General features: G+C 72.7%; 91 protein-coding genes, 1 tRNA gene, 1 pseudogene and 2 CRISPR repeat arrays (1 of these 95 running past the window's edge). Of the genes and pseudogenes, 38 read left to right on the top strand and 55 right to left on the bottom strand.

Features of this window, described 5'->3' with window-relative positions:
- Positions 1-44 precede the first annotated feature (44 nt).
- Positions 45-869, bottom strand: coding sequence for an SAM-dependent methyltransferase (locus ACFVWY_RS23655; protein WP_389875768.1), 825 nt, complete (start codon positions 867-869; stop codon positions 45-47).
- A gap of 356 nt (positions 870-1,225) precedes the next feature.
- On the opposite strand from ACFVWY_RS23655, the gene sph reads away from it, so the two are divergent.
- The 6 genes from sph (at position 1,226) to ACFVWY_RS23685 (ending at position 6,887) form a co-directional block, all read left to right on the top strand.
- A complete protein-coding gene (sph, locus tag ACFVWY_RS23660) occupies positions 1,226-2,206 on the top strand; it encodes a sphingomyelin phosphodiesterase (protein ID WP_389875770.1) in 981 nt (326 codons plus the stop codon).
- 48 nt (positions 2,207-2,254) lie between these two features.
- Positions 2,255-2,980 carry a response regulator transcription factor gene (locus tag ACFVWY_RS23665; RefSeq protein ID WP_389875772.1) on the top strand — a complete coding sequence of 242 codons (726 nt, stop codon included), beginning with the start codon at positions 2,255-2,257 and terminating at the stop codon, positions 2,978-2,980.
- Positions 2,970-4,928, top strand: a complete 1,959-nt coding sequence (locus tag ACFVWY_RS23670; protein WP_389875775.1) for an ATP-binding protein — start codon at positions 2,970-2,972, stop codon at positions 4,926-4,928. The genes ACFVWY_RS23665 and ACFVWY_RS23670 overlap by 11 nt, the downstream gene beginning before the upstream one ends.
- Before the next feature lie 122 nt (positions 4,929-5,050).
- Positions 5,051-5,476 carry a hypothetical protein gene (locus ACFVWY_RS23675; RefSeq protein ID WP_389875777.1) on the top strand — a complete coding sequence of 142 codons (426 nt, stop codon included), beginning with the start codon at positions 5,051-5,053 and terminating at the stop codon, positions 5,474-5,476.
- A gap of 78 nt (positions 5,477-5,554) precedes the next feature.
- On the top strand, positions 5,555-6,190 hold the full coding sequence (locus tag ACFVWY_RS23680) for a class F sortase (protein ID WP_389875779.1): 636 nt from the start codon (positions 5,555-5,557) through the stop codon (positions 6,188-6,190).
- A 205-nt stretch (positions 6,191-6,395) separates the two neighbouring features.
- A complete protein-coding gene (locus ACFVWY_RS23685) occupies positions 6,396-6,887 on the top strand; it encodes a hypothetical protein (RefSeq protein ID WP_389875781.1) in 492 nt (163 codons plus the stop codon).
- A gap of 85 nt (positions 6,888-6,972) precedes the next feature.
- Here ACFVWY_RS23685 and ACFVWY_RS23690 read toward each other — a convergent pair whose 3' ends face one another.
- The 4 genes from ACFVWY_RS23690 to ACFVWY_RS23705 all read right to left on the bottom strand — a co-directional run bounded on the left by ACFVWY_RS23690 (position 6,973) and on the right by ACFVWY_RS23705 (position 10,817).
- Positions 6,973-7,785 carry a RimK family alpha-L-glutamate ligase gene (locus tag ACFVWY_RS23690; protein WP_389875784.1) on the bottom strand — a complete coding sequence of 271 codons (813 nt, stop codon included), beginning with the start codon at positions 7,783-7,785 and terminating at the stop codon, positions 6,973-6,975.
- Positions 7,782-8,708, bottom strand: a complete 927-nt coding sequence (locus ACFVWY_RS23695) for a RimK family alpha-L-glutamate ligase (protein WP_389875787.1) — start codon at positions 8,706-8,708, stop codon at positions 7,782-7,784. Before ACFVWY_RS23695 ends, ACFVWY_RS23690 begins: the two co-directional genes overlap by 4 nt.
- Before the next feature lie 322 nt (positions 8,709-9,030).
- Positions 9,031-9,933: a serine hydrolase gene (locus ACFVWY_RS23700; RefSeq protein ID WP_389875790.1), complete on the bottom strand. Its 903-nt coding sequence runs from the start codon at positions 9,931-9,933 to the stop codon at positions 9,031-9,033.
- On the bottom strand, positions 9,930-10,817 hold the full coding sequence (locus tag ACFVWY_RS23705; RefSeq protein ID WP_389875793.1) for a LysR family transcriptional regulator: 888 nt from the start codon (positions 10,815-10,817) through the stop codon (positions 9,930-9,932). The genes ACFVWY_RS23700 and ACFVWY_RS23705 overlap by 4 nt, the downstream gene beginning before the upstream one ends.
- Positions 10,818-10,900: 83 nt before the next feature.
- Here ACFVWY_RS23705 and bla point away from each other — a divergent pair, with 83 nt between their 5' ends.
- From bla to ACFVWY_RS23725, 4 genes are all read left to right on the top strand, one after another.
- Positions 10,901-11,812, top strand: a complete 912-nt coding sequence (bla, locus tag ACFVWY_RS23710) for a class A beta-lactamase (RefSeq protein WP_389875796.1) — start codon at positions 10,901-10,903, stop codon at positions 11,810-11,812.
- Positions 11,813-11,835: 23 nt separating this feature from the next.
- A complete protein-coding gene (locus ACFVWY_RS23715) occupies positions 11,836-12,822 on the top strand; it encodes an MBL fold metallo-hydrolase (protein WP_389875799.1) in 987 nt (328 codons plus the stop codon).
- Between the two features lie 341 nt (positions 12,823-13,163).
- Positions 13,164-14,162: a hypothetical protein gene (locus tag ACFVWY_RS23720; protein WP_389875802.1), complete on the top strand. Its 999-nt coding sequence runs from the start codon at positions 13,164-13,166 to the stop codon at positions 14,160-14,162.
- A 794-nt stretch (positions 14,163-14,956) separates the two neighbouring features.
- Positions 14,957-15,808 (top strand): alpha/beta fold hydrolase, encoded by an 852-nt coding sequence (locus tag ACFVWY_RS23725; protein ID WP_389875805.1) that lies wholly within the window; start codon positions 14,957-14,959, stop codon positions 15,806-15,808.
- A gap of 295 nt (positions 15,809-16,103) precedes the next feature.
- Here ACFVWY_RS23725 and ACFVWY_RS23730 read toward each other — a convergent pair whose 3' ends face one another.
- Entirely contained in the window at positions 16,104-17,552 is a 1,449-nt protein-coding gene (locus ACFVWY_RS23730) for an MFS transporter (protein ID WP_389875808.1), read from the bottom strand.
- Positions 17,553-17,714: 162 nt separating this feature from the next.
- Between ACFVWY_RS23730 and ACFVWY_RS23735 the strand changes: the two genes are divergently transcribed.
- Positions 17,715-18,551 (top strand): AraC family transcriptional regulator, encoded by an 837-nt coding sequence (locus tag ACFVWY_RS23735; RefSeq protein ID WP_389875811.1) that lies wholly within the window; start codon positions 17,715-17,717, stop codon positions 18,549-18,551.
- Here ACFVWY_RS23735 and ACFVWY_RS23740 read toward each other — a convergent pair.
- The 12 genes from ACFVWY_RS23740 to ACFVWY_RS23795 form a co-directional block, all read right to left on the bottom strand.
- The gene (locus tag ACFVWY_RS23740) at positions 18,458-19,090 is read right to left on the bottom strand and encodes a class I SAM-dependent methyltransferase (RefSeq protein WP_389875814.1); all 633 of its coding nucleotides are present in this window, start codon (positions 19,088-19,090) and stop codon (positions 18,458-18,460) included. The two genes, ACFVWY_RS23735 and ACFVWY_RS23740, sit on opposite strands and share 94 nt — an antisense overlap.
- A gap of 79 nt (positions 19,091-19,169) precedes the next feature.
- On the bottom strand, positions 19,170-20,441 hold the full coding sequence (locus ACFVWY_RS23745) for a hypothetical protein (RefSeq protein ID WP_389875817.1): 1,272 nt from the start codon (positions 20,439-20,441) through the stop codon (positions 19,170-19,172).
- A 19-nt stretch (positions 20,442-20,460) separates the two neighbouring features.
- A complete protein-coding gene (locus ACFVWY_RS23750) occupies positions 20,461-20,769 on the bottom strand; it encodes a chaplin family protein (protein ID WP_389875820.1) in 309 nt (102 codons plus the stop codon).
- 511 nt (positions 20,770-21,280) lie between these two features.
- Positions 21,281-21,368 (bottom strand) — tRNA-Leu (locus tag ACFVWY_RS23755).
- Positions 21,369-21,560: 192 nt separating this feature from the next.
- A complete protein-coding gene (locus tag ACFVWY_RS23760) occupies positions 21,561-22,565 on the bottom strand; it encodes a sugar phosphate isomerase/epimerase family protein (RefSeq protein WP_389875823.1) in 1,005 nt (334 codons plus the stop codon).
- Positions 22,566-22,576: 11 nt separating this feature from the next.
- Positions 22,577-23,728, bottom strand: coding sequence for a Gfo/Idh/MocA family protein (locus ACFVWY_RS23765; RefSeq protein WP_389876095.1), 1,152 nt, complete (start codon positions 23,726-23,728; stop codon positions 22,577-22,579).
- 123 nt (positions 23,729-23,851) lie between these two features.
- Complete coding sequence (locus ACFVWY_RS23770) at positions 23,852-24,898, bottom strand: substrate-binding domain-containing protein (RefSeq protein ID WP_389875826.1); 1,047 nt, start codon at positions 24,896-24,898, stop codon at positions 23,852-23,854.
- Positions 24,899-24,951: 53 nt separating this feature from the next.
- Positions 24,952-25,908: an ABC transporter permease gene (locus tag ACFVWY_RS23775; protein WP_389875829.1), complete on the bottom strand. Its 957-nt coding sequence runs from the start codon at positions 25,906-25,908 to the stop codon at positions 24,952-24,954.
- The gene (locus ACFVWY_RS23780) at positions 25,905-27,431 is read right to left on the bottom strand and encodes a sugar ABC transporter ATP-binding protein (protein ID WP_389875832.1); all 1,527 of its coding nucleotides are present in this window, start codon (positions 27,429-27,431) and stop codon (positions 25,905-25,907) included. The genes ACFVWY_RS23775 and ACFVWY_RS23780 overlap by 4 nt, the downstream gene beginning before the upstream one ends.
- Before the next feature lie 188 nt (positions 27,432-27,619).
- A complete protein-coding gene (locus ACFVWY_RS23785; protein ID WP_389876098.1) occupies positions 27,620-28,801 on the bottom strand; it encodes an ROK family protein in 1,182 nt (393 codons plus the stop codon).
- 211 nt (positions 28,802-29,012) lie between these two features.
- On the bottom strand, positions 29,013-30,512 hold the full coding sequence (locus tag ACFVWY_RS23790) for a VWA domain-containing protein (RefSeq protein ID WP_389875834.1): 1,500 nt from the start codon (positions 30,510-30,512) through the stop codon (positions 29,013-29,015).
- Positions 30,513-30,959: 447 nt separating this feature from the next.
- Positions 30,960-31,910, bottom strand: coding sequence for a beta-ketoacyl-ACP synthase III (locus ACFVWY_RS23795; protein WP_389875836.1), 951 nt, complete (start codon positions 31,908-31,910; stop codon positions 30,960-30,962).
- Between the two features lie 246 nt (positions 31,911-32,156).
- Between ACFVWY_RS23795 and fdhD the strand changes: the two genes are divergently transcribed.
- Complete coding sequence (gene fdhD, locus ACFVWY_RS23800) at positions 32,157-33,116, top strand: formate dehydrogenase accessory sulfurtransferase FdhD (RefSeq protein WP_389875838.1); 960 nt, start codon at positions 32,157-32,159, stop codon at positions 33,114-33,116.
- 46 nt (positions 33,117-33,162) lie between these two features.
- On the opposite strand, the gene ACFVWY_RS23805 is transcribed toward fdhD, so the two are convergent.
- On the bottom strand, positions 33,163-34,197 hold the full coding sequence (locus tag ACFVWY_RS23805; RefSeq protein ID WP_389876100.1) for a bile acid:sodium symporter family protein: 1,035 nt from the start codon (positions 34,195-34,197) through the stop codon (positions 33,163-33,165).
- 148 nt (positions 34,198-34,345) lie between these two features.
- Here ACFVWY_RS23805 and ACFVWY_RS23810 point away from each other — a divergent pair, with 148 nt between their 5' ends.
- A complete protein-coding gene (locus tag ACFVWY_RS23810; RefSeq protein ID WP_389875840.1) occupies positions 34,346-35,248 on the top strand; it encodes a LysR substrate-binding domain-containing protein in 903 nt (300 codons plus the stop codon).
- A gap of 279 nt (positions 35,249-35,527) precedes the next feature.
- Positions 35,528-37,327: an AMP-dependent synthetase/ligase gene (locus tag ACFVWY_RS23815; protein ID WP_389876103.1), complete on the top strand. Its 1,800-nt coding sequence runs from the start codon at positions 35,528-35,530 to the stop codon at positions 37,325-37,327.
- Positions 37,328-37,412: 85 nt separating this feature from the next.
- Here the strand turns inward: ACFVWY_RS23815 and ACFVWY_RS23820 are convergent, their stop codons facing one another.
- Together ACFVWY_RS23820 and ACFVWY_RS23825 are read right to left on the bottom strand one after the other, a co-directional pair.
- Entirely contained in the window at positions 37,413-39,191 is a 1,779-nt protein-coding gene (locus ACFVWY_RS23820; protein ID WP_389875843.1) for a PQQ-dependent sugar dehydrogenase, read from the bottom strand.
- 11 nt (positions 39,192-39,202) lie between these two features.
- Positions 39,203-40,477, bottom strand: a complete 1,275-nt coding sequence (locus tag ACFVWY_RS23825; protein ID WP_389875846.1) for a glycosyl hydrolase family 8 — start codon at positions 40,475-40,477, stop codon at positions 39,203-39,205.
- Between the two features lie 257 nt (positions 40,478-40,734).
- Here ACFVWY_RS23825 and ACFVWY_RS23830 point away from each other — a divergent pair, with 257 nt between their 5' ends.
- Positions 40,735-41,571 (top strand): aldo/keto reductase, encoded by an 837-nt coding sequence (locus ACFVWY_RS23830; RefSeq protein ID WP_389875848.1) that lies wholly within the window; start codon positions 40,735-40,737, stop codon positions 41,569-41,571.
- 248 nt (positions 41,572-41,819) lie between these two features.
- On the opposite strand, the gene ACFVWY_RS23835 is transcribed toward ACFVWY_RS23830, so the two are convergent.
- Positions 41,820-42,770, bottom strand: coding sequence for a class I SAM-dependent methyltransferase (locus tag ACFVWY_RS23835; RefSeq protein WP_389875851.1), 951 nt, complete (start codon positions 42,768-42,770; stop codon positions 41,820-41,822).
- A 173-nt stretch (positions 42,771-42,943) separates the two neighbouring features.
- On the opposite strand from ACFVWY_RS23835, the gene ACFVWY_RS23840 reads away from it, so the two are divergent.
- Positions 42,944-43,906 carry a LysR family transcriptional regulator gene (locus ACFVWY_RS23840; protein ID WP_389875853.1) on the top strand — a complete coding sequence of 321 codons (963 nt, stop codon included), beginning with the start codon at positions 42,944-42,946 and terminating at the stop codon, positions 43,904-43,906.
- Between the two features lie 65 nt (positions 43,907-43,971).
- On the opposite strand, the gene ACFVWY_RS23845 is transcribed toward ACFVWY_RS23840, so the two are convergent.
- Positions 43,972-44,277, bottom strand: a complete 306-nt coding sequence (locus ACFVWY_RS23845; RefSeq protein WP_389875855.1) for a 4a-hydroxytetrahydrobiopterin dehydratase — start codon at positions 44,275-44,277, stop codon at positions 43,972-43,974.
- Between the two features lie 62 nt (positions 44,278-44,339).
- On the opposite strand from ACFVWY_RS23845, the gene ACFVWY_RS23850 reads away from it, so the two are divergent.
- Positions 44,340-45,134, top strand: coding sequence for a helix-turn-helix domain-containing protein (locus tag ACFVWY_RS23850; RefSeq protein WP_389875858.1), 795 nt, complete (start codon positions 44,340-44,342; stop codon positions 45,132-45,134).
- 82 nt (positions 45,135-45,216) lie between these two features.
- On the opposite strand, the gene secD is transcribed toward ACFVWY_RS23850, so the two are convergent.
- The 6 genes from secD to ACFVWY_RS23880 form a co-directional block, all read right to left on the bottom strand.
- The gene (gene secD, locus ACFVWY_RS23855; protein ID WP_389875861.1) at positions 45,217-47,652 is read right to left on the bottom strand and encodes a protein translocase subunit SecD; all 2,436 of its coding nucleotides are present in this window, start codon (positions 47,650-47,652) and stop codon (positions 45,217-45,219) included.
- A 30-nt stretch (positions 47,653-47,682) separates the two neighbouring features.
- Entirely contained in the window at positions 47,683-48,321 is a 639-nt protein-coding gene (locus ACFVWY_RS23860; protein WP_389875863.1) for a hypothetical protein, read from the bottom strand.
- Positions 48,318-49,148 carry a rod shape-determining protein gene (locus ACFVWY_RS23865; RefSeq protein ID WP_389875865.1) on the bottom strand — a complete coding sequence of 277 codons (831 nt, stop codon included), beginning with the start codon at positions 49,146-49,148 and terminating at the stop codon, positions 48,318-48,320. Before ACFVWY_RS23865 ends, ACFVWY_RS23860 begins: the two co-directional genes overlap by 4 nt.
- Before the next feature lie 218 nt (positions 49,149-49,366).
- Positions 49,367-51,466 carry an NAD-dependent DNA ligase LigA gene (gene ligA / locus ACFVWY_RS23870; protein WP_389876105.1) on the bottom strand — a complete coding sequence of 700 codons (2,100 nt, stop codon included), beginning with the start codon at positions 51,464-51,466 and terminating at the stop codon, positions 49,367-49,369.
- Positions 51,467-51,493: 27 nt separating this feature from the next.
- Entirely contained in the window at positions 51,494-53,542 is a 2,049-nt protein-coding gene (locus tag ACFVWY_RS23875; RefSeq protein WP_389876108.1) for a phage holin family protein, read from the bottom strand.
- 140 nt (positions 53,543-53,682) lie between these two features.
- A complete protein-coding gene (locus ACFVWY_RS23880; RefSeq protein WP_389876111.1) occupies positions 53,683-54,087 on the bottom strand; it encodes a hypothetical protein in 405 nt (134 codons plus the stop codon).
- A gap of 258 nt (positions 54,088-54,345) precedes the next feature.
- Here ACFVWY_RS23880 and ACFVWY_RS23885 point away from each other — a divergent pair, with 258 nt between their 5' ends.
- A complete protein-coding gene (locus tag ACFVWY_RS23885) occupies positions 54,346-55,128 on the top strand; it encodes an MBL fold metallo-hydrolase (protein WP_389875868.1) in 783 nt (260 codons plus the stop codon).
- Positions 55,125-55,745, top strand: a complete 621-nt coding sequence (locus tag ACFVWY_RS23890; RefSeq protein WP_389875871.1) for a DedA family protein — start codon at positions 55,125-55,127, stop codon at positions 55,743-55,745. The genes ACFVWY_RS23885 and ACFVWY_RS23890 overlap by 4 nt, the downstream gene beginning before the upstream one ends.
- Positions 55,746-55,754: 9 nt before the next feature.
- Here the strand turns inward: ACFVWY_RS23890 and ACFVWY_RS23895 are convergent.
- The 3 genes and pseudogenes from ACFVWY_RS23895 to ACFVWY_RS23905 all read right to left on the bottom strand — a co-directional run.
- A pseudogene (locus ACFVWY_RS23895) lies at positions 55,755-56,422 on the bottom strand (MBL fold metallo-hydrolase); the annotation flags it as partial.
- Entirely contained in the window at positions 56,421-57,665 is a 1,245-nt protein-coding gene (locus ACFVWY_RS23900; RefSeq protein ID WP_389875873.1) for an aminotransferase class I/II-fold pyridoxal phosphate-dependent enzyme, read from the bottom strand. The gene ACFVWY_RS23900 and the pseudogene ACFVWY_RS23895, both read right to left, overlap by 2 nt.
- 150 nt (positions 57,666-57,815) lie before the next feature.
- The gene (locus ACFVWY_RS23905) at positions 57,816-58,667 is read right to left on the bottom strand and encodes an SMP-30/gluconolactonase/LRE family protein (protein WP_389875876.1); all 852 of its coding nucleotides are present in this window, start codon (positions 58,665-58,667) and stop codon (positions 57,816-57,818) included.
- Positions 58,668-58,957: 290 nt separating this feature from the next.
- Between ACFVWY_RS23905 and ACFVWY_RS23910 the strand changes: the two genes are divergently transcribed.
- Both ACFVWY_RS23910 and ACFVWY_RS23915 read left to right on the top strand, forming a co-directional pair.
- Positions 58,958-59,767 (top strand): methyltransferase domain-containing protein, encoded by an 810-nt coding sequence (locus ACFVWY_RS23910; protein WP_389875879.1) that lies wholly within the window; start codon positions 58,958-58,960, stop codon positions 59,765-59,767.
- 63 nt (positions 59,768-59,830) lie between these two features.
- Complete coding sequence (locus ACFVWY_RS23915; protein ID WP_389875882.1) at positions 59,831-60,196, top strand: VOC family protein; 366 nt, start codon at positions 59,831-59,833, stop codon at positions 60,194-60,196.
- 43 nt (positions 60,197-60,239) lie between these two features.
- Here the strand turns inward: ACFVWY_RS23915 and ACFVWY_RS23920 are convergent, their stop codons facing one another.
- Entirely contained in the window at positions 60,240-62,207 is a 1,968-nt protein-coding gene (locus ACFVWY_RS23920; protein WP_389875884.1) for a DUF5107 domain-containing protein, read from the bottom strand.
- A 248-nt stretch (positions 62,208-62,455) separates the two neighbouring features.
- Between ACFVWY_RS23920 and ACFVWY_RS23925 the strand changes: the two genes are divergently transcribed.
- From ACFVWY_RS23925 to cas2e, 9 genes are all read left to right on the top strand, one after another.
- Positions 62,456-62,809 carry a DUF6204 family protein gene (locus ACFVWY_RS23925; protein ID WP_389875886.1) on the top strand — a complete coding sequence of 118 codons (354 nt, stop codon included), beginning with the start codon at positions 62,456-62,458 and terminating at the stop codon, positions 62,807-62,809.
- 317 nt (positions 62,810-63,126) lie between these two features.
- A CRISPR array of direct repeats spans positions 63,127-66,043; the repeat unit is 28 nt; unit sequence GGTTCACCTCCGCTCGCGCGGAGAGCAC.
- Positions 66,044-66,214: 171 nt separating this feature from the next.
- Entirely contained in the window at positions 66,215-69,085 is a 2,871-nt protein-coding gene (cas3, locus tag ACFVWY_RS23930) for a CRISPR-associated helicase Cas3' (protein WP_389875888.1), read from the top strand.
- Positions 69,086-69,284: 199 nt separating this feature from the next.
- Positions 69,285-70,859 carry a type I-E CRISPR-associated protein Cse1/CasA gene (gene casA, locus ACFVWY_RS23935; RefSeq protein WP_389875890.1) on the top strand — a complete coding sequence of 525 codons (1,575 nt, stop codon included), beginning with the start codon at positions 69,285-69,287 and terminating at the stop codon, positions 70,857-70,859.
- A gap of 40 nt (positions 70,860-70,899) precedes the next feature.
- Complete coding sequence (casB, locus tag ACFVWY_RS23940) at positions 70,900-71,694, top strand: type I-E CRISPR-associated protein Cse2/CasB (protein WP_389875893.1); 795 nt, start codon at positions 70,900-70,902, stop codon at positions 71,692-71,694.
- 89 nt (positions 71,695-71,783) lie between these two features.
- The gene (cas7e, locus tag ACFVWY_RS23945) at positions 71,784-72,968 is read left to right on the top strand and encodes a type I-E CRISPR-associated protein Cas7/Cse4/CasC (RefSeq protein WP_389875895.1); all 1,185 of its coding nucleotides are present in this window, start codon (positions 71,784-71,786) and stop codon (positions 72,966-72,968) included.
- A complete protein-coding gene (gene cas5e / locus ACFVWY_RS23950; RefSeq protein ID WP_389875898.1) occupies positions 72,965-73,828 on the top strand; it encodes a type I-E CRISPR-associated protein Cas5/CasD in 864 nt (287 codons plus the stop codon). The genes cas7e and cas5e overlap by 4 nt, the downstream gene beginning before the upstream one ends.
- Complete coding sequence (cas6e, locus tag ACFVWY_RS23955) at positions 73,825-74,487, top strand: type I-E CRISPR-associated protein Cas6/Cse3/CasE (RefSeq protein WP_389875901.1); 663 nt, start codon at positions 73,825-73,827, stop codon at positions 74,485-74,487. Before cas5e ends, cas6e begins: the two co-directional genes overlap by 4 nt.
- Positions 74,484-75,476, top strand: coding sequence for a type I-E CRISPR-associated endonuclease Cas1e (gene cas1e, locus ACFVWY_RS23960; protein ID WP_389875904.1), 993 nt, complete (start codon positions 74,484-74,486; stop codon positions 75,474-75,476). The genes cas6e and cas1e overlap by 4 nt, the downstream gene beginning before the upstream one ends.
- Positions 75,477-75,501: 25 nt before the next feature.
- The gene (gene cas2e, locus ACFVWY_RS23965; protein ID WP_389875907.1) at positions 75,502-75,813 is read left to right on the top strand and encodes a type I-E CRISPR-associated endoribonuclease Cas2e; all 312 of its coding nucleotides are present in this window, start codon (positions 75,502-75,504) and stop codon (positions 75,811-75,813) included.
- A gap of 18 nt (positions 75,814-75,831) precedes the next feature.
- Positions 75,832-77,080: direct repeats of the CRISPR family, unit length 29 nt; unit sequence GTGCTCTCCGCGCGAGCGGAGGTGAGTCG.
- A 118-nt stretch (positions 77,081-77,198) separates the two neighbouring features.
- Here cas2e and ACFVWY_RS23970 read toward each other — a convergent pair.
- The 6 genes from ACFVWY_RS23970 to ACFVWY_RS23995 form a co-directional block, all read right to left on the bottom strand.
- Positions 77,199-77,813: a helix-turn-helix domain-containing protein gene (locus ACFVWY_RS23970; RefSeq protein WP_389875910.1), complete on the bottom strand. Its 615-nt coding sequence runs from the start codon at positions 77,811-77,813 to the stop codon at positions 77,199-77,201.
- A gap of 98 nt (positions 77,814-77,911) precedes the next feature.
- Positions 77,912-79,846, bottom strand: coding sequence for an ABC transporter ATP-binding protein (locus ACFVWY_RS23975; protein WP_389875913.1), 1,935 nt, complete (start codon positions 79,844-79,846; stop codon positions 77,912-77,914).
- Positions 79,846-80,715, bottom strand: coding sequence for an ABC transporter permease (locus tag ACFVWY_RS23980; RefSeq protein ID WP_389875915.1), 870 nt, complete (start codon positions 80,713-80,715; stop codon positions 79,846-79,848). Before ACFVWY_RS23980 ends, ACFVWY_RS23975 begins: the two co-directional genes overlap by 1 nt.
- Complete coding sequence (locus tag ACFVWY_RS23985; RefSeq protein WP_389875918.1) at positions 80,712-81,773, bottom strand: ABC transporter permease; 1,062 nt, start codon at positions 81,771-81,773, stop codon at positions 80,712-80,714. Before ACFVWY_RS23985 ends, ACFVWY_RS23980 begins: the two co-directional genes overlap by 4 nt.
- The gene (locus tag ACFVWY_RS23990; RefSeq protein ID WP_389875921.1) at positions 81,770-83,764 is read right to left on the bottom strand and encodes an alpha/beta fold hydrolase; all 1,995 of its coding nucleotides are present in this window, start codon (positions 83,762-83,764) and stop codon (positions 81,770-81,772) included. Before ACFVWY_RS23990 ends, ACFVWY_RS23985 begins: the two co-directional genes overlap by 4 nt.
- A gap of 187 nt (positions 83,765-83,951) precedes the next feature.
- The gene (locus tag ACFVWY_RS23995) at positions 83,952-85,601 is read right to left on the bottom strand and encodes an ABC transporter substrate-binding protein (RefSeq protein WP_389875924.1); all 1,650 of its coding nucleotides are present in this window, start codon (positions 85,599-85,601) and stop codon (positions 83,952-83,954) included.
- 325 nt (positions 85,602-85,926) lie between these two features.
- Between ACFVWY_RS23995 and ACFVWY_RS24000 the strand changes: the two genes are divergently transcribed.
- Positions 85,927-87,015 (top strand): hypothetical protein, encoded by a 1,089-nt coding sequence (locus ACFVWY_RS24000; protein ID WP_389875927.1) that lies wholly within the window; start codon positions 85,927-85,929, stop codon positions 87,013-87,015.
- A gap of 468 nt (positions 87,016-87,483) precedes the next feature.
- Here the strand turns inward: ACFVWY_RS24000 and ACFVWY_RS24005 are convergent, their stop codons facing one another.
- Together ACFVWY_RS24005 and ACFVWY_RS24010 are read right to left on the bottom strand one after the other, a co-directional pair.
- Positions 87,484-88,230 carry a GNAT family N-acetyltransferase gene (locus ACFVWY_RS24005; protein ID WP_389875930.1) on the bottom strand — a complete coding sequence of 249 codons (747 nt, stop codon included), beginning with the start codon at positions 88,228-88,230 and terminating at the stop codon, positions 87,484-87,486.
- A 9-nt stretch (positions 88,231-88,239) separates the two neighbouring features.
- On the bottom strand, positions 88,240-89,100 hold the full coding sequence (locus ACFVWY_RS24010; RefSeq protein WP_389875932.1) for a class I SAM-dependent methyltransferase: 861 nt from the start codon (positions 89,098-89,100) through the stop codon (positions 88,240-88,242).
- 169 nt (positions 89,101-89,269) lie between these two features.
- Between ACFVWY_RS24010 and ACFVWY_RS24015 the strand changes: the two genes are divergently transcribed.
- Entirely contained in the window at positions 89,270-90,739 is a 1,470-nt protein-coding gene (locus ACFVWY_RS24015; protein WP_389875935.1) for a N,N-dimethylformamidase beta subunit family domain-containing protein, read from the top strand.
- Here the strand turns inward: ACFVWY_RS24015 and ACFVWY_RS24020 are convergent.
- A complete protein-coding gene (locus ACFVWY_RS24020; protein ID WP_389875938.1) occupies positions 90,687-91,424 on the bottom strand; it encodes an HAD family hydrolase in 738 nt (245 codons plus the stop codon). The two genes, ACFVWY_RS24015 and ACFVWY_RS24020, sit on opposite strands and share 53 nt — an antisense overlap.
- A gap of 17 nt (positions 91,425-91,441) precedes the next feature.
- A complete protein-coding gene (locus ACFVWY_RS24025) occupies positions 91,442-92,614 on the bottom strand; it encodes a serine/threonine protein kinase (protein ID WP_389875941.1) in 1,173 nt (390 codons plus the stop codon).
- Between the two features lie 314 nt (positions 92,615-92,928).
- On the opposite strand from ACFVWY_RS24025, the gene ACFVWY_RS24030 reads away from it, so the two are divergent.
- The 4 genes from ACFVWY_RS24030 to ACFVWY_RS24045 all read left to right on the top strand — a co-directional run bounded on the left by ACFVWY_RS24030 (position 92,929) and on the right by ACFVWY_RS24045 (position 97,146).
- Positions 92,929-94,221, top strand: a complete 1,293-nt coding sequence (locus tag ACFVWY_RS24030; RefSeq protein WP_389875943.1) for an extracellular solute-binding protein — start codon at positions 92,929-92,931, stop codon at positions 94,219-94,221.
- Positions 94,211-95,125 carry a carbohydrate ABC transporter permease gene (locus ACFVWY_RS24035; RefSeq protein ID WP_389875946.1) on the top strand — a complete coding sequence of 305 codons (915 nt, stop codon included), beginning with the start codon at positions 94,211-94,213 and terminating at the stop codon, positions 95,123-95,125. The genes ACFVWY_RS24030 and ACFVWY_RS24035 overlap by 11 nt, the downstream gene beginning before the upstream one ends.
- Positions 95,122-95,979: a carbohydrate ABC transporter permease gene (locus tag ACFVWY_RS24040; RefSeq protein ID WP_389875949.1), complete on the top strand. Its 858-nt coding sequence runs from the start codon at positions 95,122-95,124 to the stop codon at positions 95,977-95,979. The genes ACFVWY_RS24035 and ACFVWY_RS24040 overlap by 4 nt, the downstream gene beginning before the upstream one ends.
- Positions 95,980-96,045: 66 nt before the next feature.
- Positions 96,046-97,146, top strand: coding sequence for a radical SAM protein (locus ACFVWY_RS24045; RefSeq protein ID WP_389875952.1), 1,101 nt, complete (start codon positions 96,046-96,048; stop codon positions 97,144-97,146).
- On the opposite strand, the gene ACFVWY_RS24050 is transcribed toward ACFVWY_RS24045, so the two are convergent.
- The 3 genes from ACFVWY_RS24050 to ACFVWY_RS24060 form a co-directional block, all read right to left on the bottom strand.
- A complete protein-coding gene (locus ACFVWY_RS24050; RefSeq protein ID WP_389875955.1) occupies positions 97,128-98,117 on the bottom strand; it encodes a galactokinase in 990 nt (329 codons plus the stop codon). The two genes, ACFVWY_RS24045 and ACFVWY_RS24050, sit on opposite strands and share 19 nt — an antisense overlap.
- Positions 98,114-98,608, bottom strand: coding sequence for an NUDIX domain-containing protein (locus tag ACFVWY_RS24055; RefSeq protein WP_389875957.1), 495 nt, complete (start codon positions 98,606-98,608; stop codon positions 98,114-98,116). Before ACFVWY_RS24055 ends, ACFVWY_RS24050 begins: the two co-directional genes overlap by 4 nt.
- Before the next feature lie 61 nt (positions 98,609-98,669).
- Positions 98,670-99,755 (bottom strand): NAD-dependent epimerase/dehydratase family protein, encoded by a 1,086-nt coding sequence (locus tag ACFVWY_RS24060; protein ID WP_389875960.1) that lies wholly within the window; start codon positions 99,753-99,755, stop codon positions 98,670-98,672.
- 234 nt (positions 99,756-99,989) lie between these two features.
- Between ACFVWY_RS24060 and ACFVWY_RS24065 the strand changes: the two genes are divergently transcribed.
- On the top strand, positions 99,990-101,663 hold the full coding sequence (locus ACFVWY_RS24065; RefSeq protein ID WP_389875963.1) for a hypothetical protein: 1,674 nt from the start codon (positions 99,990-99,992) through the stop codon (positions 101,661-101,663).
- Positions 101,664-101,881: 218 nt separating this feature from the next.
- Here the strand turns inward: ACFVWY_RS24065 and ACFVWY_RS24070 are convergent, their stop codons facing one another.
- The 9 genes from ACFVWY_RS24070 to ACFVWY_RS24110 form a co-directional block, all read right to left on the bottom strand.
- On the bottom strand, positions 101,882-103,150 hold the full coding sequence (locus ACFVWY_RS24070) for a wax ester/triacylglycerol synthase domain-containing protein (protein WP_389875966.1): 1,269 nt from the start codon (positions 103,148-103,150) through the stop codon (positions 101,882-101,884).
- Between the two features lie 199 nt (positions 103,151-103,349).
- Positions 103,350-104,243 (bottom strand): hypothetical protein, encoded by an 894-nt coding sequence (locus tag ACFVWY_RS24075; protein ID WP_389875969.1) that lies wholly within the window; start codon positions 104,241-104,243, stop codon positions 103,350-103,352.
- A gap of 188 nt (positions 104,244-104,431) precedes the next feature.
- Complete coding sequence (gene asnB / locus ACFVWY_RS24080) at positions 104,432-106,306, bottom strand: asparagine synthase (glutamine-hydrolyzing) (protein ID WP_389875972.1); 1,875 nt, start codon at positions 106,304-106,306, stop codon at positions 104,432-104,434.
- A gap of 532 nt (positions 106,307-106,838) precedes the next feature.
- On the bottom strand, positions 106,839-107,399 hold the full coding sequence (locus ACFVWY_RS24085) for a GNAT family N-acetyltransferase (protein WP_389875975.1): 561 nt from the start codon (positions 107,397-107,399) through the stop codon (positions 106,839-106,841).
- A 36-nt stretch (positions 107,400-107,435) separates the two neighbouring features.
- The gene (locus ACFVWY_RS24090) at positions 107,436-109,265 is read right to left on the bottom strand and encodes a CocE/NonD family hydrolase (protein WP_389875979.1); all 1,830 of its coding nucleotides are present in this window, start codon (positions 109,263-109,265) and stop codon (positions 107,436-107,438) included.
- A 128-nt stretch (positions 109,266-109,393) separates the two neighbouring features.
- Positions 109,394-110,338 carry an LD-carboxypeptidase gene (locus ACFVWY_RS24095; RefSeq protein ID WP_389875982.1) on the bottom strand — a complete coding sequence of 315 codons (945 nt, stop codon included), beginning with the start codon at positions 110,336-110,338 and terminating at the stop codon, positions 109,394-109,396.
- Positions 110,335-112,314 carry a prolyl oligopeptidase family serine peptidase gene (locus tag ACFVWY_RS24100; protein WP_389875985.1) on the bottom strand — a complete coding sequence of 660 codons (1,980 nt, stop codon included), beginning with the start codon at positions 112,312-112,314 and terminating at the stop codon, positions 110,335-110,337. The genes ACFVWY_RS24095 and ACFVWY_RS24100 overlap by 4 nt, the downstream gene beginning before the upstream one ends.
- A 22-nt stretch (positions 112,315-112,336) precedes the next feature.
- Entirely contained in the window at positions 112,337-113,680 is a 1,344-nt protein-coding gene (locus ACFVWY_RS24105; protein WP_389875988.1) for a M20/M25/M40 family metallo-hydrolase, read from the bottom strand.
- Entirely contained in the window at positions 113,673-114,506 is an 834-nt protein-coding gene (locus ACFVWY_RS24110; RefSeq protein WP_389875990.1) for a M55 family metallopeptidase, read from the bottom strand. The genes ACFVWY_RS24105 and ACFVWY_RS24110 overlap by 8 nt, the downstream gene beginning before the upstream one ends.
- 241 nt (positions 114,507-114,747) lie before the next feature.
- On the opposite strand from ACFVWY_RS24110, the gene ACFVWY_RS24115 reads away from it, so the two are divergent.
- Positions 114,748-115,343, top strand: partial view of an ABC transporter ATP-binding protein gene (locus ACFVWY_RS24115; RefSeq protein ID WP_389875992.1) — the 5' portion only. The gene runs 349 nt beyond the window's last position; only the first 596 of its 945 coding nucleotides appear in the window; its start codon is at positions 114,748-114,750; the stop codon falls past the right edge of the window.

Genomic DNA, 115,343 nt, shown 5'->3' on the forward strand with positions numbered 1-115,343 from the left:
GGTCGCACGCGTGCGCGGCCGACGGCGGGAGCCGCCGGGATGTCTCACTCCTTGACGCCGATGCCTCCGAACGCGTCGACGTCCGCGGGCACTTGCGCGCTGTCGGCGTCGGGCTGCCACTCGCTGAGCCGGACGAAGCCCGGGTCGAGGATCCGCAGCCCGTCGAAGAGGGTGGCGATCTCCGCGGGCTCGCGGACGTAGTACGGCACCGCACCGCTCTCGATGTACGCCTTCTCCGCGGCGATCATGCCCTCGCTGGTGCGGGTTCCGTCGTACACCACCAGGTAACTGCCGGACGGCAGCCCGTCCATCAGCCGGCCGACCACCTCGCGGGCCTTGTCGAAGCTGTCCGCGTGGCCGAGGATGCCGAGCAGCATCAGAGCTACCGGACGGTCGAAGTCGAGGGTCGCGGCCGCCCCGGCGAGGATGGTGTCCGGGTCGTAGAAGTCGGCGTCGATGTAGTCGGTGACGCCCTCGGGGGAGCTGGTCAGCAGCGCCCGCGCGTGCGTCAGCACCAGCGGGTCGTTGTCCACGTACACGATGCGCGCCTCGGGCGCGAGGTCCTGGGCCACCTGGTGGGTGTTGTCCGCGGTGGGCAGACCCGTGCCGATGTCCAGGAACTGCCGTACGCCGTGGTCGCGCACCAGGTGGCGGACCGAGCGGCCCAGGAACTGACGCCCGGCCACCGCCACATCGACCAGGCCGGGGAAGAAGGCCTTGATCTGGTCACCGATCTCCCGGTCGACCTCGTAGTTGTCCTTGCCGCCGACGAAGTAGTTCCAGAAGCGGGCGGAATGAGGCCGGGTGGTGTCGATCCGGTCGGACACCCGCTGGGCGGACGGGGTGACGGGCGACTGCTGCTCGCTCATGAGGCCTCCGGGCACGAAAGTGATCAAAATCTGGCCCTAACCTACCTGGACGTCACGCGAGTTAACGGGCCGGATCCCATGAAGCGCGGCGGCACCACGGTCCCCGCCCGGCAGGAGATCGTCACCGCACGCGCCGAGGACGTACGGGCGGCGCACGAGGAACTGACGGAGGCGCACCGGCCCAAGGAGCGGCGGCGGGCCCACGGACCGTACGGCCCGGCGGGTCCGTTCACCGCGCGCCCTGCCGTTCCGGCTGCGGCCAGACCGTCGGCACCAGATGTCTACCCATGGGTAACTCCCTTTGCTTGGATGGGGACGCGCCACCATCCGCCCCCTCTTCCGCATCAGGAGACCCCGTGCCGAACCCCGCGATCCGCCGCCTCTCCGGCGCCGTTCTGGCCGGAGCGCTCGCCGCGGCGGGCCTGTCCGCCACCGCGCCGCAGGCCGCGGCGGCCGACACCCCGTCGCTGCGCGTCCTCACGTACAACACGTTCCTCATGAGCAAGAACCTGTACCCGAACTGGGGCCAGGACCACCGCGCGGCGCAGATCCCGAAGACGACGTTCTTCCAGGGCAACGACGTCGTCGTCCTCCAGGAGGCGTTCGACAACTCCGCCTCGGACGCGCTGCTGCGCGCCGCCTCGGACCGCTACCCCTACCAGACCCCGGTGGTGGGCCGGAGCAAGAGCGGCTGGGACGCGACCGGCGGGGCGTACTCCGCGCTCACCCCGGAGGACGGCGGGGTCACGGTGCTGAGCAAGTGGCCGGTCGTGCGCAAGGAGCAGTTCATCTACAAGGACGCCTGCGGCAGCGACAGCTGGTCGAACAAGGGGTTCGCCTACGCCGAGCTGGACGTGCGGGGCGTCCGGGTCCACGTCGTGGGCACGCACACCCAGTCGACCGACTCCGGGTGCAAGGCGGGTGAGGCGGCTGCCAAGCGCGCCCTGCAGTTCCGTCAGATCGACGCCTTCCTCGACGCCAAGGACATTCCGGCCTCCGAACAGGTCATCGTGGCGGGCGACTTCAACGTCGACTCGCGCTCCTCGGAGTACGCGTCGATGCTCGGCAACGGCGGACTGTCCGCTCCCGACGCCCGCACCGGACACCCGTACTCCTTCGACACCCGGGACAACTCGATCGCCGCCGACCGCTACCCCGACGACCCGCGCGAGGACCTCGACCACGTGCTGCACCGTGCCGGGCACGCGCGTCCAGCCGGCTGGACGAACGACGTGGTCAAGGAGGAGAGCGCGCCCTGGACCGTGAGCAGCTGGGGCACGAGCTACACGTACACCAACCTCTCCGACCACTATCCGCTGGTGGCCTCGGCCCGGTAGCCCACCGGGCTCCGGGCGGCCGGTGCGCGGTCCTCTACGATCGTTCGGGTGTGCGCACATGTCATAGTCGCCGAGGACGACGCGAAGCAGGCCGAACTCGTCCGCCGCTACCTCGAACACGAGGGTCATACGGTCACGGCCGTCGGCGACGGGCTCTCCGCCCTCGCCGAGGTCCGGCACCGGGAGCCCGATCTGCTGGTACTCGACGTGATGATGCCGCGGGCCGACGGCCTCGACGTCGTACGGGTCCTGCGGGCCGAGCAGCGCGAGCTGCCGGTGCTGATGCTGACGGCCCGCAGCACCGAGGACGATCTGCTGCTGGGGCTCGACCTCGGCGCGGACGACTACATGACCAAGCCGTACAGCCCCCGTGAGCTGATGGCCCGGGTACGGACCCTGCTGCGGCGCAGCCGCCGGGGCGGGCCGGGCACCGGCCCCGCCGCGGACCCGGCGCTGCGGGTCGGTGCGCTGCTCGTCGACCCGGAGCGGCACGAGGTCCGGGTCGAGGGCCGGGCGGTGGACTGCACGCCGGGCGAGTTCCGGATCCTGGTCGCCATGGCGACCGAACCCGACCGGGTCTTCACCCGGCAGCGGCTCCTGGAGGAGCTGCACGGCTTCGACCGGTACGTCAGTTTCCGCACGGTCGACGTCCACATCATGAACCTGCGCAAGAAGATCGAGCCCGCGCCGCGCCGCCCGGTGCGGCTGCTGACCGTCTTCGGCGTCGGCTACAAGCTGACGGACCCGGCCGGGAGCGCCCCGCGTGCGTCGTGAGGAACGGCGGCGGGTCCGGCTGTCGCTGCGCGGGAGCCTGTTCGGGCGGCTGCTGACGGTGTCCGCGCTGGTGGCCGCGTGCTCGGTGGCGGCCACCGCCTGGATCGCCGTACAGACCACCTCCGGCGCCATCAAACAGGAACAGGGCCAGAATCTGACGGCGGACGCCCGGATCTACGACACCCTGCTCGGCTACGCGGCGGCCCACCCCACCTGGGACGGCGTCGACGGCACGGTACGCGAGCTGGCCCGGCAGTCCGGTCGGCGGATCGCGCTCACCACGCAGCGGCGCGCCCCGCTCGCCGATTCCGCCGCCCGCCCCTCGTCGCCCGAGCTGCCGCCGCAGGCGTCGGCGATCGTCGATCCGCTGTCGGTGGACACCGCGCTGTCCCGGACGGCCGAGGGGACGGGCGGCGCCGCCGGGCGGGTCGACCCGCGGGCGGTCGGCCCGTTCCTCCTGCCCGTCGCCGAGCGCACGGCCCTGCGGCGCACCGCCGAGCGGTACGCGGCCTGCCTGAGCCGGATCGGGATCGCGGCGGACGTGGTCCACGGCCCGAGCGGACGCCCCCGGGTGCAACTGGTCGGCAAGGACCCGGACCGGGTGCCGGACGACCGGTGCGCGTCCACGGAACTGGACGCCCCGACCCCGGCCGAACGCACGGCGCTGAACGCGCTCGACGCTCTCGCCAACGCCTGCCTCAAACGCCAGAAACGCGCAGGCATCCACCTCAGCCCGGATCTGTCCTGGGACGACGGCACCCGCGCGAGGCCGGCCGGCGTCAGCATGGCCTCCCGGCAGCCTCCCGCCCCCGTGCCGAGCGTGCGCACCGGAGAGGACGACCGGGCCACCGCCTCCTGCGTGGACACCGCGCGGCGCGAGCAGCTCAGCTCCTATGTCGCCTCGCCCGCGCTGCTGTTCATCAGCACCGAGGACGGCACGACCGTTCCGGGTTTCGACCTCTCCCCCACGAACACCGCGAAGATCGCGGGCGCTGCGGCGCTCGTCCTGGCGCTCACCGTCGGCGCCACCGTCCTCGCCGGGTCACGGCTGGTACGGCCGCTGCGCGCCCTGACCGGCGCGGCGCAGCGGATGCGGGACGGGGCCGACTCCGCGCCCGTACTGGTCAGCGACGACAACGAGATCGGGCGGCTCGCCGCCGCGTTCAACGACATGGCCGACCACCGGGCGCGCCTGGAGGCGCAGCGCAAGGACATGGTCAGCGATGTCGCCCACGAGCTGCGGACCCCGCTGAGCAACATCCGCGGCTGGCTGGAGGCGGCACAGGACGGCCTGGCGGAGCCGGACCCGGCGTTCATCGCCTCGCTGCACACGGAGGCCGTGCAGTTGCAGCACATCATCGACGACCTCCAGGACCTCGCCGCGGCGGACGCGGGTGCGCTGCGGCTGCACCCCGAGCCGGTACGGGTCGAGGACGTACTGGCCCAGGTCGCCGCGGCGCACCAGGGGCGGGCCGAGACGGCGGGGGTCGCGCTCACGGCCGAGGCCGCGGCCTGCGGTGTGCTGTGGGCCGATCCGGTGCGGCTGCGCCAGGCGATCGGCAACCTGGTCTCCAACGCGGTACGCCACACCCCGCCGGGCGGGCGGGTGACGCTGCGCGCCCACCGCGCGCCGGTGCCGCCGGACGGGGACGACCTGGCCGGGGAGGTCGTGATCGAGGTCGCCGACACCGGCAGCGGGATCCCGGCCGAGCATCTGCCGTACGTCTTCGACCGCTTCTGGCGCGCCGAGAAGTCGCGCAGCCGCCGCACCGGGGGCAGCGGGCTGGGGCTGGCGATCGTACGGAAGCTCGTGGAGGGGCACGGCGGTTCGGCGGGGGTGACCAGTACCGAGGGGAAGGGCTCGGTGTTCACCCTCCGGCTGCCCGCCGCCGGAGCCGGTGCGGACGCGGCCGACGGGGATGACCGCCGGGGCGCCGGCCGGGCCTGATGCCCCGACCACACGGATCTGACAGCTTCCTCACAACTTCACGCCAGCCTGTCGGCATGCCTCGCGCCCGCTACCGAACGGTTCCGGACAGCACCGAGGCCGACCTGGAATGGAGTCATCCCATGCCCCACCGTCTCCTGCGCACCACTGTCCTCGCCGCCGTCGCGGCGGGCGCGGTACTCATCCCCTCCGCCGCGGCCTTCGCCGACACCACGCCCAAGCCCGCCGCCCCGTCGGTGCAGCGGTCCGCCGCTGCGGCGGACCGGGCCAAGGCGTCCGCCGGAACCACCTCCGAGGTGACCGGACGCCCGGCGGTCGTCCCGCGGGGCGGGGTCGCCGCGGGCGAGAGCCCGACCCCGGTCCCGGCCAGGACCGCGGCCGGGGCGGGCACCACCCCGCGCGGCGGTGTCAACGCCGGTGAGCGCCCGGCCGGGGCCTCCGGCGACCACACCACCGCACTCGCCGGACCGGCCGCCGGCGCGCTGCTGCTCGCCGGGGCGGGCACCTTCGTCCTGCGTCGCCGCTCGGCGGCCCAGAACAACGGCTGACCTGCCGAAATCCCCATGTGGCGCCGCCCGTTCCCGGGCGGCGCCACCCTCGATTCCCCGCCCAGACCTGGAGCTCCCATGCCCCGTACCCCCTCCTCGCTCCGGCGTGCCGCGCTGCCGCTGTCCGCCTGCCTGCTCCTCGCCGGCTGCTCCGCCGCCGGGGACGACGCGTCCGGAACCTCACCCCGCAGCGGTACGAGCGCCGCCCCCGGCGCCGGGCGGGAGGCGGGTACGGCGGAGAGCCGGACGCCCGCGGGCTCCCGGTCCCCGGCGGCCGTCCCCGTCCGCGTCGCCGTCCCGTCGCTCGGGATCGACAGCGAGCTGATGCGTCTCGGCCTCAACGAGGACGGCACCGTCGAGGTCCCTCCCGCCGAGAAGGGCATGACCGCGGGCTGGTACACCGGCGGCGCCACGCCCGGCGAGCCCGGTGCGGCGGTCATCATCGGGCACAACGACACCCGCTTCGGGAAGGCCGTCTTCCACGACCTGAGGAAGATCGCCAAGGGCGCCGACATCGCGGTGCGCAACGACCGTGGCGCGGAACTCCACTTCAAGGTCACCGGCACCGAGACCGTCAGCAAGAAGGCGTTCCCGACCCGGAAGGTCTACGGCGCCACCAGCGCCCGCACTCTGCGCCTGATCACGTGCGACGGAGCCTTCGACGCCCAGGGCCACCCGGTGGACAACCTCATCGTGTACGCGAACCGGAGCTGAGCGGTCCCCGCGCCGCCCGGACCGGGACCGCGCCGTGATCCGCGGTCCCGCCGGGCACACCATCCAGCCAATTCTTGACGCGCACCTGACATTCATCGGCATTTCTGGGACCGTCCCTGGCACACGCTCGTCCGCTCCCCGCCGCGCACGCGGACGAGGCACCGCTCGCCCCCACACACACAAGGACGCGGCACGAAGGAGTGACATGAGGCTCACACCGAAAATCTCCTGCGTCACCGCTCTGGCCGTCGCAGTCATCGTCGGCGCCTCGACGGCGGCGAGCGCGCTGGGCCCCACGGCCTCTCAGGTCGACGGCAGCATCACGGCCGCGGGCAGCACCTGCACCTGGGCCGGGGCCACCGCCAGCGCGGCCCCGCCCGCGGCCCTGACCATCGACCGCACCACCGTCAACAGCGGCGTGAGCTGCGGCGGCGGTGCGAGCGCCACCCTCAACAACAACCCGGCGGTCACGTTCAACGACGCGGCGGGCCTCGCGACGTCCGACCTGATCGACATCACCGTCAAGCAGAGCATCATCTCGTGCAGCTACCGTGCCACGAACGTCGGCTGGACCCGCGACGGTTCCACCCGCTCCTACAAGAACCAGACCTTCACGGCCTCCAAGAGCTCCGGCAGCTTCCTCTGCCCGGGGTCGATCACCGCCGAGCCCGGCTCCGCCTCCCTGACCTTCCACTGATCCCCGCGCCGCCACGGCACCGGCCGGGCGCCGCCTTCGAGGAACCTCCGCCTGAGGGCGGTGCCCGGCCGGCCGGGCACCGCCCTCAGGCCCCTCGCAGCGCCAGGGCCGCCAGAGCCTCGGGGGCACCCCTCGGGCCGCGGATGCCCGGAAAGGCGTTGACGTCGACGACGACGGGCCCGCCCTCGCGGTCCAGCAGGTCGACGCCGTAGACGTCCAGGCCGAAGAGTTCGCCCACGCGCAGGGCGGTCGCGGTCCAGGCGGCGGGCAGGTCACGCACCAGCGGGGTACGGTGCGCGACCCGGGGCGGGGCGTCCACCGGCGTGGGCCGCACCGCGGTGAACACCTCCCCCGCGATCACCCACAGCTTGTGGTCCCAGCCGCTGTTCGGGACGAAGTCCTGCAGGACGACCGGCTCGTCGGGCCAGGCACCGGCCAGTTCCCGCAGCCCGTCGGGGCTGTCGGCGCGGGCCACCAGGTCGGCGCGGCGGCTGTGGCGGCTCTTGACCATGACCGGATAGCCGTGCTCCGGCCGCTGCGCGCCGGAGAGGACGTCGGCGAGGGCCGCCAGGGTCCGGGTGCGGGGCACCGGCAGGGCCGCGGCCTCGGCCACCTCGGCGAGCCGTGCCCGGTCCTGGCACAGCGCGGTCGCGGCGGCGGAGTTCACCACCCGGGCGCCGTGCGCTTCGAGGCGGCGGGCCAGGGCCAGCGCCGCCGGGGTGTGCGCCTTGAGGAGGTAGACCTCGGCGAGACCGTCCGGCGCGATCAGGTCCCAGGGGTCCACGGGCCCGGCGTCCGGGTCGAGGAAGGTCACCCGGTGTCCCGACCGGTCCAGCAGCGCGGCCGTCGCGGCGAGCAGCGGGTGGTCCGGCTTGTCGGTCAGCAGGCACACCCTCATAGCTGGACGGCTCCCGGCGCGGCCACCGGCCGGGGGTGGGAGTAGGGCCGCCCGAGGGAGAACTGCGGCGCGGCGGGCACGTGCGCCGCCGGAGCCCGTACGCCACGCCCGGCACCGCCCCCGGCCCTGGCCAGGTCGAGCACGGCACCGGCCACCCGGGACACCGCGTCGGGCACCTGGCGGAAGCTCGGGAAGTCGTTGATGTCGACGATCACCGGACCGTCGGGGCCGAGCACCACGTCGATGCCGTACAGATCGAGGCCGAAGACCGCTCCCACCTCGGCCGCCATCGCGGACACCTCGGCGGACAACGGGACCGGGCCTTCGTCGGCCGGTCCGTCCGGGTGGATCGGGGACCGCCGCAGGGTCGCGTGGAATTCGCCCGCGAGGCAGTAGACCTTCAGGTCCGTGCCCGGGTTGGGGACGTAGGGCTGGGCGATCAGCTGGCCCCCGCCCGGCTGCTCCGCCTCCGCCAGACCCGCCGGGTCCGTCACCAGCCGCACCCCGCGCCCCGAGCTGCCGTCGGCAGGCTTGACCACCAGGGGGAACAGTTCCCCGGGGACGTCCGCGAACATCGAGGCCCGCGGCGCCGAATAGGTCAGCGGAACCGGCAGCCCGTGCTGGCGCGCGATGATCGAGGTGAGGACCTTGTCACGCACCGCGCGTATCGACCGCGCGTCGTTCACCGTGGTCAGGCCCACGGCCGCGGCGGCTTCCAGCAGGGTGAGCCCGGGGCCGCCGGACACGGTCTTGAGCACCCAGGCGTCGTGCGTCCCCGCCCGGACCTCCTCCGAGACCCGCAGCAGTGAGCCGCCTGGCCGCACCACGTCCACCTGATGACCCCACGACGACAGTCGCCGGACCACGTCGAGCGGCATGCCGTCACACCGGTACAGCTCCTCGACGAGGAAGCAGAGCTTCATCCCAACACCCCTCGAAGCCCTCACGGTGATGAGGGCACAACGATGCTCCGCGGTGCCTTGCGGGCACCACCAAAAGGGCAACGCTACGTCACCCTCATGCCAACGCCGCTCCGCACGGTCCGACCTGACGGTACGTTGCCCGCTTTCCCGGGGCCCCGCGACGGCCGCCGCAGACCGTCCGTCCCGGGAGCGAGCCGGAGACCAGACCGGGAAGTGCGGCGGACACCCCGGTCCCGGCTCCTGGGTCCTGGCTCCCGGAACCCGGCTCCCGACACCTGGCACTGGCACTGGCACTGGCACTGGCACTGGCACTGGCACTGGCTCACTGTGCCCGCAGCCGGTCGTGCAGGGCGCGGGCCACATGCGCCATCACGGCCTCCGCCGTCGGCTGGACCGCCGCGGGCACGGTGGATTCCGTCAGGGCCGCGACGGCGTACCGGGAGCCGTCGTCGTGTTCGACCACCCCGATCTCGTGGCGCAGATTGAGCAGGGTGCCGGTCTTGGGCGACCAACGTGAGGCGTCCGAGCTGAAGTCGGGGGCGAGCCGGTGCCGGATGACGTTCAGGCCCATGAGGGCGCGCACCGGTGCGGCGACCGCGTCGGGGACACGGGTGGGAACCCACAGGGCCTGGAGGAGGTCGACGCAGGCCCGGGCGGTCCCGGAGTTCGCACGGCTGACGTCCAGCTGGGGGACCGGGTGCCCGCGTCCGGCGGTACGCGAACCGATCGCCAGCGCCTGGGCGAGGTGGACCTCGCGTGGCTCGAACCGCTCCACCGGGGTCCGGGTGAGCTCGTCCATCGCGTGGCGCACGGTGATGCCGGTGATCCCGGACCGCGCCAGGACGCGGTTGACCTCGGCGGGCGGGACCAGGCCGAACAGAACGTCTGCCGCGCTGCTGTCGCTCATCGCGGTGGCGAGGTAGAGCAGGTCCTCGACCGCGATCCGGGCCGGGTGCCGGAACCTGCTCAGCCCGACCGGACCTGGTGTCGTGACACACCCGGGAGGCACGTCGGTCATGGCCGCCGCGTCGATCCGCCCGCTCTGGATGTGATCCGACACGGCCAGGGCGAGCGGTATTTTGGCCAGCGACGCGATCGGCAGCTCGATGTCCGGGGCGATGCCGAGCTCGTCGCCGGTGTCCAGGTCCCGGACGAGGTAGGAGCCGGACAGTCCCGCGTCCTTGAGCATGGCCTGGAGCTCCCGGACGGCCTGGTGGACGGTCATGGCCGCACCCGGCCTTCGGAGGGCACACCCAGACAGCGCGCGATCTGCGCCCCAAGCCCGTCACGCACGCCCCGTACGTCGACGCCGCCGCCGGCGCGCAGCTGGTAGCCGCGGGCGACGGGATCGCCCGCCAGCGCACGCCAGGACAGTCCCCACTCGTCGGCCTGCGCGGACGAGCACAGCAGCAGGGCGTCGGCCCGGAGGGTCTCGGACACGGCCGCGGTGAGCGAGGGCGCGAGCGCGATCTGCGCGGGCAGCAGGGCCGCACGGTGGCCAAGCTGCTCCAGGTGATCGCGGATGTGGGGCAGGCCGTCCTCCGGCTGGATCCATATCCGCCGGAACGTGCGCCGTGCCCGCCGGGGCCGCAGCGCCTCGATGCTCAGGGGCCACCGGTCGGTGCCGGACGATGCGGCCACACCCAGGGGGACGGCCCAGGTGGCCTCGCGCGGCGGGACGGCGACGAGGGCCAGGCGCACCTCATGGGCGTTGAGCATGTCCAAACGCGCGGCGGGGCCCGCAGGCCGGAAGCCGAGGACCATGCCCAGATCGCGGGCGGCCGCGTCGAGTACGGCCAGCGGCCGGACCGGGCAGATCTCGGGAACCGCGAAGGGCAGCGGCCTGAGCCTGGCCTGCTCGGCATCGCACTCCAGCGCGTCCGCGAGCTCGACCAGGCGCTTCGCTGACGGGAGCAGGTCCCGCCCGAACGGGGTCAGCGCGGCCCGGCGGCCGGACCGGTCGAACAGAAGACCGCCCAGGTGCTTCTCGAGCGCGGCGACCCGCCGGCTCGCGACAGGCTGCGGCACCCCGGACGCCGCAGCGCCCAGGGTGAAGCTCCCCCGCTCGCCCACCTGCACGAACACCCGGCACGCCCCCACCAAGTCCACCACCGCATCGTATGCGGAGAACGCATGGAAGAGGTCAATTCCGTCTTTGCGCACATGGATTGGCTGACGGCAGGCTGTCGGCCATGCTCTTCGCGAAGCCCCGCACCGCCCGGCTCGCCGCCCCGCTCCTCGCGGCCGCGCTGCTGACCGGATGTGCAGGAACGCCCCCGGCGCCCAGGCCCGAACCCTCCTCCACCACCACCTCCGCAGTCCCTGCCGCTGACTCCTTCCACCGGCTTGAGCAGCGCTTCGACGCCCGCCTCGGCGTGTACGTGCTGGACACCGGCAGCGGCCGGGAGGTCACCTACCGCGCGGGCGAGCGGTTCGCGTTCGCCTCCACCATCAAGGCCCTGACCGCCGGGGCCCTGTTGCGCCGCGTCTCCGACGCTGGCCTGGACAAGGTGGTGACCTACCGTCAGCGGGACGTGCTGGCGTGGGCGCCGGTCGCCTCGAAGCACGTGGCCACCGGAATGAAGGTGCGCGACCTGCTGGCCGCATCCCTGGACTACAGCGACAACACCGCGGCCAACCTCGTCACAGCCGAGCTCGGCGGCCCCGAGGCCGTGCAGCAGGCCCTGCGCGGCCTCGGCGACGCGACCACCGACGTCAGCCGCACCGAGCCGGCCCTCAACGAGACGGCCCCGGGCGACCGCCGGGACACGAGCACACCCCGCGCTCTCGCCGACGATCTGCGCCAGTACGTCCTCGGCGACGTCCTCCCCGCCGACCGGCGGCAGTTGCTCACCGGCTGGATGCTCGCCAACACCACCGGCGGCCCGTACGTCCGGGCTGGCGTCCCCGCCGGCTGGAAGGTCGGCGACAGGACCGGCAACGCCGACCACGGCACCCGCAACGACATCGCCGTCGCCTGGCCCGGCGGCGGCCGAAAGCCGGTGGTCATCGTCGTCCTGTCCGACCGCGACCGGCGGAACGCCCCCTCGGACGACGCCCTGATCGCCCAGGCCACGAGGGCCGCGCTGAACGCGCTCGGCTGATCACACACAAGAGGAGAACCGCAATGGCACCTTCGCCCCGGCACGACACGTCCGGTCCTCTCTCCAGGCGCCGCTTCGGACAGCTCGCCGCCCTCGCCCTGGCCGTCGGCGCGGGCCCGCTCGCCCTCCCCGGACCGGCCGCCGCACAGAGCACCGGTGCGCAGACCTTCTACGACCACGCCCGCGAGCTGGCCGGGGACGACCCCGTCCCGTGCGCACTGGTGACGGCGCTGACCCCCGGCATGACCTTTCCCCTCCCGCCCGCATCCGCGCCGGTGAGGCTCTTCGACAACATCACCATGCTGAGCGCTGGCTGGGTCTCCGCGATGGCCGTCCTGACCGACGACGGCATCGTGCTGATCGACGCGCTCACCTCACCGGAGGAGGCCGAGAGCATCCTCGTCCCCGGGCTGCGCGCCCTGGGTGCCGACCCGGCGACGATCAAGTACATCGTGCTCACCCACGGCCACTACGACCACGTCGGGGGCGCGCAGCTGCTCGCCGACCGCTACGGGTCACGGGTGCTGATGTCCCCGGCCGACTGGGACCTCCTCGCCCGCACCCGCCCCGACAACGCTCCCGCCCGGGACCTGGACATCATGGACGGGCAGCACCTCACGCTCGGCGGCACCACCATCCGGCTGCACTACACCCCGGGCCACACCCCGGGCACCGTCTCGCCGGTCATCCCGGTACGCGCGGGCCAACGACGCCACACCGCCATGATGTGGGGCGGCATGCTCCCGCCCACCACGCTCCCGGAGCTGCGCACCTACCTCGCTTCCGCCCGGTCCTTCCGGGCTTTGGCCGTGCGGGCGGGGGCGGACGTGGAACTGTCCAACCACCCCAACGACTACGGTCTCGAACGCGCCGAACAGCTTCGCGACCAGCCGGACGGACCGAATCCCTTCGTGCTCGGCCGACCGAGGACCGAGCGGTTCATGGCGGTGATGGAGGCCATGCTGAGCGGCCGGATCGCCGACGCCGAAGCCACCGGAGTCCGGGACTGACCACGCCCGCAGGTGGCGGGAGCACAACGGGCTCCGGCCCCGCACCCGTTCAGGAGCGCGGACAGGTGACCGGGCGGGCCGGGCGGGCCGCCCGGCGGCCGGGAAGGAGCTGGCGCGATGGCGGAGCGGTCGGTCTCGCGGGCCGGGTGAACAGGCCGCAGGCCCCGGCCGACCGGATCGTCCGGCACCTGGCTGGCCGGTCCAGGGCCCTGGAGACGGCCTTTCGGCCAGGACCTGCCGCGGTGTCGGCAACGCCCCGTCACCGGCACGCGGACGCCGTGCGGGGAACCGTGGCCGGGCCCGATCCGTCTGTCGCGGATGTGAACAAAGCGATAACTGAGTTGTCCGAAGAACACCGGCAGTGGCTGCGTGACCTCTCCGGGATAGCCAGCGGCTACCCCTCTCTGTCGGTCGATCCGCTGTCCGAACTCGGGGCACTGGCCGAAGAAGCCGCCGGGACACCGGCACGGCTCGGTACCCCGCAGGGCCTCAGGGAGCGGACCGCGTACACCCTCCTGCTGTACGCGACCAGCGACTACGTCACGGGCTGTCTCGGCGCGCTCTCCGTGTTCAGGTCGTACATCCGGGCCCTGGACGGCATCCGGGCCACGCTCGACCCGACGGCCTGTGCCTGTCCGGACGGCGCTCACCCCGGCAGCGTCGACGGAGAGGCCGGGACGGAGGCCGGGGTTCACCTCATGACCGAGACGGGCAGGGCCGCGTTCGCCCGTCACCTCACTCCGCAGACGCTTGCCGCGTACGACTGCGAGGTATTCCTCGGCGCGCTCGCCGACCGCGCGGTCGGCGCCCTGCGGGAGGCGTTCGACCAGACCTTCGGTGACGTCGACGTCTCCTGCCTCGACGCGAAGTTCGGCCGGGGCGACGGCCGCGTGGACATCGTCGCGCTGCAGAAGGCACTCGGCCGGGAATGGGAGGACAACGCGGCGCCGGTGGCCTTGTGGTCGGCCCGTCGCTGGCTGGCCGGAGACGTCCGGGAGAAGGAGCGGACCGGCCTGCTGCTCAGTCTGTGGATGGGCAGCGACCGCACGGACGGTGGGCTGCCACCCGCCTACGCGCGATACGCCCGCGCCGCCCTGGCCAGCATCGGCACGGACGCCACCTGTGAGCATCCGCGGCACCCCTGGACCGCGGTCGGCGGCAACTGGATCGCCCAGGAGCGGGCGGTCATGCACCTGTACATGCCCGGCGGCCACCCCCAGAACCCCGTTCCTGACGAGCTCTCCGACCGCGCGTTGTGGGACTGCCCGGCCCAGCACGCCGAGTTGGCCCGGACCGCGCTGGCACGACTCGGCGGTCCCGGGAACAGCGAGGACACATAGACACGGCCCGGCCGGGCCACCGTCTCCATCCCACGGCCCCCGTCCCCGGACCCCGGCTGGCCGCTCCTTGCCGCAGACCAGTGCGGCGAACCGCACGCGGGCGGTGGACGCCGGACCGCCGGCCGCCCCGCGCCAGTGGTCGCGGAGCCCGGCGCGCAGGGCCCGGCGGCACGGTCGCGGAGCCGTTCCACGGCCCGCAGCCGGGCCGGGCCAGCCGCCGCGTGGGTCAGGCCCGGGGCGGGGGGAGGCGCCGCGGGGGAGCCGACGGGCAGCCACAGAACCAACGGCACGCGTCGGCCCATGGCTTCAGCACCGCACCAGCGCGCGGCGCCACCCCGCCCGACGGCACATACACCCCGGCCTGGCAGGGATCAGACATCGGATCGTGTCCCGAACACCCGAATGCTCCCGCCCACGCGCACCTGGCCGCCGTCACCCCGCACGCCGGGCACCGAAGTTCCACGGCCCCACGTGCGGGCTCCTACGGCCGGGCGCCTGGGCTTCCTGGAACGTGCGCGAACCCCACCGCGCGCCGGAAGCGGGAACGGCTCCGGCCAACGCGGGCATCCGCCGTGGCTTGAGGTCTAAGGGCTGGCCCGTCATCCCTGGCGGGCGTGCGACGACAGCCACGGCACCTCGCCGCGTTGTCGGAACGCCCGGATACATCCAGCATTCGGACGTCCCTCCGCCGTGCGACGCACCGCGTCTGACGCCGCACGGCGATCCACCAGAGATGACGGGCCAGCCCTTATTCTCACGGGAGTTGACATTCCCCAGCTTCGGGAGGACGACCCATGGCCGTGCACGTGACCGTGTGGGACGACCGCGACCGGCCCGCAGGAGACCGGACCCCGACGGCTCCGGTGGCCCCCGTGCCCCCGGAGGCCGCCGCCCCCGCCCTCTTCATCCACAACATCTTCACCTGGGGCAGCGACCCCACGTACGGGTTTGCCGGGCAGCGGCCCCTCGCGGACAGCCGACGGCTCCTTCTGATGGACCGCCGGGGATACGGCGACAGCCCGGACACCTCGCGCAGCGACTTCGACGTCGATGCCGAGGACATCGTGGGGATGCTCGGCGACGGGGCCTTCGCTGGAAGCCCCGGCGGCGCCCACCTCGTGGGACACGGGAACGGCGCCGTCGCCGCGCTCATCGCCGCCGCGCGCCGGCCCGGCCTCGTCCGCTCCCTCGCCCTCATCCAGCCCTCCGCCTTCACCGCCGCCGCACACCATCCCGTCGTCGCCAGCCTCCTCGACCGGGTGCGCGACGGCGCCGTGGGCGTCCCGGACGGTGTCACGCCAGAGCAGTACCTGCGCGCGTCCACGGAGGGGCTGGGGATGGCCATGCCCGAGGCCACGCCGCGTCGGCTCCGTGCCGTTGCCACCTCCATGAGGGAGCGGCCCGTCTGGGAGGCGGACATCCCGCTGGAGGCGATCCGGGGTGCCGCCCTGCCGACTCTGGTGATCTGCGGAACCTGGGAGCGCGCGCCGGTCGCGTACCGCGAGCACGTGGGGCTCCCCCTCATGACCGTGGCCGAGTCCCTCACGGACTCCCTCGCGGGCCGCCTCCTGCGGGTGCCCGGGTACTACCCGCACACCCAGGAGCCCGCCGTCGTCAACGCCGCCCTGCGGGAGTTCTGGGGCTGACCCGGCCCCGCGCCGACTGCCGGTCCCGCGTGGCCCCCCAACGGCCGCCTCCCCTTCACCGACGTCCACCCGGCTGGCCACGACGGGACGATGACGCTGGGGATCGATGCCGCGGTCGCCGGACCGTACGACCTGCTGCCGCGCCTTGAGGTGGTCGTTGCATGAACAGGGCGTTCCGCTCACGGTGCGGAGCGGCCGGTCTGCCCGTACGCGCAACAACGAGAGGCGGGTCAGCAGGGACCTGGGTGGTTCGGGAAACGGGATCGCACAGAGGGCGGGTCGACCGCAGTGGTGGCTACGCAGGGTGCGCGCGGCTGGCTGGAGCTTTTGCGGCGTCGAGCGCATCCTCTGGGCGATGGCCCTTCCCGAGCAAGGCGCCTAGGAGAACAGCACCGAGCGTAAGGAGGGCGGCAGCGACGATGAGCGCGAGTGAGAAGCCTCCTGTTGCGGTCGCGGCGTCGCTTCGGCGCGAAGCCAGAGCGACAAGCACCGCCACCCCCACGGCCCCGCCGACCTGTTGGACGGAGCTCAGGACGGCCGAGCCGAGTCCGGCGTTCTCCTCGGTGGTGCCCGTGAGTGCGGCGACGGTCAGGGCGGGCAGGCTCAGTCCGCATCCGAGGCTCGTGACGAGCATGCCGGGCAGCACTCCGGAGGCATAGCCGTCGCTCGGTGCCACGCCGGACAGCAGGAGCAGTCCAGCCGCGCTGATCAGGAAGGACATGACGAGGGCCGAGCGCATCCCGAGCCGGAGCACCGCCCGGGAGGAAAGCCACATGCCCACAAGGATCCCGGCACCATAGGGCAGGTAGGCGACACCGGCCGCGAGCGGGTGGTAGCCCAGCACGGTCTGCAGGTGCACCATCAGCAGGAAGGCCATCGCGTACATGGCCGCGGAGAACAACAGTGTCGCCCCGTTCGCGACGGCGCGGATCCTGAAGGACAGAAACGACAACGGCACCAACGGCTCGGCGCTCCGCGCCTCGGCCGCGACGAAGGCAACGGTCAGGATCACGGCCAGTGCCAGGGGCCCTGCAACAGCAGGGTCGCCCCAGTCCGATGCCCCGGTCCGGAGCAGCCCGTAGACCAGGGACACCACGGCACCAGTGCCGAGGACCGCACCCGATGTGCCGAGGCGCCCGGCGCGCCCGGCGCGGCTCTCGGGGACCAGGCGCGGGAGCAGCACAACGGCTGCGACAGCCACCGGCAGGTTGATCAGGAAGATCCAGCGCCAGGACGCGAGGCCGGTCAGCGCGCCGGAGATGACCAGGCCCATCGTGCCGCCCAGCGCTGCGATGCCGCCCCAGATGCCAAACGCCCTGGCGCGCTCCTGGGTACCGGGGAACAGCAGCGTGATCAGTGCCAGCGCCGCCGGGCTGGCCATGGCCGCGCCCGTCCCCTGGACGAACCGTCCGGTCACGAGCTGCCAGGGTTCCTGCGCGAGCCCGCAGACCAGGCTCGCCGCACCGAACAGCGCCACACCGGACAGGAAGACGCGCCTGCGGCCCAGCAGGTCGGTCATACGTCCGAACAGCAGCAACAGCCCGCCGAAGGCGAGGAAGTACGCGTTGACGACCCAGGCCAGGCCCGCGGTGCTGAAGCCGAGATCCTGCCGCATGCTGGGGAGCGCCACGCTCACCACGTTGTCGTCCAGGACGAGCATGAACTGTACGAAGCACAGCACTACCAGGGCTGGCCCTCGGCGCCCAAGTGCGTGGGCAGTGGCTGTGGTGGGGACCGGCGTCATTCCGGGCGTCCTGTCCTCGTGAACGGTCCCTGCGCACTGCGGTAGCGCCCAAGGCGCGGTGGGTGATTGATCGGCATGCGCATGACGCTATGCACAGGCCGCGCTGACCGCGATGCGCTACCAGGCCGTGTTGTATCGCGTTGAGGACATAGGCTGTTGGTCATGACCAAGGCCGTTGTGGGAGCCGTCCCGCCCGGGGTGGGCGCAATCGTCGTCGGGAGCTTTCCGCTGGCGTACGGGCAGTGGTTCATCCCGCACAGCCACCCACAGCACCAGTTGGTCTGGGCGCGGCGCGGTGTGCTCGGCGTCGCGGTCGATGACGCCTACTGGGTCCTGCCACCCACGCGGGCGCTGTGGTTGCCCGCGGGGGTGGTCCACCGGACCGGCGCGACCCGCGAGGCGGTGCTGTGCAGCCTCTACTTCGAACCAGACAGATGCGCCCTGGGCTGGGCGGACCCCACGCCAATCGGCGTCGACGGACTGCTGGCCCACCTCATCGCCCACCTCAGCCGCAAGGACCTCCACGATGCCCCGCGGCTACGGGCCGAGGCGGTCTTCCTGGATCTGCTGCGCCCCTTGCCGTCCACCCCCATCGACGTCCCGCACCCCACCGACGACCGCGTGCGCGCTGTAGCCGACGCGCTGCTCGACAACCCCGCGGACTCACGGAGCCTTGAGGCCCACGCCCGGGCCATCGGGGTAAGCCGACGTACCCTGACCCGGCTGTTCGTCCATGACACCGGCATGCACTTCGACCGCTGGCGCACCCATGTACGACTGCGTGCCGCGCTTCCACTGCTCGCCGAGGGCCAGCCCGTTTCCCGGGTCGCACACACCGTGGGATACGCGACACCGAGCGCCTTCCTCGCGGCGTTCCGTCGAACTGTCGGCACGTCCCCGGGCCGCTACCTCAACGGCGACGCTCCGTTCGACGCATCCGCCACGAGCGCCGCCGATCCTCCGGAAAGGCTGCGTCCGGACGGGATGGCCGGAACGTGAGCCGAGGGCGATTCCTCAGCCTTCCGGCCTTCGGGCGACGCCGATGACACACGGCGAGCCGGGCGTTGCGCGGCCGTCGACGAGGAAGTCGAGGTGCCGTGCCCGCTCACTCGTGAATCCGGCGTCCATGACGGCCCGTTCGCTGTCCCGGTCAGCCCTTGAACGATGTTGATCCCGCGTTGTTTCCGCGCGAACCGGGGGTCGGCGGAGCGGATGTGCTCGTAGAAGTACAGCTGGCCGCCGGGCCGCAGTACGCGAGCGGCCTCGGCCAGTGCCCCTTCGACATCGGCGATGCCGCACAGGACAAGCGTGACGGCCACGCCGTCGACGGAGCCGTCCGCCACGGGCGGATTCTCCGCCCGGCCCCCGCGGACCTCTACGGGAACGGATGAGTCGGCCGCCGCCCGCGTGGCGAGTGCCCGCAGTCGTGGCTCAGGCTCGTCATCGGCCGTCGCACCAGCGACCACAGGTACCGCTGCCAGACCGGCCGGGCTGAAGGCTCCCTGCCGGTTTCGGGGCAGGAATGCCGCCGGGTTCACCCCTCCGGTCCCAGTCCGCCACCCGGCGCCGGGGCTCAACGGCGCGCTCTCGGACCGGCGCCGACGCGGCCGGACGGTCTCAGCGCCGGTCGGGTACGGGCACGACAGCGGAGGGGCGCGACGTGAGGAGCAGGTCCTCGTAGGTGTGGTGGCGGCGGGTGGTGGTGCGGTGGTGCAGCAGGGCGGCCGCGCGCGCCTGGTCGCCCGCGTCGACGAGAGCACGGGCGAGGGTGTCCTGGATGATCTCGCGCTCCACCCGCACCCCGCCGATCCGCTCCGTTTTCTCACCCAGGCCGCTGAGCAGGTCCACCGCCGCACGGGGGTGGCCTGCGGTGATCTCCGCCAGCGCCCGAACCACGGGGGCCAGGACCTCGGCGTAGTCGGGGCGGGCGTCGGCGGCGGCCCGCCGGGCCAGGACGTGCAGGTCGTCGGTGCTGGCCTCCACGGCCAGGGCCAGGGCCAGGTTGAAGGTGTGGAAGATCTCCGCCATCCCGCCCGGCTCGGCGAGCAGTTCCCTGATCCGGTCCGGATCGCCGCGGCCTGCCGGGGACTCTCCGGCCAGGAGCAGGCGCCAGTTCGTCGCGGCCCGCATGCCGACATCCGTACGCGCCAGTGCCTCGTCCGCCCGGCGGCGCGCGTCCGGGAAGTCTCCGCAGGCGATGGACTGCAGCGCGGCATGCCAGTTCAGATGCCGTGCCTGCACCGCCCCCGGATCGGCCCGCAGCCACGCGTCCAGGAAGTCGGCGCAGGCACGGCCACCCCCGAGTTCGTGTTCGGCGTGCGCCAGGGCGTGCACGGCCACGCCCGAGCGGGGATACCAGGTCAGCGCCCGCTCGGCCATTCCGTGCGCCTCGCGCACCCGGCCCTGCTCCGCCCTGGCCGACGCCAGCCAGCTCGTCCACGGCCAGCTCTCCGGGCCTGCCGCCTCCGCCTGCCGCTCCATCAGGGCATCGCCCTGCGCGCGGTAGGCGGCGTCCCCGCAGGCGGAGAACGCGCCCAGCATCAGACCGGCCAGCTCGTCGGCGGGCCAGCGTTCGAAGTGGCCCAGCAGGTGATCGGCCGTCAGCCGGTACTGCCGGTGCGCGTGGAGGAACACCCCGTACACCAGACTCGCCTCCCGCTCACCGGCGGACAGCGCGTCCCGGTGCGCGAGCCCCAGCTGCTCCTTCAGGACGGCGTCGTCCCAGCGGTCGCCGGTCGCCAGAGCCAGCAGCGCCCGCGCCACACCGCAGCCCGGCTCCTCCCCGACCCACTGCCGCAGCAGGGGCAGCGCCCGCCCGCTCAGGGACAGCAGCGCCTCCACCGCCCGCTCCTCCACCGGTACGCGGGCCACCGCTCCGCTCACCGCCATCCGACCGGCCACCCGCCGCTCACACGCTCGACATGAACACGGCCGTGCAGACGATGCCGCTGTTGCCGCAGTGGTTGCGCGGCAGGCTCAACGGCAAGCCGATCTGGTTGCCGCTGCCCACCCCGCTCCCGGCCGCCGTGGCGCCCGCGGCCCGGGCACCGGCCTGGTTGACGCAGGTGTTCCCGAACGCCGCGTTCCCGACCCCGATCACACTCGCGTGAGCGGCGCCGACCGGAAGCCACGCCGCCCCCGCCACCGCGCCCAGCACCGCGGCCCGCACACCCATCCGCCCCGCACCGCCGCCCGTACTCCGCGTCTGCGCATCCATCGTGTTTCCTCCTTCGCCCGAGGACTGTCCCGGTGTCCGTACAGGCCCTGGCCTGCCGGACAACCCCGGTCTTTCACTCCCACCAACGACAGAGTCCAGCTCCCGACACGCGCCCCGTCCGGTCCTGCGTCTGGAGCGGGAGGCCGACCGGGAACAGCTCGCCGCACGCCACCGGCTGCTCGCTGAGGTCACCAACCGCATCATCGAAGCCTCCCTCGCCCTGGCCAGGCCGGTGAGCGAGGAATTCCGGGACGGCTCGGCCGCCGTCGATGCCGCCCCGGTCCGGACCTGCTCACACGGTGTCAGCGCCACCGGCCCGGCCACGCCACCGACCCCCGGCGCCGCCTGGTACGTCCGCGAAGGCAGCCACCGCGACCCCGTCACCACCCCGCATGCGGGACACGGCTCCCACCACCGCAACAAGACCAGGAAGGCCACGTCCACCACAACGAAAAAGCCGGTCAAAGCGACAAAGAGTCGCTTTGACCGGCTTCATGTGGTCGTTTGACCTTGGTGTCCGAGGGGGGACTTGAACCCCCACGCCCGATAAAGGGCACTAGCACCTCAAGCTAGCGCGTCTGCCATTCCGCCACCCGGACTAGGTGGTCGGCCCCGGTTTCCCGCGGCGACATGGAAAACAATACCAGGGGTTCGGGGTGTCCCTCACCCACGTTTCCGGTGGTCAGTGCGGTGCGACCGTTCGGAGCGGGCCATTTTCGAGCCGCTTCCCCACCCCGGGGCACCGTACGTGTGCGTACGGCCACGCACGGTGCTCCCGGTCCGTCGTGGAGTCAGTCATTGCCGCCGAACGCCGCGTCGAAGGATGCCGTCGGCGGCGCGAAGTCGTACCGCTTCAGGGTGGCGAGGGCTTCCGGCGCACCGGCCAGCCGGTCCATCCCGGCGTCCTCCCACTCCACGGAGACCGGTCCGTCGTAGCCGATGGACCGGAGCATCCGGAAGACGTCCTCCCAGGGAACGTCGCCGTGCCCGGCCGAGACGAAGTCCCAGCCGCGCCGGGGGTCACCCCAGGGCAAGTGGGAGCCGAGGCGGCCGTTGCGGCCGTCAAGGCGCTTGCGGGCCTCCTTGCAGTCCACGTGGTAGATCCGGTCCCGGAAGTCGTACAGGAAACCGACCGGGTCCAGGTCCTGCCAGACGAAGTGGCTCGGGTCGAAGTTCAGTCCGAAGGCCGCCCGGTTCCCGACGGCGTCGAGCGCGCGGCGCGTGGTCCAGTAGTCGTAGGCGATCTCGCTGGGGTGCACCTCGTGGGCGAAGCGGACACCCTCCGCGTCGAAGACGTCGAGGATCGGGTTCCAGCGTTCGGCGAAGTCGGCGTAGCCGCGTTCGATCATGTGCGGGGGTACGGGGGGGAACATCGCGACCAGGTGCCAGATCGACGAGCCGGTGAAGCCGACGACGGTACGCACTCCGAAGGCGGCGGCGGCCCGCGCCGTGTCCTTGATCTCCTCGGCGGCCCGGCGGCGGACCGCTTCGGGCTCGCCGTCGCCCCAGATGCGGGCGGGCAGGATGCCCCGGTGCCGTTCGTCGATCGGGTCGTCGCAGACGGCCTGCCCGACCAGATGGTTGGAGATCGCCCAGCACGTCAGCCCGTACGCGTCGAGCAGGCGCCGTCGGCCGTCCAGGTAGCCGGGGTCGGACAATGCCCTGTCGACCTCGAAGTGGTCGCCCCAGCAGGCGAGTTCGAGACCGTCGTAGCCGAAGTCCCGGGCGTACCGGCAGACCTCCTCCAGCGGCAGATCGGCCCACTGGCCGGTGAACAGGGTGAAGGGGCGGGGCATGAGCGGACCTCCTAGGGGGTCACGGGGGTGTGGACGGAGTTCCGCGCGGCGCTCTGCTCCACCGCGGCGAGCACCCGCTGCACCTGGAGCCCGTCGGCGAAGGACGGGGCGGGGGCGGTGCCGTCGGCGATCGCCCGTACCAGGTCGCGGGCCTGGTGGACGAAGGTGTGCTCGTAGCCGAGGGGGTGGCCGGGCGGCCACCACGCCTCCAGGTACGGATGCTGGGGTTCGGTGACCAGGATGCGCCGGAACCCGGCGGTCGCGGCGGGTTCGGTGTGGTCGTGGAAGGAGAGTTCGTTGAGCCGTTCCAGGTCGAAGGCGAGCGAACCGCGCTCCCCGTTGATCTCCAGCCGCAGCGCGTTCTTCCGCCCGGCGGCCATCCGGGTGGCCTCGAAGGAGGCGAGTGCGCCGGAGGCGAGGCGGCCGGTGAACAGCACCGCGTCGTCGACGGTCACCGCGCCCCGCCCCGCCGTCTCCCCGCTGCCGGGGAGACCGGCCGGGGCGCCGGGGGCCCGGGGCCGTTCGCGCACGAAGGTCTCGCTCACCGCCGACACCCCGACGAGCGGCTCGCCCGCCAGGTACTGGGCCAGGTCGACGAGGTGGGCCCCCAGGTCGCCGAGTGCGCCGGAACCGGCGCGTTCCCGCTCCAGCCGCCAGGTCAGCGGGGATTCCGGGTCAACGAGCCAGTCCTGGAGGTAGGCGGCCCGGACATGGCGCAGGGGGCCGAGCCGCCCCTGGGCGATGAGCCCGCGGGCGCAGGCGATCGCGGGCACCCGGCGGTAGTTGAAGCCGACCATCGCGACCTGGCCCCGGGACTCCGCGCGCGCTGCCGCCGCCGCCATCGCCTCGGCCTCGGCGACGGTGTTGGCGAGCGGCTTCTCGCACAGCACGTGCTTGCCCGCCTCCAGAGCGGCGATGGCGATCTCGGCGTGGCGGTCGCCGGGGGTGCAGATGTCGACGAGCCGGACGTCGTCCCGGGCGACGAGGGCGCGCCAGTCGGTCTCGGCGGCCGCCCAGCCGTGGCGGGCGGCGGCGGCGTCGACGGCTGCCCGGTCGCGGCCGCAGATCGCGGCGAGGGCCGGTCTCATCGGCAGGTCGAAGACGTGTCCCGCGGTGCGCCAGCCCTGCGAGTGGGCGGCGCCCATGAACGCGTATCCGACCATGCCGACGCCGAGCTCCGGCACCTGCGCGGGCGACGTCGCGGCCGCCTGGTCGGTCTGCCTTCCCCGGGTCATCGGGGCTCCTTCTCGTCGGTCGTTGCGGGGCTGCGGGGGGGGTGGGAGGGGTCAGCGGAAGCCGGTCGGCAGGTACTGGTCGACGTTCTCCTTGGTGACCACGGCCGAGTAGAGGGTGAGACCGGTCGGGATCTCCAGCTCGGCCAGACCGCCGATGCCCTTGCCCTGGGCCAGCGCGCGGGCCAGGTCGATGGCGGAGGCGGCCATCGTCGGCGGGTAGAGGACGGTGGCCTCAAGGACGCTGCCTCCGGCCTTGATCGCGTCCATCGCGGACTTGGCCCCGGCGCCGCCGACCATCAGGAACTCGTCGCGCCCGGCCTGCTGGACGGCGCGCAGCGCGCCCACGCCCTGGTCGTCGTCGTGGTTCCACACGGCGTCGATGCGCTTGTGCGCCTGGAGGAGCTGGGCCATCTTGGCCTGGCCCGACTCCACGGTGAAGTCGGCGGCCTGGCGGGCGACGAGTTCGATGCCCGGGTAGTTCTTCAGCGCGTCGGCGAAGCCCTGGCTGCGCTGTCGGGTGAGTTCCAGGCTGTCGATGCCCGCCAGTTCGACCACCTTGGCGCCGGTCTTCCCCTTGAGGCGCTCGCCGATGTACGTACCGGCGTTGAGACCCATGCCGTAGTTGTCGCCGCCGACCCAGCAGCGGTAGGCCTGCGGGGAGGCGAGGACGCGGTCCAGGTTGACGACGGGGATCCCGGCGCGCATGGCTTCCAGGCCGACCTGGGTGAGCGCCTTGCCGTCGGCCGGGAGGATGACGAGAACGTCGACCTTCTTGTTGATGAGGGTCTTGATCTGGCCGATCTGGGTGGCGGTGTCGTTGGAGCCCTCGGTGGTCTCCAGGGTCACTTCGGGGTAGGCGGACGCCCGTGACCTGGCGTTCTCGTTGATGGCGTTGAGCCAGCCGTGGTCGGCCTGCGGGCCCGCGAAGCCGATGGTGACGGGCTTGCCCGGCTTGTCATCGGCGGCGGGACCGCTGTTCTCCGCGGTGCCAGTGGTGTCGGCGGCCCTGGGCTCGTTGCTGGTGCAGGCGGTGAGGAGGGTGCCCGCGGAGACGGCCGCGGTGCCGAGGAGCAGTCGTCTGCGGCTGGTTTCTGGCATGGCTGTCGAACCCTTCATCTGACGGTGCGTGACATGTCACATGGGGTGGTGCGTCAGGTCTCCCCGTACGCCGAGGTGCGGCGCTGGACCAGTACGGCGGCGACGATGATCGCGCCCTTGGCGATCTGCTGGACGTCGCTCTGGAGGTTGTTGAGGGCGAAGATGTTGGTGATGGTGGTGAAGACCAGGACACCGAGTACGGAGCCGAGGATGGTGCCGCGCCCGCCGCTGAGCAGGGTGCCGCCGATGATCGCGGCCGCGATGGCGTCCAGTTCGTACAGATTGCCGTTGGTGTTCTGGCCGGAGCCGGACAGGATGATGAGCATGAAGGCGGCGATGCCGCAGCACAGTCCGGAGAGCAGGTAGAGCAGGAGCCGCTGGCGCCGCACGTCGATGCCGGCCAGCCGGGCGGCTTCCGCGTTGCCGCCGACCGCGACGGTGTGCCGCCCGAAGGTCGTGCGGTTCAGCACCAGCCAGCCGGTGGCGGTGACCGCCGCGAACACCATGACCAGCGGCGGGACGCCGAGGACGTACGAACCGGGCAGCCCGAGGTCGAGGACGGACCGGACGGTGACCAGCTGGGTCCTGCCGTCGGTGATCTGGAGGGCGAGCCCGCGCGCCGAGGCGAGCATGGCCAGCGTGGCGATGAACGGCACCACCCGTCCGTACGCGATGAGCAGCCCGTTCACCAGCCCGGTGGCGAGACCGACGACGATCGCGGTGAACAGGACGCCCGCGAAGCCGTACTCCTGGGTGGCGACCGTGGTCGCCCAGACGGAGGCGAGCGCGACCGTCGCGCCGACCGACAGGTCGATGCCGCCGCTGGTGATGACGAAGGTCATCCCGACGGTGACCACACCGATGACGGACGCCTGGGTGAGGATCAGCTGGAGGTTCCCGGTGTCCAGGAAGGTGTCGGGCTCGGTGATCCCGCCGACCGCGATCAGTACGGCGAGGACGCCGAGGAGCGAGAGGGTGCGGAGGTCCACGGAGGGGACGGGCCGCGTCATGACGTCGGTTCTCCTTCCATCACCAGATCCAGTACGCGGCGCTCGTCGAGGTCCCGGGCGGGTGCCGTGTGCACGACGCGGCCGTCGCGGAGCACCAGAACCCGGTCGGCGAGGCCGAGCACTTCGGGCAGTTCGCTGGAGACGAGCAGGACGGCGAGGCCCTCGTCCGCCAGCCGGCGGATCACGGCGTACAGCTCGGCGCGGGCGCCGACGTCGACCCCGCGGGTGGGTTCGTCGAGCAGCAGGACCCGGCAGCCGCGCAGCAGCCAGCGGGCCAGCACCGCCTTCTGCTGGTTGCCCCCGGACAGGGCGCGGACGGGGGTGCCGGGGTCGTCGGGGCGCAGCGACAGTGCGCGGGTGGCGCCGCGGGCGGCCCGGAGTTCGGCCGCGCGGTCGATCCAGCCGCCCCGGGCGAAGCGGGACACCGAGGAGACGGAGACGTTGCGGGTGACGGATTCGAGCATCAGCAGTGCCTGCGCCTTGCGTTCCTCGGGGGCGAGGCCGATCCCGGCGGCGACGGCCGCGCGGACGCTGCCGGGCCGCAGCCGCTTTCCGGCCACGCGCACGTGTCCGGCGCCGGGTCTGCGGGCCCCGTAGACGGTCTCCAGGATCTCGGAGCGTCCGGAACCGACCAGTCCGGCCAGTCCCACGATCTCTCCGGGCCTCAGCTCCAGGTCGAAGGGCTCGAACTCGCCCTTCCTGGCCAGGCCTTCGACCGTGAGGACGGGCGCGGCCGCGTCGGCCGCCGCACGGCTTGCGGTGCGGGGCGGGAAGGCGTACGCGACCTCCCGGCCCGTCATCAGGGTGACGATGCCGGGCGTCGGGGTGGTCCGGGCGGGCAGCCCCTCGGCCACGGACCGGCCGTCCTTGAGCACGGTCACCCGGTCGCCGATCCGGCGGATCTCCTCCAGGCGGTGGGAGATGTACACGACGGCGACACCGTCGGCGGTGAGGGCGGCGACGGTGCGGAAGAGGTTGTCGACCTCGTCGGGGTCGAGGGCGGCGGACGGTTCGTCCATGACGAGGAGCCGTACCTCGTGCGAGAGCGCACGGGCCATGGAGACGATCTGGCGCTGGGCGGCGGGCAGTCCGGCGACCGGGCGGGCCGGGTCGATCTCCGGGTGGCCGAGCCTTTTCAGCAGGGCCGCGGTGGAGTCGCGGCCCTCGCGGGTGCGGACGACGAAGCGGGCGGTGGTGGGTTCGTGGCCGAGGAAGACGTTCTCGGCCACCGACAGGCCCTCGACCAGGTCGAGTTCCTGGTAGATCGTGGCGATGCCCAGGCGCATCGCTGCGATCGGCGACTTCGGCGCGACCGGTTCGCCGCGCCAGGTGATCTCGCCGCCGTCGGGCTGGTGAGCCCCGGCGAGCACCTTGATGAGGGTGGACTTCCCGGCGCCGTTCTGCCCGAGGAGACAGTGGACTTCGCCCGCCCGTACCTCCAGGTCCACGCCGTCGAGGGCGCGCACTCCGGGGAACGATTTGGTGATGCCGGACATGGTGAGCAGGGATGGTGCTGATGCCATGACGATCCCCTCGGCAGTGGGGTCTCCCCTGTTCCGGCGCGGCCGGGAGCACGGGGAAGGCCGGTGAGCGGGCAGGCTGCTTGCTGTACCGGTGCGGATGATGACGCGTGCTGCGGATGCTGCGGATGCCACGGGCACTGCGGTTCTCTGCGGATGCTGCGGGTTTCTACGCGTGCTGTCCGGGGCGGTCAGGCCGGTGAGAACAGGTGGTCGCTGATGAGACGGGCGGCGCCGGTGACTCCGGCGACCGGGCCCAGTTCGCCCAGCACGATGGGGAGGTTGCCGGTGGCCAGCGGCAACGACCGGCGGTAGACCTGGGTGCGGACGCTGGCCAGGAGGGTGTGACCGAGGCCGGTCACACCGCCGCCGATCACCACCAGAGCGGGATTGAAGAAGCTGACGAGTCCGGCGATGACCCGGCCGACCCGGTCGCCGCCCGCGCGGATCAGGTCGAGCGAGGCGGCGTCGCCCGCGGCGGCCGCCGCCGCCACATCGGCGGCGGTGAGCGCACCGGCGGCTTCGAGCCGGGCGGCGAGCTCCGCCGACCGCCCGGTGCGTGCCGCGTCCTCGGCGTCCCGGGCGAGCGCGGCCCCGCTGAAGTGGGCTTCCAGACAGCCCCGGTTGCCGCAGGCGCAGGGACGGCCCCCGGGTTCCACCTGGATGTGGCCGATGTCCCCGGCACTGCCGGTCGCACCCCGGTGGACCGCGCCGCCGACGACGATGCCGCAGCCGATCCCGGTGCCGATCTTGACGCAGAGGAAGTCGTCCACGGAGCGGGCGACGCCCGCGTGCTGCTCCCCCATCGCCATCAGGTTCACGTCGTTGTCGGCCATGACCGGGCAGCCCAGCTCCTGGCCGAGCACCTCGCGTACCGGGAAACCGTCCCAGCCGGGCATGATCGGCGGGGCGACGGGCACGCCTTCGGGGAAGCGGACCGGACCGGGTACACCGATGCCCGCGCCGTCGAAGCCTTCGGCAAGCCCGAGGGCCCGGAGTTCGGCCGCCATGGACAGCACCCGCTCCAGGACGGCGACAGGGCCCTCGCGTACGTCCATGGGGTGGTTCAGGTGGCCCAGAACCTCCAGTTCGGCGTTGGTGACGGCCACATCGACGGAGGTGGCGCCGATGTCGACGCCGAGGAACCGCAGTCGTGGCGCGAGCCGGATGTTGTGCGAGCGGCGCCCGCCACGGGAGGCGGCGAGCCCGTCGGCCACGACGAGTCCGGTGCCCAGCAGCCGGTCCACCTCGACGGCGAGCTTGGAACGGGAGAGATCGACCCGGTCGCCCAACTGGGCCCGGGACTGAGGGCCACCGTCACGCAGCAGCCGCAGCAGCCGTGCCTGGTGCGCGTTGGCGGGCCGTGCCGTCATACGTCTCACGCGCCCCTCCCGCCGCATCGGCCTCTCCGTGGGACTTTCGAGGGGAACGTAGCAGCGGTTGCCGGGAGGGGGAAGAAGTCATGCAGGAATCCGGACGACTTTCTCCACTCCAAGGACAAAGCCAGGGAGCCAGCCGGTGACGCGTCCGGTGGAACGGGCTGTCCCGGCGCAGGACACGGGCCGTCTCAGGACACGGGCCGTCTCAGCGCAGGATTCCGGCCTGCCGGGCGGCGCGCAGCCAGGACGGGAACTCGGACAGGACCCGGTCGTAGAGCTCCTGGTCGGAGATCTGCTCGATGTCGTCGACGGCGAAGAAGCCGACGTTGTCGACCAGGCGGCCCGGCATGGTGTCGAACCGTTCCAGCACCCCGTACTGGGATCTGCCGAGCCCGACGAACTGCCAGAACACCGGTTCTTCGGCGGCCGCCCGCAGCTCCTGCTCGATCTCGCGGTTGCGGTGCACGCCGCCGTCCGAGAAGAAGAGCACCAGCGTCGGTTCGGGCAGCGGGTGCGCGCGGACGAAGGCCCGCACCTCGGCGATGACCTTCTGCTCCTCGTTCTGTATCCCGACCGTCCGCATGTCGATCTGGCCGGGCAGAAGCCCCTTGGGCGGCTTCCTGCGGCCGAAGCCGTAGACCTGCCCCACGCGTACGTGCAGCCGGAGCCACTCGGGCAGCTCCCCGACGGCGAGGTCGGGCAGGCGGGCGGGGTTGCTGGCGAAGGTCCACGCCTGCATCCGGCCGTCGTCGTCGAGCTGGGCCGCGACGGCGACCATCCGCTCGGCGACACCGGCCACCGTGCCCCGCCGGTAGAGCCCCGCCATCGAGCCGGAGGCGTCGAGGACGAGGACGACACGGGCGCGCACCTGCGGCAGGCCGTGCTTGCTCAGGCTGACCCGGACCTGCTCTTTGCGCAGCGACAGCCGCTGCCGCATCTCCGCGGGCAGCTGCTCCTCGCCGGGGACCTGGCCGGAGGGCGTCGCCGGGGCCACGGGAGCGTACGGCGGGGGCGCGGGAACGTGAGCGGGAGAGGGTGGCAGGGAAACGGGGGCGGGGAGGTGAGCGGCGGACAACGCTACGGGGACGGGAGCCGGGGCAGAGGCAGGGGCCGGAGCCGGGGCAGAGGCAGGAGCCGGGGCCGGGGCAGAGGCAAGGGCAGGAGCCGGGGCCGGGGTAGCCGACGGCGGTGCGTCGTCGAAGCTGATCCCGAAGTCGGTCGCCAGTCCCGCCAGCCCGCTCGCGTACCCCTGCCCGACCGCACGGAACTTCCAGCCGCCGTCGCGGCGGTAGAGCTCGCCGCCGACCAGCGCGGTCTCGGTGGCGGCGGTGATCGGGAAACTCGCCAGTTCGGCCCCGGACGCCGCGTCCAGCAGCCGCAGGCACAGCCCCGGCACCTGGCCGAACGTGCCACCGTCGGCGGACGCGCAGAGCGCGACGCGTTCGATGTCCGGCTCCAGTGCGGACAGGTCGACATCGAGCGCGTCCGCGCCGGGCCGCTTGCCCGCATGGCGCACAGCACCTGAGGCGTGCCGGGGCTGGTTGTAGAAGACGAAGTCGCCGTCCGACCGTACGCGGCCGTCGCGGGCCAGCAGCAGGGCGGAGGCGTCCACATCCGGCGCTCCGGCCCCCGCCCGCCACTCGAGTACGGCCCGGGTCGCGGTGACCGCGACCCGCGTGTTGGCGCCCTTGCTCAGTATCGTCACACCGGCCAGTCTGCCCTGCCGCCCGCCGGACCGGCCCGGGGCGCACGGCTACCGGCGGCGGTCCCGCGTCTCCGGTCCCGGGCGGAAGGCGGCCGGCTCGTGGGCCGCGACGGCGGTGCCTGGACGGGCTGAGCGCTCTCCGTCGTATCCCGAGCGCCACCGCCTCCTCGCAGCGCGCCGCGGCGGCGCGTGCGCTCGCGGTGCCGTGCCACCCCCACCGGTCCAGCTCCCCGGGGTGCGGCTGCGGGCGGCCCCTCGTGCTGCGACTGGCACGGCGCGCCCGCGACTTCGCTCAGCCTCTGTCCCCCGGGGCCGTCCGGCACGGTGGTCATGGCCGGACCGGCCGCCACTACCCGGACCGGCCGCCCCGGCTTCCGACCGACCACCCACGGCTTCCGCCCGGCCGCGGCGGCGGTCGGGTCCGGGCGGTCGGCTCAGGCAGCCGGGTCAGGGGCAGCGGATGACCTGGCCCGCGTACGAGAGGTTCCCGCCGAAGCCGAAGAGCAGGGCCGGGGCGCCGCTGACGACCTCTCCGCGTTCCACCAGTTTGGACAGCGCCATCGGGATCGAGGCCGCGGAGGTGTTCCCGGAGTCCACGACGTCCCGGGCGATGACGGCGTTGACCGCGCCGATCTTCCGGGCGACGGGCTCGATGATCCGCAGGTTGGCCTGGTGCAGCACCACCGCGCCCAGTTCCTCGGGCGTCACTCCGGCCTTCTCGCACACCTTGCGGGCGATGGGCGGCAGCTGGGTGGTGGCCCAGCGGTAGACGGACTGGCCCTCCTGCGCGAACCGGGGCGGGGTGCCCTCGATCCGTACGGCCCTGCCCATCTCCGGCACCGAACCCCACAGCACGGGGCCGATGCCGGGCTCCCCGGCCCCGTCCGGCTCCGCGACGACAACCGCCGCGCCCGCGCCGTCACCGAGCAGGACGCAGGTGCCGCGGTCGGTCCAGTCGGCGATGTCGGCCATCTTGTCGGCGCCGATGACCAGGGCGCGGGTCGCCGCCCCGGCCCGGACGGCGTGGTCGGCGGTGGCGAGGGCGTGGGTGAAGCCCGAGCAGACCACGTTGATGTCCATCACCGCGGGCGAGCCCATCCCCAGCCGGGCGGCCACCCGCGCTGACATGCTCGGGGAACGGTCGATCGCGGTCGAGGTGGCGACCAGCACCAGATCGACCTCGTTCGGAGCCACCCCGGCCGCGGCCAGCGCCTTGGCACCCGCGTACGCCGCCATCTCGTCGACCGGCTCGTCCGGGCCGCCGATGTGCCGGGTCCGGATGCCGACACGGCTGGTGATCCACTCGTCGCTGGTGTCGACCATGGCCGCCAGGTCATCGTTGGTGAGCACCTTGGCGGGCTGATAGTGGCCGAGCGCCACGACACGTGAGCCGGTCATGTACGAAGTCCCCTCGCTACATATAGGGCAGGAACCATCCAGTCTTGGTCGCTACCGACCGGTACGGGGACAGGGGTTCCCACAGGAATCACGCCGGGCCGTTGGAGACTTGACAACAGCATGTGCCTGACATCGCCCCTGGTACGGCGGCCTTCGTCGGGTACAGGACAATAGAGGCTCCGAGGTCTCCCCGGCCACGGCCACCGGGCCGGGGTTCGTACAAGCAACGGAATCGGGTTCACCGCCATGGGACGCGTCACCGAGCGCCACCGCACCATCCGTATCCGCGACGGTGCCGTGTCGGCCCGCGCGGACACACTCGTCGCCGAGGAGCCGCTGGAGATCCGGCTGAACGGCAGGCCGCTGGCGATCACGATGCGCACCCCGGGCGACGACTTCGCGCTGGCGGCCGGGTTCCTGGTGAGCGAGGGCATCATCGGGGACGGCGCCGAGGTGCGGTCGATCGTCTACTGCGCCGGTGCGACCGCCGACGGCGTCAACACGTACAACGTGGTGGACGTCCAGCTCGCCCCCGGCGTCCCGGTCCCCGACCTCACGCTCGAACGCCATGTGTACACCACGTCATCCTGCGGGCTCTGCGGGAAGGCGAGCCTCGACGCGGTACGCACCACGACCCGGCACCCGATCGCGGACGCTCCCCCGCTGCGGGTCGAGCCCGCGCTGCTCTCCGTCCTCCCCGACCGGCTGCGCGCCGCACAGCGGGTCTTCGACCGGACCGGCGGACTGCACGGCGCGGCGCTGTTCTCCGAGACGGGCGAGCTGATCGACGCCCGGGAGGACGTGGGGCGGCACAACGCGGTGGACAAGCTGGTCGGCCGGGCGCTGACCGACCACCGGCTGCCGCTGTCCCGGACGATCCTGCTGGTGTCGGGGCGGGCGTCGTTCGAACTGGCCCAGAAGGCCGTGATGGCCGGGATCCCGATGCTCGCGGCGGTCTCGGCACCCTCGTCCCTCGCCGTGGACCTGGCAACCGAGACCGGGCTGACCCTGGTCGGTTTCCTGCGGGGGGCCTCGATGAACGTGTACGCGGGCGAGCACCGCATCGTCCTGGACTCCGCCGACGCGGGCGCCGACGCACACACAGACACAGACACCTGCACCTGCGCCGGTGCCCGCAGCGGCGCGGGCACCGGCACCGGCGCCGACGCGCGAGCAGACACCGGCGCGCACGAGGACCGGGCCTGAGAGCACCGGGCCCGCGTCTGCCCGGCCCGGCCCACCACGCCCGTGTTCAGCCCACCGTGGCGGCCTCCCGGGGGGCGGCGCCGTCCGCCGGGCGCTGCGCTGCGCCCTCGGGCACGTCGCGCGAACGGCGCTTGGCGATCACGGCGCAGACCATCAGCTGCATCTGGTGGAAGAGCATCAGCGGCAGCACGGCCAGCGAGGCCTGTGCCCCGAACAGCACGCTCGCCATCGGCAGCCCCGAGGCCAGGCTCTTCTTCGACCCGGCGAACTGGATGGCGATCCGGTCCTCCCGGCCGAAACCGAGCCGCTTCGCCCCGTACCAGGTCACCGCGAGCATCGCGGCGAGCAGCAGCGCCTCGACGCCGAGCAGCACCCCGAGCCGGGCCGGGGTGATCCGGTGCCAGACGCCTTCGACCACTCCCTCGCTGAAGGCCGTGTAGACGACGAGCAGGATCGAGCCCCGGTCGACGTAGCCGAGGACCTTCTTGTGGCGGGCGACGAAACCGCCGATCCAGCGGCGCAGCAACTGCCCGGCGACGAACGGCAGCAGCAGCTGGACCCCGATCCGCAGCAGCCCGTCCGGTGAGAAGCCGCCGTCGCCGCCGAGCAGGGCGGCCGCGAGCAGCGGGGTGAGGAAGATCCCGGCGAGGGAGGAGAAGGAGCCCGCGCAGATCGCCGCGGGCACGTTGCCCCGGGCGATCGAGGTGAAGGCGATCGAGGACTGGATGGTGGACGGGACGAGGCAGAGGAAGAGGAGGCCGCCGTACAGCTCCGGTGTCAGCGCGTACGGAACCAGCCCCCGGGCCGCCAGCCCGAGCAGCGGGAACACCACGAAGGTGCAGATCAGCACGGTGAGGTGGAGCCGCCAGTGCCGTAGTCCGTCCAGCGCCTCGGCGGTGGAGAGCCGGGCGCCGTACAGGAAGAAGAGGAGGGCGACCGCTCCGGTCGAGGCCCCGCCCGCCACCTGCGCGCCGGTCCCCGACGCGGGCAGTATCGCCGCGAGCGCCACGGTGCCGATCAGCGCCAGGACGTACGGGTCGAGCGGCAGCCAGGACGGCGGCTTCGGGATGCGGCGGATCATTTCTTCCACGGATTCTCTCGGTTGCGGTCGGGTTCATTCGGTTGCGGTCGGTTGCGGTCGGGCCGGCACCATGCTGCTCCGGAACGAGGCGATCGGGAATCCTGTACACCGCTCTCACTGTCATCATGTCGCGCGATAACGTGGCGCCATGTACGACCCCGCGCAGCTGCGTACGTTCCTCGCCGTGGCCCAGACGCTGAGTTTCACGCAGGCCGCCCGGCGGCTCGGGCTGCGGCAGTCCACGGTGAGCCAGCACGTGCGGCGGCTGGAGGAGGCGACGGGGCGGCAGCTGTTCGCCCGGGACACCCACCGGGTCGATCTCACCGTGGACGGCGAGGCCATGCTGGGCTTCGCCCGGACGATCCTCGCGACGCATGAGCGGGCGGCGGCCTTCTTCGCCGGGACACGGCTGCGCGGGCGGCTGCGGTTCGGGGTCTCCGAGGACTTCGTACTGACCCGGCTGCCGGAGATCCTGGAGGCGTTCCGCAGCGACCACCCCGAGGTCGAGCTGGAACTGTCGGTGGAGCTCTCCGGGACGCTGCACCAGCGGCTGGCGGCCGGCCGGCTCGATCTGGTGCTGGCCAAGCGGCGCGTCGGCGACACGCACGGCGAGCTGGTCTGGCGGGACACGCTGACCTGGATCGGGGCACCGCGGCTGCGGATCGACCCGGACCGGCCGGTTCCGCTGGTGCTCTTCCCGCCGCCCGGGATCACCCGGGCCCGCGCCCTGGAGGTGCTGGAGGAGCACGGCCGGTCATGGCGCGTGGCCTGTACGAGCACGAGCCTGAGCGGGTTGATCGCGGCGGCCCGCGCCGGGCTGGGCGTGATGGCGCACAGCCGTGGGCTGATCCCGCCCGGACTGGTGCCGCTCCCGGCCAGGGCCGGGCTGCCGGAGCTGGGCGGGGTGGATTTCGTGCTGTCGCACGGCCGCCGCCCCGGCGGAGCCCAGGAGTCCGCGGACGCCCTGGCGGCGGCGATCCTGGCCGGTGCCGACCGGCTGGTGCGGGGCGCGGGCGCGCTCGGCCCGGTCGACGGGCAGGACGGCGCCTGACCTTGCCCGTACAGGGATAACTGGCCGGATATCAACCTGGAACGGGAGTGGCCGCGGCGTACAGATTCGGTGGAGATTCCGGCGCCCGCCCCTTACGTCACGGTCCCAGCCGTGCCCGAGCGTGGCCCATCTGGCCGGATTTCGGTGGCCGAGCAGTGCATATGCCACCTTGTCCCCCCGTACGAGCCCCTCCCGAAGCGCCGTTCGGTGGGGTAGCGTCACGGCGCTGTGCGGAGCGCCACAAGGAGCAGGTCATTGCGCGAGTTCACTGTCCCCCCGATGGCGGCCGCGCCCCTCGTGGGCGGCCTGGCCGACACCGTGTTCGACCATGCCGAGGAGGATCCGGACCGCGTCGCGCTCCGCCGCAAGGACCCGGCCGGAATCTGGCGGGATGTCACCGCCGCGGCCTTCCGCGACGAGGTACTGGCCCTGGCCAAGGGGCTGATCGCGCACGGCGTCCGGTTCGGCGACCGGGTCGCCCTGATGGCACGTACATGCTACGAGTGGACGCTCTTCGACCTCGCGCTGTGGACGGTCGGAGCCCAGTCCGTACCGGTCTATCCGACGTCCTCGGCCGAGCAGGTGCGGTGGATGCTGCACGACGCCGGGGTCAGTGCCGTCATGGTCGAGCACGAGGACCACGCGATGACCATCGCCTCGGTGATCGGCCAACTGCCCGGACTGAAGCGGCTCTGGCAGCTGGACGCCGGAGCGGTGTCCGAGCTGACCGGGGCGGGGACCGAGGTCGAGGATTCGGTGGTGCACCGGCACCGGCGCGCGGTGACGCCGGACTCCGTGGCCACGGTCGTCTACACCTCGGGAACCACGGGGCGCCCCAAGGGCTGCGTGCTCACCCACGCCAACCTCATGTTCGAGACGGACACCATGGTGGCGCGCTGGGAGTCGGTCTTCCGCTCCACTCCGGGCGATGAGGCGACCACTCTGCTCTTCCTGCCGCTGGCCCACGTCTTCGGCCGGATGGTCGAGATCGCGGCGATCCGCGGCCGGGTGAGGTTCGGCCACCAGCCGGAGCTGTCGGCGAGGGCCCTGATGCCGGACCTGGTGTCGTTCCGGCCGACGTTCGTCCTGGCGGTGCCGTACATCTTCGAGAAGGTCTTCGACGCCGCCCGGCGCAGGGCGGAGGCGGAGGGCAGGATCGGGCCGTTCGACAAGGCCGTCGACATCGCGGTGAAGTACGCCGAGGCCATGGAGGCGCGGGCGTTCGGGACGGGGCCGGGGCCGTCCGCCGGGCTGCGGATGCAGCACCAGTTCTTCGACAAGGTCGTGTACAAGAAGGTCCGCGAGGCGATGGGCGGCCGGATCAGGCACGCCATGTCCGGCGGCTCCGGGATGGAGCGGCGGCTCGGACTGTTCTTCGCGGGCGCGGGCGTCATGGTCTACGAGGGGTACGGGCTGACCGAGACGAGCGCCGCGGCCACGGCCAATCCGCCGGAGCGCACCCGGTACGGCACGGTCGGCCTGCCGATCCCCGGGACGACCGTGCACATCGCGGAGGACGGCGAGGTGTGGGTGCACGGCGACCACGTGTTCACCGGCTACCTGGGCGCCCCGGAGGCAACCGCGGCGGTGCTGCGCGAGGGCTGGCTGGCCACCGGGGACCTGGGCTCGCTCGACGACGACGGCTATCTGACGATCACCGGACGGAAGAAGGAGATCCTGGTGACCTCGGGCGGCAAGAGCGTGTCGCCCGCCGCGCTGGAGGAGCGGGTGCGGGCGCATCCGCTGATCGCCCAGTGCCTGGTGGTCGGCAACGACCGGCCGTACATCGCGGCGCTGGTCACGGTGGACCAGGAGGCGGTGGACCACTGGCTGGCGATGCAGGGGCGGACGCCCCTGAAGCCGGAGGAGCTGGTGCGCGATCCGGACCTGGAGGCGGAGATCCGGCGGACGGTGGTGGCGGCCAACACCGCGGTCTCCCAGGCCGAGTCGATCCGTACCTTCCGCATCCTGGCGCACCCCTTCAGCGAGGAGCACGGCCTGCTCACGCCGTCGCTGAAGCCGAAGCGCCGGGCGATCGAGACGGCGTACGCGGCAGAGGTCGACGCGCTGTACCGCTGAGGCGCCACGGCGCTCCAGCGGCACAGCGGCACAGCGGCACAGCGGCACAGCGGTACAGCGGTACAGCGGTACAGCGCACCTGCTTCTAGGTGATCGAGACCCGGAACAGTTTGTCCGAGCCCGCCGGCTGCTTCCCGTTGTTGTCGCAGTTGGTGGTGGAGAGCCAGAGCCGGTCCTGGCCGGGCACCTTGGTGACCGTGCGCAGCCGGCCGTACGTGCCGACGTAGTACGCGCTCGGTGTGCCGAGGTTCTCGGTGTCACCGGTGATGGGAATCCGCCACAGCCGCTCGCCCTTCAGGGCGGCCATGTAGATGACGTTGCGGACGATGGCGATCCCGCTGGGCGAGGCCTCGGCCACGTTCCACGTCTTCTTCGGGTTGGTCATGCCGTCAGTGGTGCAGCTGCCCTCGCAGACCGGCCAGCCGTAGTTCCCGCCCGGTTTGATGAGGTTGAGCTCGTCCTTCTTGCTGTCGCCGAACTCCGCCTCCCACAGCCGTCCGTTGCGGTCGAAGGCGAGTCCCTGCGGATTGCGGTGTCCGTAGCTGTAGACGTACGTGCCGAAGGGGTTTCCCGGGGCGGGCCTGCCGTCGGTGGCCAGCCGCAGGATCTTGCCGTTGAGCGAGTTCTTGTCCTGGGCGAGGTCGGGGGTCTGGGCCTCGCCGGTCGACGCGTACAGATAGCCGTCCGGGCCGAACAGCAGCCGTCCGCCGTTGTGGTACTTGTTCTTCTTGATCCCCTGGAGCAGAACCGTGTACCCGCCGAGCGCACTGCCGTCGTAGGTCATGCGCGCGATGCGATTGCCCTCGGCGGCCGTGTGCATGACGTACACGTAGTGGTTGTCGGCCCACCGCGGGTCCACGGCGATGCCGAGCAGTCCGCCCTCGCCGCCGGTCGTGACGGCCCCGGGCACGGTGCCGATCTTGGTCCTGGCGCCGTCGGGGGTGGTCCTGAAGACCGTGAAGCTGTCCCGTTCGGTCACCAGCGCGCTCGTGCCGTCGGGCATCCAGTAGGTGCCCCACGGGATGGTCCAGCCCTCGGAGACGGTGGTGATGCCGGACGGCGCACCGCCGTCGGTGGCGCAGCCGGGGGTGGTGAAGGTGACCGCGTCGCCGGGCGGTGAGGTGTTGCCCGCCGCGTCCCTGGCGACGACGTCCAGGGTGTACGGGCTGGCGCAGGCGAGTCCGGTGAGGGTGGTCGTGGTGGGCGGCGGGGTGCCGGTCACGGTCGCGTAGACGGTGTCGCCGCTGCGCACGTCGTAGGCGGTGACGGCGGTGTCGTCCGTCGCGGCCCCCCAGTTCAGGGTGACGCTGTGAGAGGAGACGCCGGAGGTGGTGAGGGCGCCGGGGGCCGAGGGCGCGGTGGTGTCGGAGGGAGTGACGGTGAGGTCGGCGTAGTCGAGGTTGGGCAGTCCGTCGGCGGTGGTGGAGGTGAGCCGGACCTTGTTGCCGCCCGTCTTGAGCGGGGCGGTGAGGGTGGAGGTGGCCCAGGTGTTCCAGTCGGTGGTGGCGTCGAACGCGCGGGCGGCCGAGACGACCGTGCCGTTCACCGCGATGTCGGCGGACCGGGCCGCCTCCGTGCCGTTGGAGTACCGGACGGCGATCTTCCCGCTCCCGGCGGCGGCCGCGGTGACGGTGAACTCGACATAGCTGCCGACGACGTTGTCACCATTGACGAATCCGGTGCCGGAGTAGCCGGAGTGGTTGGACTCGGCGGCGCCCTTGACGATCGTCGCGGACTCCGCCTCGTACCGGGCGGCGGCCGCGGCGGCCGGCTGCGGGACCGCCTGCACCAGTGCGGTGCACAGGAGCAGGGCCGCCACGGCGGCCGTCCTCCCCCGTGCCGAGGTGAGCGTTCTGGCCTGCATCTCCGCCTCCGTCACGGAACCCAGTAGTTGCCGGACGCGACGATCATCGACTGCAGCTGGACGCTCCCGCCGTAGTACAGGTCCGGGTCGACCGGGGTACCGGCCAGCTTCTTCCACAGCGCGTCCAGCCAGGCCTGGGAGCCGGAGTCGGTCAGCGCGGTCACCACGAACGGGGCGGTGAAGGCCATGTCGTTGCCGCTGTCGAAGGCCGAGCCGTTGAGGCGGTAGCCGCTGACGATCTTGTCCGGGTTGCCGCCCGTCTTGCTCTTGATCCAGGAGTTCAGCTTGCGGGCGGAGGCGAGCGAGGCGCTGTCTCCGCTGGTGACGGCGTCGGCGCCGATGCGCCACGGGTCGCGGCAGGCGTTCCAGGAGTAGTCGCCGTCGTTGGGGCCTTCGAGCACCTCGCCGGGGGCGGGCTTGGCGGTGCCGTTGGTGTTGACGACGAAGTCCGCGAGCAGCCCGGTCGAGGGGGCGTACGCGGACTGCTGGCCGGTGATCAGCTTCTGGTGGGCCGTGCGTACGGTGTCCCAGCTGGAGTCGCCGGTCGCGGTCCTGAAGGCGCGGAAGTGGTCGATCATCCAGTCCGAGGAGCGGGTCATCCAGTAGTGCGACTCCCCCGAGTCCGACCAGTCACCGAGCAGCGCCAGGTGGGTGGTGGGGTTGATCTCGCTCTTCTTGATGGCGTTGATGTGTTTGACCGCGAGGTCCTTGTAGTTGTACGTGCCGCCGGAGCCCCACTGCCGGTCGGCCAGGAGCAGCCCGTAGGCGACGTCCAGGTCGCCGTCGGTCGCCGAGTCCGAGCCGTCGACGCTCTTGCAGGAGGAGTCCTGTTCGGCGGCCAGGAGGTTGGCGTTGTTCACCGAGGGGTGCGCCAGTACGTACTTGACCATGCCGTCGAAGACGGTCTTCGCGTCCGGGTCGGCCCCCGCCATCGTGGCGGTGACGACCATCCCGTAGCCCTGGGCCTCGGCGACGTAGGGGTGGTCGGCGTCCGGCGAGATGACCTCGTACCAGCCGTTGCCGCAGTTCTTCCTGACGAAGGCGGACTTCCAGGCGTTGTACGTCTTGATCACGGCCTGGTCGAGGGACGACTGCGTCCCCGAGGGCTTCAGCGTCCCGGATGCGTAGGGAATCGTGTGGCTGCCGAAGGGCACCGCCGGGGTGGCGGCGGCCTTCGCGGGGTCGACGGCGGCGGTGGCCGCGTGGGAGCCGAGCAGGGGCAGGAACAGGCAGCTGACGCCTGCGAGGGCCGCCGTCAGGCGGCGTCGGGGGGTGGCAGGGTGCACAGTGGTCCCTTCCGATCCGATGTTAGGAAAGCTTCCTAACCGATACAGCATGGGATTCCTTGCGGAGCCTTCTGTCAATGCCCCCCGTAGGCCCAAATCCCAAGTGCCGAGGTGACGGGGGGCCGCCGAACCCGGTCAATCCCCCGGACGGATGACGCGGCACAGACGGAGCTGGACGGCCCGGCGGACGGGAATGCTGGACGTCCGATGATCGTTGGGCTGGTTGAACCAACCGACTACGTAAGGATCGACCGCTCGTGAGCCAGGTCCCCTCCATCACCCTCAACAATGGCGTCGAGATGCCTCAGCTCGGTTTCGGGGTCTGGCAGGTGCCGGACGACGAGGCCGCGAAGGCGGTCGCCACGGCCATCGAAGCCGGGTACCGGAGCATCGACACCGCCGCGATCTACGAGAACGAGCAGGGCACGGGCCGGGCCGTCGCGGCCTCCGGCATCCCCCGCGAGGAGCTGTTCGTCACCACGAAGCTGTGGAACAGCGAGCAGGGTTACGACGCGACGCTGCGCGCCTTCGACGCCTCGCTCGACCGGCTGGGGCTCGACTACGTCGACCTCTACCTGATCCACTGGCCGGTTCCCGCCAAGGACGCGTACATCGACACCTACCGGGCCTTCGAGAAGATCGCGTCCGAGGGCCGGGCCAGGGCGATCGGCGTCTCGAACTTCCTCCCCGAGCACCTGGAGCGCCTCATCGGCGAGACCTCCGTGGTCCCGGCGGTCAACCAGATCGAGCTCCACCCCCAGCTCCAGCAGGCCGATTCGCGCGCCTTCCACGCCCAGCACGGCATCGCGACCGAGGCCTGGTCGCCGCTGGGCCAGGGCAAGGGCCTGCTGGAGGTCCCGACGGTCGTCGCGATCGCGCAGAAGCACGGCCGCTCGGCCGCCCAGGTGGTGCTCCGCTGGCACCTCCAGACCGGCAACGTGGTGATCCCCAAGTCCGTGACGCCGTCCCGGATCGCGGAGAACCTGGACGTGTTCGGCTTCGAGCTGGACGCGGACGACCTGGCCGCGTTCGCCGCGCTGGACGAGGGCAAGCGCCTGGGCCCGAACCCCGGCGAGTTCAATCTCGGCGCCTGATCCGCACGGCGCCGCGAGCGGCGCACACACGACGCGGCGGACCACCGCCCGGCTTTCCCGGCCGGGCGGCGGTCCGTTTCGCGCGTGCGGCCTCCGGGCGGTTGCGGCTGGCTGACGGAACTGGTCCGTTCCCGCCCGTGCGGCCAGGCGGCGGACCGCCTCCGCGCTGCGGCGAGCCGCTCAGCCACGGCGGCCTTCGTGGCCCGTACGCCGCTCAGCCACGGCGGCCTTCATAGCCCCTACGCCGCTCAGCCACGGCGGCCCAGGTGCACGGTGCGCGCCGAGAGCAGGTAGACGTCGGGGCGTTGGCGCAGTCCGGCCGGGTCGTCGGCGTCGAGCAGCCGGTCGAGCGCGGCGACGTCCTCCGCCGTGAGCCGCTCCTGGAACATCTCACGGCGCCGGGCGAACTCGACGGTGATGAACTCGCGGGCCCGGTCCGAGAGCGGCGCCGGAAGGTCCAGCAGGAAGGTCCGGGTGCCCTGCGGGGTCAGCCCCACCGCGGCGAGGAGCGCACTCCAGTCCTCGGTCTCCCGCTTGCTGCCGGGCAGCGCCGCCCGCATGTCCTCGAAGACGTCCGCCTGGATCGCTTCGAGCCGGGCCTCCAGCCCGGGACGCCCGAAGCCGAGGTCGCGCGGGAGCCGACGGGGCTGGAGCCCGCCCTCGGCCAGGGCCACGATGCCGCCCGGACGCAGCAGCCCGGCGAATCCGGCCAGTACGGCGCGCTGGTCGCCCATGTGGTGCAGGGAGTTCCCGGCCCAGATCAGGTCGGCCTCGCCCAGGGAGCCGACTCCGTCGTGGAGGTCTGCGTGACGGGTGCGGACGCGGTCGCCGAGACCGAGGCGCTCGGCGTGGTTCCGGGCTCGCTCCAGGAGCGCGGGGGTGCCGTCGACGGCGACGACCTCCGCCTCGGGGAACACCTCGGCGAGCAGGCAGGTGATCAGCCCGGGGCCGCTGCCGATGTCGAGTACCCGGCGCACCTTCGGCGCCTCGGGGAGTGCGGCGATCCAGCGGGCCGCCTGTTCGTACTGGGGCCTGCTGAGCTCGGCCTCCAGCTCCAGCATCGGCCCCATCACGTCCCAGTCGAAGTCACCCGCGTCCTGCTGGTGGCCGTGACCGTGGTGATGACCCGCGTGGGCGGTGCCCGGGTGGTGGCTGTGCGTGGTGGATGCGTGGGGACCGTGTCCGGTGTGCTGGCTCATGGGCACCAGCTTCACCTCGACCCGGATGCCCGGCAAGTTTTGTTGCCGGTTCGGCAATCGGTGGTTGTTTCCAGACACCCGCGACTGTCCCGCGACGTCCGGCTCCGGCCCCCATCTCACGCAATGGACACCTGCATATTGCCGGTAGGCCGCCGGGCCCATAACTTGCGTTTATGGAGCTGGAGTTGCGCCATCTGCGAACCGTACGTGCCATAGCCGACACCGGCAGCCTGACCAAGGCCGCCGCGGCCCTCGGCCTTGCCCAGCCCGCGCTCAGCGCGCAGCTGCGCCGGATCGAGAAGGCACTCGGCGGTCCGCTCTTCGACCGCGACCACACCGGAGCCCGGCCCACACTCCTGGGTGAGCTGGTGCTGGAACGGGCCCGGGTGGTGCTGCCCGCCGTCAGCGAGCTCCAGGAGGAGGCGGTCCGCTTCGCCAACGCGTGGGGGGCCATGGAGCGCTTCCGGCTCGGCGGTACGCACGGTCCGCTGCTGGGCGGCCTGGTGGACCGGCTGGTCACCGCGCATCCGACGTCCCCCGTGTCGACGTACACCTCCTGGTCGGTCGCGGAGATCGCCGCCCAGCTGGTGGACGGGCGGCTGGACTTCGCCCTCATCGGAACGTGCGGGGAGAGCCCACCGCCCGCCCAGGACCGGCTGACCTGGCAGGTGATCGGCGTCGATCCGGTGTTCGTGATGCTGCCGGACTCCCACCGGCTCGCCGGTGAGCCGGAGCTGGACCTCGCCTCGCTGGCGGAGGAGTGCTGGGCGGACGTGCCGGGCGAGGGCTGCTTCGCGGACTGCTTCATCAGCGCCTGCGCCCGGTCCGGGTTCAGCCCCGTCTCGGTGTATGAGACGGACACCACCTCCGTCGTTCATCTGGTGCAGGTGGGGCGGGCGGTCGGGCTGTGCCGGGCGACGTTCCCGCCGACTCCGGGGGTGGTGACCCGGCCGATCAGCGGCGCGCCGCTGACCTGGCGCCATCTGCTGGGCTGGCATCCGCGTTCGAGGGCAGCGGGGGCGGCGGCGGGTTCGGTGAGCGGGTACACCCGGGCGGCGTACGGGGAGGCGGTGCGGCGCAGCGAGAGCTACACCGACTGGCTCTCCGCCCACCCCCGGTTCGGCGCGGCGCTGTGACGGAGTACGTGGTGCGCCGCGCCACCGGCAGGGAGTGACGCCGTGACCGGTCACAGCACGTGGCACTACCGCACGTGATGACCGGGGGCGATCGCCGCCACCCGTGCGGCCAGCGCCAGGTCGTTCCCGGTGACCGCGCCGCCCGCGTCGTGCGTGTTCACGGACAAGGAGACCGTGTTGTAGCCGAGGGTCAGGTCGGAGTGGTGGTTCAGCTCGTTCTGGATCGCGGCGATGTGCAGGACGAACGCGGCGGCGGCGAAGTGGTCGTGGAGGCGGTAGGCACAGGCGATCCGGTCGCCCTCCAGCGACCAGCCGGGCAGATCGACCAGCCCGTCCTCGATCTCCTGCCGGGACAGCGGTGCGGCGGGCATGGGGCGGCTCCCTCGTCGGTGTTCGGTACGGTCCGCGGTGCCGGTGACGTTACGGTCTGGGTATGACGACTGTCGCGCCCGACACGGGGGTAGGAACGCTGCTGCGCAGTTGGCGTGAGCGGCGCCGGATAAGTCAGCTGGAACTGGCGCTGCGCGCCGATTCCTCGGCCCGCCACATCTCGTTCATCGAGACGGGCCGCTCACGTCCCAGCGAGGAGATGATCCTGCGGCTGGCCGAACATCTCGGCGTACCGGTCAGGGAGCGCAACGCGCTGCTGGTGGTGGCCGGTTACGCACCACGCTACGCACAGACCGCGCTGGACGATCCGGCGTTCGGCGCGCTGCGTGAGGGGATGCAACGGCTGCTCCAGGCGTACGAGCCGTATCCGGCGATCGTCGTCGACGGCACCTACGACGTGGTGGCGGCCAACCGGGGGATGCTGGTGCTGGCGGAGGGGGCGGCCGAGCATCTGCTGGTTCCCCCGGTGAACGCCATGCGGCTGACGCTGCATCCGCGGGGGCTCGCGCCGCGCATCCGCAATCTGCGGGAGTGGCGGGCCGATCTGCTGGACCAGATGGAGCGTCAGATCGCCCTGGTGCGTTCGGCGGAGCTGCGTGAGCTGTACGAGGAGGTCGCGGGCTATCCCGTGCCGGAGGACAGCTCCCCCGGGCCCGAACGGTCGCTGCCCTTCGCGCTGCCCCTGCTGATCGAGCACGGCGGGCGGACGCTCTCCTTCGTCTGCTCCATCGCGACGTTCAACACGCCGATGGACGTGACGGTGTCCGAACTGGCGATCGAGACGTTCCTTCCCGCCGACCAGGCCACCGCCGACCATCTGCACGCCCTGTCCTCCTGACAGCCGGTGGCTGACGGTCCCGGACCCGGGACCGTCAGCCGTCAGCCGTCAGCCGTCAGCCGTCAGCCGTTGGACCGATGCCCTACACGCGGGCCCCGTTGTCGTGCGGGTCGCGGCGGGCCGTCTTCGTACCGGAGCGGCGTCCCGGGGACCGCTTGCGGGCGGGCGGCGGGGCCTTGCTGCTGCGTTCCAGGACCAGGGCGAGGGGCACGGCGGTCAGCACGGAGGAGTAGGTGCCGACGCAGATGCCGATCAGCAGGGCCAGGGCGAAGTCCGCGAGGGAGTCACCGCCCAGCACGGCGAGCGCGACCAGGATGAAGAGGGCGCCCATCCCGGTGTTGACCGTGCGGGGGACGGTCTGGACGATGGCCCGGTCGGCGATGGTGGCCACCGGTACGCGGCGGGCCTTCGCCCAGAGCTCCCGTACCCGGTCGAAGACCACCACCGAGTCGTTGACGGAATATCCGATGACGGTCAGGAGCGCGGCCAGGAAGATGCCGTCGATGGTGCGGCCGAGCCAGGCGAAGACGCCGACCAGGATGATCACGTCATGGACCAGGGCCCCGACCGAGGCCAGGGCGAAGGTCCAGCGGAACCGGACGGCCAGGTAGGCCAGCTGCACCAGCACCGCGATGGCGAGGGCGATCAGCGCGTTGCGCCGCAGCTCGTCGCCGAGGCTGGGGCCGATGAGCTCGTCGCGCACCTTGGTGGTCTCGCCGCCCTCCTTCGCGAGGGCGGCGCGCAGGGCGTGCTCGCCGTCGTTGTCGAGCCCGGCGGTCCGCACCGAGAGGTCGCCCGCACCCGCCGTGGTGACCTCGGCGTCGCCGAAGCCCGCACCGGCCAGGACCGTACGGGCCCGCTCCACGTCGACGGGCTGGCTGGTCGAGTACTCCACCAAGCGCCCGCCGGTGAACTCGACGCCCAGGTTCACCCCGCGCACGACGATGCCGAGGACGGCCACCGCGACCAGGACCGCGGAGACCGTCAGCCAACGGCGCGGCGACCGCATCAGCCGGATGTCGCGGCGGGTCAGCCAGGTGCGCACCCGGCCGGGAACCGCGATGCCGTTGATGCCCCGGTAGTCGTTGACGAACCGGGAACCGGCGGCGATCTCGGTGAGGGCGCGGGCGATGACCAGCGCGGAGAACATCGAGGCGATCACACCGATGGCGAGGGTGACGCCGAAGCCCTTCACCGGTCCGGAGCCGAGGAAGAAGAGCAGCCCGGCCGCGATGAGTGTCGTCACGTTGGAGTCGGCGACGGCGCTCCAGGCACCGCGGAACCCGGCGGTCAGTGAGGAGCGCAGGGTACGGCCCGGATGCTGGGCGTGTTCCTCCCTGGCCCGTTCGAAGACAAGGACGTTGGCGTCGACCGCCATCCCGATGGCCAGGACGAATCCGGCGAGGCCAGGCAGGGTGAGGGTGACCCCGAGTGCGACCAGGGCCGCGTAGGAGATCAGTCCGTAGGCGGCCAGCGCGAAGGCGGCGAGTGCGCCGAAGAGCCGGTAGACGACGGTGATGAAGAGCGCGGTGGCCGCGGCGCCGATGAGGGCGGCGCGGGCGCTGGCGTCGATGGCGGCGGCGCCGAGCGTCGGGCCGACGGTCCGCTGCTCGACGATCTCGACGGGCAGCGGCAGGGCGCCGCCCTTGATCAGCAGGGCCAGTTCCCGGGCCTCGTCCGCACTGAACGATCCGGTGATCTGGGTGGAGCCGGAGGGCAGTCCGGTGTTGCAGGCGACCGAGGGGGAGACCTGCGGCGAGGAGATGATCTGCTGGTCGAGGACGATGGCGACGCGGCGCCGCACGTCCTGCTCCGGGTAGCAGGCGGCCTCGCCGGTCAGCCGGGTCCAGTCCCGGCCCGCCTGCTTGTGGAAGTCGAGGGAGACGGTCCAGCCCGCGCCCTGCTGGGCGTCGAACTCGGCGGTCGCGTCCTTGACGCCCGCGCCGGTGAGCCGGACGGGGCCGAGGTCGAGGGCCTGCCCCTGCTCGTCGCGGAAGATCGGCCCGTCGCCGGAGGCTTTGCCGTCGCCGGTCTTCTTGTCGCTGTCCGCGGGGTTCTTTCCGCTGTCTCCCGGCTTCTCCTCGCCGTCCGCCGGGTTCTTTCCGCTGTCCGCCGTCGACTTGCCGTTGTCGTCGGGCTTCTGACCGTCGCCGTTGTCATCGGCGCCGGGGCCCTGGACCGCGTGGAAGCCGAGCTGGGCCGTGCGGCCGATGACCTCGGCGGCCTTGCGCGGGTCCTGGACGTCCGGGAGTTCGACGATGATCCGGTCCTCACCGGAGCGGGTCAGGGTGGGTTCGGCGACGCCGAGGGAGTCGATGCGCTGGCGCAGCACTTCGAGGGTGCGCTCGGTGCTCTCCCGGTCCGCCTTCGCGGTGTCCGAGTCCTTGGCCTGGAGCACCATGCGGGTGCCGCCCTGAAGGTCGAGGCCGAGTCTGGGTGACATGGTCAGCGTGATGAGCACGGAGACGAGCAGTACGGCCGCAGCCAGAACCGCCCGCACCGTGGTGGCGCGAGTCATGGGTTTCCTCCGAGGGGGCGCCGGACGCCCTCACCTCGGCGGGGGCTGAACGGCGGTGCTGTGGAACGGGACCGGTGGCAGGACCGGTGGCCGGTGAGCGGCCTTCCTCGGAGGTCCGCGCACGCCGGGGAGCGCGACGCGCAGGCGCCCGACGGCGCGTGGCGGCTCGGCGGGGGCCTGGTGGTGGGCACGGAACCAGGGCCCGCTGCCGGGGGTGCGGGGGAGCAGGGCGTCGAGTCCGGGCGGCGGGAGGTGGTGTGCCGTGCGGACCTGGTCGCTCCCGGCCCTGGGCTGGGGAGCGGGGCCGGTCTGCGGGCGGTGCGTGTGGTCGGCCGCAGCGGCCGTGCGGACACGGCGGGTGTCCTGGGCGGCTCCGGCACCGGCACCGTTTCCGGCGCCGGAGCGGGTGGTGTGGGTGGTGCGGTCGGTGTGCGGGGTGGGCCGGTGGCCGCCGGGGGCGTACGCGACGGAGGACGGAACCCCGGCGGACGGCCGGGCGGGCAGCGCGGAGCCGAGCGCCGTGGGAACGCTGCCGGTGACGGCGAGGACGGTGAGCAGGAGGGTGGCGAGGAGTACCCGGGCCGCCCGCGGGATGCGGTGGTGTGCCGGGGTGCACGGCCGTGCCCTCGGGGGCGCGTTCCCCGGGGGCGGCCCCGGGAGGGGGGTCACCCTGCTCGGCCGGTCGGGACCGTGGCCGTGGCGGCCGGGCGGAGCAGGGAGCTGAGGACCATTCCCGCGCCGCGGACGACGGCGGTCGCCGGGTCATCGGCGAGGCGCACCGGAGCCCCGAGGCTGGCCGTGATCCGGTCGGTGATGTCGGGGCGGGCGGCGCCGCCTCCGGTGAGCAGCGGGCCCTTGCGCAGGGCCCCGAGGACGGCGCCGTGCCGGTCCTGCTGCCACATCCCCAGGATCATGTCCAGGACGGTGCGGACGACGGCGGTGGGCGCCCGGTCCGGGTCGAGATCGTCCAGTCCCGTCTCGGCCTGGCGGGCGTCGCGGACCTGGTCGTCGACGAGGAGGGTCGCCTCGGTCAGCCCGGCGCCGATGTCGACGACGAGCAGTGGGCCGCCGTCCCGGGGACCGGCCGACGCGGCGGCGGCCCGCGCGCTGTCGAGGGCGATGACGGTGGTCGGCCCGAGCGCGGCGAGCAGGTCGTGCGCCGCCGCACGGTGCCGGGGCCCGGCGAGCACGGGGTGGCTGAGCACGATCACGGTGCCGGTGCGGTCGGTGCCCAGCGCCGTGTCGGCGATCCGGCCGAGCATCCGGCCGCAGGACTCGGGGTCGACGATGCGTCCGCGCCGGACCGGGCGGCCGTGGCCGGGCCCCGTACCGGCGTCGCCGCAGAGGTCGGTGTCGGTGTCGGCCAGGACCCCGTGTCCGGGCACCCAGACGCGGGTGCGGGAGCTGCCGAGGTCGAGAGCGAGACCGCGGGTGGCGCCCCGGTGGTCCCAGCGGGCGGACGGGCCGAACTGCGGTCCGTGGTGCAGTGAACGCATCGTCCCTCCCCCGGCTCGCCCACGCGGCCGCGCACACACCCATACGCCCGCTGATTGCGAGGCATGGTCGAGCCCTCACTATGCAATAGGGAGGCAAAGAAAGCCACTCCCGGGCAAAATCCAAGGGCTTGACCACCGTGCGCAGCCCCGCTCCCGCCCCCCGTTCCCGCCCTCGTGCCCGCCCCGACGCACCCCGTCGGCCTCGGGGCGGGCAGGGCTCACACCGTCTGGGGCAGGAAGTCGGCGATCAGCTCGGCGAACTCGTCGGGCGCGGCTATCCGTATGCCGAGGTCCTCCGCCTTGGTGCGCTTGGAACCGGCCTTCTCCCCGGCGACCAGGAGCGAGGTGCGCTTGGAGACGCTGGAGGAGGACTTGCCTCCGGCCCGCTCGATCAGCTCGTTCATCTCGTTGCGGGAGAGCTTCTCCAGAACGCCGGTCATGGCTCCGGTGACCACCACCGTCATCCCGCCCAGCGGCAGCCCTTCCCCGTCCCCGGTGCCCTCCTCTCCGGTCTCCTCCCCCGGCACGGGCGGCGGCGTGGCGCCGGGCTCCGTCATGGTGACCCCCGCGGCCACCAGCTTCTCGATCAGCGGTGCCAGCTCCGCCAGCTCGGCGACGACCCCGGCGGCCTTCTCCTTGCCGATGCCGTCGACCCGCTGGAGCTCCTCGGCGTCGGCTGCCCTGATCCGGTCCATCTCCGCGAAGTAGCGGGCGATCCGGCGGGACATGGAACGCCCGGTGCCGCGCACGCCGAGCGCGCAGAAGACCCGGGAGAGCGGCTGCGTCCGTGCCGTCTCGATGGCCGCCAGGAGGTTGTCGGTGCTGGTCTCCCCCATCCGCTCCAGGCCCAGCAGCTGCTCGCGTCCGAGGGTGAACAGGTCGGCGAAGTCCGTGACCAGCCCGGCCTCGACGAGCTGGACGACCCTGGTCGCGCCGAGGCCCTCGATATCGAGCTGGTCGCGGCCCGCCGCGTACGAGATGGAGGCGACCAGGCGGCAGGCCCGGCCCCGGACGCAGCGCCAGCGCTGCTCGCTGGTGTCTATCTCCGAGCCGCACTGGGGGCAGGACTCCGGGAACTCGATCGGCTTCTCGTCACCGGTCCGCAGATGGGCGACGGGGGCCTCGATGCGGGGAATGATGTCGCCCGCCTTGTAGACCATCACCCGGTCGCCCAGGCGCAGATCGCGGCGGGTGATGTCGGCGGGGTTGTGCAGGGTGGCGTAGCTGACGGTCGAGCCGTCGATCTCGACCGGCTCCAGCACGGCGCGCGGCGCGATGATGCCCGTCCGGCCCACGTTCCACTCGACGTCGAGGAGCCGGGTGACCTTCTCGACGGCCGGGAGCTTGTACGCGATGGCCCAGCGCGGTGCCCGGGTGCCGGAGCCCGCTTCGCGCTGGTCGGCCGCGAGATCGGCCTTGATCACGATGCCGTCGATACCGAACGGCAGCGTGGCTCGCCGGGCGGCGATCTCCTCGACCCTGCTCTGCACCTCCTCGGCGCTGCCGACGGTGCGCGGAGCGACGTCCGTGCCCGCGGCGGTGTGCACGCCCAGGCGGGCGACGTATCCGAGCACCTCGCTGTGCGGGAGTTCGGCGAGGGTGTCGGCGAGCCCGCCGGATTCGGGCAGTGGCAGCGCACCGTAGGCGAAGAACGTCATCTCGACCGTGTACGCCCGGTCCTTGGCGCGCAACGTACCGGCCGCGCCGTTCCTCGGGTTGGCGAAGGGCGCGCCGCCGTGCCCGGTGCGGGCGGCGTTGGCCTGCTCGAACTGCTCGGTGGTCATGAGGATCTCGCCGCGCATCTCGATCGTCACCGGCTCGGCGAGCCGCTCGGGCAGGCCCACGACCGTACCGATCGCGTGCGAGACGTCCTCACCGGCGGTGCCGTCGCCCCGGGTGATCAGCTGCTCCAGGCGGCCCGACCGGTAGCGCGCCGCGACCGCGAGTCCGTCGAGCTTCGGCTCCACGCTCCAGGCCGCGACGGGCCTGCCTATCCGGCGCTCCAGCGAGGCCGTCCACGTGACGAACTGCTCGGCCGAGAAGACGTTGTCCAGGGAGAGCATCGGCACCGTGTGCGGAACGTCGCCGCTCGCGGCGCCGCCCGCCACCTTCCCGGTGGGAGAGGCGTCGAGCACCTCCTGGGGGTGCTCCTGCTCGTAGGCGGCGATCCCCCGCACCAGCCGGTCGTAGGCGTCGTCGTCGAGCGTGCTTTCGCCCGTGGCGTAGTACGCGGCGGCGGCCCGCGTCGCTTCCTCGACCGCGGCGGCGTAGGCGGCGGTATCGGCGAGCACAACAGCTGAGTTCGTCATGGCCCCCATCCTGCCGTCCACCACTGACAACGCTCCTCAGCCGGCCGCCCGGAGCGGTCCGTCGGCCTCGTCCCCGCCCTGCGCCAGCGGGACCTGCGGGCCCGAGCACTCCCGCAGCCACCGCCGCAGCACCCGGTGCACCTGCTCGGCGCCGACCAGCTCCCCGCCCGGGGCCACCGGAGCGGACAGCCCGGCCGGCCACAGCAGGAAGGGCCGGGACTGCTCGCCGCCCAGGCCGCCGTGCGAGCCGATCTGCTCCTCGAAGGCGTGCACACAGCCCGTGGCACCGTCGTACATCGAGTTGACCATGATGTCGGCGACGTGCGGGAAGGTGTCCGTGCGCCGCACCGCCGCCGCCGCGCCGGGACCGAACGGGGCCAGCGGCCCCTGCCCGTCCGCCAGCTCCGGCACCGGGACCTCCGTGCCGCCACGGCCCAGCACCACCGATCCGTGGCGCTCGCTGCGGACCAGCAGAAAGCCGACGCCCGGGTGGTTGGCGAGGGTGCCGAGCAGGGCGGGGCGGCTGCGGTCGAGCTGTTCGCGCGAGGCACGTCCCCGGATGTCGGGGAAGGAGATCAGGCCGAGGTTCCCGGAAGCGAGGACCACCGGCTCGGAAGGTCTGGAGAAAGGTTCCTCCTCACCTTCGGCGACCGGCCGGTGCAGTGCGATCCGTACCGCGTCCCGCGCCTCCGAGGCGCTGCGGGTGCGCTGGGCCCGGCGCGGCACCGGCAGTCCGCAGCCCGCCCGCACCAGCTCCTTGAGGGTCAGCCCGTACGCCCCTTCGAAGGTCTCCCCGGGGCTCTGCCCGTGATCCGAGAGCAGCACGATCCGGTAGGCGCGCGGGGTGTGCTCGGCGACCTTGGCGATCAGGGCGAGCGAGCGGTCCAGCCGCGCGAGCACCCTCTCCGCGTCGTGGCTGTGCGGTCCGGAGTGGTGCGCCACCTCGTCGTACGCGACCAGGTCGGCGTAGACGGCGGTGCGCCCGGCGAACATGTCCCCGATGACGGCGGAGACCACCACATCGCGTTCGACCACGGTCGCGAAGGCCCGGATGAAGGGGTAGAGGCCGCCGCGCTTGACCCGGGGCGTCACCTTCCGCAGCCGTGCCCGGGTCGACTGGCCGATCTCCCGGCCGACCTCGGCGACGAAGGAGAGCGCGGTGCGCACGGCGTTGGCCGGGTCGGAGAAGTACGCGAAGTAACCGGCCCGGGAGCGGCGGCCCTTGCCGAAGCGGGCCGCCATGGACAGGACGAGAGCCAGCTGGTCGGCGCCGCCGCTGAAGAGGTTGCCGCGGCTGGCGCCGTCCAGGGTGAGCAGCCCGCCGTCACGGGTGCGCTCGACGGCCCGGCGCTGGAGCTCCAGGGCGCTCGCGGGACGGCTGGAGACCATGACGTCGCCGGTCTCCTTCTCGTACCAGCGGAAGGCGGGGACGTCGTGGTTGCTGCCGTGCAGGATGCCGAGCTGGCTGGCGCCGGTCTGGCTGGACCAGTCGGTACGCCAGGGGGTGAGCCGGTGGCCCTCCTCCTTGTCGGCCAGCCATTGGGCGACGGTCGGCATCAGGCCCGTCTCGGCGGCGTGGGCGAGGACGTCATGGCCGACCCCGTCGAGCTGGAGGAAGACGGTGCCGGGCGGGCCACAGCGCCCGCTGTCCGCACCGCTGCGCCGTCGGCGCCGGTCGGCCAGCCGGGAGAGCCTGCGCCGGTAGGCGTTGTCGTCACGGACGGCGAGCGCGGTGGAGGTGGCGGAGGCGACGGCGGACATCACGGCCGCGACGACGACCGCGGTCTCCGGGTTGGCCGCGCCGCGCCCGTCCGGGATCAGCCGCAGGGCGAGCAGCAGCAGCGAGCCGTTGAGGAAGAAGACGAGCAGGCCGAGGACGAGCGCGGGCACGATGAGCAGGGCCCGCACGAGGACCGGCCAGACCAGCGCGGAGAGCAGCCCGAAGGCACCGGCGCCCCAGGCCGCGGTGAACGCGATCTTGGTGATGCTGTCGCCGTCGTCCGACTGGAGCTGGAAGTCCGGCAGTATCCCGGCGAGCACCAGCATCGTGAGCGTCGAGACCGCCCACACCACGACCACTCGCATCAGGGCGCTGCCGGCCGTTCGCCATCGCCCGTCGACCACGCCGTTCCACCTCACGTCCGGACCCCGCTGTTCCGGGCCCTGGGCCCCCAGCTTTTCACAGCGGGTCCGCGGATCACCGGGCACGGCGGCCGGTGACCGGGTCAGCAGCCGTCGTAGCCGGCCGTCGGCATGGAGAGTCTGCGGTGGACGTAGGCCTTGGTCCGGGGGGTGTAGCGGGGCTCGTCCAGCCCCGCGATCTCCAGCCCCACTCCCCGCCGCTCGCACTCGGCCGCGAATTCCGGCACCGAGGTGACCGCGCGGGCCAGGACACGGTCGCTGGCGGCCACGAAGAGCTCGATCTCGCCGCTCTCCACGTCGGTCCATAACGCGTGGTGGTCGGGGCGGAGCCCGTAGAGCCGCAGCTGCCGGGTGACGACGTACCCCTTGTCGGCGGCCCAGCGGGCGCACATGTCCTGCTGGCCGCGGGTGTCCACGAGGAACGGATCGCTGTCGAGCTCTTCGAGCGGTGTGAGGCTGGCGATGGCCGCCACCCGTACGTCCGTCATGTCCCCCATGACCGTCCCCCCTGGTGCGTCGCGCCCCGGTCACGATCCGCCGGAGACGGCCCGGGACCTGTCGGCGACCCTACCGTCCGCGCGGCCGCGCAAGAAGGCGCGTGCAGGGGCCGCGGGGAGGTGAAGGGCGCGGGCCGGAACGTCCGTGCGCCCCCACCCCGTTTGACCACAGGCCCTAGGCTCGACAGTGAGACACGGCGAATGACGGCGGGAACCGCGGTGAACGGCCCGGGAGCAAGGAGGCGGCACGTGCCGGTGGAAGTCACCTGGTGGGGTCATGCCACCTGCACCATCGAGGATTCCGGGGTGCGGGTGCTGACCGATCCGCTCTTCGCGCGGCGCTTCGCCCATCTGCGCCGCCGTCGCGGTGAGCTGCCCGGCCCGGAGGCCGCGGTGGCCGACGCCGTGCTCGTCTCGCATCTGCACTCCGACCATCTGCACCTGCCGTCGCTGGCCCGGCTCGCCCCCGGCAGCCGGCTGGTGGTGCCGCGCGGTGCGGTGCGCGCGGTGCCGGGGCTGCGGCTGCTGCGTACGGTGCGCGGGCTGCGGATCACCGAGGTGGTCCCGGGCGAGGAGATCCGGCTCGGCGAGGTGCGCGTGCGGGTGGTTCCCGCGCTGCACGACGGGCGGCGGCTGCCGGTGGGCGCGCACCGCTCCCCCGCGCTCGGCTTCGTGGTCGAGGGTGAGGCGCGGACGTACTTCGCGGGGGACACCGGGCTCTTCGACGACATGGCGGAGGCGGTCGGGCCGGTGGACGTGGCGCTGCTGCCGGTGGGCGGCTGGGGTCCGAACCTGGGGCACGGCCATCTGGACGCGGGCCGGGCGGCGCAGGCCCTGGCCCTGCTGGAGCCGCGGTCGGCGGTTCCGGTGCACTACGGCACGTACTGGCCGATCGGCCTGGACGGGGTCCGGCCGCACGAGTTCCACGCGCCGGGTGACGAGTTCGTCCGGAAGTCGGCGCTGCTGGCGCCGGAGGTGGCGGTGCACCGGCTGGCCCACGGTGAGCGTGTGCGGCCGGAGGCCGCCAGGTGATCCAGCAGGTCGTGGGGCAGCTGCCCCCGGAGTCGACGCAGCAGGCGGTCGGCTACCCGTCCTTGTTCCTGCTGGTGTCGCTGGGTGCGCTGGTGCCGGTGGTGCCGACCGGGGCGCTGGTGAGCTCGGCCGGAGTGGTGGCGCTGCACCAGTCGTCGCCGTTCTCCCTGCTGATCGTCTTCGTGGTGGCCTCGGCGGCGGCGTTCCTCGGTGACCTGTGCCTGTACTGGCTGGGTCAGCGCGGCGTGCGGTCGAAGAACGGATCCCGGTGGCTGAACACGATCAGCGACCGGGCGGCGCCGGAGCGGCTCGCGCAGGCCCAGCGGAAGCTGGACGAGCACGGTGCGATGGTGCTGGTGCTGTCCCGGCTGGTGCCCGCGGGACGCATTCCGGTGATGCTGGCGTGTCTGCTGGGCCGGATGCCGCTGCGCAGGTTCGCCCGTGGCGATGTTCCCGCGTGTCTGGCGTGGGCGGCGACGTACCAGCTGATCGGCGTTCTGGGCGGTTCGCTGTTCCCCGAACCGTGGCAGGGGGTGGTCGCCGCGGTGGGACTGACGCTGGTGATCAGCGGGGGTCCGGCGGTGTGGCGGCGGGCGCGGGCCCGGTTCGCCCACTGACGTCTCCCGTGTCCGTGAGGCGCCGACCGGCAGGTCCCAGAGGAGCTCTCGGGGATGTCCGGCCCGCTGCCAGGCGGTACGCGGCCGGGCCAGTGGTTTCGCCCACGGGCTCCGCGCTGCGCAGGAAGGCGGCCCTGTGCACCGGCGCCCTCGCGCGGGCGCCGAGGCCCCGGTGGGCCAGTACGGCCGTCCCGGGGCCGGTGTGCACACCGGCTGGACGCCAGCGCGGCTCGTACGCCCCGACCGGCAGAAGGGTCAGGTCGATGCCGGGGTGGTGGCGGCCGAGCCCGGCGCACCAGTTCCCGTAGCCGGTGTCCCCGGCGGCGTGGCCGCGCTGTCCGTCGGGGGCCTTGATGATCCAGCCGCCCCAGAGCGAGCGGCAGGTGCTGGTGAGGGTGCGCCTGGACCAGTGGTGGGCCGGTACGAAGCCTCAGCGGGCGCCGCCCAGTTCTGCCGAATCCCACCAGTCGAGTCCGGTGAGGCGGGTGAGGCGGGTGAGGCGGGTGAGGCGGGTGAGGTGGGTGAGGTGGGTGAGGTGGCGCCTGCGGCGCCTGCGGCCAAGCCCGGCGCTACGAGGAAGAACGGGGCGGCCTGGGCAGTCGGCGCGGGCTGGGGGCGCCCAGGTGGTCGTATGGGCTGGGGCTGATGACGACGGCGTCCACGGGCGGCAGGCCGTCAGCGCAGTTCGGCCAGGGCCGCCCCGAAATCGCTCAGCGCTTCGGCCACGTGCGGCAAGGCGAGGGGCGCCCCGGCGGTGAGTGACTCCCGTTGCCGCTCGGGGGTCGTGCCGAGCAGCGCGCCGGTGCCCAGCCGCACCCGCAGTGCCCCCAGTTCGTCGCCGAACCGGTGTCCGCCCGGTGTCGGGGTGCCGAGGCGTTCGGTCAGGTACTCCTCCAGCTCCAGCGAGTCCGTGACGCCGCGTTCGGCCAGCCGGGCCCTGAGCGGTCCGAGGTCGGCGTAGAGGTGGCGGCCCGCCTGCGGGGGCCTGGCCAGCGCGCCGGAGGCCAGGACCGCGCGGTGGGCCGCGGCGGCGACCTGGGCCTGGAGGGCGGCGGCCCGGCGGACCCGCTCGGTCACAGCGTCCGGTTCGCGCAGCGCGTGGGCGGCGGCGCTGGCCACCGGCCCGGCGACGTGCGCGCCGAGCGCGGTGAGGATGTCGAGCGTACGGGCGTGGCGCAGCGCGGCCCGGCCCGTACCGGGAAACCGTGCGACGGCGACCGGCCAGGCGGAGGGGGTCAGTGCGCCGGCCAGGTCGCACAGGACGGTGACGTCGTCGGGGAACATCTCGGCCGGGCTGAGCAGGACGGTGTCGCGGGGCCGGTGCAGGGTGTCGCGCCAGGTCTCGTCGCTGATGATGTGCAGCCCCTCGGCGACCGCCGCCTCGCACGCCTCGCTGACCAGCTCGGGCGGGGCGACGGTGGCGGTCGGGTCGTCGACGACGCAGAGCAGCAGCAGCCGCGGCCTGCCGCCCTCGGCGCGCACCCTGCGCACGGTCTCCAGCAGCGCGTACGGGTCGGGCACGCCGCCGCACTCGGCGGGGGTGGGCACCTGGTAGGCGGGCCTGCCGAGCAGCCGGGCCTGCGGGATCCAGTTCGCGGGGCAGGGGCGGGGGACGAGCACATCACCGCCGTGCGCGGCGATCAGGGCGAGCAGCAGCGGCGAGGCGCCCGGGGCGGCGGCGACGTGTTCCGGACCGCCGTGCAGCCCGCGCCGCCGCCAGTAGGCGCTCGCGGCCTCGCGCAGGGGGCCGCCGCCGCCGGTCGGCTCGGGTGCCCCGGAGTCCGCCGCCGAGGCGAGCACCGCGGCCAGTTCGGGCAGCACGGGCAGCCCGGGGTCGGGGGCGGGCGGCCCGTAGCGGACCGGGCCCCGGTCCTCGCGTACGAAGCGACCCTCGGTCCGCTCGGTCCGCCGCCGCGCCATCCGGTCCTCCTTCACCGCCGCGCCGTCACATCAGGCCCCTCGCCTTCAGGCCCCTCGCCCTCAGGCCCCTCGCCCTCAGGCCCTTCACGCGTCAGGCCCTTTATACGAGGGATCGGGTGAGCGCGCCCGGTGGCCGGGCGCGCCGCGGCGTCAGCCCGCGAAGGCCGTCCCGGGCACTCCGCGCCCCGCGCCGGGCAGCACCAGCAGCGCGCCGGAGAGCGGGTGCGGGGCGGTGAGCCCGGTGCGGGCGGTGGTGATGTAGAGGTCGCTCAGGTCGGCGCCGCCGAAGGCGCAGGCGGTCGGGCGGCGCACGGGCAGCGGGACGATCCGGTCCAGGGCTCCGTCCGGTGCGTACCGGCGCACGGCGGCCCCGTCCCACAGGGCGACCCAGACGGCGCCCTCGGCGTCGACGGTCAGCCCGTCGGGGAAGCCCGCCCCTTCCTCGACGGTGGCGAACGGGCGCCGCCGCGTGACACGGGCGCCGTCGACGTCGAAGACGTCGATCCGGCGCGTGGGGGTGTCGATGAAGTACATCAGCCGTCCGTCCGGACTCCAGCCGATGCCGTTGCCGCACGACACGGCGGGCAGGATCTCGGTCACCGTGCCGTCGGCCGCGACGCGGGTGAGGTGTCCGCCGCCCTCGGCCCCGTCGTACCGCATGGTGCCCGCCCACAGCGATCCGTCCGGAGCGACGGCCGCGTCGTTTCCGCGCCGCCCCGGCACCGGGTCGTGGACCAGCCAGCGGAAGGCCCCGTCGGGGGCGTACAGGCCGATGCCGTCCCGCAGATGGACCGCCAGACCGCCGCCCGCGCGCGGTTTGGCCGCGCCGACGTGCTGCTCGGTGGCGAGCACCGTACGGCGTCGGCCGACCGGGTCGAAGGTGTGCACGCGTGCGGAGAGGATGTCGACCCAGATGAGGCGGCCGGTGGCGGCGTCCCAGGTCGGTCCCTCACCGAGCTCGGCCCGCTCGGGCACGGCCACGTCCAGGTGCGGTGCGTTCACTTCTGCCTCTCGTGGGGTCCGTGGCGTCGGAGGGTCCGGGCGTCCAGGCGTCCAGGCGTCCAGGCGTCCAGGCGTCCAGGCGGACAACGGCCGGAATGCCGAACACAGCGTAATCACGCGCCTTTTGCCCCGGCAACGGGCCACCATCCGAATGGCAAGACACGTATCTCATCATGCGACACGTCGGCGTACGGTGGCGGTGCCGATCAGTTCTTCACGGTTCGTGTCCCGGCCGTCGTGCGCCGGGGCGCGCCCAGCCGTGTTCCCGTTCCCGGAAAGGACGCACCGCCATGCCGAAGGAGACCGCCGTCTACACCCATGGCCACCACGAGTCGGTGCTGCGCTCGCACCGCTGGCGCACCGCCGCCAACTCCGCGGCCTATCTGACCGACCGGCTCCGCCCGGGTCTGTCCGTGCTGGACGTGGGCTGCGGTCCGGGCACCATCACCGCGGACCTGGCCGCCCTGGTCGCCCCCGGCCAGGTGACCGCCGTCGACACCTCGGCGGAGGTGCTGTCCGGGGCTGCCGCGGTGGCGGCCGAACGCGGCCTGGGCAACGTCGGGTTCGCGACCGGTGATGTCCACGACCTGGACTTCCCCGACGACTCCTTCGACATCGTCCATGCCCATCAGGTGCTCCAGCACGTGGGCGACCCGGTGCGCGCGCTGCGCGAGATGCGGCGCGTGTGCCGCCCCGGCGGCATCGTCGCGGCCCGTGACAGCGACTACGCGGCGATGAGCTGGTACCCGGAGGTTCCCGGCCTGGCCGACTGGCTCGACCTGTACCGCCGGGTCGCCCGCGGCAACGGCGGCGAACCGGACGCGGGCCGCCGCCTGCTCTCCTGGGCCCGGCAGGCGGGCTTCACCGACATCACTCCGTCCGCCGGGAGCTGGTGCTTCGCCACGCCGGAGAGCCGGGCCTGGTGGAGCGGGCTGTGGGCGGACCGCACGGTCGGGTCCGCGTACGCGGAACGGGCCGTCTCCGGCGGCTTCGCGAGCGCCGGTGAACTGGCCGCGATCGCCGACGCGTGGCGTGCGTGGGGCAGCCGGGAGGACGCCTGGTTCATGGTCCCGCACGGCGAAGTCCTCTGCCGGGCCTGAGCCGCCACCAGAGCCCGCCGGAACCGATCTCAGGGCGAGGCGCCGCCAACTACCCTTGGCCTCATGGATATTCAGGGAACCACGCTCCGGATCTGTGTCGATGACCTGGAGGCCGCGACGGCCTTCTACCAGGAGCTCACCGGCAGCCCCGCGCTCCGCTTCGAGCGCGGCGGGGTCTCGGTCGCCGCGATCGGCTGCTTCCTGCTCATGAGCGGCCCGGAGCCGGAACTGGAGATCCTGCGCAAGGTGACGGCGACGATCGCGGTGAAGGACGTCGACGAGGCGCACGCCGATCTCACCCGGGTCGGCGCCCGCATCCTCGCGGGGCCGGTACCGACACCGGTCGGCCGCAATCTGATCGCCGTCCACCCGGACGGCTCGGTCTTCGAGTACGCCGACCGGAACCCGGCACCCGGCGGGAACCGCTGAGTCCGCGTCCGGGCCGGGGGGCCTCCACGGCCCGGACGCGGACTCAGCCGGCCGGGCGCATCCTGAAGTCGTACGCGTCCGGCAGCGGCTCGTCGGTGACCTGGGCCCACACCTCGCCCAGGATCTCCGCGCCCTCGCGCAGGTCGGCCACCTCGAAGCCCGCGTCGAAGACGGCGCGGGCGGCGGCCCGGTCGCCCTCGGCGATCAGCAGCCGGGCCTCCAGCAGCCGGAAGCGGCCCCGCCGCCGGACTTCCGGGGACAGCGCGCCCCACACGGTCCGGGCCGCGGCGGCGCGCCCCGCGGCCAGCAGCGCCTCCGCCGCCTCCCGGCCCAGCGCCGCCTCGGCCGCCGTCCACTCCGCACCCTCCTCGCGGTGCGCGCGCAGATCCTCGAACGCCTCGGTCAGCAGGTCCGCCGCCCGCTCCTCCTGCCGCCCGTCCGCGGCGGCGACGGCCAGACACCGCAGCAGCGGCCAGCGGGACGGGGCGAGCGCCAGCCCGCGCTCCCAGCTGCGTACCGCCTGGGCGCGGTCTCCGGCATGCCACTGGGCGATACCCAGGTGGTATTCGGTGAGCGGGTCGGCCGGGGCCGTTTCCAGCATGTCGCGCCAGTGCGGGGAGACCAGGGAGGGTCCGGGCGGGGTGGGCCGGTCCGGAGCCGGGAGGGCGCCCAGCTCCAGCAACTCCAGCCAGGGGCGCTGCTGTTCACCGAGGGTGGCGGTGTCGAACGGTGTGCCGGGCAGCTCGAACCCGCCCCGCCGGACCTCCAGCGCGCCCCAGCCTGAGGCAGTGGCGAGCGACTCACCGGGGGCGGTGTCGGCGCAGCGCCGCCAGGCCGTGTACGCGGCGTCGACGTCGGCGCGCGGCAGTGCCGTGGCGAGCCTTTGTTCGGTCTCGGCGCGGGCAGCGGCCCAGTCCTCACCGTGCACGGTGTCCGGGTCCGCGGAGAGCGGACCGTACGACTCCAGCCAGCTGAACTCGCCGCCCGGTTCGAGCGGGACGTGCTCCAGCTGGGTGCGGGCGAGCCCGGCCTGGATCTCGGCGTAGCCGACCGTGCCGGGTGCGGTGAGCCACTCCTGCCAGCGCCGGCCGCCCGCGCCTGCGCCCCAGATGAACAGCTTCCGGCCGCGCAGCAGATCGGTCGACGTCTGGACGAGCCCGTGGCCGTGCTCGTCGAGCGAGGCTATCCAGCGGCGGGCGCCGTCGGGGACCTCGTAGAAGTAGTCGGCGGGGAAGTCGCCGCGCAGCGGGTACGTGCGGTCCACGGAGCCGGAGACGGGGACCGGCACCCGGGTCAGGGACCGTTCGTACCCGAAGTGCCACGCCTCGTCGGCGGGGGCCAGGACGCGGGTGCGTTCCCCCTCGGGCACGGCGATGTTGGACCACCAGTACACCGGTGCGGTGTGCTCGTGCGGATTGCGGACACGTACGCCGACGTGCAGGAAGTCGGAGTCCTCGGGCAGCCACAGGTCGACCTGGAACGGCAGGTCGCGCAGCCGCTCCCACTCCCAGAGGCGGACCATCTCGCCACCGTCCGGCGCCGGGACGCGGGCCGCGTGGACGGGGGCGCAGGAGAGGGTGGTGTGACCCGTGGCGCCGATGTTCCACTCGATGCCGCCGGAGAACCAGGCGCCGTTGAGCGCGAAATCGGCGGGCTGGAGGACCGGGTTGGTGTAGAGCAGTTCGCGGCCGGTCGGCTTGTGATGGAGGGAGTGCACACGGCCGCCGAAGCCCGGCAGCACGGTGGCCCGCAGCCGGTCGTTCTCGATGACGATCGTGTCGATCGCGGCGGGGGTGCGCTCGCGGCCGTAGCCGTCGAGGATGCGCACCGGCAGCACGGTGCTCAGGGGCCGGTAGCCGATCTGGCGCGCCATGTCACGGGGCAGCGCGGCCCGTTCGCGCGCGTCGACCGTATGCATCTCGTCGAGCGGCCGCAGCGCGGGCAGCGGATTCTCCGGGCCCAGCGGTGCGGCGGGCAGAGTCAGTACGGCACGTCGTACGGTCGTGGCCAAGGCAACCTCGCTCCCTCGCGCGGGCCGCCACGGGTCCGGGCGTCCCGATGACCATGGAACACGCTGGGCAACGCCCTGACCAGGGGCCCCGCTGTCAGAACTTCGGCAAAGCGGCCGAGCCGCCCGGCCTCTGCCCCGAGGGACGCGGAAATTCGGATGCGCCCCGCCCGAACCGTCGTACCCTGGCCCCGGCCATGCACGGGCCGCGGGCGACGCGGCACACCGAGCGGAACGCGGAGCGGACGACGATGAGCACACAGCACACCTACCGAGTGATCGTGCGTGGCACCTGGGACGGCCTGACGGACGCGGCCCGCACCCGGCTGCTCGCCGAGGTGGACTCCCACGGTCTGAGCGCCATGCGGTTCACCGAGGAGGGCACCCTCACCTACGACCGGGTGCTCAAGCACTTCAGCTTCCGCTACGTGGTCGTCTCCGACGCCGCGGACGGCGAGGAAATGGCGGGCGCCATCGCCGAGGACCGCGCGGAAACCTATCTGGACGGCCAGGGGTACGGCCATGGACCCCTGCGCTCCACGGTGACCGACATGGACACCATGAAGGTCAACTACAAGGGCCGCCGGACGCCAGGGGCAGCGTGACACCGGGCAGAAGACTGCCCAACAGGCGCTGACCTGCATTTCCTCTGCACCGAGCGCTGTCACCGTCCTGCTGGCTCGCACGCCGGACCGTCCCGCGAAAGCCCCCCGACCCCCCAATAGCCCCGAGCAGCCCCTGCCTCGGCTCTCAGCCCCGCTTCCGGATGACGCAACCGGGCAGGAACACCGGCCTCGCAGCCGTCCGGGCACCTCGGCAGCACCGGCCCTCGCGGCACAGAGACCGCTTGTGACCTGCCGTCACGCCACTCCGCAGGAGCCTGGACGCCGAAAACCGGGCGATGGGAGAGGACTGCTGCCTACCTGAGGCCTCCGCTAGCGCAGAGAGCACCCCGGACGGCGCCCCCAGCGCCGCAAGCTCGGTTCACCTCCGCTCGCGCGGAGAGCACGTACTCGCCGGGCTCGGTGTCGAGGAAGACCTCGGTTCACCTCCGCTCGCGCGGAGAGCACTGGCTGCTGGCGGGGGAGGAGTGGCGGAAGCCCGGTTCACCTCCGCTCGCGCGGAGAGCACGAGACCGAGTCCGGCCGCTTCCCGTCCTGAACCGGTTCACCTCCGCTCGCGCGTGGGGTTCACCTCCGCTCGCGCGGAGAGCACTGCGACCGCAGCTCGGCCGACGCGCCCGGCGTCGGTTCACCTCCGCTCGCGCGGAGAGCACGTCTGCGCGCAGTGCGGCCAGTCCGTCACGGACGGTTCACCTCCGCTCGCGCGGAGAGCATGTCAGCCCCTCCGTGTCGTCGGTGATCTCCTCCGGTTCACCTCCGCTCGCGCGGAGAGCACTGCTCCTGCCAGTGCCGGTGGACCTGGGTGAACGGTTCACCTCCGCTCGCGCGGAGAGCACCTCGTGAAGGAGGGGGACCAGCCGACGCACACCGGTTCATCTCCGCTCGCGCGGAGAGCACGTCCGGGTCGGCCAGCTCGCTGCCGTCCTCTTCGGTTCACCTCCGCTCGCGCGGAGAGCACGCTGGGCGGGCACAAGATCGACGTGCCGACCGCGGTTCACCTCCGCTCGCGCGGAGAGCACGGATCGTCCGACGGAATCGGTCAGGTTCGGCGTGGTTCACCTCCGCTCGCGCGGAGAGCACAACACGACCGCGATGGGGAGCATGTCGTGGCGCGGTTCACCTCCGCTCGCGCGGAGAGCACCCCGACGACGACAGCGACACCGGGTTCGGGACCGGTTCACCTCCGCTCGCGCGGAGAGCACCTGCGTATACGCGGGGGGTACGGCCTGGCGGGCGGTTCACCTCCGCTCGCGCGGAGAGCACGAGATCAGCCCCGAGCGGCCCCGGATCACGGTCGGTTCACCTCCGCTCGCGCGGAGAGCACGCGGGCCAAGCCCGTTGACCGCCCGGCCGTGACGGTTCACCTCCGCTCGCGCGGAGAGCACTTTTCGGGGTGCACCAGGAGGTGCGGTCAGACCGGTTCACCTCCGCTCGCGCGGAGAGCACGGAAGATGAAGTTACTACCTACCGCGACGATCGGGTTCACCTCCGCTCGCGCGGAGAGCACGCCACCGACGGCAACATTTCCACCCTCGGAAACGGTTCACCTCCGCTCGCGCGGAGAGCACGTGTGATGTGATGGTGGCGGGCATGCCGCCTCCGGTTCACCTCCGCTCGCGCGGAGAGCACTCGGTGTAGGAGATGCCTTCGTAGGTGGTCTGCGGTTCACCTCCGCTCGCGCGGAGAGCACCCACCCTCGATGATTTCGACGGCACCATCGACCGGTTCACCTCCGCTCGCGCGGAGAGCACCCGCGCGTCAGGGGGCGGCACCGAACATGCAACGGTTCACCTCCGCTCGCGCGGAGAGCACCCCTGAGCGCCAACTCAGGGGTTGCAGGTGAACGGTTCACCTCCGCTCGCGCGGAGAGCACGTTTTCTCGATGCTGACAGGCATGTGGTGCCCCGGTTCACCTCCGCTCGCGCGGAGAGGCACGTCATCCACGCGTCGATCACGGCCCAGTCGGCCGGTTCACCTCCGCTCGCGCGGAGAGCACATACCGGCGTTGATGGGCTCACTCATGGGGTTCGGTTCACCTCCGCTCGCGCGGAGAGCACGCCGTATACCCCCTGACCTGCGACGTTGGCCGCGGTTCACCTCCGCTCGCGCGGAGAGCACGTCTCCCCTCAGAAGCCTGCGGACTGACTGGTCGGTTCACCTCCGCTCGCGCGGAGAGCACGGACGCTGTTCGCGACCGTGCTCGCTGCCGCACGGTTCACCTCCGCTCGCGCGGAGAGCACAGCTGATCTAGTCGAGGCCGCCAACTATCCGGCGGTTCACCTCCGCTCGCGCGGAGAGCACAACTACCGTCACCGACCCATGAAATGCAAGGACGGTTCACCTCCGCTCGCGCGGAGAGCACTGGCGCTCATCGCCCGCTGAACTCCCGCTGCGCGGTTCACCTCCGCTCGCGCGGAGAGCACACCACGGCGACGGCGGCCGCCGTCGACCCGCGCGGTTCACCTCCGCTCGCGCGGAGAGCACAGCGCGAGCATCGCCATCGACGCCAGCCCCAGCGGTTCACCTCCGCTCGCGCGGAGAGCACCCACCCAGCGCGTGCGTCAGCGCCTTTTCGGACGGTTCACCTCCGCTCGCGCGGAGAGCACTCTCCAGCGTGCGCCTCTCTGCCCGGCAGTGCCGGTTCACCTCCGCTCGCGCGGAGAGCACAAGATCGTTTTGATCGGCTGCACGATGGCCTTCGGTTCACCTCCGCTCGCGCGGAGAGCACAGCCGGAGCCGGACGACTGGAAAGGCGCGGCGCGGTTCACCTCCGCTCGCGCGGAGAGCACGGCGCCGATGGCCAGCGGCACCGAACATGCAACGGTTCACCTCCGCTCGCGCGGAGAGCACGGCTACGCGGCCAAGCGCTTGGCCCGGATCGGCGGTTCACCTCCGCTCGTGCGGAGAGCACGGTGGACGGGTGGTGCTGGAATGGCACGAGTGCGGTTCACCTCCGCTCGCGCGGAGAGCACGGTACCTGCGCCCCGGCCTCCTCGCCCGCCACCGGTTCACCTCCGCTCGCGCGGAGAGCACTTCCGAAGCCGCTCAGCCAAACCAACTCGCGACGGTTCACCTCCGCTCGCGCGGAGAGCACGGAGGAGCACCTGCTGCGCCACGGCAAGGTGCGGGTTCACCTCCGCTCGCGCGGAGAGCACGCCGCCGCTTTCTCCGCCGACTCCTGCGCATCCGGTTCACCTCCGCTCGCGCGGAGAGCACCCTTCGCGACCTGCACTTACCCAACGCCTTTGCAGTTTCTTTGCCATCGCTGGTGATGCATTCAGCTCGATTCGTCGCAGTCGCGCAGTGATTGTAAAGCTCGGCCCTCACATTGCAAGCGCATCAGGTGATTTGGAGCTGTTGTCAGTGCGGGGTGCTATCTCTGGGCACATGGTGAAGCACGAAGGCGCTGGCTCCTCCGAGAGGTGCCTCCTGGATACTCGTCTGTGGGGCAAGGAGCACGGGCTGTCGCTGCCGTACCCAGTGATGTGTCACCTTCTGGATACCGGTGCAGTGTTCCAGGCACTCTGGGATGTCGTGTTGAGTGACAAGACCCGGGTCGCCGTAGCGGATGCACTCGGTCTGAACGTGGTGGAGGCGCGTACGCTCGTCTCGTTCTGGGCCGGGTTGCATGACATCGGCAAGATCACACCACCTTTCCAGGCCCAGGTTCCGGCTTGTTACAGCCGCGTTCGAAACGACCCCGCCTATGTCAGTGCGCCGGGCGCCGAGGCCGAGAAGAGCTTTCGTCACGAGATCGCATCCCACTGGGCCCTCGCCGAGCTGTTCGAGGCGGCGGGCTATCCCGGTGACGGGCGGCTGCCCCGGAAGTCCGTAAGCCATCAGGCCGCACAGCTTCTGGGTGGTCATCACGGCATTTTCGGAGCGGTGCTCAAAGCGAAGGAGCTCGCGCAGGCCGAAAGCTACAACCCCGGCCTCGGCGCGCGGGGTTGGGCCGACCAGCGACGCGCTCATTTCGCCGAGCTTCAACGTGCCATGGGCGCGTTCGCGGTTCCTCTGCACGGGCTCCCCGCCGGGCTGGCCGTAGTGGTGACCGGTCTCGTCGTCGTGGCGGACTGGCTTGCCAGTCAGACGTCCGCGATCGAGCCGCGCATGCCTGCTTCCGGCTGGTCGGGCACGGCGGACGAGGTAGATGCGCACTGGCAGGCCGCGGTGAAGGCCGCGCCGGAGTTGGTGCGGGCAGCACGGCTGGGCCGGGCTCAGTTCTCGGCCGAGGAGTTCGGCGCCATGTTCCCCTTCGCTCCCAACAGCCTGCAGCGGGATCTGGCGGAGCATCTTCCGCACTTGGTCGATGAGCACGGGGCGGGACTGGTGCTGGTGACGGCCCCGACCGGCGACGGGAAGACGGAGGCCGCTTTGTTCGCGTCCTCGTTACTGGGGCGGGCGGCGGGGGCCCGGGGGCTGTATTTCGCCCTGCCGACGATGGGGACGGCGGACGCGATGCAGCCGCGCGTAGCGGAGTTCGCCGCCCGGTCGTTATCCGGTGAGCGTGCGCTGATGCTGCTGCATTCGATGGCGTGGCTGAGCGCTGCGGACGGTCGCGACGGCGCGGCCCCTTCTGAACCCTTGGCCGGTGAGAGCCTGGTCAGTGCCGGGAGGAACACGGCGGTCGAGGCCGACGGCTGGTTAAGGGGTTCGAAGCGCGGGCTGCTCGCTCCGCTGGGGGTGGGGACGATCGACCAGGCCCTGAGCGCTGTGCTGCCTGTGCGGTACAACGCGCTGCGGCTGTTCGGGCTGTCGGACAAGGTGCTCGTGGTCGATGAGGCTCATGCCTACGGCCCGTGGATGCATCAGCTTCTCGTGCGTCTTCTGGAGTGGCTGGGTGCGATGGGCGCTCCGGTGGTGCTGCTGTCGGCAACGTTGACCGGCCGTTCGGCAGGCTCGCTGGTCGACGCGTACCGGCGCGGTGCCGGCTTCCCTGAGCCGTCCCGGGTGGTTCCGCGATACCCCGGCTGGCTGTTCGTGAGCGGGTCCTCGGGGGACGTGTCGCCTGCACGGGGCACCGCGAGCAACCGCGCCCGCACGTTAAGGGTGGCACGTCGGCCGGTGGTATGGGACACCGCTGAGCCAGCCGGTGCGCCGCCACGCGACGAGGGCCGCCGGGCGGCTCTGAGGGAGGTACTGGCGCCTGTCGCCGAAAAGGGCGGCACGGCTCTGGTGTGCTGCACGACCGTCGCCGAGGCCCAGCAGACGTACCGGGATCTGCGAACGGCCTTCCCCGCTCTCGCGGCTCGTCCGGGCGGGTTACGGCTGCTGCACTCCCGGTTTCCGGCGGATGTGCGGGCTTCCCGCACGGCCGACTGCGAGAGCGCGTACGGCAAGCCCCGGCCCTCCGAGGGAGTGGTCACGGCGCGTCCGGCCTCGGTGCTGGTGGCTACGCAGGTGGTGGAGCAGTCCCTGGACTTCGACTTCGACCTGGTGGTGAGCGATCTCGCCCCGCTGGCGCAGTTACTGCAGCGTGCCGGGCGCGGGCGTCGGCACGTACGCGGTCCCCTCGGCCGTCCGCGATGGGCCGCTGCGGAGAGCGAACCGGAACTGGTCGTACTCGATCCGCTGGCCGGGCCCGACGGCTCCGTCCCACGCTCGTGGGGGACGGTCTACGACGCGGGCCTGCTCGGGCGGACGTCCTTGATCCTGACGGAGTGTGCCCGTGACGGCATCGCGGTCCCGGGCGGTGTACAGCGGCTGGTGGACGAGGTGTACGAGGACGGTTTCGTCGACCGGCTGGAGGGCGCGGCCCGCCAGGAGCTGGCCCGGCTGGACGAGGAGCGGGCGGCGTCGGAGGCGGCCGAGCGGCACCTTGCGGCATGGGCCGGAATCTGTGCGCCTTCGGACGTGAAGGGCGATCTCAGCAGACTCTCGCTGCGGGATGCGGGCGTGACCGAGGAGTTGCTGACGACCCGCCTCGGTGCCGACACCGGCCGGGTGCTCTGCCTGTACGAGCAGGTAGACGGGGCGGTGGCGCTCGACCCCGAGGGCCGTGATCCCGTACCTGCCGGGGGCCGGAACGGGCTCCGTTCCCCGGAGCTGGCCGCTGTCGCACGGCGGGTGGCACCGGTGCCGGGACGATGGCTTCGGGGCGGTGAGCCCAGCGGCTCCGTCCCGAAGAAGTGGGGAACACACCCTTCGCTTCGCGATCTCGTTCTGCTGACCATGCGTCCCACGGGAAACGGCACCTGGGCGTGCGGGCACGGGCGCTACACGATCTCCATATCCGAGGTCGGCCTCGAAGCTGAATGAATTATTCATGTTTCACCGCCCGGTTCGCTTATTTCCCTTACGTTCCATGTGTGGCTCCACGCAACCGACTTCCGGCCGCCTCGGAGCCTCTCCCCGAGCCCGAGCCCGAGCCCGAGTCCGAGGACGCCGACGACGTGCTGTGACTGCTTTCGGATTCCGACCCGGTTCGGCCCTTTCTGCATGACGACAGGACACCGCTATGCCCACCGGCACGTTCAACTTGATCGACCAGCCCTGTGTCCCCGTGCGCTGGAAGCCCGGCATCGCCGTCTCCGCCGCCACGGGCGGGTTCCCGGACCAGGTGGGGCTGCGCGAACTCCTGCTGCGGAGCCACGACATCGAGTGTCTCGCCGTCGCCGACGCGCCCGCGCACGCGGCGCTGCTCCGGATCCTTTACGCACTCACCGCCCGGGTGGCCGGGCTGACCGAGCAAGGGCCCGAAGGGGACTGGGACGAACGTCGGCTGCACGTTCTCGACACGGGTCGGCTTCCGCCGAGCGGGATCGACACGTACTTCGGGACGTTCGAGGACCGGTTCTTCCTGTTCTCCCCCGATGGCCGCCCGTGGATGCAGGATCCCCGGCTGGCAGACCAGTGCGACGCCACGAAGACCGCTGGTGTCAACAAGCTCATCGTCACCCGCCCTTCGGGCAACAACCACTCCTGGTTCCGGCACGATTCGGACGCTGCCGCCGAGCCGCCCACCGCGTCCGAAGCCTTCCTCGGACTCCTGGCGTGGCACTACTACGGCCCGTCCGGCCGCTGTTCGTCCCGCGAAGTGAACGGGGTGAAGAGCGCGAGCGCCACCGCTGGTCCGCTGCGGACAGCCTTGTCCTACCACCCCGAGGGCACGTCCCTCTTCGAGACGCTCCTCGCCGGTCTGGTGCCTCCCGAGGACAGCGTGCGGGGGGAGGAGGACCTGTGCCCGTGGGAGCAGGAGGACCTGCCCGATCCGGACAGTCCGCCGAGAGCGTCGCGCGGGCCGCGTTCCCGGCACACCGGCCGGTCCCAGCACGCGCTGCTCCTGGTACCCGACGAGGACAGCAGCCATGTGCGGGACGCGTTCATCACCTGGGCGTACCGGGGTGAGCGGATGCCCCGGGAGGACGACTACCTCATCTGGCAGGTCAGCCAGAAGGGCAACCGCTATCCGCGCCCCGCCGACGCGGGCCGGGCGCTGTGGCGGGACCTGGACGCCCTGCTGCTTCAGCATCCGCCCGCGGGCAGCGCCCACCCGCAGCAGCCCCGCGTGTTCCACACCGCAGGTGAGGTGTCCGAGAACCTGCGGGTGCGGGCGCTCGGCTTCGATCAGGAGGGGCAGGCCAAGGACACTCAGTTCGTCGACGCCAGCACCCCGGCGGTCCTCGGATTCGCCGAGCGCAATGACGCTCGCACCGTCCCCGTCGTAGGCCGCCTGCGCCAGTTCGGTGAGCTGTACGGGCGCCGCCTGGACCGGGCCGTCACACGCGCGTGGGCCGCCTACGTCAGAGACACCACAGCGGACGGTGCGGCGTGGGCCGCTGAGGCAGGAGCCCGGTACTGGCCTCGCGCCGAGGCCGAGTTCTGGGCCCGTTTCCGCCTCCTGGACCGCACCGGCGACGTCGCCGACGGCGGATTCGATCCTGCGGCTACCCGCAGGGCGTTCCTGCGCCTGGCCGAGGAGGCGTACGACACCGTGACTTCCCCCGTCACCCGCACCCTGCGCGGCGCTAAGGCTGTCTCGCAGGCCCGCATCGATCTCTACGGCGGAACACCGAAAAGGAGGAACCGGTGAACCGCCCCCGGCCCCGCACGACAACCAAGGAGTCCACCGGATGACGACCACTCCCCCACCGGCCGACGGCAGCATTGACGGCGGCATGACCGGGCCGCCGGGCAGGACGGCCGGGAAGATCCCACGGCAGGGACTGGGCAGCACGCCGCGGGGCGGTCGCTCGGTCGCGTACACCGACTGGGTCGAGCGGGTCTGCCGCGAAGACTCTGGCGCCCGCAGTGCGTTGCGCAGCGGGCTGCGCAAGGATCTGGACTCGGTGCCGCGCATGCACCGCCTGGTCTCCCCGTGGCTCCCCGAACACCGCTCTGCCGACATGGAGCGGGCGTACTACGCCGTCGCCGCGATGATCGCCGCCCAGCCACGCAGCGCACCGGCAGCATGGGATGACACCGGCGACGAACCGGTGCGGCCCGGTGAGCCGAAGCCCTCCGCCAGCGCACGGCGGCGGCGCACCAGTCTGGGAACGGCATTCGCCACTGCCGTCACCGAGGGTCCGGGCAGGGAGAGGGAAATGCGGGCAGACACCGCGGAGAACCGGCTCAACCTCCTCACCCGGCAGAGTGTCAACGGCCTGCACCGGCATCTTCCGGCCTCCGTCGGATACCTGTGTGCGCTGGGCGTGGATGTCGACTGGGCGCAACTGCTCGACGACATCAGCGACTGGCGCCGTCGTTCTGGGCGGATCTCGCGCACCTGGCTCCAGGACTTCTACCGGCTGCGGGACAGGAACGCCGCGCAACAGGCCTACGCCGAGGACGAGAAGGAACTCTCGGCGATTCCGGAACTAGTTCCAGGAACGGAACCGGAACCGGAACCGGCCCCCGCCTCCCCCTGACCTCCCCCACCTCGCGCACGACCCACATGAGCCACATGAGCCACGCAGCACACCCGTCACGTGTGTCCGTACGAAGGAGTCACATCAGCATGCCCATGGCCGCCCGCTTCATCGACATCCACGTCATCCAGAGCGTCCCGTTCGCCAACCTGAACCGAGATGACACGAACTCGGTCAAGACAGTCCAGTACGGCAATGTGTTGCGTACACGGGTCAGCAGCCAGTCCTGGAAGCGGGCCGTCCGGGGCATGTTCGAGGACCGCATCGGCCAGCGGGCCCTGCGCACCCGGCGCATCGGTGAGCGCGTCACCCGCTTCCTCGCCGAGGAGCGGGAGTGGCCGCTGGATCTCGCCGCGCGAGCGGGGGCCCACGCGGCGGCAGCCAGCAGCATCAAGTTCGAACTCGCGAAGGACCCGGCGGACGCCAAGCAGATCGTCCCCAACAGGGTCCTCACCAACGCCATGGTCTACGTCCCCCAGAGCGCCGTCGCCGAACTCGCCGACCTGGCCGAGGAGCACCGCGACACGCTGGAGGGGGCGAAGGACATCAAGAAGCCCGCGGACAAGAGCATCCTGCCCGCGGACCGGGTCGAGGCCATCCTGCGCTCACGCAACGGCGTCATCAATGTCTTCGGCCGGATGCTCGCCGAGATCGACAACGCCGGTGTCGACGGCGCCGTCCAGGTCGCCCACGCCCTCACCACCCACGAGACCGACGTCGAGCTCGACTACTTCTCCGCCGTGGACGACATCACCGCCGCCTGGGGCGACCAGACCGGCAGCGGCCACATGGGCCACACCGAATTCAGTTCCGGCACCTTCTACCGGTACGCCACCATCGACCTCCGCGACCTCGCCGCCAACACGGGCGGGACCACCGCCGAACTCCGCGAACTCACCGCCGCCTTCCTCAGCGCGTTCATCCTGTCCCTGCCCCAGGCGAAGAAGAACTCCACGGCCCCTCACACCATCCCCGACCTCGCCCACATCTCCGTACGCGCCGACCGGCCTCTCTCGTACGCCGCGGCCTTCGAGAGCCCCGTCACCGCGTCCGGCATGGGCGGCTTCGCCGACGCCTCCCGCAGTACCCTCTCGGACTACGCCGGGACCGCCAACCGCCTGCTCGGCACCAGCAACATCGTCAGCTCCGGCTGGGCCGGGGTCGATGCCAAGGGCCTCGACGGACTCGGCACTCAGCACACCAGCTTCGCCGCCCTCATCGACGCCGCCCTCAGCGACGCCCTCACCGCGGCTCCCTCCGGAGACGCCGCATGAGCACCCGGCTTCCCGACCCCGAACCGGGACTCCTGCTCCGCCTGGCCGGGCCGCTCCAGTCCTGGGGCCTGCACAGCCACTTCAACGAACGTGACACCGCCGCATTCCCCACCCGCTCCGGAGTCATCGGCCTGCTCGCCTCAGCACTCGGGCGACGCCGTGAACAGCCCGTCGACGACCTCGCAGCCCTGCACATGACCGTGCGCACCGACCGGCCCGGCGTGATGCTGCGCGACCTGCACACCGTCGGCGGCGGGCTCCCCGCCAAAGCCACCGTGACCACAGCGGAGGGCAAGAAGCGCAGCGGCGACACGGGGACACTGCTTACCCACCGCTACTACCTCGCCGACGCCGCGTTCACGCTCGCCCTCACCACCTCCCGGCCGGACGCGGAGCACCACGCGCTTCTCGGCCGCTGCGCCGACGCCCTGCGCAGCCCTCAGTGGCCCCTGCACCTCGGGCGCCGGTCCTGCCCGCCCGAAGGCCCCGTCCTGCTCGGGCAGAGCGACGACGCACTGCACCACCTCGTCCACCTGCCGCTCGCAGCCCGTCCGCCAGCCGGTTCAGGGGCAGGGGGCAGGCCCGTGGAATTCCTCGCGGACCGCCCGCTGAACCGCCTGCCCGCCCCGGCCCACATCACCGGTCACGCGGGCGAGGACGGCGCCCACCCCTCCAGCGAACTCAACGACCAGCCCCTCAGCTACCACCCGCGCCGACGCGCCTACCGCGCCCGGCCGTTGTACCGACGCACCCTGTTCCTCCCGACCTCCCAGTTCGCCGGGCTCGGGAAAGAGCAGCTCACCGCACTGGGCGACTACCTCGGCACCCGGCTGAACCCCACCGAAGGGAGCCGACGATGACCCTCTGGCTCACCCGGATCGTCCCCGACCCCCGCTCCCGCGACGCCCGCCGCGACCTCGGCAACCCCCTCGGCACGCACCGCCGCGTCATGAGCCTCTTCCCGCCCGGCGCAGGTCCCGACCCCCGCGCACGTTTCGGCGTCCTCTTCCGTACCGAGGACACCCCCACCGGCCCCCACCTGCTTCTCCAGTCCACCCACGAGCCCGACACCGACCGCCTCCCCGACGGCTACGGAACCGCCCTCACCCGCCCCCTCGATGCCCTCATCGACGCCATCCGCCCCGGCCTGACCATCCGCTACCGCTGCGTCGCCAGCCCCGTACGCAAGCCCGGCGCCACCACTCGCGCCCTCTACGGCCTCCCGCCCGTGGTAGCCCTCACCGGCGCAGCGGCTGACGAATGGTGGCTGCGCCAGGCCGACCTCAGCGGCCTCAAAACCCTCACCCTTCACTCCCACCCCCTGGACGCCGCAGAGGGCGAACGCCGCCCCGACGGCGCCCCACCTCAACGCATCCGCCACGTCCGCACCCAGTTCGACGGCACCGCAGCCATCATCGACACCGACCTGCTCCGCACGAAAATCCTCAGCGGAATCGGACGCGGCAAGGCGTACGGCTGCGGCCTCCTCAGCATCGCCCCCGCAAGGCAGCCCCGATGACCCCACGACCCACGACCACGTCCGGCACCACTGGTAACGCACGGCGCAAACTCGCCGCTCCCACCGTCGCCATGCTCCCCCGCTTCACCGACTCCCTCTCCTTCCTCTACCTCGACATCGTCCGCATCCACCAGGACGACACCGGGGTCTGCGCGGAAGTCACCAGCGAACAGCGAGGGACGGAAACCGTCTACCTCCCGACCGCCGCCCTCAGCTGCGTCCTCCTCGGACCCGGTACCTCCATCACCGCACGCGCCCTCACCACCTTCGCCAGAAACGGCACCACCGTCCTCACCACCGGATCCGGAGGCGTCCGCTGCTACTCCGCAGCCGTCCCCGAATCACTCACAACCCTCTGGCTCGAACGCCAGACCCGCGCCTGGGCCAGCGACTCCCACCGCCTGGCCATCGCCCAGGCCATGTACGAACTCCGCTTCGGAGACGGCACCGCAACCGGCGGAACCAACCTCGACAGACTCCGCGGCATGGAAGGCCAACGGGTCAAGGCCCACTACCAACTCCTCGCCCGCCAATACAAGATCGGCCGCTTCCGCCGGGCCTACGACCCCGCGTCCTGGGACAGTCAGGACCCCGTCAACCTCGCGCTGTCCTCAGCCAACACCTGCCTCTACGGCATCGTGCACGCCGCGATCACCGCGCTCGGCTGCTCACCCGCCCTCGGCTTCGTCCACAGCGGCAACCAACAAGCCTTCGTCTACGACATCGCAGACCTCTACAAGGCCGAACTGACCATCCCGCTCGCCTTCTCCCTCCACGCGTCCTCCGACCCCGAAGCCGCAGCGCGGCGCTCGTTCCGCCACGAACTCCGCCTCTTCCAGCTGCTTCCCCGGATCGTCGCCGACATCCAGCGGCTCCTCGACCCCAGCCATACCTACGAGTGCCCTGACCCCGAAGAGCAGATGGTCGACCTGTGGGATCCCGTCACCGGCTCCGTGCCCGCTGGCGTCAACCACGGCAAGCCACTGTGACCCGCCCAACGGAAGGGCATGGCCCATGTCCTCAATGATCGTCATCTCGGCCACCGCCGTCCCCGACCACCTGCGCGGCGCCCTCACCCGCTGGCTCCTCGAAGTCACACCCGAGCTGTACGTTGGCACCGTCTCAGCCAAGGTCCGCGACGAGCTCTGGTCCGCCGTCGCCGACTGCACCAACGACGGCATGGCGGTCCTCGCCCACCCGTCCGACAACGAACAGGGCTTCCAGCTACGAACAGCGGGCACGCGCCGCCGCGAACCCCTCGATTTCGACGGCCTCACGCTGATCGCCTTCCAGAGAGAAACCCAAGAAATGGCAAACCCCCTCTAACGCACCAGGTCAGAAAGGGTGCTCTCCGCGCGAGCGGAGGTGAGTCGTGGCCCCCACTCGGAGGGGCCCAGCCAGGCGCGTGCTCTCCGCGCGAGCGGAGGTGAGTCGCTCGCCGCCGTTGACGTGCAGCGCGCCGCCGAGTGCTCTCCGCGCGAGCGGAGGTGAGTCGCCCTTGTTCAAGGCCGCCGACGACGTCGAGTCGTGCTCTCCGCGCGAGCGGAGGTGAGTCGAGGCCGGGGACCGGCTACGCCAGGCCCGGCGCGTGCTCTCCGCGCGAGCGGAGGTGAGTCGTCCGTTCTCGCGGTCCTCCAGCGCGGGGGGCCGTGCTCTCCGCGCGAGCGGAGGTGAGTCGGCTCGTCTCCTGGCCCGTACCCGCGCGTTGCGGTGCTCTCCGCGCGAGCGGAGGTGAGTCGATCGGCAGGAGGATGCCCGCCCCGGCCGTGATGTGCTCTCCGCGCGAGCGGAGGTGAGTCGAAGAGAGATTGGCGAAGGGCACCAGAATGTACGTGCTCTCCGCGCGAGCGGAGGTGAGTCGGCGATGGCCTACATCTACTAGCCGACAACTTCGTGCTCTCCGCGCGAGCGGAGGTGAGTCGGGGGTTGTCAGACGGTGGCGATGAGCACTGACGTGCTCTCCGCGCGAGCGGAGGTGAGTCGCGCTTCGGCGCGTTCGCATCCTCCAGCTCCCGGTGCTCTCCGCGCGAGCGGAGGTGAGTCGGTGATGGTGCGGGCTGCCAGGCCGGGGCGGTCGTGCTCTCCGCGCGAGCGGAGGTGAGTCGCCCGAGGGCGTCACCATCGCCCAGCGGTACCAGTGCTCTCCGCGCGAGCGGAGGTGAGTCGGCGCTCTCAGCCGTGCCCGGCTTCATGACGTCGTGCTCTCCGCGCGAGCGGAGGTGAGTCGTCGGCGGGAACGTCCTCCCCGCCGACGCGGGGGTGCTCTCCGCGCGAGCGGAGGTGAGTCGGTGTATGGAGACGCGACCTTTCGGTCTCGAACGTGCTCTCCGCGCGAGCGGAGGTGAGTCGGTGACGGCCCGGACCGCGGCACGTTGCGCGGTGTGCTCTCCGCGCGAGCGGAGGTGAGTCGCGGGCGTACGACATCGGCACCGACGACAACCAGTGCTCTCCGCGCGAGCGGAGGTGAGTCGGCGACTGGCCAGTCCGGGGACGCGACGCTCGCGTGCTCTCCGCGCGAGCGGAGGTGAGTCGACCGGCTATCCCTGCGGTCGGTGCTGCCGAACCTGCTCTCCGTGCGAGCGGGAGGTGCGTCGGGGTGCTGCGGTGTGGTTGCTGAGCGGTGTGTCAGGGCTACGGTCGCCCCCCGTCGCCGCCAGAAATGGGTCGTTGTGAAGGCAGGCGCGGGGCGGGGGTGGCTGGGGTGTGCTGGGTCAGGCGAGTGGGTAGCCGACGATGCTGTGGGTGGCGGCCGGGCTGTCCTCGGTCGTGTAGTAGTGGCTGGCCCGCCCGTCGAAGCGGGCGCTGTCCCCGGCGTGGAGGTCGTAGGGCACCTCGTCGACGACGAGGGTGACCCGGCCGGAGACGACCATGACGTACTCCACGGAGCCCGTGCCGTGCGAGCTGAGCTGGCTCTGGGCGTGCGGGTGGAGGCGGGAGCGGTAGACCTCGAAGCGGCTGTGGCCGTGCGCGGCGAAGAGGAGGTTGACCGCGCTCTCCCCGTCGGGCTCGTCGATCTCTCCGGCGCGCAGGATCTCCGGTTCGCGCAGCGATCCGCGCAGCAGGTCCGCGGGGTCGGTGCGCAGCACGGTGGCTATGCGGGTGACGATGTCCAGCGTCGGATTGGCCTCGCCGCGTTCGATCTGGGACAGCAGCCCCTTGCTGATCCCCGTCTCGGCGGACATCTCGCGCAGGCTCCATCCCCGGGCGAGGCGGCGGCGGTTGAGGTTGGCCGACAGGGCGTCCCGTACGAAGTCGCCGGTGGCCGGGCGGGCCGTCGCCGACTGCTCGCCGGGCGCGGGTGACAGCGGGCCTTCCTGCGCTGGCATCGCGGATGTCTCCTTCGGCCGGGTGGCGGTCCCGGTGAGCGACACCCTTGCTCCCCTGGCTCGTCGGTGCGGTGGCGTGGGTATGTGCGGGCGTCAGTTTAGGACGTGGACGCGGACGGGTCCAAGCCCGGGACGGCGTCGAGCATCCGGCGGGTCCATGGGTGGCGGGGGTGGTCCAGGACCTCGGACACCGTGCCGCGTTCGACCAGCTCTCCGCGGACCATGACCGCGACGTCGTCGGCGATCTGGCGCACCACCCCCAGGTCGTGGGTGATGAACAGCACCGCGAACCGCTCGACACGCTGCATGTCGGCCAGCAGGTTGAGGAGTTGGGCCTGTACGGAGACATCCAGCGCGGCCACCGCCTCGTCGCAGATCAGCAGTCTGGGCCGGACGGCGAACGCCCGTGCCAGAGCGACGCGTTGGCGTTCCCCGCCGGAGAGTGCGGAGGGGCGCCGTTCGGCGTGGGCGCGCGGCAGGCCGACCTGGTCCAGCAGCTCCCCGACCAGTGCGGCGCGCAGGGCGCGGCGTTCGGCCCGCGAGCCGCCGCTGATGCGTCCGGCGGTGGTCAGTGCTTCTGCCAGGGTGGCTCCGACGGTGCGCAGCGGGGGCAGCGAGGAGAACGGGTCCTGGAAGACGATCTGCACCTGCGAGGCGAGCCGTGCCCGTTCCGCGCGGGTGGGCAGCCGTCCGGCGGTCAGCGGGATGCCGCCGACCTCGACCTGGCCCCGGTCGAATGTCTCCAGGCCGACGGCGATGCGGGCCAGGGTGGTCTTCCCCGAGCCGGACTCCCCGACGAGCGCGGTGATCCGCCCGGCGGGCACGGTCAGGTCCACGTCGCGGACGGCGGGGTCTGCGTCGCTGCGGAAGCCGCGGCGTACGCCGCGCACCCGCAGGGCCGGTACGGCGTCCTCGTCCGGGGCGGGTACGGGTCCGGCCGCGGCCGGTTCGGGGGGCGGCGGGGTGAGGTCGGTGCCGATCTCGGCGAGCCGCACACAGGCGGAGAGCCGTTCGCCGGTGTCCCGCGAACCGGTCCGCGGGGGCGGCACCCGGAGCGTCACGGCGGTGGTCCGGCACTCCGGGGCCGTGTGCGGGCAGCGGTCGGCGAACGGGCAGCCGCCGGAGCGCCCGCCCGGCGGGGGTACGGAGCCGGGGACCGTGGGCAGCCGTTCGTGGCGCGCGTGCGCCGACGGTTCGGCCGCCAGCAGCGCGGCGGTGTACGGGTGGCGGGGCGCGCGGCGCAGATCGGCCGCCGGGCCCTGCTCCAGGACGGCCCCGGCGTACAGGACGTAGACCCGGTCGCAGGTGGCGAAGGCGACCGCGAGGTCGTGCGTGATGAGCAGCAGGCCCATGCCGCGCCGTTCCAGCAGGCCGCGCAGGAGTTCCAGGACGGCCCGCTGGTTGGCGGCGTCCAGGGCGGTCGTGGGTTCGTCGGCGACGAGCAGGTCCGGGTCGCCGGCCAGGGCGGCGGCGGTGGCGACGCGCTGGCGCATGCCGCCGGAGAGTTCGTGGGGGTAGCGGTCGGCGACGTCCGGGGCCAGGCCCACCTCGGCGAGCCGCCGCACCGTCTCGGCGCGCAGGGCCGCGCGCCGGGCCCGCCGTCCCCGGGCCTCGGCGAGGGCGGGCAGGTCGGCGCGGAGCCCGTCGGCGATCTGCTGTCCGCAGGTGAGCTGCGGGTGCAGCATCGTGAACGGGTCCTGCATGAGCAGGGCGATGCGGCGTCCGCGCAGGGCGTGCCGTTCGGACCGGGTCAGTTCCCCGACGTCCTGGCCGGCCAGCCGGACGGTGCCGCCGGTGACGGCGACTCCCTCGGGCAGCAGTCCGGCGACGGCGCGTACGGCGAGGGACTTGCCGCTGCCCGATTCCCCGACGACCGCGACGCACTCCCCCGCCGCGACGGACAGGGCGACACCGTCGAGGACGGTGGCGGGGCCGGACACGGGGCTCGTCGCGGCGAGCCGCAGGCCGGTGACCTCCAGGAGGGGCGTGGTACCGGCCGTCGTCGTCGCGGCGTCGGTGTGGACCTCGGTCATCAGGGCCTCCGGTCGGAGAAGTGCTCGAACAGCCGGTCACCGAGCAGGTTCACCACGACCGCGGAGACGATCACGGCGACGGCGGGTGCCAGCGCGGCCGCTGGGTTGTCGTACAGCAGGGTGCGGTTCTCGGCGAGCATCCGGCCCCAGTCCGGGGCCCCGGGCGGCACGCCCAGGCCGAGGAAGGACAGCGAGGACAGGGCGACGATCGCGCCCGCGAAGTTGAGCATCGTGTTGGCCACGACGACCGGCAGCACGGTGGGCCAGATGTGCCGCACCATGATCGTCCGGGCGGGCAGGCCGAGGGTACGGGCCGCCTCCACGTACGGGCGGTGGCGCTGTTCCAGGACCGCCGACCTCACCAGCCGGATGTCCCCGGGTGAGGTCAGCACGACCAGGACGCCGACGGCGAGCGCGTACCCGCCGCCGCCGATCCCGGCGACGACGATGGTCACGAGCAGGGCGGGCAGTGCCAGCAGCAGATCGGCCAGGCGGCGTACGGCGGTGTCGGCGGGCCCGCCGAAGTATCCGGCCGTCAGACCGAGCAGATTGCCGATGAGCATGGACCCGATGGCCACCAGCGCGGCCCCGGCCAGGGTGCTGCGCGCCCCGGCGACCAGCATGTGCCAGATGTCCCGGCCGAGTTCGTCGGTGCCGAGGAGGTGCCCGTCGCCGGGCATCGCGCCCGTGGTCAGCAGGTCCTGCCGGTTCCAGTCGGGGAACACCCACTGCCCGGCGACGGCCGCGGCGACCAGGAGGACGGCGATCGCGGCGCAGACGGTGGTGAGGGGGCCGAACAGCCGCCGGCCGGCGCGCTTCGCGGGAGCGGTGCGGGCAGCGGTGGCGGGGGTGGTGGTGGGTGTGGTCATGCCTTCACCTCGGCGAGTTCGTCCGGTGTGCTCCGGCCGGGGCGGCGGCGGGGGCCGGTGCGCAGCCGTGGGTCGACCAGCGGGTGGGTGAGGTCGGTGGCGAGGTTCGCGAGGCAGATCAGGGCGGCGAGCAGGAGCGCTTCGGCCTGGACGACGGGGACGTCCTTGAAGGTCACCGACTGCACGAGGAGCTGTCCGAGCCCCGGCAGCGCGAACACCTGCTCGACCAGCACGGTGCCGGCCAGCAGATAGGCGAGGACGAGCCCGATGCCGGTGGTGACCGGCACAGCGGTGCCCCGCAGCACGTAGCGGACGAGCACCGTGCGGGCCGGTACGCCACGGGCCAGGGCGAAGGTGACGTGTTCCCGGGCCAGTTCACGGATGACGGCGGCCCGGACGAGCTTGATCAGTACGGCGGTCACGGCGAGGCCGAGGGTGAGGCCGGGCAGCAGCAGATGGAGCAGCCGGTCGGCGCCGCCGGTGCCCGGCCCGTACGCGGGCAGCCAGCCCAGCATCAGGGAGAAGACGTAGATGAGGAGCAGGCCCCCGGCGAAGGCCGGGGTGGACAGCGCGAGGACACCGAGGCTCTGTACGGCACGGTCGACGGGCCGCCGGGCGCGCAGCCCGGCCAGTACGCCCAGGGGCAGCCCCAGCAGCAGGGCGACGGCGAATCCGGCCAGTACGAGCTGGCCGGTGAGCGCCAGCCGCTCGCCGAGCGCGGCGGCGACGCTCTCGCCGGTACGGATGGAGGTGCCGAGGTCGCCGCCGAACGCGTCGGTCAGCCACCGCGCGTACTGCGTGACGAACGGGTCGTCCAGGTGGTGGGCGGCGCGTACGGAGGCCAGTGCCTCGGGGGTGGCGCTCCGGGTGCCGAGGAGGGTGCGGGCGGGGTCGCCGGGGGCGAACCGCAGCAGGGCGAACACGGCCAGCGAGAGGACCAGCAGCAGTCCGGCGGTGCCCGCGAGCCGCCGGGTCACGTACCGCAGCGGCAGGGCGTCGCGCAGCCGGGTGTGCCAGGGGGGCGGCGGGGCGGGCCGGAGGTGGCTGGGGTCGGTCACGGTGTTTCCTTCCTGCCGTGGCGGGGCGTCGCCTCGGGTGCGGCGTACCGGGCGAGCCACCGCTCGGCGCGGGCGGTGGCGTCCAGCAGGTGGGCGGGACCGGTGAACTCGTGCCCCTCGGAGGGATAGACGTGGAGTTCGACGGGGGCCGTGGCGCGGCGGGCCAGGGCGCGGTACAGCTCGTGCGCCTGGCCGGGCGGGGTGATCCGGTCGTGCTCGCCGTGCAGGACGAGGACGGGGGTCGTGCCGCCGCCGTCGGCGAAGAGAGGGGAGCGGGCCAGGAGGGCGGTACGGCCCTCGGGGGTGCGGGCGTCGCCGAGGGCGTACGTCTCCTCGTAGCCGCCGCCGATCACGGAGGTGTGGGCGAAGCTCAGCCAGTCGGTGGGGGCGGAGACCACGACGGCGGCGCGGAAGGCGTCGGTGCGGGCGGCGGCGAGCGCGGCGAGGAAGCCGCCGTAGCTGTGGCCGAGCACGGCGGAGTGGCCGGGCAGTGCCTCGCCTTGCGCGACCAGGTGGGCGACACCGCTGAGGATGTCGTCGAGGTCGACGTCGCCGCAGGCGCCCACGACGGCGCGCGCGTGGTCCAGGCCGTAGCCGCTGCTGCCGCGCGGGTTGGGCAGCAGTACCAGCCAGCCCGCGGCGGCCAGGGCGGGCGCCAGGCCGAGCACGTCGGCCGGGGCGTATCCGGCGGACCACTGCCAGGAGGGGCCGCCGTGCAGCACCACGGCGAGCGGGCGCGCGCCGGGGGCCGTGCCGGGAGCGTCGAGCAGCAGGCCGTGCACCGGGGTGCCGTCGGTCGCGGCCCAGGCGGCCTGCCGGGTCCTGACCCGGGCGAGGTCGCGGTGGCCCCCGTCCTGGTGTGCGGCGGCCGGGTCCGGGGCGGTGACGGGCCGCCAGGTCCAGGCGTCCGGGCCGGCGGTCGGCGCGACGACGGCCCGGGGCGGTTCGCCCGGGGCCTCCCGTACGGTGGCGGCGGTCAGGCCGTCGGCACTGAGGCTGAGGGCGGGCTGGGCCCCGGCGCCGCTGAGCACGGCCTGCTCCTCGTGGAGCACGGTGACCGCCCCGGCCCGGATCTCCGCGACCCGGCTTCCGGTGCCGCTCCAGCCCGCTGTCAGGAGCCGGTCCGCGTCGTGCGGGTGGAACTGCGCCCAGGTGACGTCCTCGGCCCCGGGTATCTCCTTGACCGTGGCGTCGTCTCCGAGGCCCACCAGGAGCGGACGGCCCGCGACGATGGAGATGCCCTCGGCGATCGCCGCACGGTGTCCGTCCGGGCTGAGCGCGGGCGCCGCGAGCTGGCCCCGGGGTTCGTGGAGCGCGACGGTCCGGCCGTCGGCGAGGTCGATCCGGACCAGGCGCGCGTGGTAGTAGCCGGCGGGCAGCGGGTCCTCGGAGGCGGTGGCCACGACGGTACGGCCGCCGCGCCAGGCGGCGTTCCAGACGGTCAGCCCGGCGGGCCCGGCGTCCCGCAGACCGACCGGCGCGGGGAGCACGGATCCGTCCGGGTCACCGGCGGCCCGCAGCGGGCCGTGGAGCAGTCGGCGCCATCCGGTGTCCGGGTGGTGGGAGACCGGGGCGGGGGCCGGGCCGAGCCGGACCGGCAGGCCCAGGTTCATCCCGTCGCGTTCGGCCCCGTCGTCGGCCGCCAGCACCAGGATCTCGGTGCCGTCGTCGGAGACGTACAGCTCTTCCACCGCGCCCGGGACGGCCGCGAGTTCGCGGCGGGCGCCGGTACGGGTGTCCCAGGCGGTGAGCAGCGGCGGGCCGGGCTGCACCGGTTCGGTGACCAGCAGGACCGTCCGGGAGTCCGGCAGCCAGCGCGGGGTGTGCCGGGACCGTCCGGCGGGGTCGGACGGGGCGGTGGGCAGCGGGATTCCGGGGCCGTCGGCCGGTGCGATCACGACGTCGGCGCCCCAGGGCCCGAGGACGGTGACCGCCACGCTGCGCCCGTCCGGGCTGATCCGGCTGTCCGACGGCACGGTCAGCTCCGACATGGCCGTACGGACACGGCGAACGGCTGCGGACGGCTCTCCGGCGGCGCCGGGTACCGGGAGGGCGGAGGGCATGGGCGTTCCGTTCGTGCTGCGGGTGTGGCGGACCGGCGGTCCGGGAGGGGTGGCCGAGGGGGTGCGTGCCGGGCGGGCTCGGGGGAATGAGGGGGTGCCCGCCCGGCACGCCGTCTCAGGAGGCCGCCTTCTTGACCCTGGTGGCCCAGGGGCCGACGAGGGCGAAGGGGCCGGGCTCCTCGAACACGAGGTCCCTGGCGAAGGCCGTCGCGGTCTGCGCCCACCACAGCGGCAGGTAGGGCAGATCGGCGGCGGCGGCCGTGACGGCGGTCATCAGGTGCGCGCCTCGTGCGGCCGGGTCGACGGTCTTCCGGGCGAGGGCGAGTGCCTGGTCGACGGCCGCGTTGTCGTAGTGCGGCAGGTTCGTCGGGGCGGCCCCGCTGTCCAGGTAGGCGTTGGTGAGTTCGGCCGGGTCACCGGTGACGGGGTAGTACCAGAGGAACTGCAGGGGCTTCTTGCCGGGCACCAGGTCGGCGATCCACTGCTCCAGCGTGGTCTCCTTGACGTTCAGCGTGATGCCGAGTTCCTTCAGCGAGGCCGCCAGCGCCAGCGCCGCCTTGCCCAGCTGGGGTCCGCTGCTCGGGTACGTGAGGTCGAGGGTGAAGCCGTCCTCATGGGCGGACTTCGCGAGTTCGGCCCTGGCGAGGTCGAGGTCGAAGTCCCAGGCGGGAAGCTTGCCGTAGGCGGCGTCGACCGCGCCGTCGGAGAGCAGGTCGCCCCACATGCCGGGCGAGACGAGGGTGGACGCCACGTCGGCCTTGCCGTGCAGGATGCCCTTGGTCATGCCCGCCCGGTCGGCGGCGTGGGCGAACGCCTTGCGCACGTGGACGTCGTCGAAGGGTGCCTGGGCGGTGTCGAAGGCGAGGGCGACGACGGAACGGTCGCCCGTGTAGGTGACCTGTGCCTCGCGCTCCCAGCTCCGGGCCTCGTCGGACGGGAGGCTCAGCGCTCCGTCGACGGAACCGGACTTCATGGCGACGAGCCGGGTTCCGGCATCGGGGATGAACGACAGCTTCAGCGTCCGGGCCGAGGGGCGATCGCCCCACCAGTGGTCGTTGCGCTCCAGGGCGACGTGGTCGTCGGCGGCGAAGGACGTGATCCGGTACGGCCCCGATCCCAGCAGCAGTGTCCTGGGGGTGCCGACCTTCCCCTTGTTCCGCGCGAGGAACGCCTTGCTGCTGATCAGCAGGGTGCCGGGGGTCGGCGTCCAGGCGAAGGCCGCGTCCGCGCGCTTCAGCCGTACGGTGATCTCACGGGCGCCGGTGGCCCTGACGGAGGCGACGTCGGCCCAGGCGTAGGCCAGCCCGCTGCCGGTGTCCCGGGCGGCCTCGATCGAGGCGAGCACGTCGTCGGTGGTGACCGGGGTTCCGTCGGAGAACTTCGCTTCGCGGCGCAGGGTGTAGACGTAGGTCGTGGCGTCGGGCTGCTTCCAGCTCTCGGCGAGACCGGGGCCGAGCTTGCCGGTGGGCCCGACGGAGAGCAGCGATTCCTGGGCCAGGCAGGCGACGACGTAGTTCAGGATGCCGGACTCACGGCTGACGTCCAGGGTCGAGAGCGACGAGGGCAGCGCCAGGGTCAGCGTGTCGATCGGGGCGCCGGAGCCCCGGGCCGCCGTCCCGTCGGACGCCCCGGCCCCTTCGGGCCGCTGCGGCGCACAGGCCGAGAGGATCGCCGAGACGGTGAGCACGCCGATGCCCGCTCCGGCCGCGCGGAGCACTCCCCGACGCCCGATCCGGCCGTACTGCCCGTGTGGTTCCGCATGCATGGGAACAGCCCTTCCGTCCACCGTGAGCGTCCACTGAGAATGCCCAACTGGGCATGGAAGGTATACGCGAAACTTTGAGGGTGTCAAAGGAGTCCTAGGATTCGGCCCACCACGAGGCAATACATGCGCTTTCGCCCGGATTTGCCGCAGGGCAGCCCTTCCTGCCGGACGCCGCCCCCGCCGATCGGCCGCCGGTGCACCGCTGACCGGGCGCCGACCGGGCACCGGTCCGGCGCTGATCCGGCCAATCTCCCGGCGCACCGGGGCCCGCCCGGTACGTGCTCTGCGACCATGACCGCCGACCATCCCTGACGAGGAGCGCAGCGTGCCCCAGCCCCACGTGAGTTCGGCCGTCATGACCCATCCCGTACGCCTCGCCCAGGCCCAGGACCTCGCCGCCCGGCTGCGGCTCGACGGCCTCGCCCTCGACCCCGACCCCCAGGGCCCGCCCTCCGCCCTGCGTACGGCCCTGGTCGCCTGGTCGGCCGCACACCCGGGGGCCGGTCATCATCTGGTCGTCCAGGACGACGTCGACGCCCCCGCCGAACTGCTGCAGATCGTCGGCCGGTCCGCCGCCCGGTTCCCCGACGAGGCCCTGGTCTTCTACACCAACTGGCACGCCCGCAACGGCGCCGCCGCCCGGCTCGCCGCCCTCGCGGGGGCCTCCTGGGTGCGGGCCGTGCCTGACGAGTTCACGCCGTCCCTCGCCCTCTGCCTGCCGGTCGCGAGCGCCGCCGCGTTTCGCGCGTACGCCCGTGACAGCGCCGAACGCCACGACGACGAACTGCTCTCCGCCTTCTTCCGGGGGCGTGGCCGGATGAGCCTGCTCGCCGTGCCGAACATCGTCGAGCACATCGGCACGACCAGCATCAACGAGCACGCCGCCCAGGGCATCCGGCTCGCCGTCTGCCCCACCTCCGCCGCCGACGCCGCGCCGCTGCTGGACCACGGCCGGGTACTGGAGGAGCCGGGCTGGATTCCGTACATGCGGTACGGCGAGGGCTACATCCGGCTCGTCGGACAGGAGGGCGGCGCCGACGGCGGGCGCGGCCACCGCCACTGGCGCGACGCCCTCCCCGCGACCGGCCTCGCCGAGGAAGAGGTACGGGCCGTGCGCGTGCCGCGGGACCTCGCGACGCGGGTGGCCCGGACCTTCGGCAGCGCGTTCGCCGGGGAACTGTGGATCCACTGCCTGCTGCTGGGGCGGCAGGCCGCCCGCGCCGCCCGGACGCTGGGGCCGCTGCCCGACGGCGTGCCCCCGGACGCGCTGGACAGGCTGCGGCACTCCGCCGTCGCCACCGCCGGACCGGCCGGCCTTCCGCCCGAACGACGCCCGGAGGCGGGCCCGGACGAGGCCCGCGCGATGACCGCACTGGCCTGGGCGGCCGTCCGCGCGGGAGAGACGCTCGGCTAAGGGCTGTCCCGTACTCCCCGGTGGATCACAGGGTGCGGCGTCAGACGCGGTGCCTCGCACGGCGGAGGGACGCCCGAATACTGGATGTATCCGGGCATTCCGGCAACGCGGCGAAGTGCCGTGGCTGTCGTCGCACGCCCGCCAGGGATCGCGGGACAGCCCTTAGCCGGAGCTCTGCTCGCGGCCGTGGCGGAAGAGGAGGTCCCGGAGCTCGTCGAGGTGCTCGCCGCGTGCGGGACCGGGGCTGCCCCACCGACGATGCCCCGTGGCCGCCGGGCGCACCGGCCGCTTGGGTGAGCCGGTCCTCGCGCGGTGGCCTGCGGGGCGGGGCGCGAGCCGCTGCCTGGCCGTCCTCCCCCGGCGACCGCTCCGGTCCGCCTGCCGCCGAACGGGGCCCGCGGGCCGCACTCCTGGGCGCGGCCCGCGTACCGCTGCCGCACGGACGCCCGCGCCCGCCCCGCCGTGGGCCTACCGGGCGCAGTGCGTGATCCACACGCCCGGCTCCCAGTACGCGGCCACATCCCGCGCACGGTCCACATGGAGGAGCGCGAGGCCGCCGGGGAAGACGTACTCCCCGTCCTCCGGGAGGTCCAGGCCCGTCCAGCTCTCCCATTCGGCGACCGTGCCGGTGATCCGCGAGGAGTGCGCGGAGGCCGCCGCGAGGGTGCCGCCCGCGCTGACCTGGGTCCGGATCCACGGGTCGAACGGGGCCCCGTCGTCCCGGGTCCACGCCGCGTACCGCTCGATCGGCACCAGGGGATATCGGTCCTTCCAGGTGGGGCGCACCGGCACCAGGACCGTCCCGAGCCCGGCCCGCCGCGCCGTGTCCGTCATCGCGTCGAGCAGCACCTTGGACAGGCCCCGGCCCTGGTGGTCCTCGGCCACCTCGATACCGAGGGCGACGAGCGCGTCCGGGGCGCGCTGGGCGTCGCGGTCGGCGAAGGCCCGCGCGATCGAGTCGTCGAGGCCGGGGCCGAGGTCCGCCGCGGTGCCGTCCCAGGTGCGGGGCAGCGAGCGGCCCGCGCCGGCGATCACCTCCCGCTCCTCGTCGTACAGGAGGAACTGGAACTCCGGGAAGTCCTCGAACAGCCGGTTCCAGTAGTCGCCGTTGATGTCGCCGTGCAGGTTGTACTCGGGCACCACTCCGGCGAACCGCTCGGGGATGCGGTCCCACAGCTCGGGCCGCTGCGCGTGGCGTACCAGGACCAGGGGCATGGATTCTCCTCAGAGGGCGGGGACCTCGACGTCCCAGACGACGACGATCGGGAGGCCGTCCCAGGCGGCGCGGGCCGCGTCCGCGATGAACTCCTCGTAACCGCCGGGGGCCAGGCTCCCGTTGAACAGGGGTTCGTGGCAGCCGCGCACCCGCAGCCCGGCCCGGCCGAAGGCGTCCAGGTAGTGGCTCGGCAGGTGGACGTGGTTGCGGACGAAGGCCAGCTGCCCGGCGCCGTGCACGAAGAGGCACTGGCCCTGGAGCGCGACCACGAAGGGGTGCAGGTCCGTGATGACGATCCGCCCGCCCGGCCGGACGACCCGGGCCAGCTCCGCCACGGCGGGGGCGGTGTCCGCGAGGTGCGTCATGGCGAGCGAGCAGACGGCGAGGTCGACGGAGTCGTCGTCGAGCGGCAGCCGCTCCAGGTGGCCCACCCGGTAGTCGGCGTCCGGGGTGTGCTCCCGGGCCTTCGCGAGCATGTGCGCGGACTGGTCGACGCCGATGACGCGGTGGCCGCGGGCGGCCAGCGCCCGGGTCTGGCGGCCGGTGCCGCAGGCCGCGTCGAGCGCCGTGCCCGGTCCGAGGCCGTCGAGGACGGCGGCGACGACCGGCTCCTCCACCTCGATGTACGAGCTGGGCAGCGAGTCGTACACCGCCGACCACGACGCGTAGCCCGCCGCCGCGTCCAGCTCGCTGACCCGGGCACCGCCGTCCGGGAGCTTCTCCTCGTCGAGGACGAAGCGGCGGATCTCGGCCACCCGCTCGCGCAGAAAGTCCTCATCACCGTCCACGGCATGGCGCAGCAGCGCGAGCCCCTCGATCCCCAGCACCAGTTCCCGTACACGGAATTCACCGCGGAATTCTTCACTCATGCGAGCCCCTCAGCGGTCGACGGACGGACCGTGCCATTTCCGGACTCCGCCCTACCCAGAAGTCCAGGTGAAAAGTCCCGCCCCACCGCGTGTGGCCGAAAAAAGGGGATCGGGTGGCCTGTTGGCGGTGGCGTTGTCGCCCCCGCGGCGGCTGCCTAGCATGAGCGGCATGATTGAGGGATATCTCGGCCGTGAAAGCGTCACCGTCGGCGGCGAAGTGACGTTCCATCTCTCCACCGACGCTCCCCGTTTCCGTCTTCGTTTCTACCGGCTCGGCAGCGCACTCGTCCCGGTCGGGGAATCCGGGGATTTCCCGGGCGCCCCGCACCAGTCTCCTGCCCATCCCGACGGAATACCCGGCCTCGCCTCGCCCGCGGACGACTGGGGCTGGCCGCCGCTCACCGTTCCGGTGCCCGCGGAGTGGGAACCGGGAATCCATCTGGCCGAATTCGTCGAATGCGGGCCGGACCGTCCGGTGAATCCGCCGCTGCTCACGGCGGAGCAGCTGGAGGGGCCCGGACGGGAGTTCTTCGTCGTGCGTCCCCGGCTGCCCGGCAGCAGCTCCAGGATCCTCTACAAGAAGTCGACGTTCACCCGGCACGCCTACAACCGCTCCGACCGGCCCGGCCCGGACCGGGGCGCCAGTCTCTACGACCATCCGGTGCACCGGACCGGCGGCGGGGGCGAACCGCGAGGCCACAAGGTCAGCCTGCACCGCCCCGGGGGTGTGATCGACCTCGCCTACTGGGACGCGCCGTTCATCGCCTGGCTGGAGCGGCAGGGCTATCGCGTCGAGTACTGCACCGATCTCGATCTGCACGAGGACCCCTCCCTGCTCGCCCCGTACAACCTGCTGCTCAGCGTCGGCCACGACGAGTACTGGAGCACGCCGATGCGCGAGCACGCCGAGCGGTTCGTCCGCGACGGCGGGAACATCGCCTTTCTCAGCGCCAACACCTGCTGGTGGCGCGTGCATCCGACGGACCAGAACACCGCTTTCGTCTCCGACACCGATCATCACGTCGGTGAGGAATATCCCCATCTGCCGGCCACCGACCAGTGGTGGGTTCCCGCTCCGGACGGGGTCGGCCGCCCGGAGAACACCTTGACCGGGGTGAGTTTCCGCAATGGCGGAATGTGGCCCGCCACCGAATGGCCGGGCGACCGTCCACGCGTCGGATACACGGTGCAGCACGCCGATCACTGGCTCTACGAGGGCACCGGCCTGCGCGACGCGTCCGGCGGAAAGGCGGCGGACCGGCTCGGCTCCGGAACACCGCTCATCGGATACGAATGCGATGGGGCCGCCTTCTCCTACGACGTGGACGGAACGGCCCGTGCCACCGGTGAGGACGGCACTCCGGAATCCTTCCTCATTCTCGGGATATACGTTCTCGACCCGGTCCACGAGAATTTCCACGACGCCAGGCGGGGGCACTGGAACGGCCCGGCACGCGAGCCGTCCATCAGCAGCCCCCGGGCCGCCACCATGGGCCTGTTCACCGCGGGCGGCACCGTCTTCACCGCGGGTACCACGGACTGGCCGGTGGTCTGCGGGCACGAACAGGACCCCGCCGTCGTCCGCGTCACCCGCAATCTCCTCGACCGGCTGCGTCACCGGGGTCCAGCAACCGGATGAGGCCGGTCAGCCCGGTGATCCGCGCCACCCCCTCGGGCAGGGGCGGCGCGGCCCCCCGTACCGCCCGGTCGGGCCGGTGCAGATGGACCGCCCGCATCCCCGCCGCCAGCGGCCCCAGTACGTCGGGCACCCACATGTCGCCGACGAACAGCACCCGGTCCGCGGGCAGCCCGCACCGCTCGGCCACCGTGCGGTAGATCAGCGGATGCGGCTTGCGCGCCCCCGTCCGCGCGGAGCCCACCACCACGTCCACCGCCGCGCCGATGCCGGCCTCCGCGAGGCAGTCCTCCAGGTTCCAGAACCAGTTGGAGCACACGCCGATCAGCAGCCCCCGCTCCCGCAGCCGCGCGAGAACGTCCCGTACGTCCGGGTACAGGGCGAGCCGGACCGCCTTCATCGCCCGGTCCAGCTCGGCGACCAGCCCGTCCAGCTCGCCCTCCGGCACTCCGCAGCCGCGCGCCCGCCGCCGCAGCCGGTCCCGCTCCCAGGTGACGTACGCGGTCTCGTCGGCCGAGTGCGCCAGGTGTTCCTCGCCCTCGGCGGGGCCCACCGACCACTGGTCACCCCAGAGTTCACCCTGGGCTTCCAGGCCCCGGCGGGCGAAGACCGCGCGGTGGTCCGGCGGCAGCGGCTCGACCATCCGCACCAGCGTCCCGTAGAAGTCGAGGACGACCGCACCGGTCACGCCCGCCGCGCCCACCTCTAGAACCGGCCGTAGCGGCGCGGGAAGTAGTCCTGGAGGCCGCCGTCGCGTTCGATGTCGACGGTCGCGCAGTGCAGCCCGCCGCCGAAGGGGCCGACCGCCCGGAACGGCACCGGCACGATCTCGAAGCCGTAGGAGGACAGCTGGTCGGCGAGGCGCACCTCCTTCTCCTCCACGCACAGGGTGTTCTCGTCGAGGTTCAGCATGTTCCCGGCGAGCCACGGGCTGCAGAACGACAGCTTCGGCGGGTGGTCCCAGCTGGCGGGCTGCACCGCCTCCACGATCTCCCAGTCGTTCAGCTTGAAGAACTCCATCAGTTCGGCGTCCGCGAGCCGCTCCCCGCAGTGCAGCACCAGACCGGGCCGCAGCGGCACCCAGGTCGCGTCGATGTGCAGCGGATGGGTGTTGGTCGAGGTCACCGCGTGCACCCGGTGGTCGGGGAAGTGGCGGCGCAGCCAGTCGTAGCCGCTCCGGTTGGTGACGAACGACAGCTGGACGAACAGGTCCTTGCCGAACCGGGCCACGTCCGCGGCGTCGAAGAGCGGCTCCGCCTCGGTGAGCACCAGGTCGTACGCGCGGACCCGGGCCAGCTGCTCCTCGGTCGGCAGTTCGTTGTACGTGTCCCAGAACCCGGTCTTGTACGAGGCGTCCGTGAGCCGCGGTTTGGGCGCCGCCTCCCAGCGCATCCGGTCGTCGGCGTCGAACAGGTTCTGGAGCAGCGGCCGGTAGCAGAGGTACTCGAACCAGCGGCTGCGGTACGACATGGTCGCTTCGAGGACCTCGTTGCCGACGGTGAGCAGCAGGTCCCGGGGCGGCATGCAGCCGAACATCGAGTCGTGGTCCCACTCCGGTGTGGACACCCGCTGGCTGAAGTCGATGGGCTCGGGGCGGTCCACCCGGATGCCACGCCGCCGCAGCATCTGCGCGAAGTCGTCGAGCTGCTGGTCGGCCTCGGCCACCATGTCCTGCGGCATGGGGCCGTACGTGCCCAGCGGGAAGCCGTCGTCGGGGTAGTCGCGGCGCACCGCGTGCTCGGGGGCCTGCACCACGGTGCCCTCCGCACGGCCGACGATCACATGGCGCAGGGGATCCCAGCCGTTCCAGGCGTTGACCCGTACGGGGCGTTCGGAGCCTGCGGGAGTGGCGGACGCGGTGGTGCTCTGCTCGGTCACGTACAAGCCCTTCGATCGGGGTCACGGGGTGCCGCAGGGGCCAACCTGCGGGCAGCGCACCGTCACCGTCAAGAGCCGCCCGGCTACCGAACGTGCCATTCGCGTCAGCGTGGCCAAAGTACGGCTACCGCCTCCGGAACAGGAGCGGTCATCGGCGCAGCACAACGGGGAAACGCTCGGCCCTTCGTGGGAATCGCACCGTTGTCTTCCGGCCGAAACTCCGTGCCGTGGCGGGGTGCGCCGGTCCTCGGGGTAGTGATGAAGACCGTCGCAGCAGTCCCGTACGTTCCCACGAATCCCGCACGGAGGAACTCATGACATCACGTCTGCGCTGCCGGTCCGGGGTGCTGGGGGCTCTGCTGCTGACGCTGGCGGGGTGCGGTTCGGGCGGGGGCGACTCCTCGGGCGGGCCGGGAGGAGACGGCAGTCTGACCGTGTGGCTGACCGTGGACGCCCGCGAGAGCTGGCCGCAGATGGTGGCGTCCGCCAACAAGCGGTTCACGGCGAAGCACCCGGGTGTGAAGGTCGCGGTCCAGTACCAGCAGTGGACGACGAAGAACCAGAAGCTCGACGCCGTCCTCGCGGGACGCAACGTGCCGGACGTGGTCGAGATGGGCAACAGCGAGACCACCAACTACCTGGTGAACGGGGCGTTCGCCCCGCTGGACCCGAAGTCCTTCGAGCGGTCGGGGCAGTGGCTGCCCGCGCTGGCGGACGCCTGCCGGCTCGACGGCAAGACGTACTGCGTGCCGTACTACGCGGGCGCGCGCGTCGGGGTCTACCGCACCGACTACTTCAAGGAGAGCGGGATCACCCGCGCCCCGCGCACCTACTCCGAGCTGATCTCCGGCCTCGACCTGCTGAAGGCGAAGTACGGGGCCGATGACCCCCGTTTCTCGGCGATGTACCTGCCCGGCCGCTACTGGTCGGCGGCCATGGCCTTCGTGAAGGACGCGGGCGGCGAGATGGCCGTGGAGAAGGACGGCCGCTGGCAGGGGGCGCTCTCCTCCCCGAAGTCCGTCGCCGGGCTCACCACCTGGAAGAAGCTGATGGACGACTACTACGTCGGCGACCGGGCCAAGGACAACGGCGATGAGCCCGCCGTGGTCGGGCAGGGCAAGGTCGGGGTCTTCTACGGCAACACCTGGGAGGCGCAGGCCGCCACCGACCCCCGCTCCGGGGGCAATCCGGCGCTCAAGGGCAAGTTCGCCACCTTCGCCTTCCCCGGCCCGTCCGGGAAGCTGCTCCCGCCGTTCCTCGGGGGCTCCACGCTGGCCGTGCCCGCCAAGTCGAAGAACCAGGAGCTGGCGGCCGAGTGGATCCGGCTCTTCACCGACAGCGAGTCGCAGCGCAAGCTGATCGCCGCCAACACGCTCCCCAACAACACCGTACAGCTCGCCGATGTCGCCGCCGGGGGCGTCAACGGACCGGCCGCCCAGGCCGCCACGCGCGGCTGGGTCACTCCGCTCGCCCCCGGCTGGACCGCGGTGGAGAAGTCCAACGTCCTGCCCGAGATGCTGGAGCGGATCGCCACCGGCAAGGCATCGGTCCAGGACGCGACGCGCGAGGCCGACCGCAGGATCGACGCGGTGATCAATGAGCGCTGACCCAGCCGGCCGTAGGCCCCGCCGCCACCTGCCCTACCTGCTGATCGCTCCCGCCTTCCTGGCCCTCCTGGTGGTCCTGGCCTATCCGCTCGCCGACATGGTGACCCTGGCCTTCCAGGACATGACCCGCCGGGAGCTGTTCAGCGGGGAGGCACCGCCGTGGGCCGGTCTCGGCCAGTTCCGGACGATCCTCGGCGACGGGTTCTTCTGGACGGTGGCGGCCCGCACCGCCCTGTTCACCGTCGTCTGCGTCACCCTCACGATGGCGCTCGGGCTGCTCGTCGCCCTGCTGATGCGGCGTACGTCGTCCTGGGTGCGGGCGGTCCTCGCCGGTGTGCTGATCGCCGTGTGGGCGATGCCGGTGATGGTCGCCGCGGCCGTCTTCCGCTGGCTGTTCGACACGGACTACGGGGTGGTCAACTGGCTGCTGTCGGCGCTGCCCGGCGTCGACCTCTCCCGGCACAACTGGTTCACCGACCCGTGGCAGGGCTTCGCGGTGATCACGGCGGTCGTCGTCTGGGGCGCGCTGCCGTTCGCCACGGTCAGTCTGCACGCGGCGCTCACCCAGATCCCGGCGGAGCTGGAGGAGGCCGCCGTGATCGACGGAGCCCGGCCGTCGCAGGTCTTCCGGTTCGTCACCTTCCCGGCGGTCAAACCGCTCTTCGTGATGGTCACCACGCTGATGGCAATCTGGGACTTCGGGGTCTTCAACCAGATCTGGCTGATGCGCGGCGGGCAGCCGGAGCGGGAGTACTACCTCCTCGGCGTCTACTCGTTCATCGAGTCGTTCGCCGTCAACCGCTACAGCGCCGGAGCGGCGATCGCCCTGGTCACCGTCGTCCTGCTGCTCGCGGGCGCGGTCGTGTACCTGCGGCAGATGCTGCGGCTGGGGGAGGCCGAATGAGCCGGGCGCGCCCCGGGCGGCGGGCGGCGGGGATACGGCGGCGGCGCCTGCGCTACGACCTGCTCGGCCTGTTCACGGCCGCCGTCCTCGGCTTTCCCGTCTACTGGATGGTGCTGACCGCGTTCCGGCCCGCGACCGAGATCCTCAGCCTGCCGCCCGAGTTCTGGCCGGGCCGTCCCACGCTCGACAACTTCGCCCGCGCGATGGGCACGGAGACCTTCTGGGCCAACGTGCGCTCCAGCACCGTCATCGGCCTCGGCACCGTCCTGGTCTCCCTGCTGGTCGGCACCCTCGCCGCGTTCGCGCTCGCCCGTTTCCGCTTCGCCGGGCGCAAGGCGTTCGTCGTGGTGATCCTCACCGTCCAGATGATCCCGCTCGCCGCTCTCATCATCCCCGTCTACCTGCTGCTCAACGACGCCGGTCTCACCGACAGCCTGGGCGGCGTGATCCTCGTCTATCTCGTCTTCACCCTGCCGTTCACCGTGTGGATGCTGCACGGGTTCATCGTCGCGATCCCGGCCGAGCTGGAGGAGGCGGCGATGGTCGACGGCTGCGGGCGGCTCGGGGCCTTCACCCGGGTCGTCCTGCCGCTGCTCGCCCCCGGGCTCGTCGCCACGTCCGTCTTCGCGATGGTGCAGGCGTGGAACGAGTACGTCCTCGTCTACGTCCTGCTGTCCACCCCGGAGAAACAGACCCTCAGCATCTGGCTGGTCTCCTTCCAGACCAGTTTCGGCACCGACTACGGCGGGCTGATGGCGGGCGCCACGCTCACCGCGCTGCCCGTCGTCGTCTTCTTCCTGGCCGTCCAGCGCAAGATCGCCGCGGGGCTGGCCACCGGAGCGGTCAAGGGCTGAGCGAGGCCCTGCCGGGACCGGTGCGCCCCACGGACGACACCCGTACATTCCGCAAGAGGAGAACCTGTGACGCACGACCGCCTCGATCTCGTCTCCAAGCTGTACCAGCCCACCGACTGGCCCCGGGTCGTCCGGACCGCCTCGGGCGAGCCGTCGGCCGCGCCGCTCGTCGTGGACCTCGACCCGACCACGTTCTGTGACCTGGCCTGCCCCGAGTGCATCAGTGGAAAGCTCCTCAACCAGGGCCGGTTCACCCCGGAGCGGCTCGCCTCGCTCGCCGAGGAGCTGGTCGCCCTGTCCGTGCGGGCGGTGGTCCTCATAGGCGGCGGGGAACCGCTCGCCCACCGCGGAACCCGCAAGGTGTTACGCATCCTCGGCGAGGCGGGCCTGGCCGTCGGGGTCGTCACCAACGGCACGATGATCCGGCAGAACCTCGCCGAGCTCGCCCAGTACGCCACCTGGGTCCGGGTCTCCGTCGACGCGGGCAGCGCCGAGACGTACGGACTGTTCCGGCCCGACCGCAAGGGCCGCAGCGTCTTCGGCAAGGTGATCGGGAACATGCGGCTGCTCGCCGCCGAGAAGAAGGGCGCCCTCGGCTACTCCTTCCTGGTGATGTCGCGTCAGGAGCCGGGCGGACCGGTCGTGACCAACCACCACGAGGTGCTGCGAGCGGCCGAGCTCGCCCATGACATCGGCTGCGACTACTTCGAGACCAAGGCCATGTTCGACGACGACCATCACATCGTGCAGGTCCCCGAGACGATGCTGGAGTCGGTGGACCGCCAGCTCGCCGAGGCGGCCCGGCTGGAGAGCGACCGCTTCCAGCTCGTCAACTCCTCCACCCTCACCTCGCTGCGCGGCCAGGCCGGCCCCGTACAGCCCAAGGCGTACGACCGCTGCCGGGTCGCCGAACTCCGGACGCTGATCACCCCGTCCGGGGTGTACGTGTGCTCCTACCACCGCGGAAATCCGCTCGCGAAGATCGGCGACGCGGTCACCGACGACCTCGCCGCCATCTGGCAGGACGCGGACCGCCGGGGCATCGTCGACCCGAGCCGGGACTGCCGGTTCCACTGCGCACGGCACCGCTCCAACCTGGAGCTGGACCGCATCGCCCGCGGAACCGGCGAGTCCCCGCTGAGCGAGGACTACGACCCCTTCCTCTGACCTCCCGCGGCCACGGCCTCCGGCTCCCGCCGCACGCCCGGGGCCGCCGTCGCGGGCACCACCCGGGCCCCCGGGTGCGCGACGCGCAGCGCCCCCGTGAGCCGGGCCGCCGTCCGCTCCAGCTCGTCCGCCCGGCAGACGCCGACCAGCGCACCGCCTCCGCCGGCCCCGCTGAGCTTCAGCGGCAGGCCGGCGGAGGCCAGGGCGAGGGCCCGCAGCTCCTCCAGGAGCGGCGTCGACATCCGCTGGTGGTCCCGCATCGCCGCGTGGGCGTCGGACATCGCCGCCCCGAGCGCCGCCAGGTCCCGGCCGCGCAGCGCCGCCCACACCCGGCCCGACGCCGCGTCGGCCGCCGCCCGGTAGGCGGCCAGCGCCGGGTCGCCCGAGGCGAGCTGCGCCCGTACGTCGCGGATGTGGTGACGGGTGTCCTTGCGGGTGCCGGAGTCCACGACGACCACCCGCCACTCCCCGGGGAGGTCGAGACGGTCCCGTACGGCGGGAAGCCCCCGCTCGCGCCCGTCGAGGAGGAGCGCACCGCCCTCGACGACCGCGAGGTGGTCCATGCCGCCCCCGTTGAAGACGGCGAACTCGAACGCGTACGCCCAGCGGGTGATCGTGGCGTCCGGGACGCGCTCGCCGCGCACGGCGTAGTCCGTGAACGCCCGGAACAGTGCCACGATCCGCGCCGTGGACGAGGACAGTCCGCTCGCGGCGGGCGCCTGGCTGCGCACGGTGACGGCGGGCGGTCGCGGGGCGAGGCCGGGAAGCCGCTCGCGCAGGAACGCCCACACCTCCCGCTGCCAGCCGTCCTCGGGACCGTTCCCGGGCGCGGGGCCGGGCCCCGCCTCCACGGTCGTCATCAGGCCGAGCGCGAGGCTGACCGAGCGGCCCCCGCCGAGCCAGTCCAGGTCCTCACCGGACAGACAGGCCCGGCAGGGCACCTCGGCACGTATCGGATGTGTGGGGTTCACCGGGCCTGGAACCTTCCTTCCGCGCGGTAGGCCGCGTACATGGACAGCACCACCTCCGTGGGCGGGTGCAGGGGGCGGGGCGGGGCGTCGAGCGGCCGGAAGACGGCCCGGCGCACCTCGTCGGCGCCCGGGTCCAGCACCCCCGACCAGCGCCGGGCGGTGAAGCAGAGCGCGAAGCAGTGCGTCACGTCCCCGTTGGGATAGGCCAGGGTGTGCACCCGGGGGTCCGAGAGCGTCCCGAACGCCACCAGGTCCTCCCGCGCCACCCGCAGTCCGCTCTCCTCGGCGAGTTCGCGGACGGCCGCGTCGGCGAAGTCGCCGTCCTCCTCGCAGGCCCCGGCCGGCAGCTCCCAGACCCCGGTGTCCGCGCGCTGCTGGAACAGCCCGCGGCCCTCGGCGTCGATGAGCAGCACCTGCGCGCCGGGCACCAGGAGCTTGCGGGAGCCGACCTGCTGGCGCAGCGACCAGATGTGGGAACCCGTGTAGCTCATGGTGTGCGTGCCGCCTCCGTCGCCTTCGGTGCGCCGCGCGGGCCCGTCGGTGCGCGGCGTGTCACGCCGGATCCGCCTCCCCGTACTCCTCGGCCAGCCAGGGCGGCGTGGCCTGCGGTGTCGCCAGCAGCCAGCGCACGTACCGGTCCACGCCCTCGCGGACCCCGATCCGGGCCTGCCAGCGCAGGAGTTCGCGGGAGCGCTCGACGTCGGCGTAGCCGCCGAGCGGGTCGCCCTCCGGGCGCGGGGTGACGATCCGGCGGGCGCCGGGGAAGTACGGGGCGATCAGGTCGGCGACCTCGCGGACCGAGGTGGGGCGGCCGGTGCCGACGTTCACGGTCCGTTCGGCCATCTGCTCCTCGATCAGGGCGAGCGCGGTGGCCTCGGCGACGTCGTCGACGTGGACGAGGTCGCGGACCTGGGTGCCGCCGCCGTTGAGCCGCATGGGGCGGCCGAGCCGTGCCTGGAGCGAGAGCCAGGGCACCATCCAGGAGTGGCTGCCCGGCTTGGGGATCTGGGGGTCGCCGTAGACGGAGAAGTAGCGCACCACCGCGTATTCGGTGCCGCCCGCGGCACCGAGCATGAGCCGGGTCTGGTGTTCCGCCCAGAGTTTGCCGTTGGCGTACACGGAGACCGGGTTGAGCGGCATGTCCTCGTGGAAGACCTGCGGCCCCTCGACGCCGGGGTCGCCGTCGCCGTACACGGACGCGGAGGAGACGAGCACCAGGCGGCGGACGGGGAAGCGGGCGGCCTGTTCCAGGACGACCTGGGTTCCCTCGACGTTGGCGCGGAAGGCGATGTCGGGGCGGCGGGTGCAGGCCGCGACGTCCGCGTAGGCCGCCGCGTGGACCACGAAGTCGGCCTCCTTCAGCAGCGCCCCGACGGTGCCGGCGTCACGGACGTCCCCGACGACCAGCCGGGCTCCGCTGCGCGCCGTACCGAAGGTCTCGTGGCCGGACCCCGGGTAGGCGTCCATGCGGTCCAGGGCGGTGACGAGGGCTCCGGCGCCGTGCAGCAGGGCGACCAGCCTGCTGCCGACGAGTCCGCCGCCGCCGGTCACGACGATGCGGGCGTCGCGGAGTTTGCCGAGGCGCGAGCGGACGGACTCGTCGCCGTCGGTACGGATCGGACGGGGTAACGCGGGCATGACAAGCCTCTTTCGGCATCGGGAGGGGTACGCGGTGCTCGGTCCGGGCGTGCGGGCCGGGCCCCGGCGCGTACCGGCCCCAGCATTCATGGACCTGTCGCCCGTCTGCCAGAGGGCCATTTCGGCACTCTTGCGGGCCCTGCGCACCGCCCGTACTGTCCGAATCCGGCTGGCGGACCGGGCTCCGGAAGGGTGCTCGGCGCGGCCCGGCCGATCCTGACCCAGGGAGGACGTATGGCACGCCCACGGCTCAGCGCGGTGGTCATGACCCACCCCAGACGCCGGGCGGCGGCCGAGAAGCTGGCCCTGAGCGTGCCCGGCGGCCCGTTACGGGTCGTCATGGACCCCGATCCCACGGGCACCCCGTCGGTGCTGCGCACCGCGCTCGCCGCGTGGTCCTCGATCGAGGAGGGGGCCACACATCACATGGTGGTCCAGGACGACATGGTGTTGTCCGAAACCTTCCTGGACCGGGTGCGGGAGGCGATCGGGGAGTTGCCGGACGCGGCGCTGGCCCTGTTCGCGCTCTGGGACTCGCGCAACGGGGCGGCGGTCCGGATGGGAGCGATGGCGGGCGCCCGCTGGGTCGGCGCCGTCAACGAGTACTTCCCGTGCGTGGCGATCGTACTGCCGCGCCGGGTCGCCGAGGGGTTCGTCGGGTACGGCAGACAGCGGCTCGGCGGCTGGCCCGACGACATCCTGATGCACCGCTACCTCCGCGCCCACGATGTGCCGCGCTATGTCGCCGTGCCCAATCTCGCCGAGCACGAGGACCGCGGCTCGATCTCCGGGAACGCCTTCCGCGGGCCGCGCCGCTCGGTCTGCTTCGTGCCCGGCGACCGGCCCGCGCAGGAGGGCCGGACGCTGACCGGCCTGTCGGTGCTGCCGTTCTTCAAGCACGGTGTGGCGCAGTGCGCGGTACGCGTGACGGGCCCCGGTCCCGAACGGTGGCTGCATCTGGACGCCGAACAGTATCTGCGCGGTGCCGGACTGCCCGAGACGCTGCTGCGCCCGCCCGGCTCCGGGGCGTCCGGGGCGTTGGGGGCCTGCGCGGCCGATGTGCGGGGCACCTGGCTGACGGCCCTGGCCATGGGCTTCGGGGCCGCCCGCGCCGGGCTCGCCGTGCCGTCCGGGACATCGGAGGCGTACACGGAGGCGGTGGCGACGATCGGTACCGGCGGCATCAGCAACGCCAGCACGGAGGAGCACCTCGCGCGCCGTCGCGCGCCCCTGGCCGAGGTGGCGCACCGGGCGCTCGACGCCGGGCGCGAGGCCGCCGACGAGCGGCGCGTACGCCCCCGGCGGCCCGGTGGCCCCGTCTGGCGCGGGGCGGAGAACCCGCTCGGTGAGCATCTGGTGCGACGGCTGGCAGATCTGCGGGAGCGGTCCGCCGCCGTGATCGACCTGACCGCGCTCGGTTCCCCCGGCCCCCGGGTCACGGTCCGCCCGCCGGGCGAGCCGGTCCCGTACACGCTGCGCGTGGGCGAGTTGTACGGTCCCGGCTGTTCGCGCCGTTCCCCGGTCGGCCGGATGGTGTGGGACGCGCTGCGCAGCCAGCCGGTCGTGGCCGGGGGCGACCCGGACGCGGAGGTGTGGCCGGTGTACGTGAACGACCTCGCCGACGCGATCGCGGCGGTGCTGCGCGCCCGGCCGGAGGCACGTGAGATGTCGGCCGTCCCGGGGAAGCCGTGCACGGCGGCGGAGCTGGCGCAGGCGGTGCACGACGCCGTGCGGCCGGTGCCGGTGCGGCCCGAACCCGGTGCCGATCCGGGGTGGCAGTGCCCGGCAACGGCCCCGAGGCCCCCGGGCTGGGCACCCGCCACGGACCTGGCGCGCGGGCTGCACGCCTTCGCCCAGTGGCTCGCCTACGAGGAGGCTCCCCGGACGGTCACGTCCTCGGCGGGGTGAGCGCGCCTTCGCCGGTGGGGACACGCCTCGTCACCGGGCCCCGCCCCGGCAGGACGCGAGCCGGGCCGTATCGCGGGTGGTGCCGCAGCCGGGCCGAGGCCCCCGGAACCTCCCGCGGCACGGCGCGGCGCGGCGGCGTCGGCCCGTCCGCGCCCCACCACGCTCTTCACCCGGCGCACCCGCCCCGGGGCGGGTGCGCCGGGTGAAGAGCGTGGTGTCTAGTTGTCCGGGGCCGCGTGGTGGCCGGCCGACTGGAGATCCTTCAGCGCGTCATGCCAGCGCCGCGGGAGCGTGGACAGACCGGGAAGGGAGGAGTCCGTCACGAAGCACGCCACCGAGGTTTCGCCGTGGGTGATGATCAGTACGTTGAAGGGAAACCCCTCCGGCAGACACATCAGGGGATCGATCCGCACCACCTCGGCGCCGAGGACGGCCAGTGGGTGACGGAGCGTCAGGCTGGATACGATCGGCGTGGCCCGGGACGGCGACCCGAGCGACCTGAGCAGTGAGCTGGTGAACCGGCGGGGCGTGTTCCGGCTGAGCCGGTCGAGCACGAGCCGCACGGCGGGGTCGCGCAGCACCTGGGTCGAGGGCCGCACCTGCTCCAGGTGCCCGGCGGGAGGCGCGGGGTTCGCGGGCACGAGCACCGGGACGAGCGCCAGACGGTTGCCGGGCAGGGAGACCTGCCGGCTCGTGCGCACGTTGGCGGGTACCAGCATGCGGACCTCGTCCCGCCGCGCCGATTCCGTGGCGAACTCGTCGGCCCAGTCCCGAACCGCCCGCGCCGTCGCGGCGAGGAACACGTCGTTGCGGGTGCTGCCGGTGTCAACGGGCGGGCGGAGCCAGGCGGACGGGACGGCGACGCACTCAAGGTCCCGGGTGCTGGAGAAGCGGTGCCCCGGGGCCTGCCACGCCCGGCTCGGCCTGAGGAAGCTCAGCATCAGGCCCGCTGCCCGCAACCAGTCCCCCGGCCGTGACAGCCGCGTTCCTTCCCCCTTCCGGTACAGGGCCGACGACTCGTGCGGCTCGACGGGCGACGGTGAGAACAGTGACTCCAGTGTGTGCAGCATGCCCGTGCCGTCCTGGAAGGCGTGGTGAACCCGGTACACCAGGGCGTGCCGCCCGGACTCGTCGTCCCGCAGGAGCGTCAGCAGCCACGGGGGCGCGTCCTCGGGGAGCGGGGCGCGCAGGACGTCGCGCGCGGCGCTGTGCACGGCGCCGCCCCCGGGCGGGAGCACTCGCTCCTGCACGTGTGCGGCGAGGTCGGGGCTCTTCGTGCGCCACCTGCCGGTCCGGGCGTCCAGAGCGGTGCGCAGACCGGGGAGCCGGCTGATCCGCGTCTCCAGGTGACGGCGCAGTTCGTGAAGGTCCGGCGGCGTTCCGCGCAGGTGGAGTACGCAGCCGAAGTGCTTGTGCGCGTCGCTGCCGTGGACCGGATACTCCTGAATGGCACGGTCCAGCGGGGTCGCCCGCTCCCAGTCGCGCATGTTCCACTCCCTGCGGTCGGTCCCACACATCGCACTCGATGCGCCATCGTGGCGTCAGCCCGCCGTCGCCCGGGGCCGGATGCCGCGGCATCACCTGATCGAATGACCGGCCGACGGCCCCGCTCACGGCACTGTCGTTCCCCCACCGGGCGATGGTCATGCCCTCGGGACGACTCCGCCCGCCCTGGCCGCCCCGGGGTCAGGCCCCGGAGTCCGGAAGCCGCCAGTCGAAGGGCAGCAGATCCCGCTCCCAGCCGGGCGATCCGGCCAGCGCGTCGGCGGCCTCGGGCACGCGCAGGAGGCAGCGGTGGCGCAGCAGCTCGCGCCGCTCGCCGGGCGTCAGGAGCCGCTCCTCGGGGCTGAGGTTGTTCGGATGAGCGGGGGGCAGGTCGTCACTGCCGTCGATCGGGCGGTCCGCCGCGACGTTGAGCCGGTCGCCGGCCGGGGTCCGGTAGTCCAGCCGGAAGCTGGTGCGCCACTGGGAGTTGCCGCCCCAGCCCTGGGACAGGTCGGCCGTCGGCCGGTGGCGGCGGCGGAAGGTCCAGTACAGCGGCCCGCGGTCCGCGACGCCGCGCTGCGCGTATCCGGCACCGGCGCGGACGCGCACCCCGGCCCGGCTGAACAGCAGCTGGCCCAGCATCAGGCCGGGCCAGAGGATCTCCGTGATCTCGGCCGGCGCGTGCGGATCGCCGGCCTGTTCGACCTCGACGATCTCGTGGAGGAACGGGTCGAAGGTGTCGCCGTCCCCGAACGGCGTCATACCCAGCGAGGTGAACAGGCCGAGGTACGCGCGCTCCGGGAGCAAGGGCCACGGGTCCGGGAAGCCGGTCCGGCCAACGGACGGCCCGACAGCGGGCAGCAGCAGGTCGCTGACCCGGTGCAGGGCGTAGAGCTCCCACACGAGTGCCTGCCCGCCGGGCTCCGTTCCCTGCCCGGCCCACCACGCGCTGTCCGCGGCGGCCGTGGCCAGCCAGGCGCGGTAGCCGCCCTGGGCGCGGCCGAGCCAGGGCACGACGATCCTCTCGTGCGGCGCTGTCCCCTCGTACTCCCCCAGGGCCTCGTACAGTTCCCGCGCGTCCACCCCGTCAGACATGCCGGGAGCCTACGGGAGGCGCTGGTGGCGTCCGCGCGCAGGCCGGGCCGGACGACGGCGGTGCGCGGAGGACCGGGCCGGGAACCGCCGGGCCCCGGCCCGCCCGCGCCCGTACGCCCGGGGCCGGTCGTCACGCTGCCGTCACCGGCCGGACGGCAGCGTGGGGGAAGGGTCCAGGAGCCCGGCCGTCACCGGCCGGGGGCGCCCCCGGCCGGTTCGTCCAGGACCAGCTCGGGGTCGTACAGCTCCATCCACGCGGCCAGGTCCAGGGCGCGTTCCAGGCCACGCCGGGAAGCGGCGGTGATCTGCGGGGACTGGCGCTCGGCCGCCGCGCGGAGCCGGTCGCGGTCGACGAGCTCGAAGACGCGGTGGTCCGGGTCGGCGAGGAGCGCGCGGGCGTGTTCCTGGAGAGCCACGGCGTACTTGGGGTCCTGGGTCGACGGGTAGGGGCTCTTGACCCTGTCGTACACCGAACGGGGCAGTACGTCCGCGGCGGCCTCGCGCAGCAGGCTCTTCTCCCGGCCGTCGAAGGACTTGAGGGCCCAGGGCGCGTTGTAGACGTACTCGACGAGCCGGTGGTCGCAGAACGGCACCCGGACCTCCAGGCCGACCGCCATGCTCGCGCGGTCCTTGCGGTCGAGCAGGACACGGACGAAACGGGTGAGGTGGAGGTGGCAGATGCGGCGCATCCGGTACTCGAAGTCGCTTTCGCCGTCGAGCCGTTCGATGCCGGACACGGCGGTGCGGTAGCTGTTCTCGGTGTACGCGCCGAGGTCCAGGGCGTCACCGAGTTCGGGGCGGAGCACATCGGCGTCCTCACCGAAGTGCTCCGCCATCCGCACCAGCCAGGGGAAGGTGTCGGCGTTGCGGGCCTCCTCGTCGAAGAACTGGAGGTAGCCGCCGAAGACCTCGTCGGCGGACTCACCGGACAGGGCGACGGTGGAGTGCTCGCGGATGGCCCGGAAGAGCAGGTAGAGCGAGGAGTCCATGTCACCGAGGCCCATGGGCAGGTCCCGGGCCCGGATCATCCTGGCCCGTACCTCCGGATCGGCGAGGTCGTCGGGGTCGAGCACGATGTCCTGGTGGAGGGTGCCCGACTGCCGGGCCACGTCGTGGACGAACGGGGTGTCGGGGGTGGTGCGCAGTTCGTCGGCGACGAAGTTCTCGGTACGGCCGACGAAGTCGACGGCGAAGGTGCGGACCTTCTCACCGCTCTCGGCGAGTTGCAGGGCGGCGAGCGCGGTGACCGTCGAGGAGTCGAGCCCGCCGGAGAGCAGGATGCAGCGGGGTACGTCGGAGACCAGCTGGCGGCGCACGATGTCGTCGAGGAGCGCGCGCACGGTGGCGATCGTGGTGTCCCGGTCGTCGGTGTGCGGACGGGTCTCCAGCTGCCAGTAGGTGCGCTGGTGCGGTCCTGAGCGGTCCACGGTGACGACCGTGCCGGGCTCCACCTCGTACATGCCGTCCCAGACGGCGTGGCCGGGGGTCTTGACCATGGTGAAGAGTTCCCGCAGGCCGTCGAGGGTCACCCGGGGCCGGGCCAGCGGGTTGGCGAGGATCGCCTTGGGCTCCGAGCCGAAGAGGACGCCGTCGGACGTCGGCCAGTAGTAGAAGGGCTTGACGCCCATCCGGTCGCGGATCATGACGAGCCGGTCGTGGCGGCCGTCCCAGATCGCGAACGCGTACATGCCGTTCAGCCGCTCGGCGAGGGCCTCTCCCCACTCCAGGTAGCCGCGCAGCACCACCTCGGTGTCCGAGTCGGTGGTGAACCGGTGCCCGCGGGCCGTCAGCTCCTCGCGCAGCTCGGTGTAGTTGTACGCCTCACCGGAGTAGACCAGCGCGACCGCACCCTCGGGGGTGCCGACGCTCATGGGCTGGCGCCCGCCGGGCAGGTCGATGATCGCGAGCCGCCGGTGGCCGAGCGAGGCGTGCGGGGCGTTCCAGGTCCCCCGGTCGTCGGGGCCCCGGCAGGACATGGTCTCCGTCATCTCTTCCACTGCAATGACCTGCTCGGCCGCCCGTAGATCGCGGTCGAAGGAGACCCAGCCGACTATGCCGCACATGCGCGTCCTCCTGATCCGGTCCCGTTGCGGGCCACCGCCCGCGGCGCCGCCCGTCCGCGGGCGGGCCGGACGGCAGCGCCCCGGCGGAACCAGTTGTATTTAGCAGCTTTATGGCGAGCGTCTGCCTTCGGCCGCGTACGGTCAACACGCACGTGAGCGGCCGGTACGGTCACAGCGGCCTCTTCCGGCCGCGGTTTCCCCTTCGTAAAGCTTCGTATACGGCCTGCCGGGCCGCTGACGTCCGGCTGGGCGCGGCTCCCGTGCTCCACAGGCAGCGATATCCGGCCACGGGCAAAGTCTTGCCCAACCGGGTCGGCGGGCCCTGCGCACGGCCCCCGCGGAGGAGGAACCGCCCCGCACTCCCCCAGTATGCGGCCCGGGAGCGGGGTCGGCAGCGGGCCCGCCCGGGGCCAGGGAGGGCCCCGCCGCGCGGCCGGGGCAGGCCATGGAAGGGGCGCGCCTCCCGGCCGGGAGCGGTCATGGGAGGGGCGCGCCGCGCAGGTCGGCGTGAGCGCACGCCCCGTGCCCGCCCTTACCGGCCCGCCGTCTCCGCCGTGATGGCCCACCGTTCGTGGTCGCGCCAGGCGCCGTCGATGAAGAGGAAGTCCGGTGAGAAGCCTTCGAGGCGGAAGCCCGCCCGCCGGACCAGTGCGATCGAGGCCGTGTTGCCGGGCTGGACGTTGGCTTCGAGGCGGTGCAGTCCGAGCGGCCCGAAGGCGTGCTCCAGGACCAGGCCCAGTCCCTCGCCCATCAGGCCGCGCCCCGCCGCGTGGGCGAAGGCCCCGTAGCCGAGCGCGCCGCAGCGGAACGCTCCGGCGACGATGTTGTTGATGGTGATGAACCCGGCGATCGCTCCCGCCCGCCCGCCGCCCGCGGCGTCGCGTTCACAGACGAGGAAGCCCGCCCGGGACGGGTCGCCGGTCAGCCGGTCCGCGTAGACGGCGTACGCGGCGGCGTCCTCGGGCGGGAAGAGCCAGGGCCGGTGCAGCTCCCGGCTCTCCCGCGCCCGCGCGGTGAACTCTTCGGCGTCCTGCGGGGTGAAGGGGCGGATCGCCACCCGCCGCCCCTCGTCCGGAAATGCGCGGTCGGTCATCGGGCCACTCTAAGGGGCTGTCCGGCGGAGCCCGTCTCAGCCCGGCTGGCCGCCGACCACCGGAAGCTCCAGCACGCCGGTGTCCTGCGGGGCGCTGACCACCGTGACCGGCTTGATCCCCCGGTTGCCGACGTAGGCGCTGTCGCTCGCCGCGATCACGAACTCAAGCCGGTGGCCCGTCTCGTAGCGGTGGACGATGCCCGGGAGCCGCACGGTGAACGGGCGGGTGACATCGGGCACCCGCACCGGCGCGACGAGCCGGTTGACCAGGGTCTTGGTGCCGTCCGGGGCCACGTCGTAGACCTTGGCGAACAGGACGAGCCGGTCGGCGGCGTCGCCGCTGTCCTGCACCTGTTCCGTCGTCGGCGAGACGACCTTGAGGGTCGCCTCCGGCGCGCCGACGACATCGACGGGAGACGTCAGCGGGGCGCTGGTCCAGCCGAGGTAGGTGCCCCTGGTGTCGTACGGCCTGGGGTCGGGCAGTCCGGTGATCCCGGCGAGGGAGCTCTCCGAATGGCTGGTGGGGATCAGCCAGTTGGTGTACTGACGGCTGCCGCGGGTGACCTCGGACCGGTCGTCGACGAGCGTGCCGTCGCCGGAGAGGTACATCTTCCGCGAGAGGGCCGGAACGGAGGGCGCCGTGCCGTATCCGCTGCGCCAGTCGCGGTAGTAGGCGAAGGCCGGTCCGGTGTCGGCGCCGCGGTCGTCCCGGAGGTAGCGGCCGAACCAGGCCAGGACGCGCTGTCCGACGTAGCTGCTCTCCAGGTTGCCCCGGCCCAGGTCGAGTTCGCCGGGCGCCTGGCCGCCGCTGTGGCCCCAGGACTGCCAGATCATCCTGGTCGTGGTGCCCTGGGTCTTGAGCTGCTCGTAGGTGGCGGTGGCCTCGTTCAGGTTGAACAGGCTGTCGGTCTGGCCCTGGACGAGCAGCGTGGGGGCCCTGACCTTGCCGAGATAGCCGACGGGGGACACGCCGCGCGCGTAGTCGAGCATCGCGGCGGTGCGGTCGGCCGGGAAGCGGCCGGAGTTGAGCAGCCGGACCGTGTCGCAGGCGGGGCTCGCGAAGTGCAGACAGCCCAGGTTGTTGAACCGGGACGGGTCGAGGCTCGCGTTGAGGAGGGTCTGTCCCTCCCCCATCAGGTAGAAGCCGTTGGCCCACTGCCACTTGAAGACCCCGGCGGTGGCGGAGGACACGCCGGTGCGGGCGTCGGCCGCGTTGGGGGCGAGGGCGTACGCCAGGTCGTTCCAGGTGATCAGCGGGACGAGCGCGTCGAGCCGCCGGTCGACGGAGGCGGTGGCCAGCTGTACGGCGCCGCCGTACGAGCCGCCGATCATGCCGACCCGCGGATCCCCCTCGCCGTCCCGCACGACGTAGTCGGCGCGGGTGCCGTCGTCGGCGGCGCGGGTTCCGGCGAGGAAGTCGATGAGCGCGGCGGCCGCCCGGCCGTCGGCGGCCGGGTCGTCGAGGGTGATGAGGCAGCCGGACGTGCCGAAGCCGAGGCCGGAGTAGACGAGGCCGACGTAGCCGCGCGAGGCGAAGGCCCTGCCGATGGCGTCGGTCGTGCCGTCCGACTTGCTGCCGCCGAAGCCGTTGGTGGCGAGTACGGCGGGTGCCGGGTGACCGGCGTCGGCCCCGGCGGGGCGGTACAGGTCCGCGTCGACGGTGCAGGTGCGGTCCCCCGCCCGGACGGTGAACTCCAGAGGGGTGACGGTGTACCGGCCCGTCTCGCCGGCGGTCGCTTTCGCCGCACCGGTGAGCACCAGCGGGGCGGCGAGGGCGGCCCCGGCCACCCAGGCGAGCGACCTGCGGGACAGCGTCCGGTACCCGGACCGGGGGCGGGGCACAGCACGCGACACGAGGACCTCCACACCGAGAGCACCATACCGGCCGGTAAAGTAACGGACCGTACTCATGCTGTGACGCGCTTCGGGGGGCTGTCAACGTTCCGGGGTGCGATTCCTGAACACTGCTCAACTTCTTTACGAATCGGCACCGTTCAGCGCAGCGCGGGCTCCTCTGCGGTGAGGGTGGCCGGGCCGCCGTCCGCCGGGGCGTCCAGCACCGCACGGACGCCGAGCGGGACGGTGAGCCCCGTCGGCCCGTGCCCGAAGCCCAGCTCCTCGACGACCGGCACCCCCAGCGGGCCCAGCCGGTCGGCGAGCACGGTCCGCACCTGCTCGTACGGCCCGCAGCCCGACCACGATCCGCAGACCACCCCGGCGATCCCGTCCAGCGCCCCGGCGCGCAGCAACTGGGTGAGGATGCGGTCGATGCTGTACGGGTCCTCGCCGATGTCCTCGATCAGCAGCAGCCCGCCCCGCGCCGAGGTCCGGGCGCAGGGCGTGCCGAGGCCGGCGGCGAGCAGGCTCACGCAGCCGCCGTAGGTGATGCCGCGGGCCCTGCCGGGCACCAGGGCCCGCGCGGCGGGCAGGCCGAGGGTGCGCACCGATTCGGGTGCGAACAGCGTGGCCCGCAGCGATTCCTGGGTGTCCGGGTCCTTGAGGAAGGTCTCGGCCCCGGCCATCGGACCGTGCAGGGTGACGATCCCCAGATGGCGGGCGAACGCCTCGTGGAGCACGGTGATGTCGCTGTAGCCGATGAACACCTTCGGTCCCGCCGCGCGCATCGCCGCCCAGTCGACCAGGTCGACCATCCGGTGCACGCCGTACCCGCCGCGGGCGCAGATCACCGCGTCCACGGCCGGATCGCACCAGGCGGCCTGGAGATCGGCGGCGCGTGCCTCGTCGGTGCCCGCGAGGTAGTCGAGCCGGGGGTGGACCGCACGGGCGTGCGGGGACTCGACGGCCTCCAGGCCCCAGCCGCGCAGGACGTCCAGGCCCGCGTCCAGCCGTTCGGCGAGGACCGGGCCGCTCGGGGACACGACCGCGACCCGGGCACCGGGGCGCAGCCGGGCCGGGCGGGTCAGCGGGGTGAGGGTCACTTCTTCAGCTCCAGCGGCGGGACGTCGGCGCGTTCGGCCCCGAAGACCTGCCCGTACAGGGAGAGTTCGGCCTCCAGGGCGCGGATCATGGTGTCGGCGCGGCGGAATCCGTGCCCCTCGCCCTCGAAGGTGAGGTAGGCGTGCGGGATGCCGCGACCGTCGAGTGCGGCGAGGAAGCGTTCGCACTGGACGGGCGGGCAGATCGGGTCGTCCAGCCCCTGGAGCAGCAGGAAGGGGGTGGCGAGCCGGTCGACGCGGCCGACCGGGGAACGGTCGCGGTAGCGGTCGGGGACTTCGGCGAACGGGCCCACCAGGGACTCCAGGTACCGGGACTCGAAGTCGTGGGTCTCGTCGGTGCCCCAGCCGGTCAGGTCGAGGATCGGGTAGATGATCGTCCCGCAGGCGTAGACGCCGGTGCCGGTCAGTGAGGCGGCGGTGGTCCAGCCTCCGGCGCTGCCGCCGCGGATGGCGAGCCGTTGCCGGTCGGCCGTGCCGTCCTGTGCCAGGGCCTCGGCGACGGCGGCGCAGTCCTCGACGTCGACGACGCCCCACTGTTCGCGCAGCCGGTTGCGGTACGCGCGGCCGTAGCCGGTGGAGCCGCCGTAGTTGACCTCGGCGACGCCGATGCCGCGTGAGGTGAAGTAGGCGATCTCCAGGTCGAGGACGAGCGCGGCGTGGCCGGTGGGGCCGCCGTGCGCCCAGACCACGTAGGGCGGCAGTTCTCCGGCGGGGCCGGTGTGCCCGGGGTTGCGCGGCGGGTAGAGGTGGGCGTGGATCTCGCGTCCGCCGGGACCGGTGAAGGTGCGCTGCTCGGGCCGCGGGTAGTACGCGGGGTCGACGGCGTCCCGGTGCGGTGCCCCGATCACCCGGGTACGGCCGGTCGCCGTGTCCAGCTCGACCACTTCGTAGGCGCTGTGCGGGCTCGCCGCGACGCCGACGACCCGGCTGCCGTGCACGGTGAGCGTCTCGGCCCACTCGGTCCAGGGCCCGGCGACGTCGACGAGTTCGCCGGTCCGGGGGTCGAGGATGCCGAGCGTGGTGGTGCCCTTGCCGTGGATGGCGGCGATCAGCCCGTTGTCCATGGGCAGGAACCAGCCGAGACCGATCTTCCAGAGGGGTCCGGCGAACTCCTGCTCGCGGGGGCAGAGCGCGATCGCGCCCTGGTCCGGGTCGTCGCGGTAGAGGTTCCACCAGCCGCCGCGGTCGCTGGCGAACAGCAGCCGCCCGTCGGTGTCCCACTCGATCTGGGGCACGGATTCCCCGGGGCCGCCGAGGTGGGACCGGGTGCGGTGGAAGGTGCCGTCCCCGGCCACGTCCGCGAGCATCACCTCGGTGCCGTCCCACGGCATCCGGGGGTGGTCCCAGGCGATCCAGGCCGCCTGCCGTCCGTCCGGCGAGAGCTTCGGACCGGTGACGAACCGGTGGCTGTCGTCGCTGAGTTCGCGTACGGCCGCGCGGTCGTCGGCGGCCGAGCCGTCCAGCGGTACGGCCGCGATCACCCGGCGCAGCGCGGTGGGGCCCTCGCCGGTGAACTCCTCCAGGACGCACCAGACCTCGCCGCGTTCGACGTGGAGCCGCGGGTCGGCCCAGCGCAGTCCGCCGCCGGTGGACGAGAGCGGGGTGAGCGGGCGGGGCTCGTCCGGGCCGTCGGGGGCGTAGGCGTAGAGCCGCTGGTCGGCGAAGTGGACGAAGACGACCAGCGGGCCGCCCTCGGCGCGCGCGGTCCCGGCCCAGGGCACTCCGCCGTACTCGATGACCCTGCTCCGTATGTTCCACGGGGCGGGCAGGACGGACTCGGTCCCGCCGTCCGCCCGGCGGCGGACCAGGGCGCGGCGGCCCGCCTCGGCGGGGCGCGGTTCGGTCCACCACACTTCGTCGCCGACGGTGCCGACGTACTCCGGGCGCCCGTCGCGGGAGGCGGCGAGCGCGGCGTCGATGGGCGAGGGCCAGGTTCCGTAGGACCCGGTGGGCTGCATGTGTCGATTCCCCCTCTGCCGTTCAGGCAGTACGCAGGTAGTGGTCGAGGACCCGGACGCCGAAGTGCAGGGCGTCGACGGGGACGCGTTCGTCGACGCCGTGGAAGAGCGCCTGGTAGTCGAAGCCGACGGGCAGCTTCAGCGGCGAGAAGCCGTAGCCGGTGATGCCCAGCCGGGAGAACTGCTTGGCGTCGGTGCCGCCCGACATGCAGTACGGCACGACATGACCGTGCGGGTCGAAGCGTTCGATCGCGGCGCGCAGCTTCGCGAACGTGGGCGAGTCGACGGGAGCCTGGAGCGGGATCTCCCGGTGGTGGAACTCCCAGTCGACGTCGGGGCCGGTCAGCTGGTCCAGGGTGGCGTGGAACTCGTCCTCGCCGCCGGGCACCATCCGGCCGTCGATGTGGGCGGTGGCGTGGCCCGGGATCACGTTGACCTTGTAACCGGCCTCCAGCATCGTCGGGTTGGAGCTGTTGCGGACGGTGGGCGCGACCAGGTCGGCGGCGGGGCCGAGCTTGCCGAGCAGTTCGTCCACGTCGAAGCCGGGGGCGTCGAGGTCCGGGTGGATGCCGTGCAGCGCGGCGATCTCGGTGAGCGCGGCGCGGACCGTCGGGGTGAGGCGCACCGGCCACCGGTGTGCGCCGATCCGGGAGACGGCGGCGGCGAGCGCGCTGACCGCGTTGTTCCGGTTGACCTTGGAGCCGTGCCCGGCCTTGCCGTGCGCGGTGAGTTTCAGCCAGGCGGTGCCCCGCTCCCCGGCGGCGATCGGGTAGAGCGGCAGGTCTGGTCCGGCGTGGAAGGTGAAGGCGCCGGACTCGCTGATGCCCTCGGTGCAGCCCTCGAAGAGCTCGGCGTGCCGGTCGGCGAGGAAGCCTGAGCCGTCGGCGGCGCTGGCCTCCTCGTCGGCGGTGTACGCGATGACGATGTCACGGCGGGGCCGGACCCCGGCCCGTGCCCAGCCGCGTACGACGGCCAGGACCATCGCGTCCATGTTCTTCATGTCGATGGCGCCGCGCCCCCAGACGACCCCGTCGCGGACCTCGCCGGAGAAGGGGTGCACGGTCCAGTCGGCCGCCTCGGCCGGGACCACGTCGAGGTGCCCGTGGACGAGCAGCGCGTCGGCCGAGGGATCGGTGCCCGCGATCCGGGCGACCACGTTGGTGCGTCCGGGGGTCCGTTCCAGCAGGACGGGTTCCACCCCGGCGGCGGCCAGCCGCTCGGCGACGTACTCGGCGGCCGGGCGTTCCCGGCACTCGCCGTCGCCGCGGTTGGTGGTGTCGATCCGGATCAGCTCGGAGGTGAAGGTCACCGATTCGTCGAGCGCCTGCTGGTCGGCACCGTCCTGGGCGCCGGTCGCCTCAGCCATACTGTTCCTCCACGGCGGACGACACGATCGTCGTCACGGCCTTGAACGTGCGGATTGCTTCGTACATCGTCGCGCTGGTGTAGCCGACGCGCCGCTCGCCGCCGGGCGCCACGCCGGGGACGACGGTGGCCGCCTGGGCCAGGTGCTCGGCGTCGAACTCCAGCTCCACGGTGAAGGGGCCGCCCTTGACCGGGGTGTACCGTCCGGCGAGCGCGGCGGCCTCCTTGGCGGCGGTCCGGATGTCCGCCGCGGTGCGGGCCGGGGTGCGGCAGACCGCCGCGTACCGCGACACGTAGTCCTTGACCGCGACCTTGCGGGCCGCCGGGGCGTACCCCTGCGCGTCCACGCAGGTCAGGTCGTCACCCGTGATGAGGACGACGGGCACGCCGTACTCGGCGACGACATGGGCGTTGAGCAGGCCCTCGCTGGCGCGGGCGCCGTTGAGCCAGACCCCGGTGATGGAGTTGGCGAGGTAGGTGTGGGCGAGGACCCCTTCCGCACCGGCGCCGGTGTGATAGCCGACGAAGGCGATGGCGTCGACGTCACCGTGCTGGACTCCCTCGACCATGGAGAGGGACTTGTGGCGTCCGGTGAGCATCTGGACCCGGTCGTCGAGCCTCTCCAGCAGGAGGTTCCGCATGGTCCAGTGGGCCTCGTTGACGAGCACCTCGTCCGCGCCGCCGTCGTAGAAACCGAGCGCCGCCGCGTTCACGTCAGAGGTGAACATGGCGCGGCACCGCTCCCACTGGGGCGTGCCCGGCAGCACATCGGCGGGCCAGGTCACACCGGTGGCGCCTTCCATGTCCGCGCTGATCAGGATCTTCATGCCGGGTCACGGTACGCGCCCGAGAACCGCCAGGCCAGAGCCACGGGCACGTTCAATGGTCCAGTCCTCCGAAGGGTGGCCGACGCACTCCGCGAACGGGCGCATCACGGACACCGGGGCCGTCGCCGGGCACCGGGTCCGCCGTCGGCACCGGACCGCGGGGCCCCCGACCCGCCTTGACACATTCCACTACCCCAGACCATGATTCCATTAATTGACTAATGGAATTGAGGCGAAGTGCATGGCAGACGCATTGACTCCGGGCAGCTCGTCCGGCGCCTGGGCCCTGGAGGCCCGTGGCCTGGGTAAGCGCTACCGTCGCGGCTGGGCGCTCAAGGACGTGTCCTTCCGGCTTCCGGCCGGCCGGATCTGTGGCCTGGTCGGTCCCAACGGAGCCGGGAAGAGCACCCTGCTGGGGATAGCGACCCGTCAGGTGCAGCCCACGGAAGGCAGCCTGAGCATCTTCGGCGTGCCGGTGGACGACGCCCGGGCGATGCCGAGATTCGCGTTCCTCGGGCAGGACAAGCCGCTGTTCAAACGGTTCACCGTGGCGGAGACGCTGCGCATGGGCAGCGAGCTCAACCCGAACTGGGACGCGACGGCGGCGGAGCGGATCGTCCGGGCCGGACAGGTACCGATGGACGCCCGGGTCGGCACGCTCTCCGGCGGCCAGCGCACCCGCGTCGCGTTCGCCCTGGCCTTCGGCAAGCGGCCCGACCTGCTGCTGCTCGACGAGCCGATGTCGGACCTCGACCCGCTGGCCCGCCACGACATGAGCACGCTGCTGATGTCGGAGGCCGTCGAGCACGGCACCACGGTCGTCATGTCGTCCCACAT

It is taken from the genome of Streptomyces sp. NPDC058195 (genome assembly GCF_042883525.1).
Lineage (GTDB): Bacteria > Actinomycetota > Actinomycetes > Streptomycetales > Streptomycetaceae > Streptomyces.

Excerpts from the sequence above, each read along its gene's own strand:
- ACFVWY_RS23655 (WP_389875768.1), bottom strand. The coding sequence starts at position 869 with ATGAGCGAGCAGCAGTCGCCCGTCACCCCGTCCGCCCAGCGGGTGTCC.
- ACFVWY_RS23675 (WP_389875777.1), top strand. The coding sequence starts at position 5,051 with ATGCCCCACCGTCTCCTGCGCACCACTGTCCTCGCCGCCGTCGCGGCG.
- ACFVWY_RS23680 (WP_389875779.1), top strand. The coding sequence starts at position 5,555 with ATGCCCCGTACCCCCTCCTCGCTCCGGCGTGCCGCGCTGCCGCTGTCC.
- ACFVWY_RS23685 (WP_389875781.1), top strand. The coding sequence starts at position 6,396 with ATGAGGCTCACACCGAAAATCTCCTGCGTCACCGCTCTGGCCGTCGCA.
- ACFVWY_RS23690 (WP_389875784.1), bottom strand. The coding sequence starts at position 7,785 with ATGAGGGTGTGCCTGCTGACCGACAAGCCGGACCACCCGCTGCTCGCC.
- ACFVWY_RS23695 (WP_389875787.1), bottom strand. The coding sequence starts at position 8,708 with ATGAAGCTCTGCTTCCTCGTCGAGGAGCTGTACCGGTGTGACGGCATG.
- ACFVWY_RS23700 (WP_389875790.1), bottom strand. The coding sequence starts at position 9,933 with ATGACCGTCCACCAGGCCGTCCGGGAGCTCCAGGCCATGCTCAAGGAC.
- bla (WP_389875796.1), top strand. The coding sequence starts at position 10,901 with ATGCTCTTCGCGAAGCCCCGCACCGCCCGGCTCGCCGCCCCGCTCCTC.
- ACFVWY_RS23715 (WP_389875799.1), top strand. The coding sequence starts at position 11,836 with ATGGCACCTTCGCCCCGGCACGACACGTCCGGTCCTCTCTCCAGGCGC.
- ACFVWY_RS23725 (WP_389875805.1), top strand. The coding sequence starts at position 14,957 with ATGGCCGTGCACGTGACCGTGTGGGACGACCGCGACCGGCCCGCAGGA.
- ACFVWY_RS23730 (WP_389875808.1), bottom strand. The coding sequence starts at position 17,552 with ATGACGCCGGTCCCCACCACAGCCACTGCCCACGCACTTGGGCGCCGA.
- ACFVWY_RS23735 (WP_389875811.1), top strand. The coding sequence starts at position 17,715 with ATGACCAAGGCCGTTGTGGGAGCCGTCCCGCCCGGGGTGGGCGCAATC.
- ACFVWY_RS23745 (WP_389875817.1), bottom strand. The coding sequence starts at position 20,441 with ATGGCGGTGAGCGGAGCGGTGGCCCGCGTACCGGTGGAGGAGCGGGCG.
- ACFVWY_RS23750 (WP_389875820.1), bottom strand. The coding sequence starts at position 20,769 with ATGGATGCGCAGACGCGGAGTACGGGCGGCGGTGCGGGGCGGATGGGT.
- ACFVWY_RS23760 (WP_389875823.1), bottom strand. The coding sequence starts at position 22,565 with ATGCCCCGCCCCTTCACCCTGTTCACCGGCCAGTGGGCCGATCTGCCG.
- ACFVWY_RS23765 (WP_389876095.1), bottom strand. The coding sequence starts at position 23,728 with ATGGTCGGATACGCGTTCATGGGCGCCGCCCACTCGCAGGGCTGGCGC.
- ACFVWY_RS23770 (WP_389875826.1), bottom strand. The coding sequence starts at position 24,898 with ATGCCAGAAACCAGCCGCAGACGACTGCTCCTCGGCACCGCGGCCGTC.
- ACFVWY_RS23775 (WP_389875829.1), bottom strand. The coding sequence starts at position 25,908 with ATGACGCGGCCCGTCCCCTCCGTGGACCTCCGCACCCTCTCGCTCCTC.
- ACFVWY_RS23780 (WP_389875832.1), bottom strand. The coding sequence starts at position 27,431 with ATGGCATCAGCACCATCCCTGCTCACCATGTCCGGCATCACCAAATCG.
- ACFVWY_RS23785 (WP_389876098.1), bottom strand. The coding sequence starts at position 28,801 with ATGACGGCACGGCCCGCCAACGCGCACCAGGCACGGCTGCTGCGGCTG.
- ACFVWY_RS23795 (WP_389875836.1), bottom strand. The coding sequence starts at position 31,910 with ATGACCGGCTCACGTGTCGTGGCGCTCGGCCACTATCAGCCCGCCAAG.
- fdhD (WP_389875838.1), top strand. The coding sequence starts at position 32,157 with ATGGGACGCGTCACCGAGCGCCACCGCACCATCCGTATCCGCGACGGT.
- ACFVWY_RS23805 (WP_389876100.1), bottom strand. The coding sequence starts at position 34,197 with ATGATCCGCCGCATCCCGAAGCCGCCGTCCTGGCTGCCGCTCGACCCG.
- ACFVWY_RS23810 (WP_389875840.1), top strand. The coding sequence starts at position 34,346 with ATGTACGACCCCGCGCAGCTGCGTACGTTCCTCGCCGTGGCCCAGACG.
- ACFVWY_RS23815 (WP_389876103.1), top strand. The coding sequence starts at position 35,528 with ATGGCGGCCGCGCCCCTCGTGGGCGGCCTGGCCGACACCGTGTTCGAC.
- ACFVWY_RS23820 (WP_389875843.1), bottom strand. The coding sequence starts at position 39,191 with ATGCAGGCCAGAACGCTCACCTCGGCACGGGGGAGGACGGCCGCCGTG.
- ACFVWY_RS23835 (WP_389875851.1), bottom strand. The coding sequence starts at position 42,770 with ATGAGCCAGCACACCGGACACGGTCCCCACGCATCCACCACGCACAGC.
- ACFVWY_RS23840 (WP_389875853.1), top strand. The coding sequence starts at position 42,944 with ATGGAGCTGGAGTTGCGCCATCTGCGAACCGTACGTGCCATAGCCGAC.
- ACFVWY_RS23845 (WP_389875855.1), bottom strand. The coding sequence starts at position 44,277 with ATGCCCGCCGCACCGCTGTCCCGGCAGGAGATCGAGGACGGGCTGGTC.
- ACFVWY_RS23850 (WP_389875858.1), top strand. The coding sequence starts at position 44,340 with ATGACGACTGTCGCGCCCGACACGGGGGTAGGAACGCTGCTGCGCAGT.
- secD (WP_389875861.1), bottom strand. The coding sequence starts at position 47,652 with ATGACTCGCGCCACCACGGTGCGGGCGGTTCTGGCTGCGGCCGTACTG.
- ACFVWY_RS23865 (WP_389875865.1), bottom strand. The coding sequence starts at position 49,148 with ATGCGTTCACTGCACCACGGACCGCAGTTCGGCCCGTCCGCCCGCTGG.
- ligA (WP_389876105.1), bottom strand. The coding sequence starts at position 51,466 with ATGGGGGCCATGACGAACTCAGCTGTTGTGCTCGCCGATACCGCCGCC.
- ACFVWY_RS23875 (WP_389876108.1), bottom strand. The coding sequence starts at position 53,542 with ATGCGAGTGGTCGTGGTGTGGGCGGTCTCGACGCTCACGATGCTGGTG.
- ACFVWY_RS23880 (WP_389876111.1), bottom strand. The coding sequence starts at position 54,087 with ATGACGGACGTACGGGTGGCGGCCATCGCCAGCCTCACACCGCTCGAA.
- ACFVWY_RS23900 (WP_389875873.1), bottom strand. The coding sequence starts at position 57,665 with ATGGCGCGGCGGCGGACCGAGCGGACCGAGGGTCGCTTCGTACGCGAG.
- ACFVWY_RS23910 (WP_389875879.1), top strand. The coding sequence starts at position 58,958 with ATGCCGAAGGAGACCGCCGTCTACACCCATGGCCACCACGAGTCGGTG.
- ACFVWY_RS23915 (WP_389875882.1), top strand. The coding sequence starts at position 59,831 with ATGGATATTCAGGGAACCACGCTCCGGATCTGTGTCGATGACCTGGAG.
- ACFVWY_RS23925 (WP_389875886.1), top strand. The coding sequence starts at position 62,456 with ATGAGCACACAGCACACCTACCGAGTGATCGTGCGTGGCACCTGGGAC.
- cas3 (WP_389875888.1), top strand. The coding sequence starts at position 66,215 with ATGGTGAAGCACGAAGGCGCTGGCTCCTCCGAGAGGTGCCTCCTGGAT.
- casA (WP_389875890.1), top strand. The coding sequence starts at position 69,285 with ATGCCCACCGGCACGTTCAACTTGATCGACCAGCCCTGTGTCCCCGTG.
- casB (WP_389875893.1), top strand. The coding sequence starts at position 70,900 with ATGACGACCACTCCCCCACCGGCCGACGGCAGCATTGACGGCGGCATG.
- cas7e (WP_389875895.1), top strand. The coding sequence starts at position 71,784 with ATGCCCATGGCCGCCCGCTTCATCGACATCCACGTCATCCAGAGCGTC.
- cas5e (WP_389875898.1), top strand. The coding sequence starts at position 72,965 with ATGAGCACCCGGCTTCCCGACCCCGAACCGGGACTCCTGCTCCGCCTG.
- cas6e (WP_389875901.1), top strand. The coding sequence starts at position 73,825 with ATGACCCTCTGGCTCACCCGGATCGTCCCCGACCCCCGCTCCCGCGAC.
- cas1e (WP_389875904.1), top strand. The coding sequence starts at position 74,484 with ATGACCCCACGACCCACGACCACGTCCGGCACCACTGGTAACGCACGG.
- cas2e (WP_389875907.1), top strand. The coding sequence starts at position 75,502 with ATGTCCTCAATGATCGTCATCTCGGCCACCGCCGTCCCCGACCACCTG.
- ACFVWY_RS23970 (WP_389875910.1), bottom strand. The coding sequence starts at position 77,813 with ATGCCAGCGCAGGAAGGCCCGCTGTCACCCGCGCCCGGCGAGCAGTCG.
- ACFVWY_RS23975 (WP_389875913.1), bottom strand. The coding sequence starts at position 79,846 with ATGACCGAGGTCCACACCGACGCCGCGACGACGACGGCCGGTACCACG.
- ACFVWY_RS23980 (WP_389875915.1), bottom strand. The coding sequence starts at position 80,715 with ATGACCACACCCACCACCACCCCCGCCACCGCTGCCCGCACCGCTCCC.
- ACFVWY_RS23990 (WP_389875921.1), bottom strand. The coding sequence starts at position 83,764 with ATGTCGGAGCTGACCGTGCCGTCGGACAGCCGGATCAGCCCGGACGGG.
- ACFVWY_RS23995 (WP_389875924.1), bottom strand. The coding sequence starts at position 85,601 with ATGCATGCGGAACCACACGGGCAGTACGGCCGGATCGGGCGTCGGGGA.
- ACFVWY_RS24005 (WP_389875930.1), bottom strand. The coding sequence starts at position 88,230 with ATGCCCCTGGTCCTGGTACGCCACGCGCAGCGGCCCGAGCTGTGGGAC.
- ACFVWY_RS24010 (WP_389875932.1), bottom strand. The coding sequence starts at position 89,100 with ATGAGTGAAGAATTCCGCGGTGAATTCCGTGTACGGGAACTGGTGCTG.
- ACFVWY_RS24015 (WP_389875935.1), top strand. The coding sequence starts at position 89,270 with ATGATTGAGGGATATCTCGGCCGTGAAAGCGTCACCGTCGGCGGCGAA.
- ACFVWY_RS24030 (WP_389875943.1), top strand. The coding sequence starts at position 92,929 with ATGACATCACGTCTGCGCTGCCGGTCCGGGGTGCTGGGGGCTCTGCTG.
- ACFVWY_RS24035 (WP_389875946.1), top strand. The coding sequence starts at position 94,211 with ATGAGCGCTGACCCAGCCGGCCGTAGGCCCCGCCGCCACCTGCCCTAC.
- ACFVWY_RS24040 (WP_389875949.1), top strand. The coding sequence starts at position 95,122 with ATGAGCCGGGCGCGCCCCGGGCGGCGGGCGGCGGGGATACGGCGGCGG.
- ACFVWY_RS24055 (WP_389875957.1), bottom strand. The coding sequence starts at position 98,608 with ATGAGCTACACGGGTTCCCACATCTGGTCGCTGCGCCAGCAGGTCGGC.
- ACFVWY_RS24060 (WP_389875960.1), bottom strand. The coding sequence starts at position 99,755 with ATGCCCGCGTTACCCCGTCCGATCCGTACCGACGGCGACGAGTCCGTC.
- ACFVWY_RS24065 (WP_389875963.1), top strand. The coding sequence starts at position 99,990 with ATGGCACGCCCACGGCTCAGCGCGGTGGTCATGACCCACCCCAGACGC.
- ACFVWY_RS24070 (WP_389875966.1), bottom strand. The coding sequence starts at position 103,150 with ATGCGCGACTGGGAGCGGGCGACCCCGCTGGACCGTGCCATTCAGGAG.
- ACFVWY_RS24075 (WP_389875969.1), bottom strand. The coding sequence starts at position 104,243 with ATGTCTGACGGGGTGGACGCGCGGGAACTGTACGAGGCCCTGGGGGAG.
- asnB (WP_389875972.1), bottom strand. The coding sequence starts at position 106,306 with ATGTGCGGCATAGTCGGCTGGGTCTCCTTCGACCGCGATCTACGGGCG.
- ACFVWY_RS24085 (WP_389875975.1), bottom strand. The coding sequence starts at position 107,399 with ATGACCGACCGCGCATTTCCGGACGAGGGGCGGCGGGTGGCGATCCGC.
- ACFVWY_RS24100 (WP_389875985.1), bottom strand. The coding sequence starts at position 112,314 with ATGCAGCCCACCGGGTCCTACGGAACCTGGCCCTCGCCCATCGACGCC.
- ACFVWY_RS24105 (WP_389875988.1), bottom strand. The coding sequence starts at position 113,680 with ATGGCTGAGGCGACCGGCGCCCAGGACGGTGCCGACCAGCAGGCGCTC.
- ACFVWY_RS24110 (WP_389875990.1), bottom strand. The coding sequence starts at position 114,506 with ATGAAGATCCTGATCAGCGCGGACATGGAAGGCGCCACCGGTGTGACC.